Origin of the sequence: Streptomyces sp. NPDC005878 (genome assembly GCF_040629815.1) — a bacterium.
Lineage (GTDB): Bacteria > Actinomycetota > Actinomycetes > Streptomycetales > Streptomycetaceae > Streptomyces.
The window spans coordinates 169994-283102 of record NZ_JBEXWK010000005.1 but is presented as its reverse complement, the minus strand read 5'-3'; the positions used below and the strand labels follow the sequence as shown (position 1 = coordinate 283102).

Below are 113109 nucleotides of genomic sequence, written 5' to 3'. Positions count from 1 at the left end.
AGACGTCCAGGCGGTCCAGTTCCGTACCGGCCGCGTCGCGCAGGCGGATGGCCGCGTCGGTGAAGCCGGAGAGGTCCGCGTCCGGGTTCGCCTCGGGGTCGACCGAGGCGACCAGGACCAGGCGGTCCGCCCGGTCCGGCAGCGCGTCGAACGCCACCCGGACCGCCGCCCGGTCGCCCAGCGCGCCCGGCACCATCCGCACCGAACCCCCGGGTATCTCGCGGTTGTTGAAGAAGACGAAGTGGTCGTCGTCGAGGACGCGGCCGCCCTCGCACACCAGCGCGCACACGTCCAGGACCACCGAGCCGGTCCACGTCATCCCCAGGACGTTGAAGTCCGCTTCGGACTCGGGGGTCTCCGGCTCGTCGCCGCCCGCGTCGGCCCCCGCCGCCGGTACGTCCACCAGCGTCCCCGAGGGGCCCCGCTGCTCCGGCACCCGGCGCCCCGGCCGCTCCCCCAGCCTCCCCCGCAGCCCGCACGCGTGCAGCAGGTCCACCAGCTCGGCCCCGGACACCAGCGTCAGCGGCTTGCCCTGGGCGAAGGCGTACGAGCCGGGGCCGAAGCCCGAAGTCGTCACCAGGACACCCTTGTTGGCCCCGGCCGCCTGGACCGTGCCGTACAGGTCGCGGACCGCGGTGGGCGGGACCGTGTTGCGGTAGCGCTTGACCTGGACGATGATCCGGCCGCCGCTGATCGGGTCGGGGTCCACCGCCTCCACGTCCACACCGCCGTCGTTGGAGCGCTGGGTGGTCACCGCGTCCATCCCGCGCGCCCGGAACAGCTCGGCCACCAGGGACTCGAACACGATGGGGTCCATCACGAACAGGTCCGGGTCCTCGTCGGAGTCCGCGCCGTGCGTGAGCACCCCCGAGCCGACCTCGCCCGGGCGGCGCACCGCGGCCACCGCGGCCCGCTGGTCCGGCCGGGCCGACAGCCGGCCCCGTACCGCCTCCACCAGGCAGTCCACCGCACTCACCTGCGTCAGCTCCAGGCCCTGGAAGGCCGCCCGGTCCACCAGCACGCAGGCCAGCACGATCTCCGCCCGGCGGCCGGTCGCCGGGTCGACGTCGTCCACGAAGCCGTTGACCGCCACCGCGTCCAGGACGCCGTACTCGTCCGCCGCGAACAGGTCCCGCACCACCAGCAGCAGGCTCTGCGCCAGCACGTCCCGGTACAGCGCGCGCCGCTGGGTCAGCGGGCGGGCGGACTCGCGCTCCTCGTCCGTACTGGCCACGTACCGTACGGACTTGGCGGCGGGGACGATGTCGAAGGCGGGCAGCTCCCAGTCCAGCACCAGCTGGCGGGCGCCCCGGTCGTACGCGCAGGACAGCTGCCGCGGGAAGCCCTCGGGCCAGGCGGAGGCCGCGTACAGGGCCGCCGAGAAGTACTCGACGACCGCGTCCGGCTCGCCCGCCCGCAGACCGGCCACCAGCTCGGCCACGCCCGCGTTGTGGCCCCGGACCTCCGCGAGCCGCTCCCGCGCCCAGGACTCGTACCGCGCCCGGTAGTCGGCCAGTTGGCGGCGGCGCTCGGTCTCGGCGACCTGCGCCGCGTCCCAGTCCCGCCGGTAGGCGGCCTGGGCCTCCTGCTGGGCGCGGCGGCCCGTCCAGCCGCCCCGGGCCTCGTAGCGCGCCGGGTCCGGCATCGCCACCGGCCGCGCCAGCGCCCCGGGCGAGAACGGCTCGACGGCCTCCTCGCGCAGCAGCGACGCCGTACGGAACGGGGGCAGGGCGCACCCCGCCGCCAGCAGCCCCGTCAACTCCTCCACGCGCGCGTCCAGCTCCTGCGAGCGCTGCCGGGCGTCCGCCTCACGGCTCTGGCGGTAGGCGGCCCGCTGCTCGCGGTGGACCCGCGCGGCGTCCCTCTCGTCCTCGCGCTGCCGACGCTCCATCTGCCGCTGCTGCTGGACCGCCGCCCGGTGCTGGACCTCCCGTTGGCGCTGCTCCTGGCGCTGGGCCTGTGCCCACACCCCGGCCAACCCGCTGGAACGACGACTCATACGGCTCCCCCGGCCCCTTTCCCACACACCCCTGGAGACACGATTGTCCCGGACCAGAAAGGTCCGGGACACGGTGTGACGCGGTGTTTCGGTGGAGCCGCCTGTCGGAATCGAACCGACGACCTCAAGATTACAAGTCAAGCGCTCTAGCCAACTGAGCTAAGGCGGCGGCACGTGCGCCGGGCTCGCGCACGCGAGGCGCCCCCACCTCGCGGCGAGGGCTCCCTCACTCTACACAGAGCACGATTGACACCTCCAGGAAGTTCCCCTCCCGCACCTGCTGACAGATCGGACAGCGCCGGGTAGCGTCTCGTGCAGCCCACCCAGGTGGACTACACCACTTCTCCCTCTACTCGGATCGTCCGGCACGTTCCTGCCGGTGAAGGGACAGGTCTCCCATGGCCACTGTCACGTTCGACAAGGCGACCCGGATCTACCCGGGCTCCACCAAGCCCGCGGTCGACGGGCTCGAGATCGAGATCGAGGACGGCGAGTTCCTCGTCCTCGTCGGCCCCTCGGGCTGCGGAAAGTCCACCTCCCTGCGGATGCTCGCGGGCCTGGAGGACGTCAACGGCGGAGCCATCCGCATCGGTGACCGCGATGTCACCCACCTCCCGCCCAAGGACCGGGACATCGCCATGGTGTTCCAGAACTACGCGCTCTACCCGCACATGACCGTCGCCGACAACATGGGCTTCGCGCTCAAGATCGCCGGGGTCAACAAGGCGGAGATCCGCAAGAAGGTCGAGGAGGCGGCGAAGATCCTCGACCTCACCGAGTACCTGGACCGCAAGCCCAAGGCCCTCTCCGGCGGCCAGCGCCAGCGCGTCGCCATGGGCCGCGCCATCGTGCGCGAGCCGCAGGTCTTCCTCATGGACGAGCCGCTCTCCAACCTCGACGCCAAGCTCCGCGTCTCCACCCGCACCCAGATCGCCTCGCTCCAGCGGCGCCTGGGCATCACGACGGTGTACGTGACCCACGACCAGGTCGAGGCCATGACCATGGGCGACCGCGTGGCGGTCCTCAAGGACGGTCTGCTCCAGCAGGTCGACTCGCCGCGCAACATGTACGACCGCCCGGCCAACCTCTTCGTCGCCGGCTTCATCGGCTCGCCCGCGATGAACCTGGTCGAGGTCCCGATCACCGACGGCGGCGTGAAGTTCGGCAACAGCGTGGTCCCCGTCAGCCGGGAGGCGCTGTCCGCCGCGGCCGACCGGGGCGACCGCACGGTGACGGTCGGCGTCCGCCCCGAGCACTTCGACATCGTCGAGCAGAACGGCGCGGCCGCGGTCGCGGCGTCCCTCTCCAAGGAGTCCGAGGCCGAGCCCGCGGGCCTGGCCGTCACGGTGAACGTGGTGGAGGAGCTCGGCGCCGACGGCTACGTGTACGGCACGGCCGACGTCGGCGGCGAGCAGAAGGACCTCGTGGTCCGGGTGAACGGCCGCTCGGTCCCCGAGAAGGGCTCCCAGCTCCACGTGGTCCCGCGGCCCGGCGAGACGCATGTCTTCTCGACCTCGACGGGCGAGCGCCTCAGCGACTGACGTACGGCGGCACGTCAGCCGGCCCCGCACCCACCTACCGGGGTGCGGGGCTTTTCCGTACCCCGGGGTTTGGGGGCCCCTGGATTACCGCGCGTCCGGGGGCGAGCGTCCGGGTTTCCGCACGTCGGGGTTTCGGGGGGCCCGGGGGCCCGGAGTTCCGCACCCCCGCGTTTCCACGCGTCCGCGTTTCCACGCGTCCGCGTTTCCACGCGTCCGGGTTTCCGCCCGCGCACTGTCACCTGTCGACAAATACCCCGGCAGACCGGCCATTTCGAACAGTGTTCGTCAACACGGGATTCGAAACGCCGCCTCGAACCATCCCTCGACCGGGTGACTAAATGTCGCCAAATCATTACTCCCCGCTACGCTCGCCTCCGTGACGCACACAGCCCGCCGAATCGGCCGCACCCTAGCTCTCGTCCTGCCCGTCGTCCTCGTCCTCTCGGGGACGCTCGCGGTCACCCGGGTCAACTGGGCCGGGACCAGCGACTCGCAGCTGCTGACCGCCTCCTCCCAGGACGTCTCCGTACGCGCGAAGCCACGCGCCCCGCAGGACGTCCTGCGCGACGCGCTGCTCCTCGAACTCCAGGAGAAGGACCCCGGAACCGCCCTCACCCACCTCCAGCGCGAGGTGGAGCAGCGCCCCTCGCTCGCCAAGCACTGCATGTCGATCGCGCGTGCGCTGGGCCAGGCCGCCGTGAAGCAGTACGGCCCCGCCAAGGCCCAGTCGTACTCGCGCCCCGTCTGCGACACGTCGTTCGCCTCGGGCGTGGCCCAGGAGTCCTGAGCGCGGCAGCCCGGCCGTACCGCGTCCGGTCCACGGCATAGGGTTCACCGCATGACTGCGAGCACGACTTCGACCTTCCCGACGCAGGCCGTGGTCCTGGCGGGCGGCCAGGGCTCACGACTGCGTCCGTACACCGACGACCGCCCCAAGCCGATGGTCGAGATCCCGGGCACCGGGACCCCGATCATCGGCCATCAGCTTGCCTGGCTCGCGGCGGAGGGCGTCACCGACGCCGTGATCTCCTGCGGCCACCTCGCCGACGTGCTCCAGGAGTGGCTGGACTCGGCGGACCTTCCGCTGCGCGTCACGACGGTGGTCGAGAGCGAGCCGCTGGGGCGCGGGGGCGGCCTCAAGTACGCGGCGGCGCACCTGCCGCACGGCGACCAGCCGTGGTACGCCACGAACGGTGACATCTGGACCCGGTTCTCGCTGCGCGAGATGGCGTCCTTCCACGGGGAGCGCGACGCGACGGCCACGCTGGCGCTGGCCCGGCCCCGTATCCCGTGGGGCGCGGTCGAGACGGACGCCTTCGGTCACATCACGGACTTCATCGAGTCCCCGCCGTCGCCGTATCTGATCAACGCGGGCGTGTACGTGTTCTCCTCCGCCTTCACGGAGCTGCTGCCGGACCGGGGCGACCACGAGCGCACCACGTTCCCGCGCCTGGCCCGCGAACGCCGCCTGGCCGGGTTTCCGCTGCCGCACGGGGCGTATTGGCGGGCGATCGACACGGCGAAGGACTTGACGGAGGCGGCGAAGGAACTGGCAACGCCCCGCCACTAAACGGTCCGCCCGCAGGCGCCTCCCGGACCCTACGCCCCACCCCTCCCCAGCGGGAGCTACGCCCCGCACCCCATCCTTTCGCCCGCGGCCAGGTGAAGGATTACTCACGCAGTGGGGTTGTCTGCGGGCCGGTGTGGGTTGCTCGCGCAGTTCCCCGCGCCCCTAGGGGGTTGCGCTTATCGCACGCGTGCGGTGCAGCCGGCCCGAGGAGGGGCCGGAGGCCCCTTGAGGGGCGCGGGGAACTGCGCGGGTGCCCCAGCACGGTCCGCACACAAAGGCGCCTGCGCAGCGGGGTGCAGGGGCCGCAGGCCCCGCTTCGGAGGGCAGGGGCGGAGCCCCGGAGCGGGGTGCAGGATCCGCAAGCCCCCGCCAGGGGTTCGGGGGCGGAGCCCCCTAGTGGGGTGCAGGGGCCGCAGGCCCCGCCGGGGGGTCGGGGGCGGAGTCCCCGGGAAAAACGCCTTCGCCCCTCCCCCGCCCCCGGAGGGTTTCGGAAAGGGGCGGGGTGGGGGCTGAGCGCCGTCAGCCCAGTAGGCCGCCGATCGGGTTCCGGTTACCCCCCGTAGACCCCCCGGACCCCCCCGACGGAGTCGACGCACCCCCCGTCGACGTCGGCCCGGACGTCGACGACGGCGGCGCGACCGGCGCCGGCTTGTGGCGGGGCGTCGGCGCCTTGTGGCCCGTCGTCCCCTGGGACGTCTGGCTCGGCACACCCCCCACCGCCCCCGACTCCCGCACCGGCTTCGACGACGCCCGCTTGGACGGCTTCACCGACGGCTTGGCCGAGCCGCTCACGGACGGCTTGGGCGAGCCGGGGCGGCGTACGGACGGGGTGGACGGCGTGGGCGCCAGCGGCGTGCCCGGGAGGTAGTTGGTGGGGTCGGAGTGCGGACCCGGCACCGTCACCATCTCGGTGGAGCGCACCGCACCGCCGAGCAGCGAGCCGATCACCAGGGTCAGCCCGACCACCACCGTCGCCATCACCGTGCCCCGCCGCAGCACCCGCCGCCGCAGCTCCCACAGCGTGGAGCGCGGGCCGAGCCGGCGCCAGGCCTCGCCGGAGAGGCGGGCGTCCAGCGAGTACACCGGCGCGCCGGCCGTGATCAGCGGGGACCAGGCGGCCAGGTAGATGAAGTCCGGCGCGTCGTACGCCGGGACCGTCTGCCAGCTCACCGTCAGCAGCAGGGCCGCCGAGAGCAGCGCCCCGAACACCGCCGCGACCCGCTGCCACAGGCCCAGCATGGTCAGCACGCCCACCACGATCTGGAGGAAGGCCACCGACAGGCCCGCCCCGACCGGATGCTGGAGCGCGAAGGTGCGCAGCGGCTCGGCGAGGGCCCACGGGTGCAGCGAGTTCAGCCACTTCATCATCGAGCCGCGCTCGCCGCCGTCGAAGTAGACGGGGTCGCAGAGCTTGCCCATCCCCGCGTACACGGAGATGAAGCCGAGGAAGACGCGCAGCGGGAGCAGGACCACGCCGAGGTTCATCCGGCGGCCCGGGTAGTACGCGTGGCGCACCTGGTCCGCGCCGTGCCGCTGGCCGCGTGCGTCGGTGCCGTCGGGTCCGTCGGCGCCGTCGGGTCCGTCCGGGCCGTCCTCGCCGTAGCCGCGCTCGTACGCGTCGAAGTCGCCGCCCCCGTACGCCCCTTGGGTGCGCACCGCCTGGAGCAGGGCCGTCTCGGCGCCGCCCCCGGAGTCCGCGAGCGGTGCGCGCGGGCCGACCACCACGGGCGTCGGCCTGGTGTCCTCGTCGACGCGCGGGATGACCTGGGTGTTGCCCACGTCGAGCGCCTCGCCCGGCGCCGCCGGCGCGTCCAGGCCGCGCACCGCCTGCAACAGGCCGGTCGCCCCGGGCGCCGCCCGGCCGCTCCACACCACCGGGGCCCGGCGGCGGGCCGCCCCGGGGGCGGCCGGCATCCTCGCCGGGTCCCTCGGAGGGCGCTTCGACTGGGCCTTCGGGGCGAAGTGCACCCGGAAACTGGCGTGGTTGACGATGACCTGCGCCGGGTCGGAGTCCACCTTGACCATACTCAGGGCAGGCTGATCGTCGAACCCGGGCCGGGGCGTTCTGGTGTCCACACTCATCTAACCGAGTGATGGTGGTTTAGGACACTGCCTTGACGCAGGCGATCTGTCCGAGGCCCGTCAAGATCACCTACTCCGGACGGGCGTCGGGCGGATCCGCGTCAGCCCTTGCGGCGGCGCGCGGCCTCGTAGAGCACGATGCCCGCCGCGACACCGGCGTTCAGCGACTCGGCGCCGCCCGGCATCGAGATGCGCACCCGGTAGTCGCAGGTCTCGCCGACCAGGCGGCCCAGGCCCTTGCCCTCGCTGCCGATCACGATGACGACCGGCCCGGCCAGCGCCTCCAGCTGCTCGACCGTGTGCTCGCCGTCGGCGGCGAGGCCGACGATGGTGACACCGGCCTTCTTGTAGTCCTCCAGGGCGCGGGTCAGGTTGGTGACGCGCGAGACCGGCGTACGGGCGGCGGTGCCCGCCGAGGACTTCCAGGCGCCGGCCGTCATCCCGGCCGCGCGGCGCTCGGGCACGACCACGCCGTGGCCGCCGAAGGCGGAGGTGGAGCGGACGATCGCGCCGAGGTTGCGCGGGTCGGTGACGCCGTCGAGGGCGACGATCAGCGGCTCGTCGTGGCTGTCGTACGCGGCCTCCAGGAGGTCCTGCGGGTGCGCGTACTCGTACGGCGGGACCTGGAGGACCAGGCCCTGGTGGTTGAGCCCGTTGGTCATCCGGTCGAGCTCGGCGCGCGGGGCCTCCATCAGGTTGATGTTGCCGCGCTCGCCCGCGAGCTGGAGCGCCTCGCGCACCCGCTCGTCGTTGTCGATGTACTGCTGCACGTACAGCGTGGTCGCCGGGACGCCGTCGCGCAGTGCCTCGAAGACCGGGTTGCGGCCGACGACCATCTCGGACGTGCCCTTGGGGCCGCCGCGGCGCGGGGCGGGGCGGCGGGTCGCGGCCTGCTTGGCCTTCGCGGTGGCGATGCGGTTCTTCTTGTGCTTCTTGCGCTCCTCCGCGGGGGGCGTCGGGCCCTTGCCCTCCAGGCCCCGGCGCCGCTGGCCACCGCTGCCGACCGTCGCGCCCTTCTTGTTGGACGTGCGGCGGTTCCTGCGCTGGCTGTTCCCGGCCATGACTACCTGTTTCCGTGATTGTGCGACCTACGGGGCGTGGTGGCGACCGCGGGTCCTGCGTACGTACGTATATGAAGTGTGCCGCCCAGTCGCCCGGGCGGCACATCGCGCCTGCCCGTCAGCGGGGGCCGAGGCTCCAGCGGGGGCCGCTGGGGCTGTCCTCGACGACGAGCCCGGACTGGGCCAGCTGGTCGCGGATGGCGTCCGCGGTGGCCCAGTCCTTGCGGGCGCGGGCCGCCTCGCGCTGTTCGAGCACCAGCCGTACGAGCGTGTCGACGGCCCCGTGCAGGTCGTCGCCGCGCTCGGCCTCGCCCGCCCAGTGGGCGTCCAGCGGGTCCAGACCGAGGACGCCGAGCATGGCGCGGACCTCGGCGAGACGGGCGACGGCCTCTTCCTTGTCGTCGGCGGCCAGCGCGCTGTTGCCCTGGCGGACCGTGGTGTGGACGACCGCGAGCGCCTGCGGGACGCCCAGGTCGTCGTCCATCGCCTCGGCGAACGCCGGCGGCACCTCGGCGGCGGGCTCGACCACGCCCCCCGCCTTCTCCACCACGCGCTGGACGAAGCCCTCGATGCGCGCGAACGCCGACTCGGCCTCGCGCAGGGCCTCCTCGCTGTACTCGATGGTGGAGCGGTAGTGCGGGGTGCCCAGGTAGTAGCGGAGCACGACGGGGCGCCACCGCTGGACCATGTCGGAGACGAGCACCGAGTTGCCGAGCGACTTGGACATCTTCTCGCCGGCCATGGTGACCCAGGCGTTGTGCATCCAGTACGCGGCGAAGTCGTCGCCGTACGCCTTGGCCTGGGCGATCTCGTTCTCGTGGTGCGGGAAGATCAGGTCGCGGCCGCCGCCGTGGATGTCGAAGGCGCTGCCCAGGTACTTGTGGGCCATCGCCGAGCACTCCAGGTGCCAGCCGGGACGACCCCGGCCCCAGGGCGTCTCCCAGTCGGGCTCGCCCGGCCTGGACGCCTTCCACATGGCGAAGTCGCGCGGGTCGCGCTTGCCCGCGACGCCCTCGTCGGGCTGGCGCAGGTCGTCGATGTCCTGGTTGGACAGCTCCAGATAGCCGGGGAAGGAGCGCACGTCGAAGTAGACACTGCCGTCAGCCTCGTACGCGTGACCGCGCTCGATCAGACCGCGCATCATCTCGATCATCTCCGGGACGTGCCCGGTCGCGCGCGGCTCATAGGTGGGCGGCAGGCAACCGAGGGCCTCGTACCCGTCGTTGAAGGCGCGCTCGTTCTCGTAGCCGATCGACCACCAGGGGCGGCCCTGCTCGGCCGACTTCGCGATGATCTTGTCGTCGATGTCGGTGACGTTGCGGATGAACGTGACGTCGTAGCCGCGGTACTGGAACCAGCGGCGCGCGATGTCGAAGTTGAGGTAGGAGCGGACGTGTCCGATGTGCGGGGCGGCCTGCACGGTCGCGCCACAGAGGTAGATCGAGACACAGCCCGGCACGAGCGGGGTGAAATCACGGATCTGCCGGGCGCTGGTGTCGTACAGGCGAATAGTCACGGGTCCAGGGTAGTGGGCCCGTGGCGGTGCCCCGCGACCCTTGGGCCACGGGGCACCGAAGTGTGACAGAAGCTTTTCCGGCGGGCCGCGACGGCGGCGCGGCGCGCTCGGCCGCGGGGTTTTCCGGGGGCCACCGGAACGTGTCCGTCCGGGCCTCGGTCACCCGGCCACCGGCCATCCCGGTCCTTCATTCACCCGGTCCGGTAGACCAGCGCCGTGGCGATCGCGGCGAGGCCGTCGCCGCGGCCGGGGAAGCCGAGGCCGTCGGTGGTGGCGCCGGAGACCGAGACCGGCGCGCCGACCGCGTCGGAGAGCACCTTCTGCGCCTCGTCGCGCCGCTTGCCGATCTTCGGGCGGGGGCCGACGACCTGGACGGCCACGTTGCCGATGCCGAAGCCCCCCGCCCGGACGATCCGGGCCGCCTCGGTGAGGAGGGTGACGCCGGAGGCGCCGGACCACTCGGGGCGGCCGGTGCCGAAGTGGGCGCCGAGGTCGCCGAGGCCCGCCGCCGAGAACAGCGCGTTGCAGGCGGCGTGCGCGACGACGTCCGCGTCGGAGTGGCCGGCGAGGCCGGGCCCCTCGTCCTCCCAGAGCAGACCCGCGCACCACAGCTCGCGGCCCTCCTCGAAGGCGTGAATGTCGGTGCCGATGCCGACCTGCGGGATCACCGGGGCGGGCGGGGCAGGGGCCGGGGCCGGGGCCGCCGGAGCGGGCGTCGGCGTCGGCATCTGCCTCTGGGCCGGCTCAGAAGCCATCGTTCCCTCAGAAGCCATCGTTCGCCCTCCTGCGCGCCAGGACCGCCTCGGCCAGGACCAGGTCCAGCGGGCGGGTGACCTTGAAGGCCTCCTCGTGGCCCGGCACGACCACGACCTTCAGGCCGAGCCGCTCGACCATGGACGCGTCGTCGGTGACCTCGCCCTCGACGTGTCCGTGGGCGCGCACCAGCGTGGCGTGGTCGAAGCCCTGCGGGGTCTGGACCGCGCGCAGCCGGGACCGGTCGGGCGTGGCGAGCACCGGCTCGGGGGTGCCGTCGGTGTGCGGCTCGACCTCCTTGACGGTGTCGGCCAGCGGCAGCGCGGGGACGACGGCCGGGGCCCCGTCCCGTACCGCCTCGATCACCGCGTCGACCGTGTCGACCGGCACCAGCGGGCGGGCCGCGTCGTGGACGAGGACCACGTCGATGCCGGGCGGCAGCGCCTCCAGGCCCAGGCGCACGGACTCCTGGCGGGTCTCGCCCCCGGGCACCACGACGAAGTCGGTCCGCTCCGGGAGGGCGTGCTCGGCCAGCAGGTTCCTGACCTCGGTGGCGCCGTCCGGCGGGGCCACGACGACGACGAGCGAGACGGCGCGGGAGGCGGCCATGGCCCGGACGGCGTGGATGAGCATCGGCGTGCCGTTCAGCGCGCGGAGCGCCTTGGGGGCGCCCGGGCCGAGCCGCACACCGCGGCCGGCCGCGGGGATCACGGCGGCGGTGCGGAAAACGCGCGTTTCCTCAGACAAGGTTTGTGTCCTTCGGCGACATGGGTATGGCCTCAGCAAGCTGGGCGCGACGCCCCTGACCGGCCCCTTCCGTGACGACCGGTCGGGCGCTGCCCGGCACGGCGAGCCGCTGCGGATGCCGTGGGCGTACGAATGATGTCCGAACATGCCGCAGCGCCCGGCGACACAGCAGTAAGGTCACTGCTGGTCAGCGGGCACCGCGGCAATTACTGGCCGCCCGGGAGGCGCAGCCCCCGGAGTCGGCCGGTGTCAGGACGCGAGAACCTCGTCGAGGAGGGCCTCGGCCTTGTCTTCGTTGGTGTTCTCAGCGAGGGCCAGCTCGCTCACCAGGATCTGGCGCGCCTTGGCGAGCATGCGCTTCTCACCCGCGGAGAGTCCGCGCTCGCGCTCACGACGCCACAGGTCGCGCACCACTTCGGCGACCTTGATGACATCGCCGGAGGCGAGCTTCTCCAGATTCGCCTTGTAGCGACGGGACCAGTTCGTGGGCTCCTCCGCATACGGTGCGCGCAGCACCTCGAAGACCCGGTCCAGCCCGTCCTGCCCGACCACATCGCGCACGCCTACGAACTCCGCATTGTCCGCGGGTACGCGTACCGTCAGATCGCCCTGGGCGACCTTGAGCACCAAGTAGGTCTTGTCCACGCCTTTGATCTGGCGAGTTTCGATGGCCTCGATCAGCGCGGCCCCGTGATGGGGATAGACCACGGTGTCGCCAACCTTGAACGTCATGTGACAGGTACCCCTTCCGTGGCTATCCAGAGTAACACGAGAACAGCCTGTTCTGAATGGCGTTTTCGCAGGTCAGGGCATATCTCGGGGCTTGACAACAGCAACAGGAACGTGCTGCGGAGGGCTCGCGGGAAGGGGTATTCGCAGGTCGGAGCGGCTGTTCGGGGGCAGGGAAACATGCCCGTCACACTCTTCGCAACCCCCTTCCGATGACCCGAACATCCCGGTTTGTCGGGTTCCAAGCGGTGAACTTCCACTGCTCCGTTCGGTGATCGGTCACCCGTTCGGCGGGACCACGACTTTTTCGCGAATTGATCACCAGGGGCGGACCGGGGGGTTTTCGGTAAGGAATGCGGGGCGGTCCGGGGAATTGATCACCGGTGATATGTGAACGGCGCGGGAAACGTCGAGATCAGAGCGGGTGCGGAGGTCCGGGGGAGGTTGTGGGGAGAGTTGTGCAGACGCGCCCGGCGGGTGCGCCGGGAAGGGCGCGCGACTCCCGGCGCGGCGCACCGGCGCGCAGGGGCGGGTCGGGTGCGGGCTCGCCGGGACGGCTCGGTAACCTAAGCCAGCTGACACAGACTTTGCCGTCCTTTAGATGTCCTTACGTCCAAGGAGTTGCCGCCGCCGTGAGCCGCAGCCTTCGACGCGGCGCCCTCGCCGCCTCTGCCATCGCGTTCTCGCTCGCCTCTGTCGCCGCCTGCTCGGCGGGCAACGACGCGCAGACGCTCGAAGTGAAGCCGGACAACGCCGCCGTCAAGGTCGGTGACATCAAGATCCAGAATGCGACCGTCCTGACGCAGCCGAAGGCGGACGCCGCCGGTCCGGCCGTCATCGCGGCGACCCTCTTCAACAACGGCGACAAGCCGCAGACGCTCGACGCGGTCAAGCTCGCGTCCTCGGGCGCCACGGTGAAGCTGTCCCCCGCCAAGGGCCAGAAGGGGCTCACCGTGCCCCCGCACGGCTCGCTGATCCTCGGCGGCAAGGACAACGCGTCCGCCGTCGTCGAGAACGGCAAGGAGGCCGCCAGGAACGGCGACGCCCAGCCGGTCACCTTCCAGCTGAGCAAGGCGGGCGACGTGACGCTGCGCGCCTTCGTGATCCCCTCCACCAGCTACTTCGAGGGCTACGGCCCGAGCGAGCTCCCCAAGCCCCCGGCGGCCACGCCGGGCGCGCCGGGCGCGGCCACCTCGCCGGAGGCCGGCACCACGCCGGGCGCCACCGCGAGCGGCAAGCCGGCGGGCAAGCCGTCGAACACCCCGGCCAAGGGCAAGCCGTCCGGCGGCGCGAGCACGGGTGCGGCGCACTGACGCAGACGTACACGTACGCGACAGGAGGGGCCCCGGACATCTGTCCGGGGCCCCTCCTGTGTGTAGCCGGGGGGCCTACGGCTCGAACTTGTAGCCCAGACCCCGCACCGTCACCAGGTACCGCGGCGCACCCGGGTCCGGCTCGATCTTGGCGCGCAGGCGCTTGACGTGGACGTCGAGGGTCTTGGTGTCGCCCACGTAGTCCGCGCCCCAGACCCGGTCGATCAGCTGCATACGGGTCAGCACGCGGCCCGCGTTGCGCAGCAGCATCTCCAGGAGGTCGAACTCCTTCAGCGGCAGGTCGACCTTGCCGCCGGAGACCGTCACCACGTGGCGGTCCACGTCCATGCGGACCGGGCCCGCCTCCAGGGCCGCCGGGGTGACCTCCTCGGGCTCGCCGCGCCGGCGCAGCACCGCGCGGATGCGGGCGACGAGCTCGCGGGAGGAGAACGGCTTGGTGACGTAGTCGTCGGCTCCTATTTCGAGGCCCACCACCTTGTCGATCTCGCTGTCCTTGGCGGTGACCATGATCACCGGGACGTTGGAGCGGCCGCGCAGCTGGCGGCAGACCTCGGTGCCGGGCAGTCCCGGCAGCATCAGGTCGAGCAGGACGAGGTCGGCGCCGTTGCGCTCGAACTCGTCGAGCCCGTCGGGCCCGGTGGCCGCCACGGCGACCTCGAAGCCCTCTTTGCGGAGCATGTAGGACAGGGCGTCGCTGAACGATTCCTCGTCCTCGACGACGAGCACTCGGGTCACGGAAGGACCTCCGGGGCAGGGGGCACAGTGGTGGAGTCGTGCGCGGTGGCAAAGGTGTCGTACGGCGGCTCGTCGACGGCGTCGTCGTCCGGGCCCGCCGGGTCGGGTGCGGCGCGGTCCCGGACGGCGCCGGCCTCCGGCAGCCTCAGGGTGAAGGTGGAGCCCTGTCCCTCGGAGCTCCACACGGTGACCTCCCCGCCGTGCGAGGCGGCCACGTGCTTGACGATGGCCAGGCCCAGGCCCGTACCGCCGGTGGCGCGGGAACGGGCCGGGTCGACGCGGTAGAACCGTTCGAAGACGCGCTCCCGGTCCTTCTCCGAGATGCCTATGCCCTGGTCGGTCACGGCTATCTCGATGAAGTCCCCGCCGGGCGCGGCGACGCGGCGGCCCGCGATGCCGACCCTGGTCCTGGCCGGGGAGTAGTTGACGGCGTTCTCGACGAGGTTGCCGAGGGCGGCGGCGAGCTGGCCGCGGTGACCCCAGACGTACAGGTCAGCCGTGCCGCCCGCGGCCATGGTGATCTGCTTGGTGGAGGCGGGGTGGCGGGAGCGGTCGATGGCCTCGGCCACCAGCTCGTCGACCCGGACCGGCTCGGCGTCGTCCAGGGGGTCGTCGTTCTGCACCCGGGAGAGGTCTATGAGCTCCTGGACCAGATTGGTCAGCCGGTTGGCCTCGATCTGCATCCGGCCCGCGAAGCGGGTGATCGCCACGGGGTCGTCCGAGGCGTCCATGACGGCCTCGGAGAGCAGCGAGAGCGCGCCGACCGGGGTCTTGAGCTCATGGCTGACGTTGGCGACGAAGTCGCGCCGGACCGCCTCGATGCGGCGCGCCTCGGTGAGGTCCTCGACCAGGAGCAGCACGAGCCGGGAGCCGAGCGGGGCGACCCGGGCGGAGACCGCCAGCGCCTCGCCCCGGCCGGTGCCCCGGCGCGGCAGGTCGAGCTCCACCTGCCGTATCTCGCCGTCCCGCCGGGTGTCGCGGGCCATGTGGAGCATCGGCTCCACGGCCAGCTTGCCGCCCCTGACCAGCCCCAGGGCGTACGCCGCCGAGCTGGCCTTGACCACCGAGTCGCTCTCGTCGAGGACCACCGCCGAGGAGCGGAGCACCGAGAGCACGGTGTCCACGCCGGGCGGCAGGACCGCGTCCGTGTGCAGGGATGTCCGGGTGGGCCGCGCCTGGTCGCGCTCGCTCCAGCGGAACGCCAGCATGGCGATGACGCCGGTGCACAACCCGGCGATCGCTGCAGCTGCGGCGACCGCCGCGTTCACGTCCATGCCTCCAGGTTATGCGGGTGCGCGGACACTCTCCCAGCCATCCGGGTGCCTGCTCGAACGTTCGTCGCCCAGAGTTCACCATGGTGATAGTGCTGGTTCACTTGGTGTGGCCGAATCGGACGCGTAGCCCACGGAGCGTGGGAGCGTGGGGGCCGCGGCATCCCCTGCCTCCCCCGGAGTCATAGCCCGGAGTCATCGAAAGAGGGACACCCATGCGGGACGCGTACCACGAGGAACTGGACTCGATCGGCGAGGGCCTGGTCGAGATGGCCCGCCTTGTCGGGTCGGCGATCGGGCGCGCCACGACGGCCATGCTCGACGCCGATCTCAAGCTCGCCGAGAGTGTGATCGCCGCCGACCAGAAGGTCGACGACCTCCAGCACGACCTGGAGGCGCGGGCGATAGCCCTGCTGGCCCGCCAGCAGCCGGTCGCCACCGACCTGCGGATCGTGGTGACCTCGCTCCGGATGAGCGCGGACCTGGAGCGCTCGGGCGACCTGGCCCAGCACGTGGCCAAGCTGACCCGGCTGCGCTACCCGGCGCGGGCGGTCCCGCACGACCTGCACGCCACCATCCTGGAGATGGGCCAGCTGGCGCAGCGCCTGATGGCGAAGGCGGCCGAGGTGATCATCACCAAGGACGTCGACCTCGCGCTCCAGCTGGAGCAGGACGACGACGAGATGGACCTGCTGCACCGCACGCTCTTCCAGCACCTGATGGACGACCGCTGGAAGCACGGCATCGAGACGGCCGTCGACGTGACGCTCCTCGGCCGCTACTACGAGCGGTTCGCCGACCACGCCGTCTCGGTCGCCAAGCGGGTCGTCTACCTGGTCACCGGCGAGCACGCGGACGAGCTCCAGCCCCCGGTGCAGGTCGAGACACATCCTGTCGAAGGCGCCGCGGGCACCACGGGCGCGTAGCGCCCGGTTGGGGCGTCCCGGAGCACGCACGGCGCGCGAAGGAGATGCGCGCGCGCCGTTGATGCGCCTGCCCCGGTGGGCATCCAATGGGGTGAGGTGCGCGCCTACCCCAACCCCGGGAGGGACCATGACCGAGACCCCGACCCCGACCCCCACCGCGTCGAACTGCAGCTGCGGCCCCAACTGCCAGTGCGGCTGCCAGTCGGGCGGCGCCTGCCAGTGCGGTGGCGGCTGCTGAGCGAGCGACACGCGAAGGGCCCCGCCCGGCTACCGGACGGGGCCCTTCGCGCACGCGGGTGCGTCGACCGACCACGCACGCGTGTGCCCCGCTGCACCCCCAGGTCCGCAGACGGCCCGACTCGAACCGCCACGCCTCCGCTGACGCAACCTGCTCTGGACGACAGCCTTGACAGGTGGCTGAAGTCGGTCTGATCACCATGCGAAGAAGGTCGCTGCTCAGCCGGACGCCTGCGGCTTGAAGGCATGTGCGCAGCCTGGGAGTTCGGTGCCCTGGCGGTGTGAGAGCGGCAGAAAGACCACGGGGCGGATCGTCCACGTGATGCGTATGTCCTCGTGGGTCACTGACACCGTGCAGGGTTCGGCGCGCAGCAGCGCTCGTCTGGTCTCGATGTGGCTGTCGTGCAGCCACTCCCAAGCGGCGTCCGATGCGTCTCCGTCGAGGGCCGGAGAGATCGTGCGCAACGTGACTGCGACCCATCGGTCGGCCTGAGGTGCCGTGTACCAGCACCGTACCGAATGTACGCGTACCGGGAGTGCGGGTTCGCACTTTTCGTACGGGCAGTCGGCGCATAGCGTTCACCAGGTGGTCTGGTGCCGGCCTGGATGCCGTTAGAGAGGGGACCTCGCATGTTCGGACTGATGGTGCGTTTCACCTGCAAGGACGAGGCGTCGGCGGCAACCTTCGACGACCTTGTGGCGCGGACCGGAGAGCTGATCCGCGCGAACGAGCCCGGAACGGTGATCTATACCGTGCACCGCGTTGACGGGCGCCCGTTGGAGCGGATCTTCTACGAGCTGTACCGGGACGAGGACGCTTTCGAGGAGCACGAGTCGAAGGACTACGTGCGGGCCTTCCTGTCCGAGCGGGACCGGTACCTTGCGGCGACAGAGGTCGACCGTCTGGACTTCGTGTCCGGCAAGGGTGTGGACGTTGAGCGCTGACTATCAGAAAGCGCTGGGCCGCAAGATCGCCTTCCATCGCAAGCGACGCGGACTCTCGCAGAAGGAGTTCGCCGGCCTGCTGGAGCGATCCGAAGCATGGGTGTCCCAGGTCGAGCGGGGCGTACGCCGCATCGACCGCATGACCGTGCTGGAAAAGGTCGCCGAGGTGCTGGAACTGCCCATCGCGGAGCTGGCGGCCGAGGCACCCATCGTCGCGTCGGCGGCTGAGGGGGAATCGCCGGGAGCCGGCCGACTGCGGCTCGTACTGAGCACCGCGCACTCACTCAAGGCCGTCCTCGATCGGCAGGACACTCCCCCGGATGTGCCGGCACTTCGCGCAGAGGTCGACCATGCGTGGGAGCTGACGCACCAGGGCAACTACGCCGACCTGGCCGAGCTGCTCGAAGGGCTCGTTCCCCGGCTGGAGGCGGCCACCCGGTCGGTTGCTGAGACGGACCGTCCCGAGCTGTTCCGACTCCTGGCCGTCATGTACCACACGTGCAGCGGCGCGCTCGCGAACATGGGAGAGCCTGAGGCGGCCTGGATCGCCGTCGACCGTGCCGTGGTCGCCGCCGAGCGGGCCAACGATCCACTCCTGATGGCGGCCGGTGCATTCCGGCTTTCGATCGTCTTCCTCGGCGCACGACACTTCGAGCAAGCGGCTCGGGCGTCCGGCACTGCGGCCGACGCGCTGGGGCCCTTGGCGGACTCCGGCCGGGTTGAGGCGGTGGCGCTCCGCGGAGCGCTGACCCTGCAACGGGCCGTTGCCGCGGCACGGCTGAACCTGGCCGACGAGGCGTACGGCTACCTCCGCGACGCTCGCGTCATGGCCGAACAGGTCGGCGACGGACGCGACGACTACAACACGGAGTTCGGGCCGACCAACGTCGGCTTGCACGAAGTGGCCGTAGCGGTCGACCTCGGCGACGCCGGCGTCGCTCTCCGGGCTGCTCAGTCGGTCGATGCGTCCGGGCTCTCCACAGAGCGGCAGACACGGTTCCAGATCGACGTGGCGAGGGCCCATGCGCAGCGCCGCCAGGTCACTGACGCTGTAGCGGCACTGATGAAGGCGCGTGGGCTGTCCTCTGGGATGGTACGAGCCCTCCCTGTCGTCAAGCAGATCGTGGCGGACCTGCTGACCATGAGCCAGCAGCCTTCCGAGGAGCTTCGGGCCTTGGCAGGCGAGTCGGGCGTACACGAAGCATGGACCGGTACGTGAAGTACTGGACGGTCCTCTCTGATCAAGGTCACCGTCCCGGAAAGCGGCGTCCAGGGCCTGGCCCCTGGTTGTCCGGTCTCCCTGGTGGCCGGCCCTACCGTTGCCGACGGCCCGGCTCCTGGTCCGTACGGCTCTGTCATGGAGCGAGATGTCCGACGACGAGTCCACCGAGTACTACACGCTGCTCTGCGACGACCCGGCCTACGAGGTGGTGCTCGTCGACTGTGGGCCCCACGAGATGGAGGTGACCGTGGCGGTGCGCAAGGTGACCGGGCTGAGCTTGTGGCACAGCCGGGTTCTGGCGCGCCAGGCGCCCATCACCCTCCGTGGGGGTCTGTCGGCGTACAGGGCCCAGTCCGCTGTCGCTGTGCTCCAAGGCGCCGGGGCCAGAGCGGAGTGGAGACAAGAGCCGGAGCCCGGAGACGTAGGGCCCTGTCGCCCTGACGGCCCCGGGACGGCCCAGAGATAGCGAGAAGCCCCCTCCCCGCGGAGAACCCGCAGGCAGGGGGCTTACCCGTGGGCGCTTACTTCTTCTTGCCCTGGTTCTTGACCGCCTCGATCGCCGCCGCCGCCGCGTCCGGGTCGAGGTAGGTGCCGCCGGGCTTGACCGGCTTGAAGTCGGCGTCCAGTTCGTAGACGAGCGGGATGCCGGTCGGGATGTTCAGGCCCGCGATGTCGGCGTCGGAGATGCCGTCGAGGTGCTTGACCAGGGCGCGCAGCGAGTTGCCGTGCGCCGCCACCAGGACCGTGCGGCCCGCGAGCAGGTCCGGGACGATGCCGTCGTACCAGTACGGCAGCATGCGGACCACGACGTCCTTGAGGCACTCCGTGCGCGGGCGCAGCTCCGGCGGGATCGTCGCGTAGCGCGCGTCGTCCGACTGGGAGAACTCGGTGCCGTCCTCCAGCGCGGGCGGCGGGGTGTCGTACGAGCGGCGCCACAGCATGAACTGCTCCTCGCCGAACTCGGCGAGCGTCTGCGCCTTGTCCTTGCCCTGGAGCGCGCCGTAGTGGCGCTCGTTCAGGCGCCACGAGCGGTGCACGGGGATCCAGTGGCGGTCGGCGGACTCCAGCGCCAGCTGGGCCGTGCGGATCGCGCGCTTCTGGAGGGAGGTGTGCAGCACGTCGGGGAGCAGGCCGGCGTCCTTGAGCAGCTCACCGCCGCGCGCCGCCTCCTTCTCGCCCTTCGCGGTGAGGTTGACGTCCACCCACCCGGTGAACAGGTTCTTCTCGTTCCACTCGCTCTCGCCGTGGCGGAGGAGGATCAGCTTGTACGGTGCGTCGGCCATGCGTCCGAGCGTAATCGACGCAACCGGGCCCTCGCGCGCGTGGGCGGCGAGCTGCCGCGGGCGTCTCGGCAGCTGGACGATTGACGGCCGCCGTCAATTGGGTGGCGGGCGCGCACCCCGGAATCGTAAGTTGCTGTTGTCGCTGGCACCACTTACACGGGAGGTGCTGTCCGTTCGTCGCTCCGGGGGGAAACCGATGTCCGTCGCCAGTCTCAGACGAGCGGCACACGAGAGCGTCTCGGGGCTGCCCCGGGAGTTCTGGTGGCTGTGGACGAGCACGCTGATCAACCGGCTCGGGGCGTTCGTCGCGACCTTCATGACCCTGTACCTGACCCATGAGCGCGGCTACTCCGCCTCGTACGCGGGTCTGGTGGTCTCCCTGCACGGCCTGGGCGGCGTCATCTCCTCGCTCGGCGCGGGCGTCCTGACCGACCGGCTGGGCCGGCGCCCCACGATGATGATCGCGCAGACCGCGACCGCCTTCTCGGTGGCGCTGCTCGGCTTCGTGACCGACCCGGCGGCGATCGTCGCGATGGCCTTCCTCGTCGGCATGGCCTCCAACGCCTCCCGTCCGGCGGTCCAGGCGATGATGGCGGACATCGTGCGGCCCGAGGACCGGATGCGGGCCTTCTCGCTCAACTACTGGGCGATCAACCTGGGGTTCGCGGTCTCCTCGGCGGGCGCCGGCTTCATCGCCCAGCACAGCTATCTGGCGGGCTTCCTCGGCGAGGCCGCGCTGACCCTTGTCTGCGCCGTCCTGGTCTTCCTCAAGCTGCCCGAGTCCCGCCCCGAGGCGGCCGCGACGGTACGGGAGAAGGACCTGGAGCCGGAGATCGGCCTCGGCACGGTCTTCCGCGACGGCCGCTTCATGGGCGTGGTCGGCCTCTCCTTCCTCATTTCCCTGATCTTCCAGCAGGGTTACGTCGGCCTGCCGGTGGCGATGGGCGCGGACGGCTTCTCCAGCGCGGACTTCGGCCTGGCGATCGCCGTCAACGGCGTCCTCATCGTCGCCCTCCAGATCCCGGTCACCCGCGCCATCGAGCACCGCGACCCGCGCCGGCTGCTGATCGTCTCCGCCCTCCTGGCGGGCTACGGCTTCGGGCTGACCGCGTTCGCCGGTTCGGTGGCGGTGTACGCGCTGACGATCTGCGTCTGGACGCTGGCCGAGATCGTCAACTCCCCCACCCAGACCGGCCTGGTGGTGCGCCTCTCGCCCGTCCACGGCCGGGGCCGCTACCAGGGCGTGTACACGATGTCCTGGTCGGTGGCGGCCCTGGTCGCCCCGCTGCTCTCCGGCTTCGTCGTCGACCGCTTCGGCGCCGACTGGCTGTGGGGGGCCTGCGCGGTGCTGGGGACGGTGGCCGCGGCCGGATACGCGCTGCTGATGCGCGGCCTGGCGGACGGCGAGGACGTGGTGGCCGGGGTCAGCGTCCCCGAGCGCGCTGAGCCTCGTACAGGTTCCGTGGTCTGACGGATCCGGGGGCGCCGTACGCCTCCAGGCGGGCGTGCGGGTCCCCGGTGAAGTCGGGCACGTCGATCTGGTCGAACTCCCGCACCTCGCTGATGCCGACGGTCGCGCTGTAGGGGGCGAGGCCGTCGATCTTCACCAGGCCCGCGCGGTGGTTGGTGACGGTGATGTTCCAGTGGGTGAACCGGGCGCCGAAGAGCGGCCCGGCGGAGGCGTCGCCGCCGTGCCGCCCGTCGTTCTCCACCACGATCTCCGTCCGTACGTTGGCGAACGGCAGCCCGCGGTGGGAGTCGAACGTCCCCATCTCCATCCGGCCGCGCGACCAGACGTTGTGGCTGGACAGGCCCTCCACGTTGATGCCGTGGAGCTGGGTGCCGGGGCGCGCGGGGACCGTGCGCCGGACGATGGTGAAGTCCTCCACGAGGTTGTCGTGCGAGCCCTCCCGGCAGAAGTACGGGTGGTGCGAGCCGCGCCCCTCGACCCGGGTGCGACGGAGGGTGCAGGCGGAGGCGGCGACCAGGCCGAAGCCGTTGTCGACGTGGCGGACGACGACGTCGTCCACCCAGCAGTCGTACGCGCACTGGAGGGTGACGCCGTTGTAGCCCTTGTCGAGCAGGTGCGGGGACTGCGGCGTCTCGACGGCCTCCAGGGTGAGCCCCTCGGCCCCGGAGTCGGTGAGGGCCGGGACGTGGGTGGTCAGCCGGGGGTCCCACTCGGGCCGCACGTCGAGCGGCAGCGGCCGCTCCAGGGTGACGCGTTGGCCGCGCGCGCGGCGCTCGACGCGCGCGATCCGCACGGGCCATTCGTACGGGACGTACGAGGTCAGCTTGGTCTTGTCGTCCCAGGTGTACGCGGCCGGGCCGGGGCCGTCGCCGGACATGTGCTGGAGGAGGGTGTGGCGGCTGTCGTCGGCGAGGCGCAGCAGCACGAGGGCGCCGGGGCGCAGCCGGGAGGCGTCGGCGACGGTCACGGTCCAGGAGCCGCGCGGGGCGGGGGCGGTGACGGTGGTGAGGGTGCTCCACTCGTCCCGCCGGTTGCCGGTCCACCCCTCGAAGGGCCACGCCCTGGCCCGGATGGCGTCGGTGAGCGCGTCCCAACGAGCCCGCGGGGCCAGCCAGATGAGCCCGCCGGCCCAGGACCAGGAGGACTTGTCCCCGCCGTAGCGGGAGCCGTACGGGCCGATCAGCTCAGTGAGGTTCCTGGTGGCGTACAGCGTGGTGCGCGCGCTGCCCGCGCCGCGCAGGGTGACGCCGCTGTGCGCGATACGGATCAGGCCGTCGATCCGGAAGGTGCCCGGCGGCAGGACCACCACCCCGCCACCGGCCCGGCCGGCCGCTTCCAGGGCGCGGTTGATGGCGGGGGCGGCGTCGGCGGTGGGGTCCGGGGAGAGCCGGGTGACGGGCGGGCGGGGGCGGGGCGGGCGGTGGTCGCCGCCGCCGTGGCGGCCCGCGCGGGCTATGTAGGGGATCTGGGGGTGGGTGAAGGGGGTGCGGGTGAATTCCTGCCACAGGGTGGGGGGTGGGGCCGCTTGGGCGCGGGCCGCTGTGGGGAGGGTGGTGGCGGCGAGGGCGCCGCCGAGGAAGGTGCGTCTGGGGAGGGTGCGTCCGGGGAGGGTGCGTCTGGGGAGGGCCGGGCGGGGTGTGCTCATGGACTGGCCTCCGTCACCTGTCATCCATGTACATGAACTGTGTTCAGGTGTGCGTGTTGCGCGGAGGTGAGCATGGCATGGGGAGAGGTGGTGCGGGAACCCCTTGGTCTTCCCCACCCCGCCCCTTCCCGAAAGCCCTCGGGCGGGCGGCCGATGGCTTTTCGTCTGCGTCGAGGGGGCGGCTGGCCGCGCAGTTCCCCGCGCCCCTAACCACCTCGGGGCGCGGGGAACCGAGCGAGCGACCACAGACGACCCGCAGAGGAAGGACGGGCCCCAGGGCGCGGCACCGCGCAACAAGCCCCCACTGGGCCCAAAAGGGCCGCTGGGAACCGCGCGACAAGCCCCCGCCGGGCCCTGAAGGGGCGCGGGGAACTGCGCGAGCGGCCCACCACGGGTCGCAGACGAAAACCGGGCCCGGAAGGGGAGCCGCGCGGGCGGTCTTCGTCGGGCCGCAGACGGGATTCGGCCACAGCGAGCCGCAGGCTAGCCCCTGGGGCGGGTCAGGCTCTTGAACGCGTCCAGGTTCCGCGTGGACTCCCCCCGCGACACCCTCCACTCGTACTCCCGCCGGATCGCCGTCGCGAAGCCCAGTTCCAGCAGGGTGTTGAAGGAGCCGTCCGCCTCCTCCAGGACCGTGCCGAGCAGCCGGTCCAGCTCCTCGGGGGTGACCGAGGAGAGCGGGAGCTTGCCCGCGAGGTAGACGTCGCCGAGCTTGTCGATGGCGTAACCCACCCCGTACAGGCGGAGGTTGCGCTCCAGGCACCAGCGGTGGACGCCGGCCGCGTTCTCGTCGGGGTGGCGGACCACGAAGGCGTTCACCGACAGGGAGTGCCGCCCGACCCGCAGCGAGCACGTCGTGGACAGCTTCCTCGTGCCGGGGAGCTTCACCACGTAGGAGTCCGGCTCGGGGGACTCCCACTCCAGCTCCGCGTCCTTGAGGTACGCGTCGATCACCGCGCGTGCGTCAGCCATGGTGCGAGCGTACGCGACGGCGGTGTTCGTGCATGGCGGCGGTGTAGACGTCGGCCGTGGCCGAGGCGGCTGTGCCCCAGCCGAAGGACTCCGCGTGCCGGGCGGCCGCCGCACCCATCCGGTCCGCCAGCGACGGGTCGTCCACGAAGCGGCGCAGGGCGCGCGCGTAGTCGGCCGGGTCGTGGCCGGGCACCAGGAAGCCGGTCTCGCCGGAGCGCACCGCGACCGGCAGACCGCCCACCGAGGCCGCCACCACCGGCGTCCCCGCCGCCTGCGCCTCGATCGCCACCAGCCCGAAGGACTCGCTGTACGAGGGCATGACCAGCACCGACGCGGCCCGGAACCAGTCGGCGAGGCGGTCCTGGCCCACCGGCGGGTGGAAGCGGACCACGTCCGAGATGCCGAGCCGGGCCGCCAGCTTGTGCAGCCCCTCCGGCTTCGCCAGACCGCTGCCCGAGGGCCCGCCTATCACCGGAACCACCAGCCGCGAGCGCAGCGACGGCTTCTCGGTGAGCAGCACCGCTACCGCCCGCAGCAGGATGTCGGGCGCCTTCAGCGGCTGGATGCGGCCCGCGAAGAGCGGGATCAGGGCGTCCTGCGGCAGACCGAGCCGGGCCCGGGCCGCCGCCCGGCCGTCCCCGGGGCGGAAGCGGTCGAGGTTCACCCCGGGGTGGACGACCGCGACCTTGCCGGGCTCGGCGTCGTAGAAGCGGACGAGTTCGTCGGCCTCCTCGGCGGTGTTGGCGATCAGCCGGTCCGCCGCGTCCACGATCTGGGTCTCCCCGATCACGCGCGCGGCGGGCTCGGGCGTGTCGCCCTCGGCGAGCGCCGCGTTCTTGACCTTGGCCATGGTGTGCATGGCGTGGACGAGGGGCACGCCCCAGCGCTGGGCGGCGAGCCAGCCGACGTGGCCCGAGAGCCAGTAGTGGGAGTGGACGAGGTCGTAGTGGCCGGGCCGGTGGCCCGCCCAGGCCTGCATCACGCCGTGGGTGAAGGCGCACAGCTGGGCCGGCAGCTCCTCCTTGGCCAGGCCCTCGTACGGGCCCGCGTCCACATGGCGGACGAGCACGCCCGGCGCCATCTCGACCGTGGGGGCGAGGCCGCCGGTGGTGGCCCGGGTGAAGATCTCGACCTCGATGTTGAGCTCGGCGAGCCGTCGGGCGAGCTCCACGATGTAGACGTTCATGCCGCCCGCGTCGCCCGTGCCCGGCTGGTGCAGCGGGGAGGTGTGGACGCTGAGCATGGCGATCCGGCGCGGTCTGCGGTGGGCACCGGGGAGCCGGAGCCGGGGCGGCCCCGCCAGGGTGCCGGTGAACCGGGACACGTACTGGCTCACGTCGACGTCCTCTCGGCCGGGAAAGGCGGGTGGCGCTGCGGGCTGGGCATGCTCCTTGAGGGCACGCGGGCGCCCTCAATGACCGGTAACCACCGGAACCCTTCCTTTCATTTCCGCTTCCCCGCTCTTTTGCCGAAAACTTGCCCATCGGGCCGCCACCGGATGCGCGCTCCCCCGGCGCCTACCCTCGTCCTATGGCTCCACCCAAGCGCCCCGTCGGCACCGTCACGCGCGGCACCACCAATCCCAACCGGCTGCGCCGCATGGACCGCTGGATCGCCGAGGTCCACGGGCCCGCGCTGCGCCGCGCCGAGGCGCCCGTCGCGGTGGACCTGGGGTACGGGGCGGCGCCCTGGACGGCCGTCGAGCTGCTCGGGCGGCTGCGGACCGCCGCGCCCGCCGTCTCGGTGGTCGGGATCGAGATCGACCCCGCCCGGGTCGCCGCCGCCAAGCCGTACGAGAGGGACGGCCTCACCTTCCTGCACGGCGGCTTCGAGGTGCCGCTGCCCCGCCCGCCGCTGCTGATCCGGGCGGCGAACGTGCTGCGGCAGTACGAGGAGGGCGAGGTCGCGGCGGTGTGGGCCCGGCTGTGCGGGCGCTTGGCGGAGGGCGGGCTGCTCGTGGAGGGCACCTGCGACGAGATCGGGCGGCGGCACGTGTGGGTCGCCCTCGACGCCTCCGGCCCGCGCACGGTGACCTTCGCGACCCGGCTCGGCTCCCTGGACCGCCCCTCGGACCTCGCCGAGCGGCTGCCGAAGGCGCTGATCCACCGGAACGTGCCGGGCGAGCCGGTCCACGCGTTCCTGCGCGACTTCGACCGGGCGTGGGCGGCGGCGGCGCCGTACGCCTCGCTGGGCGCGCGCCAGCGCTGGATCCGGGCGGTCCGGGACCTGGCGGCGGACTGGCCGCTGCGGGACGGGCCCCGGCGGTGGCGGCAGGGGGAGGTCACGGTGGAGTGGGGGGCGCTGGCGCCACGGGAGTGAGGGGGGCACGGGGGTGAGGGGGGCACGGGGGTGTGCGTGCCGGGGGGACGGGGGTGTGCGTGCCGGGCCACGATCCGCGCGCCCTGGAAGCGGTTGACCTCGGACGGGTGAATCCGCGAGCTGATCGCCGCCGAGGGGAACGCACCGCCCCTTCCGTTCGTCCCACACGCGGGGGGTGACCCGTGAGGTAGCCGTCCGCCCCTGTCGTTTTGGGGGACGGCATGGCACCATCACGACGTCGCCAAAATGTTACTGACGGTAAATCACCTACCGTATTGCCTGGTGTTGTCCGGTTGTCCGGAGGGGGAGACTTAGTGCAGCCGCGCCGTTTGGCCACCGCGATCACCGTGGTGTGCGCCCTGACCGTGCTCGCGATGCCGGCCACGGCGTTCGCCGCGCCGAACCCGACGCCGGACCCGACCGCGTCGACCGCTCCCCCGGCCGCCCCGCCCGTGTCCGCGGAGCGCCTGGAGGACGTGCGCAAGCAGGTGGACGAGCTCTACCGGCAGGCGGCGGTCGCGACCGAGGCGTACAACCAGGCCCAGGAGCAGACCAAGCTCCAGTCCGCCGAGATCGTGAAGATCGCCCAGGAGATCGTCAAGGGCGAGGAGCGGATCAAGCGGCTCCGGGACCAGGCGGGGGCGACGGCCCGGTTGCAGTACCGCACGGGCGGGCTGCCGGCCGGTGCGCAGATGATGCTCAGCGGCAACCCGGAGAGCTTCCTCGACGGCGCCGGCCGGCTGCGCCAGGGCCAGCAGGCCGCCCAGGGCATGCTGGCCGAACTGCGGCGTACGCAACAGGACTTGGCGCAGTACTCCAAGGACGCCTCCGCCCAGTGGAAGAGGCTGGAGGCGAACCGGGTCAAGAAGGAGACCGCCAAGAAGGAGATCACCGGAAAGATCGCGGCCGCCGAGAAGCTGGAGTCCCAGCTGGAGGCGAAGGAGCGCGAGCGCCTCGCCGAGCTGGAGCGCAAGCAGCAGTACAAGGCGCAGACGGACTGGCTCGGTTCGGGGATACTGAAGGAGATCAACACCAGCGCGAGCGAACAGGGCCGCAGGGCGGTGAAGTTCGCCACCGACCAGGTCGGCAAGCCGTATGTGTGGGGCGCCGAGGGGCCGCGCGCGTTCGACTGCTCGGGCCTGACCTCCCAGGCCTGGCTCGCGGCCGGCCGCGGCATCCCGCGCACCTCGCAGGAGCAGTGGGCTCGGCTGCCGCACGTCGCCGTGAAGGACATGCGCCCGGGCGACCTCATCATCTACTTCGCGGACGCGACCCACGTGGGGATGTACATCGGCGACGGCGCGATCGTGCACGCCCCCCGGCCCGGCCGCAACGTGACGGTCGCGGGCGCGGGCACCATGCCGATCCTGGGAGTGGTCCGCCCGGACAAGTGAGGCAATGTGGCATATGCCATGAGCCATTTGCCGAACAGTCACCGAACGCCATTCCGCTGCGCGGCCCACTGCGGCTAGGGTCCCGGACTGGCGGCAACGCAGCCCGGCGTTCCGCGGCGCCCTCGGGAGGAGGGAGACCGGAACGATGCCCGCACCGCACATGGAGTCCCCCCGAACACCCCGGGGAGGGCCGGACGAACCGCTCCCGGCCGCTTCGGCCGCCGCCGGTCCGCCCGCCCCGGCCCTGCCGGGGACACGGGTGCCCGCCACGCCCGCCGGCCCGGGCGCCCCGGACGCGCTGGGAGGCACCGGCCGGGCCGTCCTGCCGGCCGCGCCGCACCCGGCCGCCGCGAGCGGCCCGGGACCGAAGGCGGCCGCCGGCGCCGCCCCGCAGCCCGCCACCGCGCTCAACCTGCTCGTCATCGAGGACGACCCGGGCGGCCCCTTCACCGTCTCCGAGCTGCTGCACAGCACCGGGACCCGGGTCCGTATCCGTACCGCGCGCAATCTCACCGAGGCCGAGCGGCTGCTCACCGACGACGTGAACTGCATCCTCCTCGACCTCGCGCTGCCCGGCCGCGACCTTGACGACGAGCTCGCGGCGCTGCGGCACCTGCTGCGCCTCGCGCCCCGGCACCCGGTCCTCGCCCTCACCGCCTCCACCCACGCCGAGCGCGCCGCCGAGGCCGTCCGGGTCGGCGCGCAGGACTACCTCTTCCGCGACGAGCTGGACGGGAGGCTGCTGAGCCGCGCCATCCGGTACGCGGTGGAGCGCAAGCGCGCCGACACCGCGCAGTACAAGCTCGCGGAGTCCCGGCTGCGCGCCCAGGAGAACGCGCGCCTGGAGCGCGGGCTGCTGCCCACGCCCCTGCTTGAGGGCTCCGAGCTGCTCTTCGCCGCCCGCTACCGGCCGGGCCGCTCCCGCGCGCTGCTCGGCGGCGATTTCTACGACACGGTCCGCACCCCCGACGGCACCGTCCACGCCATGATCGGCGACGTCTGCGGCCACGGCCCCGACGAGGCCGCCCTCGGCGTCGAACTGCGCATCGCCTGGCGCGCGTTGACGCTGGCGGGCCTGAGCGGGGACGCGCTCCTGACCACGCTCCAGCAGGTCCTGGAGCACGAGCGCGACAACGACGAGATCTTCGCGACGCTCTGCACGCTCGACATCGCGCCGGACGGCCGCCGCGCCGACCTCAGCCTGGCGGGCCACCCGGCCCCGCTGATCGCCCGCGCGGACCGCCCGGCGGGCCTGCTGGCGTACGAGAGCGAGGGCCCGGCGCTCGGCCTGCTGCCGCAGACCCACTGGCCGCGTCGGCGGGTCGAACTGGGCGAGGTGTGGAGCCTGTTGATGTACACGGACGGGCTCATCGAGGGCCGGACCGGCGTCGGCAACCAGCGGCTGGGCCAGGAGGGCATGACCGACATGGTCAACCGGCTGCTGACCGGGGGCCTGCGCGGCGAGTCCCTGCTGGAAGCGGCGGTCACCGAGGCCCGCGAGCTCAACGGCGGTGAACTCACCGACGACGTCGCGGTGGTGCTGCTGGAACGGGCCCGGCCGGGCCGCTGACCCGGACGGACCCGAAGAGCGGGGGGGGTGGGGCAGGCCCCCACCCGGAGGGCAGGCCCCTACCGGGAGGGCAGGCCCCTACCGGCCGCCGTTGTACGGCCCGTACGGACCGTCGCTGCTCGATCCGCCGCGCCGGCCGCCGCGCCCGCGCCCGCCGCTGATCGCCCGGACCGCGGGACGGACGTCCACGATGTAGACGATCACCGCCACCGCGCCGATGACCGGCAGGAAAGAGAGCACCGGGAACAACACGCTGACCAGCAGCGCGATGGCCAGGATGATGAGCCAGAACGGCTTGGTCTGCTTGTCCACCGCACGGAACGCGTCCTCCCGGCGGAAGGCCGCGTCCACTAGCGCGAACAGGCTCAGTGCGGTCAGGGCTGTACTGAGCAGCCACATGAACCCCGTGAATCCCTGCATCAGCACGGTCGTCCGCCACCTTTCCCGGGCTCGTCCCTACGCGGCCAAGGTACCCGTCCAACGGGGCGGACACCGCAAGGGTGCCCGCCGCCGCGACGGACCGGGGTCACTCGGAGGGCTTGGCCGCGGGCTTCTTGGCCGTGCTCTTGCGCGCGGCGGGCTTCTTCGCGGACCCGGACGCGGACGCGGTCGGGGAGGGGGACGGGGAAGCGGACTCCGGCTCGCTCGCGGTGCCGGCCGGAGCGGACGGGGCGACGACGGGGTCGTCGGCCCGGACACCTGCCCCGGTCGCGGCCCCGGTTTCGGAAGACGCCGACGCGGGCGTCGTCGCCGGACCCTCGACGGCCTCGGCGACCACCAGGATCTCCTCGGCGGCCTCGCCGCGCCACTTCTTGACGGCGGCCTGCCCGTGCTCGGCCACCTTCTCGTACCCCTCACGGCCCTTGACCAGCGACTCGACCGCGAGGCCGACCGCCTGGAGCGCGAGGTGCTGGACGGAGTCGCCCAGCTTCTTCACGTCGCCGTCGAGCGCGCCGACGACCTCGGTCACCTTGGCGGTGACGACGGCCTGGGCCTCCTTGGCCTGGGCGACGACCTTGTCCTGGACGACCTTGGGGTCGGTCCTGCGCACGGCCTCCAGCCGCGCCGGGACCTCGCTCTGGATCCGCTCCACCAGGCCCGGGATCTTCTCCGGGACCTTCGCGGCCTGCTTGGCGCCGAGGTCGAGCGCGCCGGCGACGAAGAAGAGGGGCTTGGGGTCGGTCAGGGCATTACGCAGCTCATCGGTGACAGCCATGCTGGTTTCCTCCCGGATCGGTACGTGGGTCAGCTCGTGGGAGCCGAGGCGGCATCGCCCATGTCGCCGTTCTCACCGTTTTCGGCGTTCTCACCGTTTTCGGCGTGCCCGGCGTTCTCACCGCTCTCGGCGTTCTCACCGCTCTCGGCCTTCCCGGCGTTCTTGCCGGGCTTCGGCCCCGCGGCCGGAGCAGGTGCGTCCGCGTCGAGCCCGTTCTCCTTGCGGAAGGACTCGTAGATCTGGATCAGCACCTGCTTCTGCCGCTCGTCGAGCGAGGGGTCGGCGAGGATGGCACTGCGCGTCCCGGCCGCGTCCGGCTCGCGTTCGTCGAGGATCCCGGCCTGCACGTACAGCGTCTCGGCGGAGATCCGCAGCGCCTTGGCGAGCTGCTGGAGGATGTCCGCGCTCGGCTTGCGCAGCCCGCGCTCGATCTGGCTCAGATACGGATTGGACACGCCGGCGGCGTCCGCGAGCTGCCGCAACGAGAGCTGGGCGGAACGCCGCTGCTCGCGCAGGAACTCGCCGAGACTGCCGACGTTGAGCGATGCCATGCCCCGATACTGCCTGCTCGCCGCTAACTATTGCAAGCGACTGCTTGCAATAGTGTGCCGCGCCACGTTCCGGGCCGCGTTCCGGGCCGCGTTCCGGGGCATGGCCCGCCCCGCCTCAGACCCGGCTCGCCTCCACATCCAGCGTGATCTTGATGGTGTCGCCGAGCGCCGCCCCGGTCGGGCCGCCGGTGACGCCGAAGTCCTTGCGGCTGAGCTGGGTGGTCGCGGAGAAGCCCGCCACCGAGCGGCCCTCGTACCCCTTACCGAAGCCGTTCAGCTCCAGGTCGAGGGTGACGGGGCGGGTGACGCCGCGCACGGTCAGCTCGCCGTCGACCAGGAAGCCGTCACGGCCGCCGCGCCGCACCCCGGTGGAGCGGAAGGTCATCTCCGGGTACTTCTCCGCGTGCAGGAACTCCTCCGACCGTATGTGGGCGTCGCGCTGGTCGTGTGCCGTGGAGACCGACGCGATCCTGATCGCGGCGCGGACCGAGGACTCCAGCGGGTTCTCGGCGAGCACGATCTCGCCGTCGAAGTCGTCGAAGCGGCCGCGCACGTTGGCGATGCCCAAGTGCCGTACGGAGAAGGCGATCTCGGAGTGGATCGGGTCGATCGCCCAGGTGCCGGTCTCGTAACCGGGCAGGTCGGCCGCGGAGACGGCCGGCTCGCCGGCCGCGGACGACGGGGAGGAAGTGGCGGACATGCTGGTACCCCCTGAAGACGTAAGCGTCGAGTGGTGGAGTGCTCGCGGTGCCGTGCGCCGCCCCGCGCCCCCGCGCGGGGCCGGCCTCACCCCGCGTAGGGCTCGGCCTCTTGCTTGAACCATCGACAACATAGTGAGTCGGGGCCCCGCGCGCAGCCAACTCCCCCAGGGATTCCGCGTGTTGGACGCTTCACCGGGCGCGTCAAAGCCGCAGCGCGTCCGGCAGCGGTCTGCTGTGCAGGACCTCCAGCCGGGACACCGCCCGGGTCAGCACCACGTACAGCCGGTGCAGGCCCCGCTCCTCCGCCTCGGCGATCGCCGCCGGTTCCACGGCCACCACGTGGTCGTACTCCAGGCCCTTCGCCATCGTCGCGGGCAGCACCGTCACCCGGGCCGCCGCGGTCGGCTCGTCCGGCTCCGCCGTCGCCACGCCCGCCGCCGCGAGGGCCGCGCGCAGCGCCGGTACGTCCGCGTCGCGCGCGATCACGCCCACCGACCCCTCGTGCGCGAGCGCCGCCCGTACGGAGTCGGCCACCGCGGCCCGTACGTCCTCGACCCGCCGCACCGCCAGTTCCCCGTCCCGGCGCAGCGAGCGGGAGGGCGGTACGGCGACGCCGAGCGCCCCGAGCAGGCCGTTCGCCAGGGCCACGATGGCGGCCGGGACCCGGAAGCCGGTGGCCAGCGGGACCACCGGGGTGTCCGGTTTGCCCAGGTGCGCCAGGTGCTCCGGCCAGTCGCGGGCCGCCCACGGCGTGGTGCCCTGCGCGAGGTCGCCCAGCACGGTGAGCGAGCCGAAGCCGGAGCGGCGGGCGACGGCCCGGCACTGCATCGGGGAGAGGTCCTGGGCCTCGTCGACGACGATGTGGCCGTATCCCCGGGGGCGTTCGATCAGGCCCGCGAGCTCGTCGAGCAGGATCTGGTCGGCCGCCGACCACTTGGCCGACTTGTACGAGCGCGGTGCCCGGCTCCACACCAGCCGCTTCCGCTCCTCGTCCGTCAGCACCCCCTCGGCGGCCTCCGCCAGCGCGTCCGGGTCGGTGAACAGCGCCGCGAGCACCTCCTCGGGCGCGACCTTCGGCCAGGCCGCGTCGACGAACGCGGAGACCGGGCGGGCCCGCGAGATCCGCTGGAGCCAGGTGTTGTTCATGGGCCCGGCCCGGCGCTCGGCCGCCAGCTGGATGACGCGCACGGCCCGGCTGCGCACCCGCTCGCGGCCCACCGCGTACGGGGGCGCCTCGGCCCGCACCTCCTCGACGATCCCCGCCAGCTCGCCCGCGCCCACCCGCCACCGGTAGGACCCGTCGGGCACCTCGACCGCCTCGAACCGGCGGGACGGTCCCGCGACCCGCGCGTACAGCGCCCGGTGCAGCACGCGCGCCATCCGGACGTCGTGCTTGACGACCGCCGCGGCCTGGTCGTCGACGGCCCGCACGGGCGTGCGCGCGACCTCGTCGTCGACCGTGGACTGCCGGATGTCGATCTCGCCGAGGGCGGGCAGCACCTGGGCGATGTAGTGCAGGAACGTCCGGTTGGGGCCGAGGACCAGCAGGCCCCCGCGCTGGATGCGCTGCGGGTAGGTGTAGAGCAGATAGGCGGCCCGGTGCAGCCCGACCGCCGTCTTGCCGGTGCCGGGCGCGCCCTGGACGCACAGGGACCGGCCGAGCTCCGACCGTACGAGGTCGTCCTGTTCGGGCTGGATGGTCGCGGCGATGTCGCGCATGGGGCCGACGCGGGGGCGCTCGATCTCGGCGGTGAGGATGGCGCCGGGCGGCCCGTCCCCCTCGGCGGGCCCCGCCGCGCCCGGCCGCTCGTCCTCCAGGCCGGTGAGGTCCTCGGGGGCGCCGTGGCTGCCCGGGGCCCAGCCGAAGCGGCGGCGCACGGCGACGCCGAGCGGGTCACGGGCCCCGGCCTGGTAGAAGGTCCGCGAGACGGGCGCCCGCCAGTCGACGACCAGCGGGGGCGCGGAGGGGTGCTCGCTGATGCGGCGGCGGCCGATGTAGTAGCGCTGCCCGGCGTGGTCGCCGCGGGCCTCGCCGTCCTCGAAGTCCAGCCGCCCGAAGAACAGCGGGCTGTCCGGGTCCTGCCGCAACTCCTTGGCCCAGCTGCGCAGTTGGTAGCCGAGCACCTCCGCGTCGGCGCCGGAGGCGAAGGCGTTCTCGCCGGTCACGACCCGCTCGTCCGCGCCTTCGGCCATGGCGCGCAGGGCCGCGCGGCAGGCTTCGTGGTAGGCCCGTTCCCGGCTGAGTTCGCGGTCGAGTGGCGTCATGCCGTCCAGCATAACGCAACCGGGTTACATTATTTACTCGGTAACGAATTCTCCGGGGAGCGGGCCGGGTCCTGCTACCGGGCTCCCGGCTTCTGGCCTCCCGGTCTCCCGCTCCCGCTGCTACTGCTACTGCTACTGCTACTGCTACTGCTACTGCTGCTCCCGCTGCTCAGGCGTACCGCCCCAGCCCCTCCCTCAACTGCGCGAACGCTTCCTCCGCCGCCGCCACCGCGCCCTCGTACACGTCCTCGGCGCTCTCGCCGGACTGGATGCGGCGCCAGTTCTCGTCCGCGAGGATCCGCTGCACGGCGATGATCTGACCGGCCGCGAGACGCGCCCCGATGTCCGTGCCCAGGGCCGCCGCGAGCGCCCCCTCGGCCCGGCTCTGGTAGGCGAACAGCCGCGCCACCAGGCTGGGGGTGCCGTAGAGCAGCCCGTGGTAGGCGCGCACCCGGGGGTCGTCGTTCAGCCCGGTCACCGGGTCGCGGCCGGCGAGCCCCGCCAGGAAGTGGCGGCGCAGCGCGGGAAGCGGCGCGAGCCCCTCGTCACGCCCCTGGGCGACCACCCGCGCGGCCTCGTCCTCGTGGTCGGAGAACCGGTGCAGGGCCAGGTCCTCCTTGGCCGGGAAGTAGCGGAAGAGGGTCGGCTTGGAGATCCCGGCGGCGGCGGCCACCTCCGCAACCGGCACGTTGTCGAAGCCCTTCTCCAGGAAGAGGGCGATCGCCACGTCCGAGACGGCCTGGTACGTCTGCTGTTTCTTCCGCTCCCGCAAACCCATGGGGTGAGCGTACGGGGAGGCGGGGGCGGCCCGTGCTTGACCTCAACCGCGCTTGAGGCCGAAGACTCCGGATCAAGGAAGCGCTTCGCGGTTCCTGGCGGATTCAGCGACTTCGACGGACGTACGACGGGGATGGGTGAGCGGCATGCGCGTGGCACAGGTGGAGGAGTTCGGCGGCCCGGAGGTACTGGTTCCGGTGGAGCTGCCGGACCCGGTGGCCGGACCGCACGAGGTGGTGGTCGCGGTCGACCACATCGACACGCTCTTCGTGCAGACGCAGATACGGGCGGGCGCGTTCGGCGAGTACTTCGACGTCCGGCCGCCGTACGTGCCCGGCGGCGGCCTCTCGGGCACGGTGACGGCGACCGGGGCGCAGGTCGACCCGGCCCGGTGGGCGGGGCGCCGGGTGATCGCCGCCGTCGACACCGGCAGCTACGCGTCGCTGGCGGCCGTCCCGGTCGCCCACCTCGTCCCCGTCCCCGAGGGGCTGGGGCTGCGGGAGGCGGCGGCGCTGGTCCACGACGCCGTGACCGCGCTGGCCCTGCTGGACCTGACGGCCCTGAAGGCGGGCGAGACGGTCCTGATCACGGGCGCGTCCGGCGGCATGGGCACGCTCCTGGTCCAGCTGGCCCGCTCGCGGGGCGCGCGGGTGGTGGCGGTGGCGCGGGGCGAGCGGAAGCTGGCGCTGGTACGGGGCCTGGGCGCCCACGAGGTCGTGGACGCGGCGGCCCCCGACTGGCCGGAGCGGGCGGCCGAGGTGCTGGGCGGGGCGGGCGCGGACGTGGTCCTGGACGGCGTGGGCGGCGAACTCGGCGCGGCGGCCTTCCCGTTGACGGCCGAGGGCGGCCGCTTCTCGGCCCACGGCGCGCCCACGGGCCAGGGCTTCGCCCCGGTCGACCGGGCAGAGGCGGCCGCCCGGGCGGTCACCGTACTCGGCATAGCCGACGTCCAGCTCACCCCCGACCACCGCGTCACCCTGGCCACCCGAGCCCTGGAGGAGGCGGCGGCGGGCCGACTGCGCCCGGTGATCGGGGCGGTGTACCCACTGGAGCGGGCGAGTGAGGCGCACGGGGCGGTGGAGGGCCGGGGGGTGGTGGGGAAGGTGCTGCTCAGGGCGTAGGGGGGGCGGGCAGGTGTTCCTCACCGCGGGAGGGCCGGGCCCGGGAGGGACGGGGGCGCGGGGATACAGGGGCGCGGGGACGCGGGGGCGCGGCGGCACGGGGGCAGGGGGACGCCCGGACGCCGAGGCACGGGGACGCCCGGACGCCCGGACGCCGAGGCACGGGGACGCCGGGGCACGGGGACGCCGGGGCACGGGGACGCCGGGGCACGGGGACGCGGGGACGCCCGGACACCGGGACGCGGGGACGCCCGAACACCGGGACACGGGGACGCCGAGGCCCGGACGCCGGGGAGGCCGGGGCACGGGGACGCCCGGACGCCGGGACGCGGGAATTGGAGCGCCGAGGGACGTACCGGGCTAGCCCCGCCGCCGCACCCGCTCCCGCAGCCAGTCCCCGTACGCCGTCCGGATCCGGGCGCGGCTGGGGACCTCGGGCAGGCCGAGGGCCTCCTTGGCGGCGGCCAGCACCCGTTGGATCCTGCCCGCCGCCCGGGCCAGCCGCAGACGGCTCGGGCCCGGCCCGGCGCCGGCCCCCGGCGGGCCCGCGACGACACCCGCCACCAGGGCCAGCGCGCCCGCGCCCGCGAGCAGCGCCGCGGCCGTACGGATCACGTCCGTGTAGACGGACTGCGCCCGCTTGAACGCCAGCAGGTGCGGCAGGTCCCGCTCCCAGCCCTCGCAGGCACCGGGACGGGCGGCCCCGACCGCCTCCCGCCACACGTTCTTGACCCGCCGCGCGTCGCACTCGGGATAGTCCATCAGGTGCAGATGGGTCGCCAGCTCGTACAACGGGTCCCCGATCATGGCCAGTTCCCAGTCGATGAACCAGAGGTCACCCGCCGCGTCGACGATCAGGTTCCTGCGGTGCAGATCGCCGTGCACGAGGGAGAACGGCCGCTCGGTCAACCGCGCGGCCCGCTCCCGCAGTCCTTGCAGCGACATGGCCGAAACACCCAGGCTGTCGAATAGCGCGCCGAACTCCGCCACGTGCTTTCCGTAGACCTGGAACCGCGTGAAGTCGATCAGCCCGCCGAGGAAACCCGCGCTGTCCCCGTCCCGGACCGGAGGCGGCGGACCGTACCCGGGGCCGTATGGCTTCTCGGGCAGCAATTCCAGGGAGAGTTTCCCGTGCTCGACCGCGGCCAATTCCCCGAAGAAGACCCCGAGTTGGTCCATATGGCGCCGGGAGAGGCGGCCGAGCCCGTATCGCGCACGGGGGAGCGTGCGCCCCTCGATGAAACCCTGGAGGAACAGCCCCTCGGTGAATTCCGCGCAGTGGGGAATACGGGAAACCCGGCCTCTGAGCGCCATCAGAAGCGCGTCTTCGGAGGCGAAGGTACGCCGGTCGAACCAGAACAGATTCTCCCGCCGCTCCCGCAGTTTCCCGCGCGTGTAATGCGCGCCGAGCGGGTTCCCCGGCGGGAGCACGATCGCGTACGCCTCGTGGTGGTGCCCCTGGAGGGGCCCGGTCACCCCCCGGTCTCCGTCCCGGCTGAGCCCGGCCGCCTTCAGCCGGGCCGGGGACGTCTCGGTTGCCATCGTGTCGAGCCTTCGGGTGCGGCGCGGGTCGGGCCGCGGGAGGACGGAGGAACTTCAGCGGACTGTACCGAGCCGCCGGATCCGGCAGTGGAGGATCCGGATGTGTTCACCGGGGTGTCGTCCGGGCCGGTTCGTCCGGCGCCCCGCGACACCTCGGCGCCTACCCGCTCACCTGCTCAGAAGCTCATGGAGCGACTCGACCACCGGCACTCGCTCGTACCATCGCCCCTCAGAATCCTGTTCGCCGGATTCTCGGCTCTTCCCAGCCGGCACGAAGGCGATGAACGGCACCCTGAGCCGGGCGGCGGCGGCGCGATCCTTCTCCGAGTCCCCGATCATCACGGACTCCCCCGGCGCGGACCCCGTCGAGCCGAGGGCCCGTCGCAGGCAGTCCGGGTCGGGCTTCAGCTTGGCGATGTCGGCCCCGCGGCCGTGGACGTGCGCGCCGAAACTGTCGGTCAGGTCCATCCGTCTGAGGTACGCCCCCACCGCCTCGGCGGAATTGTTGGTGGCGATGCCGAGCCGGGTCTCCACGGCCCCGAGTTCCCTTATCAGGTCGGCCGCCCCTTCCGTCGGCTCGGCCGACTCGGCGGCGCGTTCCTCTTGTTGGGTGAGACGTTTCTCCAGTTCTCTCACCCACCGTCTGCCGTGCGGGCTCTGCTCGACCAGCCCGAGATAGCCGAGCGGATCGGCCGCGTATTTCCCGGGCGGGACCCTCACGTCGAGATCGCGTTCCAGCCAGGCGCGGAGGTCGTCCACCACATCGGCCGCGGTGTATTTCGCGAAGAGGTCGCACACGGGCCCGTCGAAGTCGAAGATGACGCATTGGGCGGCGTCGAGGAGATCGTGCGGGTCGTCCACAGCACTCCGTCCGTCGAGGAGGAGGCAGAATAGCGTCACCCCGTCCCCCATACTGCCCCGTCCACGCAACTGGCCCTTTCCGGCCGCCACTTCCCCCCTGCGCCTTTCGTCAGCGTCCGAGGTCGAGGCTGGTGGTGATGGTCTCCCAGAGGTTGTCGAACCACCGTTGCGAGCGGTCGACGAAGGCCGCGTCCCGCGCGCCCGCGCTGCGCAGGAACTGGAACAGCATCGACTGGTTGCCGAGCGAGTCGAAGATCTCCACCGAGGTGTCGGCTATCTGCTGCTGGCGCTCGGTGATGTCGTAGTAGCCGAAGAGCGCCTCGGAGCCGTTCAGCAGGTACAGCTTGATCGGCGAGGTGAGCGGCAGCGCCTGGAACTCGATGTGGACGTCGATCCCCTCGACGATGTGCAGCGCTTCCAGGTTGTCCCGCAGGACGATGCCCTGGGTGTTGCGCTGGCTCAGCCACCGTTCGTGGACGAGCCGGTCGTCGGCCGCCGAGCGGCGCACGGGCCGGGGGAAGGCGAGGTTGATGCCCCGGTCCGGCAGCAGGATGCGGACGTGGACCGAGGCCGGGCGGAACACGCCCGCGTGGATGGCGGCGAGCGGCTCGCCCAGCGCCAGGTTGAGGGTCTCCGTCGTCAGGCACACCGCGTCGATCCGCACCTCCTCGGCCCGGAACGCCTCCGCCACCCGGGGGCTGAGCACGGCTGCCGTCAGCTTCGGCTCCTCGTCCGCGGGCCGGGAGGCGGCCGGCTCGGCGCTGGCGATCCTCGCCGGGGCGCCCTTGCGGCCCTCGGTGATGAGCCCCTGCTCGTGCAGCTGCCGCAGCGCCTGGCGCACCACCGTCCGCTCCACCCCGTAGTGGTCCACCAGCCAGGCCTGGGTGGGCAGTTTGGCGCCCACCGTGAGCTCGCCCGCGCGGATCCGGGCCCGCAGCGCGGCGGCCACATCGTCGGGCGTGCGCCTGGCGCCGCCGCCGTCCGTCACCTCAGGTTCCGACGTCACACCGGAACGCTACAACTATCCGACAGCCGAGGGGAGTTGTTGCGAAGTTGGTTTATGGCTCTTGAGGTAGCGGGACAACTTGAGAAAGTTGTCCGCCAACTTGGTGAAGTTCGCGCGGAACCTTCACCAGGCGGACCTCTCGGGGGAGGGACTCCATGCCCATGACCGCTCTCATACTCGCCCTGGCCGTCATCGCCGCCGAGAAGCTGGTCCACCACCGGCTCGGTGTCGTCGGCAGCGTGGGCATCGTCCTGCTGACGGTCGGCCAGCAGACCGGCGAGGACACCTTCAGCCTCATCGGCGCGGCCGCCGTGCTGGCCGCGCTCATCCCGCAGAAGACCGACACATGACCCCGCCCGCCCCCCTCAGAACATGTCCGGGCACCAGGCCCGCCGCCCCGTCCGCACGAGGGCGTCCGCCTTCTCCGCTGCCCCCGCCGTCTCCTCGGCGACCCGGCCCAGCGCGGCCAGTCGCACCGCCGACTCGTCTCCCAGGTACAGCGCGCCCAGCTCCCGTACGTCCAGGGTCAGATCCGCGGACTCGGTCGTCGGCGCGCAGGACGCGCCGGACGGGTCCGCGTCCAGGCGGTAGCGGCCCGAGGAGAGGCCGGACGCGTCCGTGACCTGCAGGACCAGGGTGCCTGCCGCCGCGTACGTACGCGCCTCAAGGGCTCGTACGACGTCCAGCACCCGCACCCACAGGAAGTCCGCGTGCGTCACGATCCTCGCCGCGCGCGGGTCCGGCAGGAGCAGCGGGAGCAGGTCGTCGGGGGCGCGGTAGCCGGTACGGACCCTGGCTATCCAGTCGATCGAGCAGACGAAGTGCCACAGGGCGCGCTCGGCGGCCGGGGTCAGCCCGAACAACTGGCGCACCGTCGCGGTGTTCAGTGGCTGCTTGGCGTCGGTCCACGTCTCGTCCGCGTGGTAGGCGGCCAGGCCCTCCACCTCGCCCCGCGCCGAGCGGTGGACCGCCCAGAACGGCTCGGTCCAGGGGTGGTCGTCGCGGGTGGCCGCGCCCGTGGCCAGGTCCCACCAGAGCGCGTCGCGGGTCACCGCGCCGGGCTGCCGGGCCCGGAAGCGCTCGAAGAGCTCGGGCCCCAGCTTGCGTACGTCCTCGGAGGCGACCAGTTCGATGGTGCCGCCGTCCCCGGGGCCGGACCAGCGCGGGTCCAGGCCCGCCCGGCCCGTGTCGACCTCCCACTCGGCGGTCCAGGTGGCGGGGCCGAAGCCGTACCGGCCGTAGATCGGGTACTCGGCGGCGATCAGCGTCGACACCACGTCGCCGCGCTCCCTCGCCGCCGCCAGGTCCTCGGCCATCATCCGGCTGAGCAGACCGCGCCGGCGGTGGGTCGGGGCGACGGCGACGTTGGTGACCGCGCTCGCCGGGACGGCCGCGCCGCCCACCACCGTCAGCTCCTGGGCGAACGAGCGCAGCGCCGCCACACAGCGGCCGCCGTCGAAGACGCCCCGCGTACGCGAGAGATCGCTGTGGGCGAGCCGGCGCGCCCGGTCGTTCTCGGTCACCACCGGCGGGCGCAGGAAACCGGTGTTCACCGTCCGCAGCCAGTCGGTGAACTCGGCTTCGGTGACGGAACGCAGATCGAGGGAGGGGGCGGAGGCGGGCACGGGAGCGGCTTGCTGACGCGTCGGGCTCATGCCCGCCACGCTAAACACGCCCCGGCCCGCCTGTCGCCCCAATTTCCGTGGCCCCGGCGGGGCCGGGGCGTGTCGTGAGGGTGGCGCCGTCCGCCCGAAGGGCGGGACGCAGGCGGGACTTTCGCGACACGCCCCAGGACTAGAACGCCGCCCGGATCTCCCCCACCCGCTCGGCCCCGCCCAGCAGCGGCGCGCTGCCGATGCGCTCCACCACCGGGCCGTCCACGCCCAGCAGCCGCAGGGCGCGGGCCAGGACCGGGCCCAGCGCGCGGGCGGCGCCGTCGTCGACCTTGAAGGCGAGCGCCCGGCCGTCCGGCAGCGCCACCGCCTGCACCGCCTCCGCGCCCATCTTGGACAGCACGCCCGGCACCTCGCGCATCAGCCAGGTGTCGGGGCGGCGGGTGCCCGCCACGTACTCGGGGTGCGCGCGCATCGCGTCCGCCACCCGGCGCTCGGGCGTCCCGGGCCCGGCCAGCACGAACGTACGGAAGGCGCGGGCCAGGCCCGTCAGGCTGATCGCCATCAGGGGCGCCCCGCAGCCGTCGGTGCCGACCGTCGCCACCGGCTCGCCCGCCGCCGCCTCCACCCCGTCGTGGACGAGGCGCTGGAGCGGGTGGGCGGGGTCGAGGTAGGACCGCTCGTCCCAGCCGTTGAGGCGGCAGGCGGCGAGCATGGCCGCGTGCTTGCCGGAGCAGTTCATGGTGACCCGGTCGCGGACGTGGCCCGCCGCGAGGTACGTCTCGGCCTCGGCCGGGTCCAGCGGCAGGTCGGGCGGGGTCTGGAGGTCGTCCGGGGTGAGCCCGTGCTCGGCGAGCATCTTGCGGACCAGGTCCAGGTGGAAGCCCTCGCCCGAGTGGCTGGCGGCGGCGAGCGCGAGGCGCTCCCCGGAGAGGTCGAGCCCGGCCCGCAGCACAGCGGCGGCCTGCATGGGCTTGTTGCTGGAGCGCGGGAAGACGGGCGCCGCCGGGTCGCCGAGCGCGAACTCCACGCCGCCGTCGGCCCCCAGCACCACCAAGGAGCCCCGATGGTGGCCCTCGACGAAACCGGAACGTACGACTTCGGCGAGGACCGGGGATATGACGGTGTCGGTGCTCATGGTGGGTGCCTTCCGGGGCTGGACCGCCCCGTGACCTTGGAATCGTCGGTCAGATGAGCAGGTCGTCTACTTGTGCTTCCCCTTCACGGTACCTGCGGGCGATCTCCGCGCTGCAATCGTCGGCGGTCCGCTGGAGGTGCTGGCGGCGCCGCGACACCTGCTGCTCGTAGCGGATCAGGCGCCCCATGGCGGTGTGCAGCTCCTCGTCCGTACGGGCGTCGAGGTCGGAGAGCTGGACCTCCGCGTCCATCTCGGCCGCCAGCCGCCGGTACTCGGCGCTGCGGGGCGTGGAGAGCGTGACGTGGCGGGCGGAGGCCCGGTGCGGGGAGGGCGCGTCCGCCAGGATCTCGGAGAGCCGCTCCACGACGGGCGTGTGCGGCCCGGTGCGCCGGGCGAGCTCGGCCCGCAGGATGTCGATGCGGCCGTGCAGCAGCCGCCGTACATAGCTGAGGTCGGCCTCGTCGCTCTGCGACCGCCGCCGCAGACCGCGCAGCTCCGGCAGCCGCAGCGCGGTCAGATCGTGCTCCGTGGTCGCGGACAGGTGGTCACCGGCACGCTGGACGGGTGGTCGCGACACGGCCGCCCGCCCGGCCGACGTGCTCGTCCGGGTCAGCGAAACGGGGCCGGGCGACTGCTGCCCGGCGCCAGGAGTGCTCATGTGTCCTACCGTCCCCTCGACCGGTGCGGGATGGGGCGCACCGGCTGTCAGCATCGTGCCACTCCCCGTGGTGCATATGCAGACCCACACCACCCGTTCGGCCCCCGTGGGGCCGGATTGGTGCGTGGAATAGGTTGGGTCCCATGCGAGCGGTGGTACAGCGGGTCGACGGCGCGAGCGTCGTCGTGGCGGGCGAGACGGTCGGCGAGATCACGGGCGAGGGCCTGTGCGTCCTGGTCGGGGTGACCCACGGGGACACTCCCGAGAAGGCGGCGCAACTGGCCCGGAAGCTGTGGTCGGTGCGGATCCTGGCGGACGAGAAGTCCTGCTCGGACGTGGACGCCCCGCTTCTGGTGATCTCCCAGTTCACCCTCTACGGCGACGCCCGCAAGGGCCGCCGCCCCACCTGGAACGCGGCGGCCCCCGGCGAGGTGGCCGAGCCGCTGGTGGACGAGGTGGTGGCGCGGCTGCGCGAGCTGGGCGCGACCGTGGAGACGGGCCGTTTCGGCGCGGACATGCGGGTGTCCCTGACCAACCACGGCCCGTTCACGGTGCTGGTGGAGGTGTGACCCCTCCACCCCACCGCCGCCTGCCCACAACGGAGGCGACGGTTCGGCCCGCGTCCGGGATCAGGGTTCGACCACGACCTCCTGGGCGGCGGCCGTACCCCCGGCCAGCAGCTCCGCGTCCACCGCGACGTTCCGCTTCACCAGCGCCAGCGCGATCGGCCCCAGCTCGTGGTGGCGGGCCGACGTCGTGATGAAGCCGATCTGGCGGCCCTCCGCGCCGTCCGCGGCGACCCGCAGCGGCGTCCCGTGCCCCGGCAGCAGCACCTCGCTGCCGTCCAGGTGCAGGAAGACCAGCCGGCGCGGCGGCTTCCCCAGGTTGTGGACGCGCGCGACCGTCTCCTGGCCCCGGTAGCAGCCCTTCTGGAGGTGCACGGCGGTCCCGATCCACCCCAGCTCGTGCGGGATGGTGCGGTGGTCGGTCTCCAGGCCGAGCCGCGGCCGGTGCGCCTCGACCCGCAGGGCCTCGTACGCCAGGATCCCGATCGCGGGGCCCTCCTCGGCGGCGAAGGCCGCCAGCTCCTCGCGCGGCAGGAACAGGTCCCGCCCGTGCGGGGTCTCGCGGACCACCGTGCCCGCGGGCGGCTGCGCGATCGACCCGGCGGGCAGGTGCACCACCGCGAACTCCGCCGTACGGTCGGCGACTTCGACGCGGTAGAAGAACTTCATCGACTCCAGGTACGCGACGAGCTCGTCCTGCGTACCGGGCTCGACGTGCGCCCACACCGTCGTCCCGTCGTCGACGAGGTAGAGCGCGTGCTCGATGTGCCCGTGCGCGGAGAGGATCAGCGCCTCGGTGGCCAGGCCCGGCCGCAGGTCGCTGACGTGCTGGGTCAGCAGCAGGTGCAGCCAGCTCAGCCGGTCGTCGCCGGTGACGGTGACGACGCCTCGGTGCGAGAGGTCGACGAGGCCGGTGCCGCCGGCGAGGGCGCGCTGCTCGCGGAACAGGTCGCCGTAGTGCGCGGCGACACCTTCGTCGGGTCCCTCGGCGGGGACGGCGCCGGGCAGGGCCAGCAGAGGGCTCATCGTGGAATGTCGCTGCATGACAGCAAGCCTACGACGCGGTACCCGCGTCCCCGGCGGCTTCCTGGGCGGCCTTCTTGGCGCAGTCCTGGCACTGGCCGAAGATCGCGAAGTGCTTCATGTCGGTGGTGAAGCCGAACGTCGAGCACAGCTTCGCGGTGAACTCCGCCGCCACGTCCACGTCCGCCTCGATCACCGAGGTGCAGTCCCGGCAGACCAGATGGATGTGGTGGTGGCGGTCGGCCAGGTGGTAGGTCGGGGCGCCGTGTCCCAGATGGGCGTGCGAGACCAGACCCAGCTCCTCCAGGAGCTCCAGGGTCCGGTACACGGTGGAGATGTTCACGCCGCCCGCCGTCTTCCTCACCTCGGTGAGGATGTCGTCGGGCGTCGCGTGTTCCAGTACGTCGACGGCCTCCAGCACGAGCTGGCGCTGGGGGGTCAGCCGGTACCCGCGCTTGCGGAGGTCGCTCTGCCAGTCGGTGGTCACCACACGCCCAGTGTAGGAGCCACCGCGCGATTAGCCCCGCGCGGAACGGATCTCCCCCGGATCTCCGTAAGCGCCGCGGTACACGGCCCCGTGCCCGGCGGCCGTACGCGGTCCCCCTGCGTGAAGAACGCGACCTATGTGAAGAACGCGGTCTACTTGAAGAACGCGATTCCGTCGTCCGGCAGGTCGCCCAGGCCCCGGGCCATCGCCGCGACCTCCTCGGGCGTGACGACCTTCTTGAGGTGCGCGGACATGTACGGCCGCAGCTCCACCTCGGGGGTCGCCTTCTCGCCGACCCACATGAGGTCGCTCTTCACGTACCCGTACAGACGCTTGCCGCCGGTGTACGGGCCGGAGGCGGCGGTGCGCGCCACGGCGTCGGTGACCAGGTCGATCTGCGGCTTCTGGTCGGCGAGCTCGCCGTACCAGATCTCCACGACGCCCTGGTCGCGGACCATGACGACCTCGACCTTGCGGTCCTTGTCGATGCGCCAGAAGCCGGACTCGGTCTCCAGCGGCTTCACCTTGTTGCCCTCGGCGTCGAGGATCCAGGAGTGCGACACGTACTCCAGGAAGTCCCGGCCGTCGTGGCTGAAGGTGACGGACTGGCCGAAATTGGCCTTCTCGGCACCCGGGAAGTCGGTGACGCCCGCGCCCTCCCACGTACCGAGGAGGAACGCGAGGGGGACGAGGTCCGGGTTCAGGTCGGACGGGATCTCGATCATGAGGCTTCGATCAGTCTTTCGTTACGTCTGCGGCTGGGGCGCGGTTCAGCGCTGGCCCTGGTACAGCTTCTTCACGGCCAGACCGGCGAAGGCGAGGACACCGACGCAGACCAGGACCAGCAGGGTTTCGAAGAAAGCCTCAAGCACGGGGTGCTCCTCGGATGAGCGTGTGGGCAGTAAAGGGCCGAACCCCAGCCTAATGGGTTCGGCCACGGCCTTCTCTGTGAGGTGCGCCCCGTCAGCCCAGCAGCTGGTTCTGCAGGACGACGGTCTGCTCGAAGGGGACGGCCTTCGCGGTGCCGGGACGGGAGTGGACGACGAGGGACCCGGGGGGGTCTCCCGGGACGCCGGTTCGGGCTTCCCCGGCTCTGCTGCGGGCTCGGTCATGCCGACTCCCCGGTGGCGCCGCCCCGGCCCCGGTGACGGGAGGGGCTGTGCGGGTGCGCATTACAGTTCGACTTATGGCCAAAAAGCTCGTACTGAAGGTGACCGCGGGGGCCGACGCCCCCGAGCGGTGTTCGCAGGCGTTCACCGTGGCGGCGGTCGCCGTCGCCAGTGGGATCGAGGTCTCGCTCTGGCTGACCGGCGAGTCGTCGTGGTTCGCGCTGCCGGGGCGGGCCGCCGAGTTCGCGCTGCCGCACGCGGCGCCGCTGCCGGACCTGATCGACGGGATCCTGGCGGGCGGCGGCACGATCACGGTGTGCACGCAGTGCGCGGCCCGGCGGGACATCGCCGAGGCGGACCTGATCGAGGGCGCGCGGGTCGCCGGGGCTCAGGTCTTCGTCCAGGAGGCGATGGCGGAGGAGACGCAGGCGCTGGTCTATTAAGGAAGGGTCCGGGGCCGGGGGCTGAGGTCCGGCTCCGGGATTGGGGCTGAGGTCCGCCGGTAGCCCGCACCTCTCAGTACTTCAGTACTTCTTCCTGCCGTCCAGCTCGTCCCACCACTCGTCGGACTCCGGGTCCCCATGGGGGTCCCCCCTGCTCGAACGAAGTTGAGAGCTCGCGGGAGGGTCGTCCCACCAGCGGTCGTCCGGGCCGCGCCGGTTCGCCACCACGGCCGCGACCGGCGGGATCACCATGGCGACCACGCACATGGCGACCGCGGCCGGGACCGACCACAGGCGCACGAAGCCCCAGGCGGACACGAACAGGACCAGGCATCCGCCCATCATCCAGAAGTACTCGCGCCGGCGTCGGGCCAACATGCATCCAGCGTACGACCGGATCGGTCGGCCCGAAACAGCTCGGTAAGAGCTCGGGAACGGTCCGGAAACGGCACGGAGGACCGCACCCGGTCCAGGTAAGCGTCCAACCCCCTGGGGTGCGGCCCTCCGGCCGGTACGTGCCCGCCGTCAGACGGCGATGGCGACCTCGGCGAGTCCGCCGGTCTCCGCCACGACCGTGCGGTCCGCGGTCCCGCCGGGCACCAGGGCCCTCACCGTCCACGTGCCCTCGGCCGCGTAGAAGCGGAACTGGCCCGTCGCCGAGGTGGGGACCTCGGCGGTGAACTCGCCGGTCGAGTCCAGCAGCCGGACGTAGCCGACCACGGGCTCGCCGTCCTTGGTCACCTGGCCCTGGATGGTGGTCTCACCGGGCTTGATCGTCGAGGCGTCGGGGCCGCCTGCCTTCGCTCCACACATGGTTCTTCCTTACGTTTACGGTCGGGGGCTGTGCGGGGTTACTTGTTGGCGCCGAGCTCGATCGGCACACCGACGAGGGAGCCGTACTCGGTCCACGAGCCGTCGTAGTTCTTGACGTTCTCGACGCCGAGCAGCTCGTGCAGCACGAACCACGTCAGGGCCGAGCGCTCGCCGATGCGGCAGTACGCGATGGTGTCCTTGGCCAGATCGACCTGCTCCGCGGCGTACAGCTCCTTCAGCGCGTCGTCCGACTTGAAGGTGCCGTCGTCGTTGGCGTTCTTCGACCACGGGATGTTGCGGGCGCTGGGCACGTGGCCCGGGCGCTGCGACTGCTCCTGCGGGAGGTGGGCCGGGGCGAGGAGCTTGCCGCTGAACTCGTCGGGCGAGCGCACGTCGACCAGGTTCTGCGAGCCGATGGCCGCCACCACGTCGTCGCGGAAGGCGCGGATCGCGGTGTTCTGCGGCTTGGCCTTGTAGGAGGTGGCCGGGCGGGAGGGGATCTGCGAGCCGTCGACCAGGTCGCGGGAGTCGAGCTCCCACTTCTTGCGGCCGCCGTCGAGCAGCTTGACGCTGTCGTGGCCGTAGAGCTTGAAGTACCAGTAGGCGTACGAGGCGAACCAGTTGTTGTTGCCGCCGTAGAGGACGACGGTCGTGTCGTTCGCGATGCCCTTGGCCGACAGGAGCTTCTCGAAGCCCTCCTGGTCGACGAAGTCACGGCGGACCGGGTCCTGGAGGTCCTTGGTCCAGTCGATCCGGATCGCGTTCTTGATGTGGTTCTTCTCGTACGCCGAGGTGTCTTCGTCGACCTCGACGATGGCGACCTTCGGGTCGTCGATGTGGGCCTCGACCCAGTCGGCGTCTACCAGGACGTCGCTGCGGCTCATGCGGGTTCTCCTCCGGGGCAGGTGCGGCGGGTGGTGCGGAGGTGCGGGGGTACGCCACGCGAGCGGGCGCGGCGTTGCCTCGGCACGGGGGGTGGCCCTGAAAACGTTCAACGGGCCCGGGGAACGCGGGAGTTGCCGTCTCTTCGCAGAGAGGGACGGGTCCCGGTCAGATGTGGCGACAGAGCATGGCGGCGACGCGGCACAGGTCGACTGCCCGCCGCTTCGTGAGATCCGCCTGTAGCTTCATGGGTCCGATCGTAGGGACGGACGGGTGGCCATGTCACCGGCGTGTCGCATGGTGAGACACGATCATCCGGATAGTGGGACAGCAACCGCCTGAGACCGCCCCGCCGTCGCCCGGGGACGGCCTCGCCCGGCGAACCATCTGCGGATCGGACACCCCCGTCTCACGATCCGACTATTCGAACCCCGCGGGGCCGATCCCGACCCCATCCCCCGGGGGCGCGGGGAACAGCGCGAGCAGCCCACCACCGCCCGCAGCGAAAAGACGACCGCGGCCGGCCGTCACCCCGCCAGGGAGACGTTCGTCCCGGTCCCCGAGAACCGCAGCCCGTCCTCCACCGCCGTCACCTTGTCCAGCTTGATCCCCCGCGGCAGACCCTGGATCTTCAGGTCGTAGTCGACGGCCTTGCGCAGCTTCTCGTCGAAGCCCGGCACCGGCAGCTTGGGCAGCTCCGAGGAGCGCACCCGCACGGTCGCGCCCCCGTCCGTCGTCACCGTGCTGTACGCGCTGACCGTCCGCCCCGCGAGCAGCACCTTCAGGCTGGCGGGAACCTGCACGCCCGCCCCTTCGAGCAGGTCCGCGAGGGGCCCGCTCACCTGCACCTGCCCCTTGGCCGCCCGCTCCGGCCCGGCGTAGCCGACCGTGGCGCCCTTGGGCGCGGACTTGGTCAGATCGGCGTACGAGATACGGGCCGAGCCGTCCGCCCGGACGGCCGTGGCGGAGGAGTAGCTGCTGTCGACCTTCACGTCGTGCAGCTTGGCGCGGACCTCGGTGACGTTGACCGAGTGGCCGTCGGCCGTCGCGGTGACCCCGCCGAGCTTCACGTCGACCTCGTCGAACTCCTTGCCCATCGCCTGGGTGAGGAAGGGGAAGCCGGTGATGGAGACGTCAGGGGTCTCCCGCAGCCCCTGACTGCTCTTTATCTTGTCGGCCACCTTCGACTCGACGACGTTCACCGCCACGCGGTCCGCGGCGACGAAGAGGCCGCCGAGAACCACCGCGACGATGAGCCATATCCGGAGTGCGCGCATTGCGTACGAGTCCCCCCACGCTGGTCGTTGACCCTGCGAGCCTAACTCCCGGAATTACCCGATCACTCGACCGATCAGATACAGAGCGGGAACAGCCGCAGTCAGCGGCAGCGCCACTCCGGCCGTCATGTGGACGAATCGCGAGGGGTAGTCGTAACTGGCCACCCGCAGTCCGATCAGCGCGCACACGCCCGCCGCGAGCCCCAGCAGCGCGCCCGGTGCGCCCACGTCGGTGAGCCGGCCGGCCACGATCCCCGCGCCCGCCGCCGCGAGCAGCGCGACCGCGACGGAGACCGGGGCGGGCAGCGGCAGCGCGCGGGCCGGGACGGCGACGGCCACCGCCACCGCGCCCACCGCCACCGCGTGCGGGATCGCCGCGAGGTACCCGGCGGCCAGGATCGTGAGCGCCGCCGAGGCCACGGTCGCCATCAGGCCGTACATCCGCTCGTCCGGGTCCGCGTGGCTGCGCAGCTGGAGCACCAGCGTGAGCAGCACCCACACCCCGAGCGTCCCCAGGATCGCCGCGGGCGCGTGCTCGTCGCCGACGGCGAGCAGCGCCGCGTCGGCGACCAGGCCGCCGAGGAAGGCGAGCGCGATGCCCTGCCGGGCGGGCCACATCCCGTTGAGCCGGAACCAGCCCGCTGCCGTGACGGCCTGGAGCAGCACCAGCGGCACCACCAGCGCGTACTGGCCGACACCGGACGCGGCGGCCAGGAGCGCGCCGAGGACGGCGGTCAGGGCCGCGGGCCGCATCCCGGGCGCGATGATCGGCGAGCGCCCCTCGGCGCGGGCCCGCTGGGCGTCGGTGATCCGGGTGTTGCCGACGGTGGTGGGCGAGCCGTAGGCGGGGCCGCCCTCGCTCCGCCCGGGCGCGGCGGCCGGCTCCGGCTCGTACACCGGCGCCTCCGGGGGCAGCGGCACGGAACCCGTCTGCGGCGGCAGGTAGGCGGAGTCGTCGGCGGACTGCGCGTACGCCTGCGCGTACTGCTGCCGCACGGGCTGCTGCTGGACCGGCTGCTGCTGGACCGGCTGGGACTGCGGCTGCGGCGACTGCGGCTGGACCGTGGGCTGGTACTGGGTGTCCCAGGTCTGGCCCTCCCACGTCTGCGTGTACCGCTGCTGCTCCTGGTACGACGCGTCGTGCGGGAACTGCTGCTGCTGGGCGGGCTGCTGGTACTGCTGTTGCACGGGCTGCCCGTACTGGTCGTACTGCTCGTACTGGTCGTACTGCTGGTACGCGTCGTACTGCTGGGCTTGCTGTGGCTGCTGCTGGGCCTGCTGGGCCTGCTGGTGCTGCTGGGCCTGCTGCGGGTACTGCTGGACCGGCTGCCCGTACTGGTCGAAGCGCGGATAGGGCTCTTCGTACGGATGCGGGTACTGCTGATCGCTCATGACGTGGGGGTCACCCTCCTGCGAACGGCGGGAGCACCTCGACCGTGCCGCCCTCGGCAAGCCGTACGGTCTCATGCCCACGGGTCCCGACGGGGTCCCCGTCGACGAGGAACGAACACCTCAGCAGCACACGCGTCAGCTCGCCGGGGTGGCGCTCGCGCACCGCGTCCAGCGCCTCGGCCAGCGTGGCCGCCGCATACGGCTCCTCCGCGACACCCGCGGCGGACTTAGCCGCGGCCCAGAAGCGGATGGTTCCCGCTGCCATGGCGACCCTCCTTTCGTCGTCCCCCATGATGGGCTACGCCACCGACAGCCAGTGCGCGATCCTGCGCAGCAGCGCCTCCCCGGCCGCGTTCTCCGCGTGCCCCATGCCCTCCTCAAGCCACAACTGCGCAGGTCCGGCGGCTGCCAGCATCCTGGGGTGGTCGAGGGGGAAGTACGGGTCGCGGTCGCCGTGGACGATCAGGAGCGGCGTCGGCGCGATCAGCGGGACCGCCTCGACCGGCGAGAGCGGCACCGGGCTCCACGGGCGGTGGTCGATCCGGGTGGCGAAGCCGAACCGCCCGACCAGGCGTCCGGCGGGCCGGGTCACCATCCAGTGCAGCCGCCGCATGGGGGCCGTCCCCCGGTAGTACCAACGGGCCGGCGCACTGACGGACACCACCGCGTCGGTCCGCGCCCGGTCGAGCCCCTTGTGCGTCGCCGCGTGCCGCAGGACCACCGAGCCGCCCATGGAGAACCCGACGGTGACCACGCGCGCGTAGCCGAGTGATCTCGCCCACTCCACGACCGCCGCCAGGTCGAGCACCTCGCGGTCGCCGACCGTGGAGCGCCCGCCGGAGCCGCCGTGGCCCCGGAAGGAGAACGTGACCACGCCCGCGTACTGGGCGAACACCCCCGCCGCCCGCCGCACCGCGGGCCGGTCCGCCGACCCGGTGAAGCCGTGCGCGACCACGATCGCGGTGTCCGTCCGGCCCGCCGCGCAGGGGGCGTGGACGGCCTCCACGGACACCCCGTCCGAGGTGCGCAGAGTGGCGCGCCGCGGTCCCCTGGTGATCGAGGAAACATCCACAGTGTGAAATCGGTCCTCTGCGCCGGAACTCATGTGGGCTATTCTGCTGGGCAGAGGATCCGGGCAGCGCAGCCCCCGGGTCCTTTTGCGTTTCCAGATCGTTGTTACGAGCAGGTGAACAAAGGCTCTCAGGGCGCGAGAACCTTGTGGATGCGCAGTGCCGTAAACGTCCTCGCAGGGACCGAGGAGGAACCGACGTCATGGGCGAGCAATCCGTGCACGAACCGAAGAAACCGACGACGACCCGGGCAGGTGGGGCGCGATGAGCTCGCTGCTGCTCCTGACCAACGCCCTCCAGCCGTCGACGGAGGTGCTCCCCGCGCTCGGCCTGCTCCTGCACAACGTGCGGGTGGCCCCCGCCGAGGGCCCGGCCCTGGTCGACACCCCCGGCGCCGACGTGATCCTCGTCGACGGCCGCCGCGACCTCCCGCAGGTCCGCTCCCTCTGCCAGCTGCTGCGCTCCACCGGCCCCGGCTGCCCGCTGATCCTGGTGGTCACCGAGGGCGGCCTCGCGGCCGTCACCGCCGACTGGGGCATCGACGACGTCCTTCTGGACACCGCGGGCCCCGCCGAGGTCGAGGCGCGGCTGCGGCTGGCGATGGGCCGCCAGCAGATCACCTCCGACGACTCCCCCATGGAGATCCGCAACGGCGACCTCTCCGTGGACGAGGCGACGTACAGCGCCAAGCTCAAGGGCCGGGTCCTGGATCTGACCTTCAAGGAGTTCGAGCTCCTGAAGTACCTCGCGCAGCACCCCGGCCGGGTCTTCACGCGCGCGCAGTTGCTCCAGGAGGTCTGGGGCTACGACTACTTCGGCGGTACGCGGACGGTCGACGTCCACGTACGGCGGCTGCGGGCCAAGCTCGGCCCCGAACACGAGTCGCTGATCGGCACCGTCCGGAATGTCGGGTACCGGTTCGTCACCCCCGAGAAGGTCGAACGGGCGGCCGAAGAGGCCAAGGCGAAGGCGGCGGCGGAGACCGAGGCCAAGGCGGCCGCGCGATCCGTGGCCTCCACACCGGGTCCGGCCGCCACGGAGCCGGAGGAAGCCTCCGTACGCCCTGCCCAGAGGTAGGTCACCCCGCGTAGACTCCCGCTCGTGGCCAAGGTGACGCGGGATGATGTGGCGAGACTTGCGGGTACGTCGACCGCGGTCGTCAGCTATGTCATCAACAACGGACCGAGGCCGGTCGCCCCGGCCACGCGCGAGCGGGTACTCGCCGCGATCAAGGAGCTGGGCTACCGGCCCGACCGGGTTGCCCAGGCGATGGCCTCCCGGCGCACGGACCTCATAGGCATGATCGTCCCGGACGCGCGCCAGCCGTTCTTCGCGGAGATGGCGCACGCGGTGGAGCAGGCGGCGGCCGAGCGCGGGAAGATGGTCCTGGTCGGCAACTCCGACTATCTGGACGACCGCGAGGTCCACTATCTGCGGGCGTTCCTCGGGATGCGCGTCGCCGGTCTGATCCTGGTCAGCCAGGGTCCCAGCGAGCGCGCGGCGGCCGAGATCGACGCCTGGGACGCGCGGGTGGTGCTGCTCCACGAACGCCCGGAGGCGATCGACGACGTGGCCGTCGTCACCGACGACATCGGCGGCGCCCAACTGGCCACCCGCCACCTCCTCGAACACGGCCACGCGTACGTGGCCTGCCTCGGCGGCGTCGAGTCGACCCCGGCGGTCGGCGACCCGGTGGCCGACCACGTGGAGGGCTGGCGGCGCGCGATGCTGGAGTCCGGGCGGCCGACGGAGGGGCGCCTGTTCCAGGCCCCCTACAACCGGTACGACGCGTACCAGGTCGCTCTGCAGATCCTCGCCGGGCCCGACCGCCCGCCCGCGATCTTCTGCTCCACGGACGACCAGGCGATCGGGGTGCTGCGCGCGGCGCGCGAGCTGCGGATCGACGTGCCGGGGGAGCTGGCGGTGGCGGGGTTCGACGACGTGAAGGAGGCGGGTCTGACGGACCCGCCCCTCACCACGGTCGCCTCCGACCGCCCCGCGATGGCCCGCGCGGCGGTGGACCTGGTCCTGGACGACGCGCTCCGCGTCGCGGGCTCACGCCGCGAACGCCTGAAGCAGTTCCCGTCCCGCCTGGTGATCCGCAAGTCCTGCGGCTGCGGCTAGCTCCCCCGGGGGTAGGTCTCCACCTACGGCCCGTGCTGGTCCGCTCGCGCAGCCCCCCGCACCCCTCAAGGGCCCGCCCTCACCCCGCGAACCATGAATGGCCCCGGACCCCTGACGGCCCGACCGTCCTTCACCTGCGGATCACGGGCGCCCGAGGGTCCGTACTCCACCTGCGAGCTGCGGGGGGCCGAGGGGCCGTACTCCATCTACGAGCCGCGGGGGCCGAGGGGCCGTCCTTCACCTGCGGGCCGTGGGTGGCTGGCCGCGCAGTTCCCCGCGCCCCTAGGGGGGTGTGGCTGAACCCTGTTCTCCGGATGCGCGGGACCCCGCCAGGGGCGCGAGGAACTGCGCGAGCAACCCACCGCCGGCCCGCGGACGAAAACGCGGCCCAGGGGCGCGAGGAACTGCGCGAGCAACCCACCACAGGCCCGCAGACAAACAACGGCCCCTCAGGGGCGCGGGGAACTGCGCGACCAGCCGTCCACAGCCCGCAGACGAAAACGGGCTCCCGGGGCGCGGGGAACTGCGCGGGCAACCCACCACCCACCCGCAGCCGAACCCCGGGCACACCCCTACGCGGATTCCACCTCGACCTGAATCTCCACCTCGACCGGCGCGTCCAGCGGCAGCACGGCCACCCCCACCGCACTGCGGGCATGCACACCCTTGTCGCCCAGCACCGCACCGAGCAGCTCGCTCGCCCCGTTGATCACGGCCGGCTGCCCCGTGAAGTCGCTCGCCGAGGCGACGAACCCCACGACCTTCACCACGCGCACGATCCGGTCGAGATCACCCACCACGGACTTCACCGCGGCGAGCGCGTTCAGCGCGCACACCCGCGCCGCGTCCTTCGCCTCCTCGGCCGTGACCTCCGCGCCCACCTTGCCGGTGAGCGTCAGCTTGCCCTCGACCATCGGAAGCTGCCCGGCGGTGTACACGTACACACCCGACCGCACGGCCGGCTGGTACGCGGCCAGCGGCGGCACGACCTCCGGCAGCGTCAGGCCGAGCTCGGCCAGCTTCGCCTCCACCGAACCGGAACCCGACCCCGAACCCGCAGCCGCGCCCGCACCCGCACCCGCACCGCTCATGCCTGCTTCTCCCGCTTCAGGTAGGCCACCAGCTGCTCGGGGTTGTTCGGCCCGGGAACGACCTGGACCAGCTCCCAGCCGTCCTCGCCCCAGGTGTCCAGAATCTGCTTGGTCGCGTGCACGAGAAGGGGCACGGTCGCGTATTCCCACTTGGTCATGGGGGCGACTGTAGTCGCTGGCGGGGGCAGCCTCATGCGTAGGCCGCCGGGGGACTGGTTAGGCTCGACGGTGTGAGCAGGCTCCAGGTCGTCAGCGGCAAGGGCGGCACCGGCAAGACCACGGTCGCCGCAGCCCTCGCGCTCGCCCTCGCGACAGAGGGCAAGCGCACGCTCCTCGTCGAGGTCGAGGGCAGACAGGGCATCGCACAGCTCTTCGAGACGGAGGCCTTTCCGTACGAGGAGCGGAAGATCGCCGTGGCGCCGGGCGGCGGGGAGGTGCACGCCCTGGCGATCGACGCCGAACGGGCCCTCCTCGACTACCTCCAGATGTTCTACAAGCTGGGCTCGGCCGGCCGCGCGCTCAAGAAGATCGGCGCCATCGACTTCGCCACCACCATCGCCCCCGGCGTCCGCGACGTCCTGCTGACCGGCAAGGCGTGCGAGGCGGTCAGGCGTAAGGACAAGCAGGGGCGGTACGCGTACGACCATGTGGTCATGGACGCCCCGCCCACCGGGCGGATCACCCGCTTCCTCAACGTCAACGACGAGGTCGCCGGTCTCGCCAGGATCGGTCCGATACACAACCAGGCGCAGGCCGTGATGCGGGTGCTCAAGTCGCCCGAGACGGCCGTGCACCTGGTGACGCTCCTGGAGGAGATGCCGGTCCAGGAGACCGCCGACGGCATCGCCGAGCTGCGCGCCGCCGAACTGCCCACCGGCGCCGTCATCGTGAACATGGTCCGCCCGCACCTGCTGGACGAGGAGGCGGTCCGGGGCGTCACCGGAGACCGGCGCAAGGAGGTCGCCAAGGCGCTCACCCGGGCCGGCGTCACCGGCTCGGCCAAGCTGGTCACCCCGCTGCTCCAGGAGGCCGCCGAGCACGCCGAGCGGGTGGAGCTGGAGCGCGAACAGCGGGCGGTGGTCGCCGGATTGGGGGCCCCGGCGTACGAACTGCCGCTGATCGGTGAGGGAATGGACCTGGCCGGGCTCTACCGCCTGGCCGTACGACTGCGAGCGCTCGGGGTGGGGCAGTGACCATGGACACGGCGGCGCCGCTCGCCATCGACCCGCTGCTCGACGACCCCGGGACCCGGATCGTGGTGTGCTGCGGCTCCGGCGGGGTGGGCAAGACGACCACGGCCGCGGCGCTCGGGCTGCGGGCCGCCGAGCGCGGCAGGAAGGTGGTCGTGCTGACCATCGACCCGGCCCGCCGGCTCGCCCAGTCGATGGGCATCGACTCGCTGGACAACACCCCGCGCCGGGTCAAGGACGTCGAGGGCGACGGCGAGCTGCACGCCATGATGCTCGACATGAAGCGCACCTTCGACGAGATCGTCGAGGCGCACGCGGACCCCGAGCGCGCCCGGGCGATCCTCTCCAACCCGTTCTACCAGTCCCTGTCGGCCGGCTTCGCGGGCACGCAGGAGTACATGGCGATGGAGAAGCTGGGCCAGCTGCGGGCCCGCGACGAGTGGGACCTGATCGTCGTGGACACCCCGCCCTCGCGCTCGGCGCTCGACTTCCTCGACGCGCCGAAGCGGCTGGGGTCGTTCCTGGACGGGAAGTTCATCCGGCTGCTCATGGCCCCCGCGAAGATGGGCGGCCGGGCCGGGATGAAGTTCCTCAACGTCGGCATGTCCATGATGACGGGCACGCTCGGCAAGCTCCTCGGCGGCCAGCTGCTGCGCGATGTGCAGACGTTCGTGACGGCGATGGACACGATGTTCGGCGGCTTCCGCACCCGCGCCGACGCCACCTACCGGCTGCTCCAGGCCCCCGGCACCGCGTTCCTCGTGGTCGCCGCGCCCGAGCGGGACGCGCTGCGCGAGGCCGCGTACTTCGTGGAGCGCCTGGCGGCCGACTCGATGCCGCTCGCCGGTCTCGTACTGAACCGGGTGCACGGCAGCGACGCGGCCCGGCTGTCGGCCGAACGGGCACTCGCGGCGGCGGAACTCCTGGAAGAGCCCCAGGACCGGGCGGACGACGACGACGAGGGCCATGAGGAGGGCCGCCAGGAGGAGCACGGGGATGAGGGTCACCCGGCAGGCCGCCCGGAAGAACACCCGGCGGCCCGCCCGAAAGAGGGACCCGGGGAAAATCTTGTCGACGGCCGCATTGTCGATCAGGGGTCCGGGAAGGCTGAGGATCGTGGCACCGGTGGTTCCTCTCCCGAAGCTCCCTCCCCCACCGGTCCCGAGGACGGCGTGTCGGTCGATCGGCTGACCGCCGGTCTGCTGCGCCTGCACGCCGAGCGGATGCGGGTGCTCGCGCGCGAACAGCGCACACGTGACCGCTTCACCGCGCTTCACCCCGAGGTTCCGGTGGCCGAAGTGGCCGCCCTGCCCGGCGATGTCCACGATCTCGCCGGGCTCCGGGCCATCGGGGAACGGCTCGCGGCCCAGGAAGAGGCGGCCGGAGCGCTCTGAGTAAGGCCGACGCGTCTCGGCACGGATCCTCCTAGATCCTGGATCCTCAGAGATCCTGGATCCTCAGAGACCTCGGATCCTCATGGACGCGCCGGACGGATGCGGCCTACCCCACGGCCGCGTACGTCTCCTCCACGGCGTGCCGGTAGGCGTACGCCTCCTCGTCGTCGATGCCCACGGGCAGGATGCCCGTGCTGCGCTCGTACTCCGTACGCGCCGTCTCCAGCAGACGGCGCCAGGACGTGACGGTGGGGCGTCGGCGCAGCAGCGCGCGGCGTTCCCGTTCCGTCATACCGCCCCACACGCCGAATTCGACGCGGTTGTCCAGTGCGTCCGCGAGGCACTCGGTCCGCACCGGACATCCGGTGCACACCGCCTTCGCCCTGTTCTGAGCCGCACCCTGTACGAACAGTTCGTCCGGATCGGTAGTGCGGCAGGCTGCCTGCGCACTCCAGTCGGTTACCCAGCCCATGCCGGCGCCGTCCTCTCCCGAATCGAGGCTCCCCCACGGCGGCAGAGGCATATTCACCGCTGCCAGTTGAGGACGTTACGGAAGGTGGGCACAGCGCAACACCCCCTTCGGGCCCAATCTTGAATGGCCCGAACGGACTATGCGTACGCGGCAGATCACCCAACGGAGTGAGCCGGCGACAAACGTCAGAAACCCGACCAAGCGGGACGTTTCAGTTGAGCCACAACGGACGCCAGATGACGCATGAGGCGTAAACGGGCGGCGAATCCGGGACAGCCGCCCTCCTGCGAGAGCCGAACAGCGCTGTACGTCGACCGACACCGACACAAACATCGACTTGATGCGCGACCACACTGCTGTGACAGTTGAGAGCAGCTTAGGCCAGAGCATTGACCCGTGTCCGGCGAATCAGAACGTAGGCTGCCCCCATGGCAAAGAAGCGCTCGGGCGGTGGTCTGACCGGGACCCAGCAGGCCGCCAAGTTCGTCGGGGTGAGTGTGCTCTCCGGAGCGGTGCTCGCGGGGATCGCGCTGCCGGCGTTCGGCGCGCTGGGACTCGCGGCCAAGGGCACGGTCGAGGGATTCGACGAGATCCCCGCCAATCTGAAGACCCCGCCGCTGAGTCAGCGCACCACGATCCTGGACAACAAGGGCGGCCAGATCGCCACGGTGTACTCGCGCGACCGCACGGTGGTCCCGCTGGCGGACATCTCGCCGTACATGCAGAAGGCGATCGTCGCGATCGAGGACGCGCGGTTCTACGAGCACGGCGCGGTCGACCTCAAGGGCGTGCTCCGCGCCCTGAACAAGAACGCCACGTCCGGCGGGGTGGCCCAGGGCGCGTCCACGCTCACCCAGCAGTACGTGAAGAACGTCTTCGTGGAGGAGGCCGGCGACGACCCCGACAAGGTCGCCGAGGCCACCCAGCAGACGCTCGGCCGCAAGGTCAAGGAGCTGAAGTACGCGATCCAGGTCGAGGAGGAGCTCGGCAAGAAGAAGATCCTGGAGAACTACCTCAACATCACGTTCTTCGGGCAGCAGGCGTACGGCGTCGAGGCCGCCGCCAAGCGCTACTTCTCCAAGCCGGCCAAGGACCTGAAGCTGGAGGAGGCCGCCATGCTGGCGGGCATCGTCCAGTCGCCGAGCCGGTACGACCCGGTCAACGACGCCACCGAGGCCAAGAAGCGCCGCAACGTCGTCCTCCAGCGGATGGCCGACAAGAAGGACGTCTCGCAGGCCGAGGCGGACCGCGCCAAGGCCGCGCCGATCAGGCTGAAGGTTGCCAAGCCGAAGAACGGCTGCATCACCGCCATCAGCGGCGCGGGCTTCTTCTGCGACTACGTCCGCGAGGTCTTCCTCTCCGACCCGGTCTTCGGCAAGACCAAGGAGGACCGGGCCAAGCTCTGGAACCAGGGCGGCCTGACGGTCCGTACGACCCTGGACCCGCAGGCCCAGCAGTCCGCCCAGGCCTCCATCAAGGAGCACGTCTACCAGTCCGACAAGGTCGCCACGGCCGTGACGCTGGTCCAGCCCGGCACCGGCAAGATCATGGCGATGGGCCAGTCGCGTCCGTACGGCTTCGGCAACCACGAGACGCAGATCAACTTCTCGGTCAACCGGCAGATGGGCGGCTCGAACTTCGGCTTCCCGGTCGGCTCGACCTTCAAGCCGTTCCTGGCCGCCGCCGCGATCGAGGGCGGCAAGCCGCCGACGCAGGAGTACCCGTCGCCGTACGAGATGGACTACCCGGAGACGGTCCAGACGTGCGGCGCCAAGCCGTGGGTGAACACCAACCACGAGTCGCTGGAGAACGAGAACGAGTCCGAGCACGGGCCGTACTCGCTGCGGAAGGCGATGGAGAAGTCCGTCAACACGTACTTCGTGCAGATGCTCGGCGAGATCGGCATGTGCCCGGTGTCGCAGATGACGGACAAGCTGCACGTGGTGCAGGGCAACGGCGCGAAGCTCCCGATGGTGCCGTCCGCGCTGACGCTGGGCTCCACCGGTATCTCCCCGCTGAACATGGCGAGCGCCTACGCGGCCTTCGCCTCCCGGGGCACCTACTGCACGCCGATCGCCATCGAGTCGATCAGGAAGGCGGACGGCAAGGCGCTGCGGGTGCCGAAGTCCACGTGCAGCCAGGCGATGTCCCAGAACACGGCGGACGCGATCAACACGCTGCTGCGCGGTGTGACGGACTCCGGTACGGGCGCGCAGGCGGGCCTGACGGACCGCGACAACGCGGGCAAGACCGGTACCACCGACGCGCGCAAGAACGCCTGGTTCGTCGGCTACACGCCGAACATGTCGGGCGCGGTGTGGGTCGGCAGCCCGCTCCAGAACGTCGAGATGGAGAACATCACGATCGGCGGCGTCTACAAGGAGAAGGTGTACGGCGGTGAGGTCCCCGGACCCATCTGGAAGGACGCCATGACCGGCGCCCTCTCCGGCCTGCCGGCTCCCGAGTTCGTACGGGTGGACATCCCCGACCCGCAGCAGTCGAAGGAGCCCCCGGCGGACCCGGACAACGCCAAGCCCCAGACCCCCGGCAAGAACAAGGGCGGCAAGAAGCACCGCCCCGGGGGCGGCGACAACAAGCCGGGCGGCGGAGCCGGAGGCGGCGGCGTCACGGTCCCGCCGAACCCGGGCATCTCGATCCCGCCGGGAGTGATCGGCGGGGCGGGGCAGACGATCGGGGGGAACTGGCCGTAGTCCGGGAGACGAGAGGGGCCGCCCGGGGGACTCTGGGCGGCCCACAGGCCGGAAGCGAGAAGGGCCGCCCGGGGGATCCTGGGCGGCCCTTCTCGCTGGGGGCGTCCGCACGGGGCCGCAGCCCCGAGGCGGGTACGCGGGGCTCAGCCCGCGAGGAGGCCCTTGACGGCCGTCGAGACCCGGCCCCCATCGGCCAACCCCGCCACCTTCGGCTTGACGATCTTCATCACGGCCCCCATGGCCCGCGGCCCCTCGGCCCCCGCGGCCCGAGCCTCCTCCACGGCCTCCGCGACGATCGCGTGAAGCTCGTCGTCGGACAGCTGCTTCGGCAGGTACGCGTCGAGGATCTCGCCCTCGGCCCGCTCCTTGGCCGCCGACTCGGCCCGCCCGCCCTGCTCGAACGCCTCCGCCGCCTCCCGCCGCTTCTTCGCCTCCTTGGCGATCACCTTCAGCACCTCGTCGTCGGAGAGCTCGCGCGCGCTCTTGCCCGCGACCTCCTCCTTGGCGATGGCGGTGAGGGTCAGTCGCAGCGTCGACGAGCGCAGCTCGTCGCGCGCCTTCATGGCGGTGGTGAGGTCGTCCTTGAGCGTGGCCTTGAGCGTGGTCATGCGCCCAGTGTGGCAGGTGACGCGCCCGGGGCGCGTGCCAGTTTCAGGCGGGGAGCGCGGCCCCCGAGCGCGCGCGGGGCGCGGCCCGGGGCGTACGTACCTCACTCCGCGCGTCTGCGACGATGGAGCGCATGCACGCGCGATACGGGATTCCCTTGAAGGCAACGGCGGCTCTCACGGCGATCGGCGCGGCCGGCGTCGCCTACGCGGCGGGCTTCGAAGCCCGCTCGTTCCGGCTGCGACGGGTGACCGTCCCCGTACTGCCGAGCGGGATGAGGCCGCTGCGCGTGCTCCAGGTCTCGGACATCCACATGGTGAGCGGCCAGCGCAAGAAGCGGGCGTGGCTCCAGTCGCTGGCGGGGCTGCGCCCGGACTTCGTGGTGAACACGGGCGACAACCTGTCGGACCCGGAGGGCGTACCGGAGGTCCTGGACGCGCTGGGCCCGCTGATGGAGTTCCCCGGCGTGTACGTCTTCGGCTCGAACGACTACTACGGCCCCAGGCTGCGCAACCCGGCCCGCTACCTGCTGGAGAAGGTCCAGGGCAAGCACGGCCTGAACGGCAACCCGCCGGCGGTCGGAGTGATCCACAACCCGTGGGAGGACCTGCGGGACGCGTTCGACACGGCGGGCTGGGTGGGCCTGAGCAACACGCGGGGCCGGCTGAAGCTGGAGGGCCTGGAGCTGGCGTTCACGGGCCTGGACGACCCGCACATCAAGCGCGACCGGTACGCGGAGGTGGCGGGCGGCCCGGAGAAGGACGCGGACCTCTCGATCGCGGTGGTCCACGCCCCCTACCTGCGCACCCTGGACGCCTTCACGGCCGACGGCTACCCCCTGGTCCTGGCCGGCCACACCCACGGCGGCCAGCTGTGCGTCCCCTTCTACGGGGCCCTGGTCACCAACTGCGACCTGGACACGGACCGCGTGAAGGGCCTCTCCACCCACGAGTCCGGCGGCCACCGCTCCTACCTCCACGTCTCGGCGGGCTGCGGCACCAACCGCTACACCCCGGTCCGCTTCGCCTGCCCCCCGGAGGCGACCCTGCTGACCCTGACACCCCGGACCTGACGACGCCCCCACGCCGGGCCCCCTCCCGAACGAACCCACCACCCCGCGCTCACCCCACCCCCCGAAACCGGATTTCGTCTCCGGCCGCCGGTGGGCTAAAGTAAACGACGTCGCCGCGACAACCGGTGACATCGGGGTGTAGCGCAGCTTGGCAGCGCGCTTCGTTCGGGACGAAGAGGTCGTGGGTTCAAATCCCGCCACCCCGACTTCGTAAGACCAGGTCAGGGGCCTGATCCGCATAGCGGGTCGGGCCCCTGCGTGGTTGTGGGGGCCGTTTTGGGAGCCGAGTCCGGATCTGACTCCCGGGTACCGCTCCGCAGGATCAGGTGCTGATGGGCACACGCTGCCCGGCAGAACGGCTTATCACCTTCGTCGGGCTCAGCGAGCTGTGGCACGGCGCAGTAGCGACCGCCGCCAGCCCAGCGCCCATGACCCGCCACATTTCCGTAAGGAGGAGAGGAGCCACTCCGCGGCCCACGGCAGGATCGTGTGCGAAAGGGCAGCGATGAGGACGGGCGGGGGCCGGCTGTCGCACTCCTCCGCGAACATGATCACGCAGTGCCACATGAAGACCTACACAACGCGCTGAAGCGGACTGCGGACCGGCCTGGTGGGGACGTCCGCAACGTTGGCGTGCCGCCTCTCCAGGATCTGGCGGGACAGTTCCGAGCCGCCGCCGGAACCAGTCCGCGTAGCCGGTCGGGTTACTGCGCTGCTGCTTCCGGGGCGTACGACCGACGACGCACGGATGGCGAGTCGTGGGCGACGTGAGCGGCGTCACCTAGGGGGTGACGCCACGTCAAACCAGCCGCCCCTCGGCCGCTCAGAACAGCCAGCGAGGCTCCCGAGCTATATCACCTCTCCTGAGAGCGCCACCGCCCGGTACGCCCTGGACATGTGGCTGCTGACGCGCTCCCTCGCGCGCTCTCAGAATTCCACCGAGACGATCGGTGTCATCAGCGGCCACACCCTGGTGGCGGTCGGAGTAGCCCCGTCCAGGCTGGCCACGCCCCCATCGCCGCTAGCCACGAGCGGTCGGCCAGATCAGCCCCTCCAGTGAGGCGGACCTTGGCTTTCCCTTCTCAACTTCCTTACTAACTCAGTAAACTACTGAGTTATGGACTTCACAATTATCAAGCACGCGGTCGAGGTCGACCACGGCATCAAGCGCTTGTCCATGCACTTCATCAAGAAGCACGCTGCGCCGGAACGAGCCCGGCTCAGCTCTGAGTTGTGCACACAGATCAGCGAAGAGTTCGAGAGGATCGGGCTCTCCACCCTGCCGCGGACGCTGCCGACATCCGAGAACGAGTTCGTGTGGGTCATTCAACGCGACAGCATCCTCGGCGAAGTTGCCGACGTCGCCGCCGCCCTGGCGCATCTGGACAAGCTCGGGATGAGCCCTCTCCCCCAGGTGTTCGACAACTATCCGCGAGCCAAAAGTAACTTGAGCTGAAGTTACGTAGAAGCGACACGCCTGATTCCTGTATGCCGCGTACATCAATGAGCGCATCTACCGCACCCAGGGTGGGCTCCGGGCTAAAACGACTGCGCGCGCCCGAGTCCCGTCCGTACGGTGGTACCAACGGGACTCGCCAGTCACGCTGGTGACGCCTCGTCACCTGACCAACACCGGCACCGCCAGGAGTTGTAGATGAGCAACGCTGAAGAGATAGGCGCCCCGCGTGAGGAACCCGTCTTCATCGTCGGCACCTCCGGACGGCTGCCGCTTCGGACCATATGCGTGCTTGAACTGACAGGAGCAGAGATTCCCAGGTACCGACATAGATGGAACGCTCTTCTCGGTGACCGTCTCCGCATCCCTACAGCAGGCCCTTTACCACATCTGAGCAGGCTCGTCAAGGGGCAATGTAGTCTCCGCATGAGGGCCGCCAGCCCCAAAGCTGCGCAGGCACTGGGTCGCCAGTACGCCAGACAATTCACCGAGGCACTGGCCGAGTTCCCCAAGCCGCTCATCGCCCACATCCCCAAGCGACACTCCGGGCAGGCCGATCAGGAGGTGCTCGACTGGTTGTGCACTCGGCTCGCCGGACGACCCTCGGGGCTGGCCCTCATCCACACCAGCCGGGGGATTGCCTGGTACCGCCTCACGGCGGACGGCCCGGATCTTGAACCCCTGCCTCCGGAATCACCCGCCTTGAGGGCTCTTCCCTGTCGTGCGCCCGAGGTCGAGCTGTTCCTGACACCCGCAAAGCTCGGGGCCTACGCCGCTTATCAACACCGGTGCTACCCGCACATGAGCTGCAGGCCGACCTGGCTCCCGCCAGACTTGCCCTGGGCAGATGAGGATATCTCGGGAGAACTCTTGGCATAACGACCTGGGCGGCGAGTTCAGTGCAACTCGCCGCCCTTCGTGATGACCGCCAGGCCACTTCGGACCACACATTGGAGATCTGCGCCCATGACCACCGACAAACCCGCTGCCCTTTCCATCGACGTCCCCTGGGGGACGGACACGATCCGGGTAACCAACATCTCGCCCCACCTCCCTGCCGACTCAACGGACAGCCATGTCGCGGCGGTGACCGCAGCGGGCCGGGCCAATCCGAACACCTGGCTGCCGGAAACTGCGTGGGGAGCCATAGCTCGTGCAACAACTTGGCCCGATGCATTGGCAGTTCAGCTTCGCCCGACGCAGGATGAGCCCACGGGCCTCCTGATGGTCGAGAACGTCGAAGGGGCGACGCTGCTGTCGGTTGTCACCCGTGTCCTGCTCAGCGAGCTGTTTCCCGGTCCCCAGCCTCGTACCGGCATGGAGGTCTCGGAGGTACCCGACCCGCAGGTGCACGGGATCACCCATGAGGGCCGTCCCGGTGCGATCGTGCAGTACCGCTATGAGAACCCCGCCCACCTGCGGAACCACGTGTGGCAGACCATCCATGCGACGCTTTCGCTCAACAGCTACGCCACTTCCATCCTCACGCGCTCCGTCACCCGCAACCTGATCACCCACCCTGTCGAGATCGCCTTCGAGGACGGCGCGGAGCCGATCCACGTTCTCGTCGTCCGTGACGGCATCACCCGACTCGCCAGCGCCTGGGCGGTACTAGCCGGGCACGGTGCCGACCCCGCCGAGGTGGCCACCCTGGCTACCGACGCACTGCTCGGCAGCGCTTCCGCGGCGGGGGCGGCCGCGGGGCCCGATCTCGGGGAGCGGCTGGCCGCCAGCCGAACTCGGTGGCGGCAAGAACTTCGGCAAGCGTTCCACGATGAGATGCAGGGGACGACGCCCGGGCTTCGGGCCGCTCAGATCGCCCAGTCCTACGTCGTTCCGGCGCAGATCGCCGTCGGGGTTGAGGGACACGAGGGCCGAGTGCTCTCTCCCGAGGACATCTTTGATGACGCCATTCGTTCAGTACTGGCCTCGGTACACGTCGAGTTCAAGCAGTGGGACGCGGCGGCCCAGAACGTCGAGGTCATCACCCGGGCCCTGAAGCGGATCATCCAGCAGGGCGACCCGCGCTGGAACACGGCCGATCTCCAGGCGGTGTACGGCCTTGCTGTCGGTCGTATTCCCGTGGCCGAGCTTCCCCAGGTCTTCGGGGGCGACCCGGCACCACCCGGGACCGCCTTGTGGCGTGCGGTCTACCTGGTCAGCGCCCTGACACAACCAGATCTCCTGGAGCTTCTCAAGGACCAAGCCAAGGCCATCAAGGGCGGCCAGCGTATGAGTATGAAGGGGTTCGGGGAGCTGCTCGGTCCGATCATCGACCTGCCCTGGCGTGCGAAGAAGAAGCTCGTCACCAAACAGGCGCGAAACGCGTGGAACAACGGTGGTGTGCTGTCGAACGACGTCACCCAGGGTTGGACTCCACAGCCCACCGACGACTTCACCGCGCTGATCGCACCAGCGATGAACGGCGACGACGACGCCCGCCGCACCCTGGCTGTGGCCGGCGGTGTCGCCTTGATCGCCGACAAGCTGCTAACCAGGAACGTCGGCTCATCGCTGGGAGCCAAGAAGGAGAAGGGCGGTGTCCCTTTCCGGTCGGACGTGAACAAGGTTATCGAGGGACTCTCACGGCCGACGAACGAACTCGGCCTGTGGACTCTCGCGCTGGCCGCTAACACGTTCCGCAGTGACGATCTCCCACAGAACTCCGTGCCCAGGCAGAGCCTGACCGGCAGGGAATCGGCCACATCCGCCGAGCCGCCGTACGTGTACTTCAAAGTCGACCTCAATGCCCCAGACCGCATCGCCCGCGACGCCAATGGCGTGCCGATGCCACTGTACGAGTGGGATGTCGTCGCGGCCTCGGCCCCGGAGCGCGCGGCACAGGCCGTACCCCCGTCGACGGTCACCGGTCCGGCGCCGGTGCAGGTTCCGGCGGCGCCCTCGGCGAACGGTGAGACGGTGCTGGTAGACGGCGGCGTCTCCACCAGTACCTCTTCCGGCGAGGTGCCCGTCACCACGGACCCGGTGGCGGCGCTGTTCCAGGACGGCGCTGCTCAGAGGGCCGAGGATGCTCTGCCCACCGTCCCCGTCCCGGCTCCCCGCGCCGAAGATGCTCCGCCGCCTCCCAGCCAGCGCGCCGCCGCGCACCGCAAGGCCCTCCATCTCGGGGTGCAGGGCGCCCGGGACGCCCTCGACCATCTGCACGCCCTGGAGCCGGAAGTCGGGGACCACACCCCGATCGTCCCGGTGGACCAGCTGGACGACCTACACAAACTGCTGGTCGGCATCCTGACTGACGTAGAGAATCTGCGGCGCAGGACCGTGGAGAACCATGTGCCAGAGGGCGACGACCCGGAATCTGATGAATCCCAGGAGACGGTCCTGGACTGACCGGTAAGAGGTCGTTGTTCAATCCCCCACCCCGACAGTGAAACACCAGGTTAGGACCGGTGCTGAGACAGCACACCGGTCCTATCCTGCTTGTAGGCCCCGTTTGGGAGCCACCAGGGCGCCGACTCCGCGATCCGGCTCCTGGGTGGCTGCCGGCGAGTGGCGTCCCTCCTTCGAGCGCGCTGTGCGCCACGCGCTTTGGAAGAGTCATACCTACGGTTTGTACCGAGGCGATCACAGGCGGTACGACGATCGCCATGCACCCCACGCGTGGTCACAGAGGGTCACGAGCATGGAATATGCGGGTGATCGGGTGGCTGACCGCCAAGAAGATGTAACTCTATTTTTGCCGGGATTATCCGGCGCCCTGTGTGCTGGGGAGCCTCATGGCCAGGGGTTGGGGAATGAGTACTTACCGTTTCAATCCGCCGCCGGGGTGGCCTGTGCCACCCGCGGGATGCCGCCGCCGGACTGGCGGCCCAACCCCTCGTGGCCCCCGATGCCGACGGGATGGCAGCTGCGGGTTCCTGAGGCCGACTCCGCCAGCGACGCCCTCACTGTCAGTCCTGCCGCGGGAGCCTCTGCGGTGCCGACCACGGCCGCTGCCGGGAGCACGACCGCGGTGCCGACGCCTCGAAAGGGAGGGCTGTTCGGGCGTCGGCGTTCGGATGCCGTGTCCGAGGCCGAAGAACTGCGGGCGTGGATCGCAAGGACACAGGGGCTGGATGCCGCGCAGGTCGCCGGCCTCGTACGGCAGGTCGAAGCGGAGGCCGCTGCACTGCGTGAGCGGACGTCCGCCGAAGCCGCCGAGGAAGCCCAGGAGATCCTCAAGGACGCCCGTGAGACGGCGAAGGAGATTCTCGGCGATGCGCGCTGGACGGCGAAGGAGACCGAGCGGGTCCGCAAGAAGGCCGACCGGCACCGTAAGGACGTGTTCGACGCCGAGCGGCGGCTTGCCGAACTGCAGGGCACGGGGTCGGGGGCGCAGCCGCCCCCGACCGGGCAGTGGTCTCGGACTGCTGCTCGTCGGCGAGTTGGCCTCCGCGTGGTCCGTCCGGCCGACCGCGATCGGCAAGGAAGTGGTCGTAATTCTCGCCCTGGACGCCAGCGGGCTACCCGAGCGCGACGTTCCTCCGCACATCGCAGCGGTACGTCCGCCACGCACGGCGGAGTTCCACCAACTGGACTGCGGACACGAAGAGTTCGACAGCCAGTAGAGCGCGAAGCCCTGAGACCGTCTCCACAACGGGCGCGGCGGGGCGGCGGCGGTTGTTGTACGGGAGGCTCAGGTGCGACCGGAAAGCGGACGTCGGCTTCTTCGGGGCCAGACCGACGCTGCTCCCCGCCTTGGCCAGCGCGTGGTGCAGCCAAAGCAGGGGTTCCCAGGGGCCGAGGGACAGCCGGACGGCGCCTCGGGAGCCAGCCAGCGGGATGGCGTGTACGAAGAAAGCGGAGGGCAGCAGCGCCTCGGCGTCCCGCGCCAAGCTGTCCAGCTGGCCGGGGGTGACGACGCCCGGCGTTCCGACTCGGGCGAGGGTGATGTGCAATCCGTCCGTCGGCACCGAGTCGAGGCCGAGGGGCGCCAGCTCCTCCTGGCAGTGCCCGGCGAGAGCGGCTAGCCGCTGATCATCCGGGAAGGTCAGCATCCACTAGTACGCACGGCTGCCGTCCGACCAGCCGGGGCGTGCCCCCAGTGGTCGGTCATCTCGTCGAGTGCGCTGAACGCCGCCCAGTCGTGGGCCGCGGTGACCGCCGGATCGTGCGTGTCGGCGCGAGGCTCGGTGGGGAACGCGGCGGGATCGGCGCTGAGCATGGGCACCCGACGTACTCCTTCGGCTTCACACTGCCCCGGAGTACGACGACACCGACGGCGCCTACGACGCGAATGACGCCATGGCCAGGGCCGCTGGCTGCGAGCTCCAGGACCGGAACTCGTCGCCATAATCGCGTACCGCCGGGTGATCACGCCACGGCCCGGCCTGCTCATGCAGGTCACGGGAGCGTTGGTAGACGGAGCTGATCGGTGTGTCTCCGCACAGCCGCAGGGCCTCACGGCCCAGCGCCATCGCGTGGTCGATGTCGGGCGGGCGCTGCTGCAGCAACGCGGTGGCGACGTCGAGGCGTACCAGCGAACGGCTCCAGGAGGAGGACGAGTGCTCCATCAGATCGTCGATGTGCTCGGCGTCGTGCAGGACCTGGCCGTGTTGCGCAGCGCCACGTGTGACGTGACGGCGTTCGCCAGCGTCCGGGCCCGTCCGTATGGCTCGAAAGAAGATGCAGGAGGTCAGCCCGACGGGTACCTCGTGGAGGTCGGAGAAACCTGGTCCGCATCGCCCTGCTCCACGACGTGACCTGGAGCGTGAACTCGCTGTGCCACATGATCGGTGAGCGCCCGTTCCGCACCCGTCGCCATGACCGGGCCACCAACCTGTGGCCGCTGGCCCTGCTCTCCTTCGGCGAAAGCTGGCACAACCTTCACCACGCCGACCCCACCAGCGCCCGCCACGACGTCGACCGCGGGCAGCTCGACCCCTCCGCCGCCGTCATCCGCCTTCTCGAACGCCTCGGCTGGGTACACGACGCACGGTGGCCCACACCGGACCGCGTCGCCGCCCGCCGTACCTGATGGCCCCCGCCCCGCCCCCTACCGCACCGCCCGTGACGCCTCCACCTCGATTCCCTTCACCATCATCCGGTCGTCGTACGCCACCCGCACGAACTGGCCGTCGCGGAACGCGCTCAGGACTCGTTCGATCACGAACTGGCTGGGGTGCGGTAGGCGTACCTCGCGGCCGTTGACCATCAGGGTCATCGCCGCCTCGATCCCGGGGAACGCGGCGATCGGCGCCTGGACGGCGGTGGCGTACGCCACGGAGTACTGCGGTGAGGGTGCGGTTTGGGGTTGGGGTTGGGGTTGGGGTGGTGGCTGTGGGTGGTCGGGCTGTTGCTGTTGTTGGAGCAGGGGTCGGAACGGGTACTGTCGGCCCAATTGGTGTAGTTGGTGTAGTTGGTGCAGCTGTTGTTGGAGGGGGTGGGGTGGTTCCGTTTCCCCGTCCTGGCCCTGGGCCTGGGTCTGGCCGAACTGGTGTGATCCGGTCATCTTCGTCTCCGCCTCTGCTTGCTCCCGCCGGCCCCCTCGCCCCTCACCCCTCCCCCGTCACCCTCACCCCCACCACCTCACCCTCATCCGTGTACCGCACCCGTACGACATGACCGGGGCCCGCGAACGCCGCGTGGATCGCCAGGCGGATCTGTGGATCGGGGGCGGGCAGTGTGCGCCAGGATCCGTTGACGTACAGGGCGAGTTGGCCCGGGGCGGGCAGGAGGTCGTCCCGGAAGCGTTCTGCCACGCCCTCCGTGGTGCGGCGGGGGACCAGGTGGGCCACGATCGCCCTCAGGTCCGGGCGGGTGCCGATGTGCTGGGAGGGCGGGCGGCCCGGTGCCTCCCGCTGGGGCGAGCCGGTGTGGCGCAGCAGCGCGCGCAGGGGCTCGGGCGCCAGTGGCGCGAGCCCCGCCGTGCGCAACATGCCCTGGAGCGAGGCCAGTACGCCCGCGACCTGCGCCGCCGCCGGGGACGTCCCGGAGAACGCGTCCGTGTACCAGGTGTCCTCCGCCTGCCCGCCCTGGAGCTCGCCCGTCCGGTTCCAGAAGCCGCCCGCCGTGGTGACCTCGTGGCCCCAGCCCTGGGCGTCCACGCGCGTACCGAAGTTGGAGAAGCCCAGGCGGGACCGGTCGGGGCCGTGGTCGCGGCCGTGGGTGCCCGGGGGCGGGGCGCCCGCGCCGACCATGATCGCGCCGGAGGACGGGGCCGCCGGGTCGAACGGGTTGCGCCACCACGTCGGGAAGCCGTCCGGGCGTGACGCGTACAGCGCGTCGTCCAGGCTCTCCGCGCCGTTCCCGGCCGCCTCGACGACCACCACGCCGCGGGCCGTCGCGTATCGTACGGCCGCGAAGTCGTCGGGCCACCACTCCAGCGGGATGTGTCCGCACTGGTCGTCGTCGGCCGCGTATCCGAAGCGCGGGCCCGGGCGGTGCAGCGGGACCAGCAGGATGTCGCCCGCGCCGAGGCGGTCGGCGGCGCAGGTGATCGCCCGGGCCGTGCCGATGCCGTGGATCGACGCGACCGCGAGGACGGCCTCCGGGACGATGCCCAGCGTGCCGCTGCCGCTGCGGCTGCCGCCGAGCACCCCGAGCACACCGGTGCCGTGGTTGCGCCAGGCCAGGTCCTCGACCGGGGTGCCGGCGACCAGCCCGGCGACCTTCGGACCGAGGTCGCGGTGGCCGAGCTGCCACGCCGCCTCGACGTCGACGATGCTCACACCCTCGCCGGAGCCGCCCGCCTGGAGCCACGCCCACGCCGCGTCCACCCCCTCGGGCGCGGGCCCCAGATAGCCCTGGCGCCCGCTGAAGTCGGGGGTGGCGGCCCCCTCCTTCTCGCGCCGCCCTTCGTCGGCGCGCTCGTCGGAACGTCCGTCGTCGTCCTCCTCCCTCCCGCCGAACGGCCCCGTCGCCGGGAGCGCGCTCGGCTTCACGTACGCCGTCTCGATTCCGGGGAGTCCCGCCAGCCGGCAGGCCAGCTCCTCCAGGCGGTCCTCACCGCCGCGGACACGGTGGAAGAGCGTGAGGTCGGGTACGTCGGCGCCGTGCCGGGGGAGCAGCGCAAGCGCCTCCCGCACCCGTGCCTCACTGCCGAACAGCGGCTCCAGAGCCAGCTGTTGGTCCATCAGGAACATGTCCAGCGCCGGTGAGCCCTGGGGCTCCCTGGGCTCCCTCGGCTTCTTGGGCTCCTCGGTGTACGCCGGGCCGCCGGCTGTAGGCCCCAGGCCGCTTCCGGTGAACCCCCAGCCGCTTCCGGCGGGCTCCGAGCCACTTCCGGCGAGCTCCGGGAGAGCGACGACGATCAGCTCGCGCTCGACCGGGTGGTACGCGAAGCCCGCGCCCTCCGGACCGGGGTCCTGCGCCCCGGCCGGACCGGCCGCCCCGAGCGAGTCGCGCATGCTCGCCTCCCATCCGTCGCGTCCTCGGTACGCGCTCCCCCGGGCGCCGCGGCCCTGCCGCCGGGGAGAACCCTGCTGCGGGGAGCGTGAGCTGTACAGGCCGCAAACGCGACAAAGGGCGGCGCGCGCGGGACGCGGCCGAAACGTGGGGGGCCTGTCTCGGACACGACACGACCGCCGAGTGGCAGGGCCCGGCTCGGACACCTCGGCCGGATGGGTGCGGGTCGGTTCCCGGACGCACCGTCCTCGACACCCTCGATGCCCTCGATGCCCTCGACACCCTCGACACCCTCGACACCCTCGACACCCTCATGCTTCCGACATCCTCGACGGTCAGCCCGGCCCCGCACCCCCAGGTCAGAACCCTTGTGGATACATTCCCGTATCCGATACGTTCCCGTATCCAAGAGGAGGACCTCATGGCCCCACCCACCCCACCCAGCGCCTCGGCCCATCCGGCTCCGTCCCCGCCCGCCCCCAAGCGCGTCACCACCCGCCGCGCCCGCACCCGGCGGCGGTTGCTCGACTCCGCACTGGAGGTGTTCGCCGAGGAGGGGTTCGGCCGGTCCACCGTGGAGCAGGTCTGCGAGCGCGCCGGATACACCCGCGGCGCCTTCTACTCGAACTTCACCTCCCTCGACGAGCTGTTCCTCGCCATGTGGGAGGAGCGCTCGCAGCGGCTGCTCGCGGATGTGCGGGGCGCCCTGGCGGAGGTGTCGGCGGCAGCGCCCGAGGACGCCGTACGGGCCGCGCTGCGGGCCATCCCGGTCGACGACGCTTGGTACCGGGTCACCGCCGAGTTCACCGCGCACGCCCTGCGCAACCCCGCCCTGCGGCGGGTGATGGCCGCCCGGGAGCAGGCGATCCAGGACGCGGTGCTGCCGGTGGTCGTGGCGGCGCTGGGGCGCGCCGGGCGCCGGGTGACCGACGAGGACGCGCTCGGGCAGGCGCTCGTCGCCGTCCACGACGGCACCGCCGTCCAGGTGCTGCTCGACCCCGCGAACGAGGCCGTCCGCACCCGCCGCGAAACCCTCTTCCTGCACGTCCTCCACGCCTACAGCACCGAAAACACCGACAGCACCGACAGCACCAAGAGCACCGCCACCCCGTAACCCCCTACCCCTTCAGGAGACCCCGTGAGTGACGACGCCGATGTCATCGTCGTGGGAGCCGGCCTCGCCGGGCTCGTCGCCACGTACGAACTCGTGCGCGCGGGCCGCAAGGTGCTCGTCGTCGACCAGGAGAACGAGGCCAACCTCGGTGGCCAGGCCTTCTGGTCGCTCGGCGGGCTGTTCCTCGTCGACAGTCCCGAGCAGCGCCGGATGGGCATCCACGACTCGTACGACCTCGCCCTAGCCGACTGGATGGGCTCGGCCGCGTTCGACCGCGAACGCGAGGACCACTGGCCGCGCCAGTGGGCCAAGGCGTACGTCAACTTCGCCGCCGGGGAGAAGCGGAGCTATCTGTCCGGGCTCGGGCTGCGTCTGACGCCGACCGTCGGGTGGGCCGAGCGCGGCGCGGGCACGGCGGGCGGGCACGGCAACTCCGTGCCCCGCTTCCATGTGACGTGGGGGACCGGCCCCGAGGTCGTCCGGGTCTTCCGCGAGCCGGTCCTGGAGGCCGCAGCACGCGGCCGCGTCACCTTCGCGTACCGCCATCGCGTGGACGGACTGGTCGTCGAGGGCGGGGCGGCGGTCGGGGTGCGCGGCACCGTCCTGGCGCCGTCGTCCGAGGCGCGCGGCGTGGCCTCCTCACGGGAGGCGGCAGGCGATTTCGAGCTGCGCGCGCAGGCCGTCGTCGTCACCTCCGGAGGCATCGGCGGCGACCACGACCTGGTCCGGCGGAACTGGCCGGTCGAGCGGATGGGGCCCGCGCCGCGTTCGATGGTGACCGGGGTGCCCGCGTACGTCGACGGGCGGATGCTGGGGATCACCGAGGAAGCGGGCGGCTCGGTCGTCAACCGCGACCGGATGTGGCACTACACCGAGGGCCTGATGAACTGGGACCCCGTCTGGCCGGGCCACGGCATCCGCATCCTCCCCGGGCCGTCCTCGCTGTGGCTGGACGCGACCGGGCGACGGCTGCCCGCGCCCTTCTTCCCCGGTCACGACACCCTCGGCACGCTCAAGCACATCACCGGGACCGGCCATGACCACACCTGGTTCGTGCTGACGCGTTCCATCGTGGAGAAGGAGTTCGCGCTCTCCGGCTCGGAGCAGAACCCCGACATCACCGGCAAGGACCTGAAGCTGGCCCTGTCACGGGTACGCAAGGGCGCGCCCGGCCCCGTGCAGGCCTTCCTCGACCACGGCGAGGACTTCGTCGTCCGCCGCACCCTGCGCGACCTCGTCGACGGCATGAACGCGATCTCGCCGGGTCCCAAGCTCGAGTTCGACCAGGTGCACCGGGAAATCCAGGCGCGCGACCGCGAGGTCGACAACGCCTACAGCAAGGACTTCCAGGCCATGTCGATGCGCAACGCCCGGGCGTACTGGCCGGACCGCCTCTCGCGGGTGGCCAAGCCACACCGGCTGCTCGACCCGGCGCACGGGCCGCTCATCGCCGTACGGCTGCACGTACTGACGCGCAAGACCCTCGGCGGTCTGGAGACGACACTGGAGTCCCAGGTCGTACGGCCGGACGGGACCCCCTTCGACGGGCTGTACGCGGCCGGGGAGGTCGCCGGGTTCGGCGGCGGCGGGGTGCACGGCTACAACGCGCTGGAGGGTACGTTCCTCGGCGGCTGTATCTTCTCCGGCCGGGCCGCCGGACGCGCCCTGGCCCGCCGGCTGGCGTGAACGGACAGCCTCGGGCGTTCCAACGGGCGTCGGTTCCCTACTCGTTGACCAGGACCGGGACGGACAGGACGGCGCTCGCCGGGGTGCCCGTCAGCGCGGTCTTCGGGACGACGGAGAAGTCGATGCCGGCGCCCTCCGCGCGGGGCTTGGCGTGTCCGGCGGTGCCGTGGGCGGCCTCGCCCGCCTCGCCCTCCTCCGCGTACTGGAAGGAGCCGGTGCCGACCAGGTGGCCGCGCTCGTCGTAGAACGCGGCGCGCAGCTCCAGCGCCAGCACGTCACTCACGTCGGACGTGATGGCGAAGTGGCCGGTGACGGACGGCTCGCGCTCCGAGAGCGCGAGCCCGGTGATACGGACGCGGTCGGTGAACGGGCCCTGTTCCAGCCGCACTTCGCCTCTCGCCGGGACCTTGGCGAGGGTCTTGGCGGGTGCCGGCGCCCCGCTCGGCGCGGGGAAGGTGACGGCCGGGGCCGCCGCCTGCTCGGCCTGTGCGGGCCGCTGCCCGGCGTCGGCGCGGCTGTCGTCCCCGGAGCCCCCGCAGGCCGTGGTGAGGGCCAGGGCGGTCAGGGCGAGCGCGGCCAGACGGATCGAGCGGTTCACTGCGTACTCCTGAAGTGGCGGTGCGGGGCCGGGGGAGGGTGGTCCCCCGGCCCCTGGAGGGGCGGCGATGGTCGTCAACCGCCCGGTCATGAAAGGGCGTTGGGGCGATGTTTCACGTGAAACAGCGGAGGGCGTTTCACGTGAAACAGTGCGCTCCGACCGCCCTGCCGGGTCAGCCGCGCGGCGCCCGGCCGAACAGCGAGCGGTACATCTTGCCGTACAGCTCGGTGTTGATCTGGCTGGCCGCGAACTTCTCGGCGCCCGGCCCGTACGCGTAGATCGGCACGTCGGCGCCGGTGTGGTTGCCGGAGAGGTAGGTCAGCCACAGGCTGGCGTCGGGGCTGCCGTCCTTGACGCCCGCCGGGTCGTCCGGGGTACGGAAGGTCGCCGGGGCGAAGTTCTTCGCGTCACCGGAGCCGGAGCCGTTGAGGATGCCGGACGAGCGGGCCGGGTCCTTGGCACCCGACTTGTCGCGCGACGGCGCCGAGTTGTTCGCCGGGTTGCCCGCGTCCGTGTTGGCCGGGGGCGCGACGGACTCGGCGTTGGTGTAGGTGCCCTTCTCGACGATGTTGAAGCCCGCGCACTCGTGGTCGGCGGTGACGACGACGAGCGTGTGACCGTCCTTGCGGGCGAAGTCGTATGCGGCCTTGACCGCGTCGTCGAACGCCTTCACCTCGGCCAGCGTCTGGGCGGCGTCGTTGGCGTGCGAGCGCTTGTCGATCTGGGCGCCCTCGATCTGGAGGAAGAAGCCCTTCTTGGAGCGCCCGTCGAGCAGGTCGATCGACTTCTTCGCCAGGTCGGCGAGGGTCGGCTCCTGCTTCTGCGGGGCGTCCGCCGGAAGACCGGCCTTGGCCTGCTCGACGGTGAGGTTGCCCCGGTTGAAGAGACCGACGACCCTCTTGGCCTTCACGGCGTCGAGGTCGGCCTTGGTGGCGACCTTCTGGCTGGCGGCGCTCTGGGCGGGCAGGGCCGGGTCGCCGAAGCTGCCGAGCACCTGGTAGCCCTGGGCCTGGAGGGCCTTCTGGTCGTCCGGCTCGAAGCGGGCGAGGCCGCCGCCGAACACGACGTCGGCCGTGCCGTTGCGGGCGATCTGCTCGGCGACCGGGGTGATCAGCGTCTTGTCCTCGGGGGCTTTCTCGTACGAGCCGTCCGCGTTCTTCGGCAGGCAGGCGGCGTCCGAGTACACCGGGCCCTGGCAGCCGCGCAGCAGCACATGGCTGAACTGGGCGCCCGGGGTCGCGTCGGTGACCTCGGCGGTCGAGACGTTGCCCGTGGCGAAGCCGGCCTTCTTGGCCTGCTCCATCAGCGTCACGCGGCGCTTCTCGTACGCGTCCACGCCCAGCGCGGCGTTGTACGTCTTCACGCCGGAGGACCAGGCGGTCGCGGAGCTGGCCGAGTCGGTGACGAGCGCGGGCTGGTCGGTGCCCTTCTCCACGGCGTACGTGGCGACCGCGCCGGTGTACGGCAGGCGCTCCATGTTCAGCTTGCCCTGGGCGCCGTAGTAGCGCTCGCGGCCGGCGGTGACATGGGTGCGGCCCATGCCGTCGCCGAGGAGGTAGATGACGTTGTGTATCTCCTGGCCGTGGCCCGGGAACGGGCGGCCGCCGTGCTGCGGGGCGGAGTTGGCCGTGACGGCGCTGCCCGCCGCGACGGCGGAGGCCAGCGCCACCACCGTCAGCGCCTTGCGGCGCTTGTGTCCCATGGATCTCATGGCGGCGAAGCTATGAGCCCAAAATGAACGAGTTGTGAGGCACGGGCGTACGGCGGACGAACGGCTGCGCCCTTCCCCGGTGGCGGGGCCGCCGCAGGGCCCGCCACCGCCCCTGCCGGCCATCCCCGGCAGCCGTCCCCGTCCGTGCGGCTCGCACCCCCTGCCCCCGGCCGGAGACCCCGGCCCCTGGTCGCCCCCCGGCCCGCTCGGCATGTCCACGCCCATAGTTGTCCACAGGCTGCGGACGGTGGGGGCGGGTTGTCGGCGCGGCGGCGCATGATGGGGTCCATGAACGAGATGCCGGAGTGGGAGAAGCGGTTCAGGGCGCCCCGGGTCGGGCTCCCCGACTGGGCGGAGGACGCCCCGGACCGCTCGCTGTTCGTGTCCAACGCGACGGGGACGTACGAGCTGTACGCATGGGACCGCGCGAGCGGCGCCCAGCGCCAGGCGACGGACCGGCCGAACGGGACGACGGACGGGGTGCTGACCCCGGACGGCGAGTGGATCTGGTGGTTCAACGACACGGACGGCGACGAGTTCGGGGTGTGGATGCGCCAGCCGTTCGGCGGGGGCGCCGACGAGCCCGCCGTCCCCGGCCTGGAGCCGTCCTACCCGGCGGGCCTCGCGCTCGGCCGGGACGGCACGGCGGTGGTCGGCCGCTCCACCGACGAGGACGGCACCACGGTCCACGTCGTCCGGCCCGGGGCCGCCCCGGCCGAGATCTACCGGCACCGCGAGTCGGCGGGCGTCGGCGACCTCTCGCACGACGGGACGCTGATCGCCCTGGAACACACCGAGCACGGCGACGCGATGCACTCCGCGCTGCGCGTGGTCCGGCTCGACGGCTCCCCCATGGCCGAGCTCGACGACACCAAGGGCGGGGCCGAGGAGCTCGGCCTCGAAGTGCTGGGCTTCGCGCCGCTGCCCGGCGACACCCGGCTGCTCGTCGCCCATCAGCGCCGGGGCCGCTGGGAGCCCATGGTGTGGGACGTGGCGTCCGGCGAGGAGACCGAGCTCGCGCTCGAACTGCCCGGCGACGTGGTGGCGGAGTGGTATCCCGACGGCTCGGGGCTGCTCGTCGTCCACAGCTTCGAGGCCCGCAGCGAGCTGTTCCGGTACGACCTGGGCGCGGCCGAGCTGATCGAGGTGGAGACCCCGGCCGGCTCCGTCTCGGGCGCCACGGCCCGGCCCGACGGGACCGTGGAGTACTTGTGGTCCTCGGCGGCCCGCCCGTCCGAGGTGCGCTCCACCACGGGCGCGGTCGTCCTCGACCCGCCGGGGATGAAGGCACCGGCCTCGGTGCCGGTGGAGGACGCGTGGGTGGAGGGCCCGGGGGGCCGTATCCACGCGCTGGTGCAGAAGCCGGCCGGGGCGGGCCCGTTCCCGACGGTCTTCGAACTCCACGGCGGCCCGACCTGGCACGACAGCGACGCGTTCGCGGCGGGCCCGGCAGCCTGGATCGACCATGGCTACGCGGTGGTGCGCGTCAACTACCGGGGCTCCACGGGCTACGGCAGACAGTGGACGGACGCGCTCAAGCACCGGGTCGGGCTCATCGAGCTGGAGGACGTGGCGGCGGTCCGGGAGTGGGCGGTGTCGTCCGGGCTCGCCGACCCGTCCCGGCTGGTGCTGTCGGGGGCGTCCTGGGGCGGCTATCTGACCCTGCTCGGCCTCGGCACCCAGCCGGACGCGTGGGCGCTCGGGCTCGCGGTGGTGCCGGTGGCGGACTACGTGACGGCGTACCACGACGAGATGGAAGCGCTGAAGGCGATGGACCGCACGCTGTTCGGCGGCACCCCGGAAGAGGTGCCGGAGCGCTTCGAGGCGTCGTCGCCGCTGACGTATGTGGACATGGTGAAGGCGCCCGTCTACATCTCGGCGGGCGTCAACGACCCGCGCTGCCCGATCCGCCAGGTCGAGAACTACGTGGACCGCCTGGCCTCGCGCGGCGCGGTGCACGAGGTGTACCGGTACGACGCGGGGCACGGCTCGCTGGTCGTGGAGGAGCGGATCAAACAGGTGCGGCTGGAACTGGACTTCGCGGGGAGGCACCTGGAGACCTGACCGACCCCGGGCACCGGGGCCTGGCACGCCGGCATCCCGGACCCCCGGGCTCCGGGCCCCCGGGCGGGCGGCCCTCGGGCCCCCGCATCCCCGGGCCCGGGCCGTCCCGCCCCCGCCCGCCAAGCCGCAGGCCCCCACACCCCGGGCACCCCGCGGCCCGGGACCCCGCGGCCCGGGATCCCGGGGGGATTCCGTACCGTGGTGGTGTGTACCGGTTCCTGCTGACGCCCCGCTGGTGGGGGATCAACGTCTTCGTCGTGCTGGCCATCCCCTTCTGCGTGTTCATGGGGTCCTGGCAGCTCGGCCGCTTCGAGGACCGCGTGCAGTCGCACAACGCGGCCGAGAAGCGGCCCGACCCCGCCGGGCAGAAGGCCGCGCCGCTGCGCGAGCTGCTGCCCGTCGACCAGAAGACCTCGGGCCGCACGGCGAACGCGACCGGGCGGTACGGGGAGCAGTTCCTGGTGCCGGACCGGCGGGTGGACGGGCGCGACGGGTCCTATGTGCTGACCCTGCTGCGTACCGACGCGGGCAAGGCCCTGCCCGTGGTGCGCGGCTGGCTCCCCGAGGGGCGCCCGGCGCCCGCCCCGCCCACCGGCGAGGTCACCGTCACCGGGGCGCTCCAGGCGTCCGAGACGCCGGGGACGGACGGGGTGAACGCCTCGGGCGGACTGCCCCGGGGCCAGCTGGGGATGATCAGCGCGGCGTCGCTGGTCAACCTGGTGCCGTACGAGGTGTACGACGCGTGGGTCACGCTGACGACGGCGGACTCGGGGATGACGGCGGTGCCGGCGGTGAAGCCGCAGAACACCGGGCTGGATCTGAAGGCGTTCCAGAACCTCGGGTACACCGGGGAGTGGTTCGTCTTCGCCGGGTTCGTGGTGTTCATGTGGTTCCGGTTGCTGCGGCGGGAGGCCGAGGCGGTGGAGGACGCGGAGCTGGGCCTGACGCCCGAGCCCCACGGCACGGCCTGAGCCCGCCCGGGCCCGCCCGCCCGCAGCCCGTCCGCCTGAGCGCGCAGTTCCCCGCGCCCCCGTTTGCCCGGCCTATGCCTGCACGTGCGTGGTGGTTGCTCGCGCAGTTCCCCGCGCCCCTCAATTGTCCGGCCTGTGTCTGCACGTCGGTGGTGGGTTGCTCGCGCAGTTCCCCGCGCCCCTAGGGGGTCGGGCTCCGCCGGAGAGCCCAGCTCGGCCACAGGCGCCCTTAGGGGCGCGGGGAACTGCGCGAGAAGCGGGCACGGTCCGCAGACGAACGCGGGTTTCCAGGGGCGCGGGGAACTGCGCGACCAGCCCACCACCGGCCCGCAGACGAACACCGGCCCACCAGGCGCAACCCACCACCGGGCCGTGGACGAACACCGGCCCACCAGGGGCGCGGGGAACTGCGCGAGCAACCCACCACCGGGCCGCAGAAGAACACCGCCCGCAGATGAACCCCGCCCCCGAATCCCCCTCAGGGGGACGGTGGGGCCGGGGCTGCCAGGACTCCGGTGCGGTAGATCGTTCCGGCGCAGGCGTTGGGGATGGTCGCCTCGGCCGTCGGTGCGCCGGGCTCCGCCACGTGGGTCACCGCGACCTTGCCGTCCGCCGGGGTGGCCGGAGCCGCCGGGTCGACGGCGGCCAGTTGGGGCTGGGTGCCGGTCGTCGCCGTCACGGTGCCGGTGCCGGTGGTCGCCCCGCCGCCCCCGCCGCTGACCGTCGAGGGCGAGGGGTCGGGCGAGGGCTGCGGCTTGGGACACGTCTCGGACGGCACCCAGGCGAACTTGATCTCGTACGCGGCCGTCGGCTTGAGCACCAGGCCGGTGGCTTCCAGCGAGGGGTCGGGCAGTCCGGCCGCCGGGTCGCCGGTGGCGTGGTCGACGACGGTGATCCGGGAGGCGTCGGCCGCGCCGAGGGCCTGGAAGTCGACCTTGCCGGCCCCGCTGACCTGGCAGAGCTTCTGGGAGACGTTGGCGACGCGGAACGTGCCGTAGACCTTCCCGTCGGCGTCGGGCTTGCTGATGCGCGCGGACTTCACTCCGAGTTCGGTGGCGTCGCAGGCCGGCGACTCGGTCTGCACGGGCCCGCCGACGGGTGCGCTCGGGCCCCCCACCGTGCCGCCGGCGGAGGTCCTGCCGGGCTCCTGGGACTTCACGGTGCCGCTCGGCGTGGGGGCGGGGGTGCTGCGGCCGGAGGGCCGGCCGGCCCTTCGCCCCCCGTCCTCCACACCCGGCGCGGCCCCGGTGCCGCCCTGGGTCTGCTGGCCGTGCCCGGCGATGGTGGGCCGCTCCTCGGACGTTCCGCCGGTGTTGGCGACGTGCAGAAAGGCGGGGATCGCCGTGCCGATGAGCAGGGCCGCGGCGACCGCGCCGACCACCGCCTGCCGCTTGCGGGCCTGGCGGGCGGGGACGGCCCGGCGCAGATGGTCCAGGGCCCCGTCGGACGGCTCCAGGCCGTCCACCGCGCCCCGCAGCAGCCGGCGCAGCGCGTCCTCGTCGGGGGTGGGGCCAGGTGGGAAGGGGTCGTTCACGATGGTGTTTCCAGTCCGGTCGTCCCAAGGGCGGTCGGGCCCGTATGTGCTCTCCCCGTGGTGGCGGTCCTCCTGGTGGCGGTCCGCATGGTGGCGGTCTTCGCGGTGTCCGTGTTCCCCTCGGACCCCGCCCGCGCCATCCGCGCCATCCATGCCGAACGCATCACCCGCGCTGCCCGCGCCGAACGCGTCACCCGCGCCAAGTGTGTCGTTCTCGCGGCGGCCGCGGTGGTCGCCGCTCCCGCCGTCTCCCCGCCGGTCCTCCCTGTCCCCGAATCCCACATTCCACTTGGCGCTCATACCGGTGCCTCCATGGCTATCCGGAGGGCCGCGATCCCGCGCGAACCGTACGCCTTCACCGAGCCCAGGGATATCCCCAGCGTCTCGGCGACCTGCGACTCGGTCATGTCCGCGAAGTACCGCAGCACGAGCACCTCGCGCTGGCGGCGCTGGAGGCCGCGCATGGCCTTGATCAGCGCGTCCCGCTCCAGCTGGTCGTACGCCCCCTCCTCGGCGCTCGCCATGTCGGGCATCGGCTTGGAGAGCAGCTTGAGCCCGAGGATGCGGCGGCGCAGGGCGGAGCGGGAGAGGTTGACGACGGTCTGGCGCAGATACGCGAGCGTCTTCTCGGGTTCGCGCACGCGCGAGCGGGCCGAGTGGACGCGGATGAAGGCTTCCTGGACGACGTCCTCGCAGGAGGCCGTGTCGTCGAGCAGCAGCGCGGCGAGCCCGAGCAGGGAGCGGTAGTGCGCGCGGTAGGTCTCGGTGAGGTGATCGACGGTGGTCCCCGCGGCCATGGCGTCGTCAGTGCCCTCGCGCGCCGGCGTCGGCTGCGCGGGGACGCGGGTGGGGCGCGCGGTCGGCGTGGGGGCGATCACCGGCATGCCGCCGGAAGACCGCGGCCGCCGGAGCGGACGGACCACTGAGCCGCGCACCGGAATCGCGGTGATGTCGAGAACCTCTGCCACGCCAGTTGGACACGCTTCCCCCCGTCAGGGTTGTACGCGTACGGCACCGTTTTTGACAGTGCGACAAATGCCCTCATGCGTACTCGCTCTTCCCCAATGCCCCGATATTTACGGCGCCTTGAGGGGCGACCGCATAGACGCTCCATGCCGGGCTGCCGGTTGCAGGGACACGGAAATGAATCGTGTAACAGGGCAACGGCGCAGTTCAAGTGGTACAGACCAGCGACTTGCTCACAGAGCGTTCACAGATCGTACAAAGTCTGTGGCCTTCTCGCCGGGAAATCGCTCTGGTATCCGGCCCGTATCCGGCCTGCTCTTCAGCCGGGGAAGTCGGCGGCCGCCAGCTCGGCGATCTGAGCGGCGTTCAAAGCCATGCCCTTGCGGAGGTTGTCTCCGCAGACGAAGAGATCGAGCGCGTACGGATCGTCGGGTGAACGCCGGACCCGTCCCACCCACGCGGGATCGGTGCCGACCGCGTCGGCGGGTGTGGGGAACTCCCCCGCCGCCGGGTCGTCCAGGAGCACCACGCCCGGCGCGGTGGCCAGGATCTCGTGGGCCCGCGCCACCTCGACCTCGTTCTCGAAGGTCGCGTGGACGGAGACGGAGTGGGTGGTGACCACCGGGACCCGGACACAGGTCGCGGCCACCGCGAGCCGCGGCAGACCGAGCACCTTGCGGGTCTCCTCGCGCAGCCCCAGCTCCTCGGAGGACCAGCCGTCCTCGGCCGGGTCCCCGCACCAGGGCACCACGTTGAGCGCCACCGGCGCCGCGAAAGGACCGGTGTCCTCGCCCACGGCCCGGCGCACGTCACCGGGTCCGGTGCCCAGTTCCGTACCGGCGACGAGGGAGAGCTGTCCGCGCAGGGCCGCGACTCCGGCCCGGCCGGCGCCGCTGACCGCCTGGTACGTGGAGACGATGAGCCCGCTCAGGCCGTACTCGGCGTGCAGCGCGCCCACCGCCACGATCAGCGCGAGGGTGGCGCAGTGCGGGGAGGCCACGATGCCGCGCGGCCGCATCCGTACGGCATGGGGGTTGACTTCGGGCACCACCAGCGGCACGTCCGGGTCGGTCCGGAAGGCCGCCGAGGTGTCGACGACCACGGCGCCCTTGGCCGCGGCGACCGGCGCCCACTGGGCGGCGACCTGCTCGGGCACCAGGAAGACGGCGACATCGACGCCGTCGAGCGCCTCCTCGTCCAGCGCGAGGACCTCGCACTCCTCGCCGCGCACGGTGAGCTTGCGGCCCGCCGAACGCGGCGAGGCCACCAGTCTGATCTCGCCCCAGACGTCCGCCCGCTGGGACAGGATCCGGAGCAGCACCGCGCCGGCGCCCCCGGTCGCTCCGACGACCGCGAGCGCCGGCTTGCGGGTCATCGTCCGGTGCCCCCGTAGACGACCGCCTCGTCGGAGTCGGAGTCGAGGCCGAAGGCGGTGTGCACGGCGCGGACGGCCTCGTTGACGTCGTCGGCGCGGGTGACCACCGAGATGCGGATCTCGGAGGTCGAGATGAGCTCGATGTTGACGCCGGCGTCGCTGAGCGCCTCGAAGAACCCGGCGGTGACGCCCGGGTTGGTCTTCATCCCGGCGCCGACCAGCGAGATCTTGGCGATCTGGTCGTCGTAGCGCAGCGACTCGAAGCCGATGGTCGTCTTGGCCCGCTCCAGGGCGTCGATGGCCTTGCGGCCCTCGGCCTTGGGGAGCGTGAACGAGATGTCGGTCAGCCCGGTCGAGGCGGCCGACACGTTCTGGACGACCATGTCGATGTTGATCTCGGCGTTGGCGATGGTCCGGAAGATGGCCGCGGCCTCGCCCGGCTTGTCGGGGACCCCGACCACCGTGATCTTCGCCTCGGAGACGTCGTGGGCGACTCCGGAGATGATGGCGTGTTCCACCTGCTGACCCTCCGCCTGGGAACGTGGTTCGTTGCTGACCCAGGTGCCCTGGAGTCCGCTGAAGGACGACCGCACATGGATCGGGATGTTGTATCGGCGCGCGTACTCGACGCAGCGGTGCAGCAGCACCTTGGAGCCGGACGCGGCCAGCTCCAGCATGTCCTCGAAGGAGATCCAGTCGATCTTCCGGGCCTTCTTGACCACCCGCGGGTCGGCGGTGAAGACACCGTCGACGTCCGTGTAGATCTCGCAGACCTCGGCGTCGAGCGCCGCCGCGAGGGCGACCGCCGTGGTGTCGGACCCGCCGCGGCCGAGCGTGGTGATGTCCTTCTTGTCCTGGGACACGCCCTGGAACCCGGCCACGATCGCGATGTTGCCCTCGTCGAGGGCGGTGCGGATGCGGCCCGGCGTGACGTCGATGATCCGCGCCTTGTTGTGGACCGAGTCCGTGATGACGCCGGCCTGGCTGCCCGTGAACGACTGGGCGTTGTGGCCCAGGTTTTTGATCGCCATGGCCAGCAGGGCCATGGAGATCCGCTCCCCGGCGGTCAGCAGCATGTCGAACTCACGGCCGGTAGGCATCGGGGATACCTGCTCGGCGAGATCGATCAACTCGTCCGTCGTGTCGCCCATCGCGGAAACCACGACAACGACCTGATGGCCGTTCTTCTTGGCTTCCACGATCCGCTTGGCGACGCGCTTGATGCCCTCGGCATCGGCAACGGAGGAGCCTCCGTACTTCTGCACGACAAGGCCCACGTGCGCTCCTCGCTCAGTCCATTACTGCGGTCGGCTCAGTCTAACGAGCGGGCCGGATCCGCCCGGGAGGTGCCACATCGTGAGATGTCCCGCTCGCGATGCGGCGAGTCCCGGGAGGGGGGGTCGGATCCGGTCCGCTCGTGGAGGCGCACCTGCCCCTCCACCGCGCGGGTACGCATGGTGTGGGACGGCTCACAGGGCGGCGGGGCGCCGCGGGGCGCTCGCCGTACACCGGACTCGCTCGACCGTACGCCGGACCTGCTCGACCGTACGCCGGACCTGCTCGCTCGTACGCGGACTACTTGACCGTACGCAGACCCAGCGGGCCCGCGATCTCCTCGGCCATCACCCGTCCCGCCTCGTCGGCCAGCGAGTCCTCGGACAGGTCCTCGTCCGTGTCCAGGCCGTCCAGCTCCTCCAGGGGCTGGTTGAGGCGGACATGGGCGACCAGGGACTGGAGGGCCCGCAGGGTGGCGGAGGCGGTGGAGCCCCAGTTGGAGAAGTAGGAGAACTGCCACCACCACAGGGCCTCGCTGACGCGGCCCGCGCGGTAGTGGGCGAGGCCGTGGCGCAGGTCGGTGACGACGTCGGCCAGATCGTCGGAGATCCGGCAGGGGACGGGCGCCTTGCGCGGCTCGTACGGGTCGAAGACCTCCGAGTACACGTCGATCGGCTCCAGCAGGGCGGCGAACCGCTCCCGCAGGTCGTCGACGTCCGGCTCGGGGCCGAGGTCCGGCTCGTACCGCTCGTCCGGGACGATGTCCTCGTGCGCGCCGAGGCGGCCCCCGGCGAGCAGCAGCTGGGAGACTTCCAGGAGCAGGAACGGCACGGCGCTGTCCGGCTCGTCGCCCTTGGCCACCTCGGTGACCGCGACGATGAAGGACTCGACCTGGTCGGCGATCTGGACCGCGAAGGAGTCCGGATCCTGGTTGACCGCGTGCAGCGTTGCGTCAGACATCGAGAAGTCGCCTTCCTTCAAAGGCCCGCCCGAGCGTGACCTCGTCCGCGTACTCAAGGTCTCCCCCGACGGGGAGTCCGCTGGCCAGCCGGGTGACCCGCAGGCCCATCGGTTTGATCATGCGGGCGAGGTACGTCGCCGTGGCCTCGCCCTCCAGATTCGGGTCGGTGGCCAGGATCAGCTCGGTGACGGTGCCGTCGGCGAGCCGGGCGAGCAGCTCGCGGATGCGCAGATCGTCCGGGCCGACGCCCTCGATGGGGCTGATGGCGCCGCCGAGCACGTGGTAGCGGCCCCGGAACTCACGGGTCCGCTCGATCGCCACGACGTCCTTCGGCTCCTCCACCACACAGATGACGGCCAGGTCGCGGCGGGCGTCACGGCAGATATTGCACCGCTCCTGCTGCGCCACGTTTCCGCACACCTCGCAGAACCGGACCTTGTCCTTCACTTCGAGCAGGGCGTGCGCGAGGCGGCGCACGTCGGTGGGCTCGGCCTGGAGGATGTGGAAGGCGATCCGCTGCGCGCTCTTGGGACCGACGCCGGGCAGCCTGCCCAACTCGTCGATGAGGTCCTGGACCACGCCTTCGTACAACGGACTGCCTCTCGTGGGTCTTCCGGGTGCTTACGGTAGTTGGTGGGCGGGCGCCGCAGAAGGGCGGACCCGCGTTGTTCACCACTGTTCACATGGGCGGTACCGGCCGCGCGGCGCGCCCGCGGGCGCGCCCGTCTCAGAAGGGCAGGCCCGGCATGCCGCCGAGGCCCTGCGCCAGCGGGCCAAGCTTCTGCTGCTGGAGCTGCTGGGCGTTCTCGTTGGCCGCGCGGACGGCCGCGACGATCAGGTCCGCGAGGCCCTCGGTGTCCTGCGGATCGACCGCCTTCGGGTCGATGACGAGGCCGCGCAGCTCGCCGGAGCCGGTCACGGTCGCCTTCACCAGACCGCCGCCGGCCTGGCCGTCGACCTCGGTCGCGGCGAGCTCCTCCTGCGCGCGGGCGAGGTCCTGCTGCATCTGCTGCGCCTGCTGGAGCAGCTGCTGCATGTTGGGCTGGCCACCACCAGGGATCACGGTGCACTCCGTCTTCACGTCGACTACTGCTGACTGCTGCTGTTCGCTGCTGCTGTCTGTTCCGTGCCGGAAGGATCCGGCACTCCGAGCCTACGTGGTCTCCCCGCGCCCTGCTCCGCGACTCTTTCGAGTGACTCCACGGAGGTTCTCCGACCTGATCAAGGCCCACTTACGGGGTGAAATCCCGGGATATCGGCTCTGGCCCCCACCATTCGGCGGTAGGAAGGGCCGTCACGTCTCGAGGGAGGCCGAAAAGACGTAACTGTACGTGACTGTACGTTACGTCACCGTCACTGTCGCCGTCCGTCTGCGGTGATGGATGACGTGGGATGTCGATTCGCACCGCGGAGGGAGCGCCGGGTGAGCCAGCCGGAGATGCAGCCCGAGGGGCCCCCGGGACCGCCCCGGGACGAGCGCGACCTGACCGGACGCCCGTTCCCGCTCGGCGACTGGGGCGAGCCCGCGGAACGGCTGGACGAGCTGTACCGGTGGGTCGAGGCGGGGGCGCTGCGCACGGCCGAGTGGTACCTGGCGGACCGGCTGTGGAAGCGGCGCGGGGCGCGGGCGCTGCGGGTGGGCACGGCCGGGGGCGCGATCGCCGGGGCGACGCTGCCGCTGCTCGACGTGACGGGGGCGCTGTCGGGCGCCTCCGGCTGGGGCTACGTCTTCCTCCTGCTCGGCGCGGCGTGCCTGGCCTGCGACCGCTACTTCGGGCTGACGTCCGGGTGGATGCGGGACGTGGCGACGGCGCAGGCGGTGCAGCGGCGGTTGCAGGGGCTCCAGTTCGACTGGGCATCGGAGAGCGTACGGGAGGTGCTGGGGCCCACGGAGGGGACGGCCGGGGAGGCGGCGGAGCGGTGTCTGTCGGTGCTGCGGCGGTTCTCCGAGGACGTGACGGAGTTGGTGCGGTCGGAGACGGCGGACTGGATGGTGGAGTTCCGGTCCGGGCCGGCGCCGTTGGTGATGCAGTCCCTGGCGTCCTCGTCCCCCCGCCCGGACGCGGCACCCGGCCCCGGCCGCTTCCCCCTCCCTCCGGGCACCCGCCCGAACATGCCACGCCAACGGCCCCCGGAGTCGCCCCGGTAGGCGGCCGCTGCTCCGTCTGCGGGTGAGTGGGGGCTGCTCGCGCAGTTCCCCGCGCCCCTCAGTGCCCAGGGGCGCGGGGAACTGCGCGCTCGGCCCACCACGGTCCGCGGGCCGGAACTCAGGCCGCCCGCCCGAGGACTTTCGGGAAGGGGCGGGGTGGGGGTACCGCCTCAGCGGCGCGGCAGGAGCGTTCTCGCCAGGCGTCGCGCCAGCGGGGGCCGCGGCTCCGGGGGCGCCGGAGGCGTGGCGGCGCCGCCCGGGGACGCCACCCCCTCGTGGCGGGAGCGCGGCGCCCCAGGCGCCACCGCCCTCTTCCCGTCGATCCGGATCAGCGGCGCCCCCGCCACCTCCTCCACCCCGTGCCACAGATCGGCCCGCGCCCCCAGCCACGCCAGGAGCTCGGAGCGCACCGGCCCCGGATCCGACCACGTGCCGTAGAACTTCGTGCCCGTGATGCAGACCGGCCGCAGCCCGTGCGTCGCCACCGCGCCCCACACCGCCGCCGCCACCCCGGGGCAGTGCTCCGCCCGGAAGTCGTCGAACGCCACGATCCCGTCCGGCGCGATCAGCTCCCGCGCCGCCTCGATGTCCCCGTACACGTGCTCGTACAGGTGCGAGGCGTCCACGTGGACGAAGCGGCAGCTGCCGGGACGCACCCGTGAGGTGATCACCGAGGTGGGGGCCTGGACCACCACCGGCAGCTCGTCGTGGAAGGAGAGGTAGTTCGCCTCGAAGGCCCGCCGCGTCAGGGTCGCGTACGAGCGGTCCATCTCCTCGCTGTTGGGGTCGTCCGGCGCGGGCGAGTCGAACAGGTCGCAGACCGTGAACGTCTCGCCCGCCCGCAGGTACGACCCGAGGAAGATCGCGCTCTTGCCCAGGTACGCGCCGAGTTCCAGCAGGTCACCCCGGAACCCCTGGCGTTCCTGGCGCGCCAGGAACCAGTCGAAGAGCAGTTGGTCGGCGGGCCAGAACCACCCCTTGACGTCGGAGAAGCGGGCCGGGGCGGCGCTCGCGGCGCTCGTCGTTTCTGCCATGGACCCGGTCCTACTCCCGCCGGATGGCGCGGAGTTTACGGCCGGGGGTGGGGCGGGTGGTGCCCCGGCGACATCCCCCCGCCGGTCGGGGCCTAACTGAAGATGATCATGGATCCCTGTGCCAGCGACCGCGTCGCCGCCGCGTGCAGCCCCAGCCACACGTGCCGCTCCCGGGCGAAGGGGCTCTCGTCGTACGGGATCGGGCCGGCCGGTTCCTCCAGCGAGGTCGGGCGGTCCGGCGGGGCCGGGGCCATCGGCGGGTTCACCGGGTCTATGCCGATCGCCGGGGCCACGAACTCCAGCTCCCGCAGCAGCCCGTGCGTCGAGCCCAGCGGGCCGCCGCCGGCCAGCAGCTCCTCGTTGGCGAGCGGGGTGTGGAAGTCCACCGGCACGTACGCGCCCGCGTGGTCGTAGTGCCAGACCAGATGGGACTGCTGGGCCGTGGTCTCGAACATCTCCAGGAGCTGTTCGTAGTCGCCGCCGAGCTCGTCCACCGGGGTCACCGCGAGCCGGCAGAGCTGGAGGAGGTAGGCGCGGCGCAGGAAGTGCAGCGCGTCGTAGTCGAAGCCCGCGACCGGGGCGACATCGCCCGAGAGGCCGGGCATGTACGCGAAGACGGGCACGGGCGGCAGCCCTGCCTCACCGAGTGCCTTGTCGTACGAGGCGATCTCCTCGGCGAACGGGTTGTCGGGGCTGTGGCACAGCACGTCGACGAGGGGGACCAGCCACAAGTCACAGGCCACGGGGCTCCTTACGAGGTCGCGATGGTCGGGACAGCGTAGTCCGCCGAGCACGCTCCGCGAAGCTCGCCCGTCAACTCCCGTGCCGAGCACGCGTCAACGCGCCGCCGGACCGCCGGCTCAGGCGTCCCACACGTCCCGGAAGACCCATGGACGTCTCCCCCTCGCCGTCGGCCCTCAGCGGCCCACGTCCCAGATCCATACCCCGTCCACCCGGCGGCCCTCCCTGCCGAGCAGCCGCGTCACCGTCGTGTACAGCGCCTCCTCGTTGTCCTGCGGCGGCAGGACGACGAGCCCGGCCTTCCAGTACGCCAGGTCCGCCCGCGCCTGGGCGCGCCAGCCCTCGTCGATGTGCGGGATCGCGGCGCCGTAGCGCACGTCGCGCAGCAGGTTGGAGGTCCAGCGCGGGGAGGCGCCGTAGATGCCGATGCGGTCCGGGCCCCAGGGGCCGTTGAAGTAGCCGCCGGGCAGTGGGAAGCCGAGGTCCGCGCGGACCTGCCAGTGCAGGGCGTCGGCGGCGGCCGGGTCCGGCAGCGGCACGGTCACCACGGACTCACCGGGCTTCACATACGCCCGCCACAGCCCGTCGGCGAAGAACGCCGGCACCGGCGTCCGCCCGGTCACCGGGAAGGGGGTGGGGACGATCGGCAGCAGCGCGGCCGCGACCACCGCGAGGCCGGCCGCCCGCCGCACCCGGGCCGCCGTCGTCAGGCGTCCCACCGCGAGGGCGACCAGCGCGCCGAGCGCCGGGGCGCAGACCATGGCGACCCGGCCCTCGATGACCGACTCGAAGAGCGGCCGGTGGGCGAGGGCGCGCCAGGGACCCGGCAGCACCACGTCCGTGTACGGGATCCGGATCCGCCGGCCGAGTGAGAGCAGCGCGGCGGCGGCCGCCGTGAACGCGAGCGCCTTCACCAGCGCGTGCCGCCACAGCCGTACCGTGATCGCCAGGGCCAGGACGATCAGCGGCCAGCCGTAGAAGGCGTTCTGCTCGGTCCGGTTGAGCGCCAGCCCGTCCGCCGTCGCCTCGTCGCCGAGCAGCGCCCGGCCGGAGAACTTCAGGAACGACAGCGGGCTGTTGCCCGCCGCGTCGCCGTGCAGCACCGAGTGGTAGCTCTGCTCGCCGAAGAACTGCCGGGTCAGCGGGTAGGCGACCAGCGGCAGACAGACCAGGGCGGCCACCCCCAGGCCCCTGGCGAGCGTGGGTCCGGCCTGCCGGATCACCTCGCGGCGGGCCAGGGCGTACGACAGCGCGAAGAGCAGCGTGCCGAGCGCGGCGAGCAGCAGCACCTCCTCGCCGAGGAAGATCTGGTACGCGCCGAAGAGCCCGAGCAGCACACCGTCGCGGCGCACGTCCGCGGCCGGTGCGCACAGCCGCAGGGCGCGGTCGAGGATCACCGGGATCATGAACAGGACGCAGAAGTTCGGGTGCGCGTTGGCGTGCGAGACCATCGGCGGCGCGAAGGCGGCGAGCGCCCCGCCGAGCCCCGCGGCCCACGGGCTGCCGGTCACCCACCGCGCGAACAGCCGGTACCAGGCGTACGCCGTGGCGCTCAGGCCCAGGGTGAGGACGAGCGCCCAGGTGACGGTCGGGCCGAGCGTCAGCGTCACCGGCGCGAGCGGTACGGACAGGCCCAGCATGGGCGTGTTGCCCATGAGGTTCACCCCGTCCGGATAGCCCTGGAGGGTGGTGAAGAGCGGGTCGCGCAGATGCCGGACGTTGTCGGCGGTGACCGAGAAGAACCACTCCCACTGGTTCTGGTCCTGCCCGGAGTCGGCGAGGTAGCCGTGGCCGGGATCGGCCCACAGGTTCTTGTAGAGCAGGACCGAGGCGAGCAGGAAGAGACCGGCCAGGGCGAGGCTCGTACGGCTGGCGGAGCGCGCCTTGAGGCGGACGAGTTCGAGGAGCACCCGGCCGTAGTCGGCGGGGCCGACCTTGGAGCCCTCCTGGTGGGACCAGCGGACCGGGACCTCGGCCACGGCCCAGCCGCGGCGGCGGAAGTACTGGAGTATCTCCACGTCGATGCCCCAGCCGTCGAGGCGGGCGTCCGCGAAGGCCGCGCGCGCCTTGTCGCCGTCGAAGAGCTTGAAGCCGCACTGGGTGTCGTGGATGCCGGGGACCGCGACGGCGCGTATCAGCCGGTTGCCCATCCGCCCCAGCCACTCGCGGACCCGGCTCTGGTGGACGGCTATATCGGCCTCGGGGTGAGCGCGGGAGCCGATCGCGGCGGCGGCCTCGGCGCCGTCGAGCTCCTTGGTGAGCCGGTCGAGCTCGGCGACGGGGGTGGCCAGGTCGGCGTCGGTGACCAGCACCCGGGCGCCCCGGGAGGCGGCGACGCCGAGGCGCAGGGCGTGGCCCTTGCCGTGGTTGCGGTCGGCGGCGACGAGACGGATGCGCCGGTCGGCGCCGGCCGCGTCCCGGGCGACGTCCGCCGTGCCGTCCTGGGACCCGTCGTCGACGACGATCAGCTCCCAGGAGAGCGGGGCGTCGTGGAGGTGGTCCCGGATCGCGTCCAGGGTGGGACCCAGGCGCCGTTCCTCGTTGTACGCGGGGACGACGACCGACAGGTCGAGCAGGCCGCCGTCGATCACTTCTTCAGCCGCTCCGCCCAGGTCAGCGAGTGGTCGTTGTACGCGCTGATCACGGCGTACGCGGCGTCGCCGTCGCCCTCGACCACCGCGTCGACCAGGTCGCCGTGGCCGTTCCACAGCCAGTCGCACAGGTCGGAGCGGCCCCGCAGGTACGGCACGGCGAAGACCCAGCACTGCATCCGCAGCCGGTGCAGGAAGTCCGAGATGTAGGGGTTCCCGGCGAGGGCGCCGAGCTCGCGCCAGAACCGCAGGTCGTATCCGATGAGGATGTTCAGGTCCCCGCTGCGGGCGGCGCGGGCGCACTCCTCGGCGCGGCGCCGTACGGAGACGAGGGCGGGGCCGTGCCCGGCGCCCAGCTCCGTGATCTTCTTGAAGACGCCGTTCACCACGACGGTCCGGGCCTCGACCATGCCCCGGTAGTCGTCGACGGAGAACTCGTGGACGCGGAAGCCGCGGTGCTGGTCGGAGTCGAGCAGCCCCTGCGCGGTGAGGTCGACGAGCGCCTCGCGCACGGGGGTGGCGCTGACCCCGTACTGCTCGGCGATCTGCTTGACGGTGAACTCCTCGCCGGGCTGGAGCCGCCCGGCCAGTATCTCGTCACGCAGCGCGTCGGCGATCTGCTGCCGCAGCGTACTGCGGGTCACGCCTCCACTCGCGGGCACGGGCGCCCCTCCCCTCGTCGGTGTTCCGCACACGATAGGCCAGGGGGCCCCGCGCGGGCGGCGCGGCGGGGTGGGCCGCGTCTTCGCCCGCGGGCCGGTGGGGGCCTGCCGCACGGGTCCCACCGGCCGGCGGACGAAGGACGCAAAGGGGTCCGGGGCGCGGCCCGGGAGGGATCAGACCGTGTACTCGTCCGCCACGGACAGCGCCTCGTCCAGGACCGCCAGGCCCTCCTTCGCCTCCGCCTCGGTGATGTTGCAGGGCGGGACGACATGGGTGCGGTTCATGTTGATGAAGGGCCAGAGGCCGTTCTTCTTGCAGGCCGCGCCGAAGGCGGTCATGGGGGCGGCGTCGGCGCCGGAGGCGTTGTACGGGACGAGCGGCTCGCGGGTCTCCCGGTTCCGCACCAGTTCGAGCGCCCAGAAGACGCCGGTGCCGCGCACCTCGCCGACGGCCGGGTGGCGGGCGGCGAGCTCGCGCAGACCCGGCTCCAGGACGGTCGCGCCGATGTGGGCGGCGTGGGCGACGATGCCCTCGTCCTCCATCACGTTGATGGTGGCGACGGCGGCGGCGCAGGCCAGCGGGTGCCCGGAGTAGGTGAGGCCGCCGGGGAAGGGCCGCTTGTCGAAGGTGGCGGCGATCTCGGCGGAGATGGCGACGCCGCCGAGGGGGACGTACCCGGAGTTCACGCCCTTGGCGAAGGTCATCAGGTCCGGGGTGACGCCGTACAGGTCCGCGGCGAACCACGATCCGGTGCGGCCGAACCCGGACATGACCTCGTCCAGGACGAGGACGATCCCGTACCGGTCGCAGATCTCGCGGACGCCCGCGAGGTAGCCCGGGGGCGGGGTCATGATGCCGGCGGTGCCGGGGACCGTCTCCAGGATGATCGCGGCGATACCGGCCGGGCCCTCGAAGGCGATGGTGTCTTCCAGGTGGGTGAGGGCGCGGGCGCACTCCTCGGCCTCGGTGGTGGCGTAGAAGGGGGAGCGGTAGAGGAACGGGGCCCAGAAGCGGACAACGCCCGCGGAGCCGGTGTCCGAGGCCCAGCGGCGGGGGTCGCCGGTGAGGTTGATGGCCTGGGCGGTGGCGCCGTGGTACGAGCGGTACGCGCTCAGCACCTTGTGGCGCCCGGTGTGCAGCCTCGCCAGCCGGATGGCGTTCTCCACGGCCTCGGCGCCGCCGTTGGTGAAGAAGATCTTGTCGAGATCGCCGGGGGTGCGCTCGGCGATGAGCCGCGCGGCCTCGGAGCGGGCCTCCACGGCGAAGGCGGGCGCGAAGGTGGCCAGCTTGCCCGCCTGCTCCTGGATCGCGGCGACGACCTTCGGGTGCTGGTAGCCGATGTTGGTGAAGACGAGGCCGCTGGTGAAGTCGAGGTAGCGGTTGCCGTCGTAGTCCCAGAAATACGACCCCTCCGCGCCGGCGACGGCGAGCGGGTCGATCAGGCCCTGGGCGGACCAGGAGTGGAACACGTGCGCACGGTCGGCGGCCTTCACGGCCGCGCCGGTCCGGGGGTCGGGGTCGACATGAGGGGTCATGGGGCCAGGGTAAGGAGTGGGGGGTGGGGGTGGGGATGGCCAGGTTGTCTGCCGTGGGGGGCGCGGGTCGGCAGGGTGTCGCCCCTCGCGGGGCGGTCGTCCCGGGAGACGGGTTCCCCGGCCACCTGCGGCCCGTCCCGGTCTGCTCGACCCGCAGACGAAAACCAGGCTTCACGGTCACCCGCCGGCCGGTGGTGGACTGGCCGCGCAGTTCCCCGCGCCCCTGAAGGGCCGAGCCACACATGCCCCGGCCACGCCCGCCCCCCCCAGGGGCGCGGGGAACTGCGCGAGCAAGCCTCCACGACCCGCAGACAAAGACAGGCTTCACGGCACGCCACACCCTGCGGGAGGGGGACGGGGCCGGGCCAAATTGGGGCGGTCAGGGGCACCCCCCTTCCCCTCCCACTATCCTCAGGCCGTTGAGCTCGTTCGAGCGAGGGGGGCGGCGGGCGCCATGGAGAGGCTTCAGGACGGGGATCCGCAGCGGATCGGGGCGTACCGGCTGCTCGCGCGGCTCGGGGCGGGCGGCATGGGACAGGTCTATCTCGCCCGTTCCGACCGCGGCCGCACCGTCGCCGTCAAGCTCGTGCGCGAGGACCTCGCCGCCCGCGAGGAGTTCCGGGGCCGGTTCCGGCAGGAGGTGCGGGCCGCCCGGCGCGTCGGCGGCCGGTGGACCGCCCCCGTCCTCGACGCCGACACCGAGGCCCCCGTCCCCTGGGTCGCCACCGGATACGTCGCCGGCCCCAGCCTCCACACCGTGGTGGGCGGCGACCACGGCCCCCTGCCGGAACGTTCCGTACGCGTCCTGGCCCAGGGCCTCACCCACGCCCTCCAGGACATCCACGCCGCCGGACTGATCCACCGCGATCTGAAGCCCTCCAACGTCCTCGTCACCATCGACGGCCCCCGCGTCATCGACTTCGGCATAGCCCGGGCCCTGGAGACCGCGGCCGGCGAGAACCTGACCCGTACCGGCGCGCTGGTCGGTTCGCCCGGCTTCATGGCCCCCGAGCAGGTGCGCGGCGACCGGATCACCCCGGCCTGCGACGTCTTCTGCCTGGGGTCCGTGCTGGCGTTCGCCGCCAGCGGCAGACTCCCCTTCGGCGGCAGCGACAGCGGTGTGCACGCGCTGATGTTCCGGATCGCCCAGGAGCCCCCGGAGCTGGACGGCGTCCCGGAGTCCCTGCGCGACCTCGTCCGCGACTGCCTGCACAAGACCCCCGAGTCACGGCCCTCGCTCGACGCGATCCTGGAGCGCCTGGGCCCCGAGGACGCCTCCCCCGGCCCGTGGCTCCCCGGCCCGCTGGTCGCCGAACTCGGCAGCCACGCCGTGCAGTTGCTGGACGTGGAGAACCCGGAGGGCGGCACGGCACCGACCCCCGCCCTGCCCCCGTCCCCCGCCCTGCCCCCGATGCCCGCACTCCCCCCGGGCCCCCCGCCCCCGGCCCCCACCCCGACGGTGATCTCCCCCAACGGCACGGGCACCCCGCCACCCCTCTTTCCCCCGGCCTGGGCCAACGGCAGCGGCCACGGCCACCCGCCCCAGCCCCAGTACCCCCACCCGCACCCGGCCCCGAACTCGACCCCGCACCCCAACCCGTATCTGACCTCCCCGCAGCCTCCCCACGGCTACGGCCATCCCCATCCGGCTCCCCCCTACGGCTACGGCCCGCCCCCGCCCCCCGAGGAGGAGCCGCGCCGCAGCACCAGGTCGACGGTCGCGCTCGTGGTCGTGGCGCTGGTCGTGGCGGTCGGCGCGGGCGGCTCCGTGTACGCGTACATGAACGGCGACAGCGGGAAGCCGAAGCGGGCGGGGGGCTCCTCGGCCTCGCCCGCCCCCTCGTCCGGCGAGCCGACCCCGGGCCCGGCCACCAGCGGCACGAGCGGCACGAGCCCGAGCCCGACCCCCGGCGAGAGCCCGGCCGGGGACATCCCGCGGCAGTACCTCGGGAGCTGGGCCGGGTCCATCGACAGCGGCTCCGGGCACAGCACCCGCCGCCTGGTCATCGAGCCCGGCAAGGTCGGCGACACGGTGCTCACGCTCACCGCCGACGGCCCGCTGGACTCCGGCGGCACCTACCACTGCGTCTTCCGCGCCAAGCTCGCCGCCGCGCCCACCGGCCCCGACGGCCCGCTCAAGCTCGGCCCGTCGACCGTCGAGTCCGGCCCGACCACGTCCTGCTCCCCGGGCGCCGCCACCACCGTCACGCTTCTCGCGGACGGCCGGCTGCGCCGCGAGAACGACGACACCGGCGAGCAGTTGACGTACGACAAGGCCGGGGAGCAGTGACCGGGAGGGCGGCGGGAGCCGTGCGGGGCGTACGCCGCCGGCTCAGCGGGCGGCCGCCTGCGTGACGAGTTCCTGGAGCGGCTCCGCCGACTCCGTGCCCGACCTGCCGAACGGCGCGTCGAAGCTCCAGACCAGGAACAGCAGGAAGACGATCAGTCCGCTGAAGATCCCGGCGAGCAGCAGCTCCCGGGCCGAGCGGCGGATCTGGAGCGTGAAGATCAGCCCGATCGTCACCACCGCCCCGGCCAGAAGGCCCAGCCAGACGACGTCCGGCAGGGTGGAACCGGCGCCCGCGATCCGGGTGTGCCGGGCGTCGTCGGCGGTGGCGATCTGGTCGAGCAGCGGCTGGTACGCCTGTGCCTGGAGGTCGTTGGCGGGGGCGCGGTGGGCGACGTCGCTGCGGACGGCCGCGAGCAGCGCCGCGCCGTCCGGCTCCGGCTCCTGCCCCTTGACCAGCAGGGGCCACTCGGCGGTCACCGCGTGCTGCGCGTAGGTGCCGATCTCGCCGCGGATACGGTCGCGCACGGCGGGCGGGTAGACGTCGACGCGCTGCCCGACCTCGTACAGCGCCTGGGCCTCGCGCCGTACGGAGTCCTCGGCCGCGCCGCGCGCCTCCCACACGCCCGCGATCGCGAGGCCGAGCACGATGGCGTAGACGACGCCGACCATCATCACCATGTACTCGATGACGTCGGGCGTCTCGCTGGGGTCCTCGGCCTCGGCCACCCGCCGGTGGCGCAGCACGGTGACGCTCAGGACGACGGCGCAGACGAGCGCCATGGCGACGACGAGGACTAGCCATTGCGACACGGGCGGGCTCCGGAACGGGATCGGGGGCGGAGGATGGCGGCGGCCAGGACGGCCGGGGTGGTGACGAGGAGCATCAGCGTGACCGTGGAGAACCCGGCGGGCGCCGGGTGGCCGGTCGCACTCGGGTGGTACGCGCGGCCGAGGCGGTGGCCGCGGGCCGCCGCCGGCCGCGGCACGCTCGCGTCGGCCGCCCGGACGGGGACGGCTCGCGGCCCGGGAAGCGGCCGGGCCGCCGCCACCGCCGCCCGGGGGCGGGCCGGGGACGCGAGGGGCCCGGGGCCGGGGCGTTCGCCGCGGGGCGCGGGCCGGGGCCGCGGGGCCCCGACGGGCGCGGCGGGCGCTGTGGGCGCGGGCGGCGCGGCCCTCGGCGGCGGCACGGGGCCCACCGGGCAGACGCCGGTCTCCGCGTACACCTGTGCGCCGATCGGGCCGAGCGCCACGCTCACGCCGAGGCAGAAGAGCAGCTGACGGGTGATCACACCCGGCAGAACGATTTTCCGGGCCGCCGCGATACGGCCGGGGCACCGGCAGTACCGACGCCGAAGGGCCTGCCGGTACGTACGTACCGGCAGGCCCTCGGGGGTGGAGCGTCCGTCCTACAGGAAGGAGTTGATCTCGATCGTCTCGGTCCGGCCGGGGCCGACACCGATCGCGGAGATCGGCGCGCCCGACATCTCCTCCAGCGCCTTCACGTACGCCTGCGCGTTCTTCGGCAGGTCGGAGAAGGTCTGCGCCTTGGTGATGTCCTCGGACCAGCCCGGCAGCATCTCGTAGACCGGCTTCGCGTGGTGGAAGTCGGTCTGGGAGTACGGGAGCTCCTCGACGCGCTTGCCGTCGATCTCGTACGCCACGCAGACCGGGATCTGCTCCCAGCCGGTGAGGACGTCGAGCTTGGTGAGGAAGAAGTCCGTCAGACCGTTGACCCGGGTCGCGTACCGCGCGATCACCGCGTCGAACCAGCCGCAGCGGCGGTCGCGGCCCGTCGTCACACCGCGCTCGCCGCCGATGCGGCGCAGGTCCTCGCCGTCCTGGTCGAACAGCTCGGTCGGGAACGGACCGGCGCCGACGCGGGTCGTGTAGGCCTTGAGGATGCCGATGACGCGGCTGATCTTCGTGGGGCCCACGCCCGCACCCGTGCAGGCGCCGCCCGCGGTCGGGTTCGACGAGGTCACGAAGGGGTACGTGCCGTGGTCGACGTCAAGGAGCGTGCCCTGGCCGCCCTCGAAGAGGACGACCTTGCCCTCGTCGATCGCGTCGTTGAGGATCAGCGTCGTGTCGGCCACGAACGGCTTGATCTGCTCCGCGTACTGGAGCATCTCCTCGACGATCTTCTCCGCCTCGATCGCGCGGCGGTTGAAGACCTTGGCGAGCAGCTGGTTCTTCGACTCCAGCGCCGCCTCGACCTTCTGCGTGAGGATCGACTCGTCGTACAGGTCCTGGACGCGGATGCCGACGCGGTTGATCTTGTCCGCGTAGGTCGGCCCGATGCCGCGGCCGGTGGTGCCGATCTTGCGGGACCCGAGGAACCGTTCCGTCACCTTGTCCAGGGTGACGTTGTACGGCGTGATCAGGTGAGCGTTACCGCTGATGAGCAGCTTGGACGTGTCGACGCCGCGCTCGTTCAGCCCGCTCAGCTCGGAGAGCAGGACCGCCGGGTCGACGACGACTCCGTTGCCGATGACCGGGGTACACCCCGGCGAGAGGATCCCGGAAGGGAGAAGATGCAGCGCGTACTTCTGGTCGCCGACGACGACGGTGTGGCCGGCGTTGTTGCCGCCCTGGTAGCGCACTACATAGTCAACGGATCCACCGAGGAGGTCGGTGGCCTTTCCCTTGCCTTCGTCACCCCACTGAGCACCGAGCAGCACAAGTGCGGGCACAGGCGTACACCCCTTCCGGGCGGGGCATGTCCAAGGTCAGGGGCGTGTCGCCGCCCTCACCCGTGTGCCCCGGAATAGACGAAGCCCCTGGCGCAATAGCGCAAGGGGCTCTTGCACAAAGATGCTACCCGAGGAAGGACCGACGTGTCGGCTGCCGACCGGCTACTGGTGGTCATCGACCCGGTCGCCCGCCGTATCGACGGCGAGTCCGTACGGATCGCGAAGGATGTGCTGTGTGCGGCGGCACAGGCGAAAATATGCTGGCCGGAGGGGGTGGAGGAGTTCTCGCGGGCCCTGGCCAGGCGGGGTGGGCGGCGACTGGTGGTGGTGGGTGACGACCATGCCCTGCTACGTACTGTGACCTTGCTCCAACGGGAGCACGGACTGTCGGGCCCGGCCCTTTCCGTGGTGCCCGTGGGCAGCGCGTCCGCCGTGGAAATCACCAGGTCACTGGGGGTGCCGACGGACGCGGTGGCGGCCGCCCGGGCGGTCCTGGAAGGCGTCCCCCGCCGACGCGGCCTCCTCGTGGACGACGGCGGTGGCGTGGTGCTGGGGGAGCTGCGCATCCCCGCGCCGGCTCCGGCGCCCGTCCGGGCCGCGGGTCCGACGGTGTGGGGGACGTGCCGCTCGCTCGTCCGGACGCTGGTGGGCGCGCCGACCCCGGTGGCGGCGGCGGTGGCGCACCACCTGCGGATCGAGACGGACGGCACCCTCCTGACCGACCTGGACCGTCCCCTCGCGGGGGTGTCGGTGGGGTGCGGGGACGGGGTGGCGCAGGTCGTGGTGGAGGAGTGCGGGGGGTCGGTGGTGCGGGGGCGGGGGTCGGTGGTGGAGGTGTCGGTCGGAGGGGTGTCGGTCGGGGGGATGTACGGGGGCGGGGCCGCAGGGGGGCGCGGGGGCGGGGCCGGGGGCGTGTCCGGGGGTGGGGTCCGGGGCGGGGAGGGGTTCCGGTACCGGGCGGGGCAGGTGGTGGTGGGGCCGGTGTGGAGTCGTACGTGGACGGCGGGATCGTGGGCGCTGATGGTGCCCGCGGGGGGTGAGGCGACCGGGGGCTGAGCGGGCCGGGGCGGAGGCGGCCGGTTGCCCGGGCGGAAGTGGCCCGGGGCGGCCCGTGACCCGGACGGAGGCGGTCCGGGGTGGCTGGGGAGTCAGACCTCCACCTGGAGGGCCGTGAGGCCGCGGATCACGTACCCGGGCTTCCACCTCGGCTCGGCCAGCAGCCGCATGCGCGGGGCCTGGCGCAGCAACAGGCCGAACGACGTGGCCAGTTCCAGGCGGGCCAGCGGCGCGCCGAGGCAGTAGTGGATGCCCGCGCCGAAGCTGACATGCCGGTTGGTGGCGGGCGGCCGGCGTACGTCGAAGGTCTCCGGGTCCGGGAACACCGCCGGGTCGCGGTTGGCGGAGCCGAAGAGCAGGGCGACCTCGCTGCCCCGGGGGATGGGGGTGCCGCCCACCTCGATGTCGTCGAGCACCCAGCGTTCGAAGAGCTGCAAGGGGGTGTCGTAGCGCAGCAGTTCCTCGACGGCGCCCGGGAGGAGCGTCGGCTCGGCGCGCAGGAGGGCGAGCTGCTCGGGATGGCGGAAGAGCGTCCACCAGCCGTTGGCCGTCGTGTTGACGGTGGCCTCGTGGCCGGCGTTGAGGAGCAGGACGCAGGTGGAGATCAGCTCCTGCTCGGTGAGGGTGGTGCCGTCGGTGTCGTGGACGGCGATGAGCGCGGAGACGAGGTCGGGGGCGGGGGCGCGGCGCCGCTCCCGGATCAGCTCCCGCAGATAGGCCGAGAACTCCACGGACGCTCGGACCGCGCGGGCGGCGGTCTCCTCGTCCGGGTTGAGTTCGTACATCCCGCAGATGTCGGCCGACCAGGGCCGCAGCAGCTGCCGGTCGGCCTCGGGGACGCCGAGCATCTCGGCGATCACGGCTACGGGGAGGGGCTCGGCCACCTCCGCGAGCAGATCCCCGCCGCCCGCCGCGACGAAGTCCCCCACGAGGCTGCGGGCGATCCGGTCGACGACGGGCGCCAGCTCCTCGACCCGTCCGGGCGTGAACGCCTTCGCCACGAGACGGCGGATACGGGTGTGGTCCGGGGCCTCGAGATCGAGGATGCCGTGGTCGTTGAGGGTGTGGAAGGGCTCGTGGGAGGGGGGCGGCGGGGTACGGCCGAACTCCTCGTGGCTGAACCGGTGGAGGTAGGTACGCCCGAGGCGGCGGTCCCGGAGGAGGGCGGAGACGTCGGCGTGGTGGGGGACGAGCCACTGGTGGGTCGGGGGGTGGTGGTGGGCTCGGGCGGTGCGGCGGAGTTGTTGGTAGGTGGGGTAGGGGTTGGCTGTGAAGTGGGGGGAGGTGGGGTCGAAGGGGCTGGTGTCCATGAAGACTTCTTCCCCACCCCGCCCGTCCCCTTAAGCCCTGGGCGGGCGGCCCGGACTTCGTCAGACGGAGACGGGGTTCGGGGCAGGGACCCGGGGCGGAGTTCCCGGGGTGTGGGGGGTTAGGACGGGGTGATCAGGCGGGATTCGTAGGCGTATACCGCTGCCTGCGTCCGGTCGCGCAACCCCAGCTTCACCAGCACCCTGCTCACATGCGTCTTGATCGTCGACTCCGCCACCACCAGCCGGTCCGCGATCTCCGCGTTGGAGAGGCCCTGGGCGATCAGCACCAGCACCTCCGTCTCGCGGTCCGTCAGCTCCTCCACCTGCACCGCCCCGGGCGCCACACCCGGCGCCACACCCCGCCGCACCGGCGCCGCCCGGGCGAACTCGGTGATCAGGCGGCGCGTCACCGAGGGGGCGAGGAGCGCGTCCCCGGCCGCCACCACCCGTACCCCCTCGGCGAGTTGGCGTGCGGACGCGTCCTTGAGGAGGAAGCCGGAGGCCCCCGCCCGCAGCGCCTGGTACACGTACTCGTCGAGGTCGAACGTCGTCAGCACCAGCACCCGCGCCCCCGCGTCCGCCGCCACGATCTCCCGCGTCGCCTCGATCCCGTTCATCTCGGGCATCCGGATGTCCATCAGGACGACGTCCGGGCGCAGTTCGCGGACCCGGGCCACCGCCTCCCGCCCGTCGACCGCCTCGCCGACCACCTCGATGTCCCGCTGGGCGTTGAGCAGGACCGAGAAGCCCTCCCGGACCATCATCTGGTCGTCGACGATCAGGACGCGGATCCCCGTACCGGCGCTCGCGCTCATGCCTCCACCGCCTCCGCAGCCTCCGTAGTCCCAGCCGCTCCGTCCCGCGCCACGGGGATGAAGACCGCGACCTCGTACCCGCCGTCCCCGGTCCCGCCCGCCGTCATCTCGCCGCCCAGCATCGCCACCCGCTCCCGCATCCCGGTGATGCCGTGGCCGCTGCCGGGCGATGCGGGGACGACTGCGGTCGGCGGGCCGTTGACGACCCGCAGGCCGACCCCGCCGAGCACATACCCGACCTCCACCCGCGCCTCGGCGCCCGGCGCGTGCCGCAGGGCGTTGCTGAGCGCCTCCTGGATGATGCGGTACGCGGAGAGCTCGACGCCCTGCGGGAGTTCCCGCACCGCGCCGGTGACCGCCTTGGTCACCTCAAGCCCCGCGTCGCGTACGTTCGCCAGCAGCCGGTCGAGGTCGGCGAGGGTGGGCTGGGGGGCGTCCGGCGCCTCGTAGTCCTCCGCGCGTACGACACCGAGCACGCGCCGCAGCTCGGTCAGCGCGGCCACCGCGTTCTCCCGGATGGTGGCGAACGCCGCCGTCAGCTCCGCAGGCGGGTCCTCGACGCGGTACGGAGCCGCCTCGGCCTGGATCGCGACCACCGACATGTGGTGCGCGACCACGTCGTGCAGCTCGCGCGCGATGGTGGTGCGCTCCTCCAGCACGGTCCGCTTGTCGCGTTCGACGGCGGTGACCGACTGCTGGACGGTGATCTTCCGCTCGGCGTCCCGGCGTACGTTCACCAGGACGGCGATCAGGAGCAAAATCGCGGACGTCACGGCCATCGGCCCCTCGTCCGAGCCGCCGTAGCCCCCGTACCCGCCGTACCCGCCGGGGAACCGCATCAACGAACCGAGCAGCAGCGTCAGCACCCACATCCACGCGGCGGTCCGGGGCCGGGTGCGCAGCGCCACCACGACCATCACCGCGAGCTGCGCGAGGAACCCGCCCGGCCCCCACGGCCAGACGGAGAAACCGTCCCCGCCCCCGCCGAGGACGGCCATGACCACCGTGGACGCGCACACCGCCCACCAGGCGCCGACCGGCCGTATCAGGGTCATGGCGACGGGTATCGCGGTGAGCAGACCCGTGGCCGCCCAGACGATCAGCCCCGGACCCGAGCCCTGGGACCGTTCGGTGTACGTGATCATCGCGGCGCAGAACGCGACGAAGAGCACGGCCGCGTGCGCCCGCCAGGCGGCGTACCCGCGCAGCCGGGCGGGCAGCCGGCGGGTGAGCGGGCCGTCCGTGCGCATCGGGGGCAGCGGCCGGTAGGCGAAGGCGTTCCGGAACAGGTCCTGGCGGAGCCCGCCGAACAGGTCCATGGCGAGCAGGAACTCGGGGCTGCGCCCGCCGCTGCCCGGCGTACCGCCCGGCGGGGGGCTGAGGGTCTCGTTCACGGGACCACGGTAGGCGGGGGCGGGTGCCGGGGGCGTCCCCTGCGCTGCGGATCCGGCGGGGTCCGTCTCAGGTACTACCCGAGGTACTGGGACGAGGTACTGGGGCCGAGGTACTGGGGCCGAGGTACTGGGGCCGGTGGCACCGGCCGCGGGGCACCGGCCGCCGGTCTAATACGCGAGCTGCGCGATCTCCTCCGCCACGACCGCGCAGGCGTCGGCGGCGGGGTCGATGAGGGGGAAGTGGCCGACGCCGTCGAGCATGGTGAACCCGACGGGCTCGCCGGCGCGGGCGGCGGCGTCGGCGTACGCCTCGGCGACGGCCATCGGCACGACGACGTCGTCCCGGCCCTGGACGAGGGTGGTGGCGATGCCGGTGGGAAGGAGGGCGGCGGGGTCCGCGCCCGCGACCCGGTCCTCGGCCCTCCCCTCTCCTCCGGGTCCCTCGCCCCCGAGGAGCTGGAGCACGGCCCCGTCGCACACGTCCAGCGCCAGGGCGGTGGCGAAGTCGGCGATGGGGGCGAGGGCGACGACACCGCGGAGGGGGACGGGGGCGGGGGCGTGCCACGGGGAGGTCGGCGGCAGGACGTGGCGGGCGGCGACCCACAGCGCGAGATGGCCTCCGGCGGAGTGGCCGGTGAGGACCGTACGCCGTGGGTCGGCGGTGGGGAGGTGGGTGCGGACGAGGGCGGGCAGGGCGTCGAGGGCGGCGGCCACGTCGTCGAACGTGTCCGGCCAGCGTCCTGCGACGGGGGTGCCGCCGCCGCCCTGCCTGGGCAGCAGCCCGCCGCGTCTGTACTCGACGTTGGCGACGGCGAACCCGCGGCGGGCGAGGAAGTCCACGAACGGGGTGAGATGCCCCCGGTCGTACCGCTCACGCCAGGCGCCCCCGTGCAGGGCGACGACGAGGGGGGCGGCCGGGGTGTCGTGGCGGGGGGCGTAGAAGTCGATGACCTGGTCGGGGTGGGGGCCGTAAGGGGCGGTGGTGTCCGGGGGGACGTGGGGGTGCGAGAAGGCGGAGGCGGCTTCGGCGGCGTCCTGGGGGTTCGGGGGGAGTGGGTCTTGCATGGGGGCGCCTTTCTGGGGGATGTGGGCGGGCCGGGGGTTTGTCTGCGGGCCGGTGGGGGCGGGGGTTGCTCGCGCCGTTCCCCGCGCCCCTTAACGGGTCGGAGCCTTGTCTGCGGGCCGGTGGGGGGTGGCTCGCGCCGTTCCCCGCGCCCCTTAATGGGTCGAACCTTTGTCTGCGGGGCGGTGGGGGGCTGGTCGCGCAGTTCCCCGCGCCCCTTTCGGGTCGAACCTTTGTCTGCAGGCCGGTGGTGGGCTGGTCGCGCAGTTCCCCGCGCCCCTTAACCGGTCGGAGCCTTGTCTGCGGGCCGTGGTGGGCTGGTCGCGCAGTTCCTCGCGCTCCTTGGCCGGTCGGAACCTCGTCTGCGGGTCGTCGTGGGCTGGCCGCGCCGTTCCCCGCGCCCCTTTCGGGGCGGTTGGGCTGGCCGCGCCGTTCCCCCCGCCCCTTTCGGGGCGGTTGGGGCCGGCGCGTCGTTTCCCGCGCCCTTGTGGGGCTCGGCCCGTGGCTTTTAGGGGCGCGGGGAACTGCGCGACCAGCCACCCACGGTCCGCAGACGAAAAGGGGGTATCAGGGGCGAAGCCCGGGGCAGCGGGGCCGGGCCGGGGGCAGTCCCCGAACGCCGCGGGGGCGGGGTGCAGCCCCGGGAGCCCCCCCCCCACCCCCGGAGGGTTGAGGGAACGGGCGGGGTGGGGCTAACCCAGGGCCGTGGACAGCGCCCGCGCCGCCCTCTCCGCGTCCCCGAACCCCACATACAGCGGCGTGAACCCGAACCGCAGCACATCCGGACGGCGATAGTCCCCCACCACCCCCGCGGCTATGAGCGCGCGCATCACGTCTCCCGCCCCCTCACACCGCAACCCCACCTGGCTCCCCCGTTCCGCGTGCGCGGACGGCGTCACCGACTCCACCCGCCCCGCCGGCACGTAAGCCTCCACGCACTCCAGGAAGAAGTCCGTCAGCGCCAGCGACTTGGCGCGGACGGCGTCGATGGAGACGCCCGTCCAGACGTCGAGGGCCGCCTCCAGGGCCAGCATGGACAGGATGTCCGGGGTGCCGACCCGGCCCCGTACGGCCCCCGCCCCCGGGGCGTACTCCGCGCGCATCCCGAAGGGGTCCTCGTGCGAGTTCCACCCGGGCAGGGGGGAGTCGAACGAGGCCTGGTGGTCGCCCCGTACGTACAGGTACGCCGGGGAACCCGGGCCGCCGTTCAGGTACTTGTAGGTGCAGCCCACCGCGAAGTCCACCCCGTGCGCGTCGAGCCCGACCGGCAGCGCGCCCGCGCTGTGGCACAGGTCCCACACGGTGAGCGCGCCCGCCTCGTGCGCGGCGGCCGTGATGCCGGGCAGGTCGTGCAGCCGGCCCGTGCGGTAGTCGACGTGGTTGACCAGGACCGCCGCCGTACGCGGGCCCGCCGCCGACGCCATCTCGCCGGGCGCGACCGCCCGGACGGACCGGCCGGTCATCCGCGCCGCGGACCCCGCCACGTACCCGTCCGTCGGGAACGTGGACGCGTCGACGAGGATCTCGTCCCGGTCGGAGGGCGCCAGGCGCACCGCCGCCACCAGGGCCTTGAAGACGTTCACGCTGGTGGAGTCGCCCACCACGACGCGGCCCGGCGCGGCGCCGACGATCGGCGCTATCCGGTCGCCTATCCGCTCGGGCGCCGTCCACCAGCCGCTCTCGTCCCAGGAGCGGATGCGCAGCTCGCCCCACTCGCGGGTGATGACCTCCTGCATGCGCGCCGGGACGTGGCGCGGCAGCGCGCCCAGCGAGTTCCCGTCGAGGTAGACCGTGGTGTCGTCGAGGGCGAACAGCTCGCGGTGCTTCGCGAGTTCGTCTGCGGCGTCCAGCGCCGCGGCCTTGCCGGCCAGGGACTCAGACATGGCTGCGCGCCGTCCACAGCTCGGGGAACACGCTCTTCGCGGCGCGCTTCTCCAGCCAGGCCACGCCCGCCGAGCCGCCCGTGCCCGTCTTCGCGCCCATCGCTCTCCTCGTCGCCACCAGATGGTCGTTGCGCCAGCGCCACACCAGCTCGCCCACATCGGTCAACGCCTCGCCCAGGCGCACGAGTTCCCCGTTCTGGTCCCCGGTGTAGAGCGCGGCCCAGACCGCCTCGACCTCGGGCGAGGGCTCGTACCGCTGGGAGAGGTCGCGCTCCAGGACCGCGGCCGGGACGGCGTGCCCCCGGCGGGCGAGCAGGGCGAGCACCTCGTCGTACAGGCTCGGCTCCTGGAGCGCCTTCTCCAGCTCGGCGTACACGCGCGGCGCGCCCCGGTGCGGCACCAGCATCGACGCCGACTTCTCGCCCAGCAGGAACTCCATCCGCCGGTACATCGCGGACTGGAAGCCGGAGCCCTCGCCGAGGGCCGAGCGGTAGGAGTTGAACTGCGCGGGGGTCAGCTGGGCGAGCGGCGTCCAGGAGGCGTTGAGGGCCTCCAGCTCGCGTACGGACCGCTTCAGCGCGTCCACGGCCACCTGGATCCGGTCCTCGCGCAACGCGCGCGTGGCGGTCTCCCACTCGTGGACGATGACGGTGAACCACAGCTCCATGACCTGGGTGGTGACCAGGAAGACCATCTCGCCGGGGTCGTCGGAGCGCAGGTGCTGGAGGTGGGTGAGGACGTCCGCCTGGACGTAGTCCTCGTACGGGGTCGTGCCCGCGAAGTCCAGGTTGGGGGCGTCGGCCGGGTCGGTGGCCGCGGCGGTGGCCGCGGCTCCGGAGCGGGCGGCTTCGGCAGAGCGGGCGGCTTCGGCGGATCGGGCGGCTCCGGCGTTTTCGGCCGGTTCGGACATCTTTGATGACATCGCTGTCTCCTCGACGTGTCCGGGTAGCGGTCCGCCCCTTCCTTCATCGGCATCGGAGCCCCGGTCCCCACCCGCATCATAAGCACGCCCCCTCCACCCACGTCAGGGCACGGACGGGCCCTCCACGAAGCCACCCGACTCGGTGTACGGCCAGGCGTTGGACGTGCAGCCGTTCAGGCCCTTGATCTGCTGCTGCATCACCGGGGCGGGCCGGCCGGGGCCCGGGCAGGCCATGTGCCCGTGGAAGCCGATCAGGTGGCCGATCTCGTGGTTGATGATCAGATGCCGGTACTCGGCGGGCGGCCCGTCGTACTGCGGCGAACCCTTCACCCACCGCTTGAGGTTGACCACGACACCATCGGTGACCTCGCAGTTCAGCTCGCCGTGGGTGTCACCGTTGACCGCGCAGAGCTTGTCCGTGGTGGCCGGGGTGGCGATCTTGATGGTCACGTCGGCGGCGCGGTCGCCGGAGACCAGCTGGAACCGCCCGCGGCCGTGCGCGGCCCAGCCACGGGGGTGGGCGAGGATCGTCTGGATCTCGGCGGCGGCCCGGGCGGGCGAGAGGTCGACGCCGTTCTCGACGAGGACCTTGTAGCGGCGCAGGGGGCCACCGGTGCCGACGGGGGCGCCGGAGGCGCGGGCGGGGGTGAAGGTGCCGGGCCCGGAGGCGGGCACGCCCTTGCCGTCGCCGGCCGCGGCATCGTTGTCACCTGGAAGGCACGCGGTCAGGGCCGCCCCGCGGACGAGGGCGAGGCCGAGGAGGCCGCCGACGAGGAGGGCGCGTGGGCCGCGCCGGGGAGCGTGTCCGCCACCGTTGCGGGGCCGGGCCCGGCCGCCCGCACGACGGGCTCCGTTGTGGGCTGCTCGCTTGCCCAAGGCAGACTTCCCCCCTGCTCACGGCTGGAGTTGGGGGAGAGGTGTGGGGCCTCGTGCGCCAGCGCGTCCGCGTTGCTCACTCGTGCATGAGCGACGTTCTTCGTTCGATTGTCCTGTATTCGATGCCGCGTACGATCGTACCGCCCGTACGCCAATTGTCCGGGCGGTACGCATACGCACGGATCAGCTCAGCGTGTCGGCCGCGAGCGGCGAGGAGTCCCGCAGGAACGCCGTGCAGCGCTCGAACTCGGCCTCCTCGCCGATGGCCTGGGCCGCGCGGGCCAGGGCGTGCAGCGCGCGCAGGAAGCCGCGGTTGGGCTCGTGCTCCCACGGCACCGGGCCGTGGCCCTTCCAGCCCGCGCGGCGCAGCGAGTCGAGGCCGCGGTGGTAGCCGGTGCGGGCGTACGCGTACGACTCGACCGTGCGGCCCGCGTCGAACGCGTCGTCCGCGAGCTGCGCCCAGGCGAGGGAGGAGGTGGGGTACTTGGCGGCGACGTCGGCGGGGGCGGTGCCCTGCGCGAGGAGTTCGCGGGGTTCCGGGTCGTCGGGGAGGTGGGTGGGGGCGGGGCCGCCGAGGAGGTTTTCGTGAAGGGACATGGAGCCAGTCTGCCGCGTCCGACCGACAACCGGGTCCTCTCCCCCCACGCCGCCCGCTCCCGCGCCCCTGAGAATGCCGCTGCGCGGCAGCCCCTGGGCGCCCCGCAGGAGCGCATCCAAGAGGCGCGGGGAACTGCGCGAGCAGCCCGGTACGGTCCGGGGACGAACCAAGGGGTCCGCGGACGAACCAAGGGGTCCGGGGCGAAGCCCCCGGCGGGGGGAGAGAAGCCCTCCGCCGGCCTCGGACGTCAGACCCCCCGGTCCCGCTCCAGCGGCGGCCCCGCCACCCCGCAGCAGACCCGGCACTCCGCGTGGCACCCCGCCCGCGGACGCCGCACCGTCGCGTACGCCAGCACCGCCCCCACCACCAGCACCCCCGCGCACACCGGCATCGCCCGCCGGAACGTCGAGCCGAACTCCGCCGCCGAGCGGTACGCCGACGGGGACATGCCCGCCACCAGCGGCAGCGCCGCCACCGCGATCAGGCCCGCGGCCCGCGCCGCCGCGTTGTTGATGCCGCTCGCGAGCCCGGCCCGCCCCGCGTCCACCGAACCCAGCACCGTCGCGGTGAGCGGCGCGACCAGGGTCACCATGCCGAGGCCGAGGACGACGACCGCGGGGAGCACGTCCCGCGGGTACGACGCGCCCTCCCCCACGCGCAGCATCAGCAGCATCCCGCCCGCGCACAGCAGCGGCCCCACCGTCAGCGGCAGGCGCGGGCCGATCCGCTCGCCCAGCTCGCCCGAGCGGGCCGAGAGCAGGAGCATCAGGGCCGTCGTCGGGAGGAGGGCCGCCCCGGCGCCGAGCGCGGAGTACCCCGCCACCACCTGGAGCTGGAGCGCCGCCAGGAAGAAGAAGCCGCCGAACGCCGCGTACACGCACACCGTCACCGCGTTCACCGCCGTGAACTGGCGCGAGGCGAAGATCTCGGGCGGCAGCATGGGGTCGGTCAGGCGGCGTTCGAGCCGGAGGAAGGCGATGCCCGCCAGGACGCCCGCCGCCGCCGCGCCCAGCACCAGCGGCGACGCGCCCTGCCCCGGTGCCTCGATCAGCGCGTACGTCACCAGCGCGAGCGCCAGCGCGCCCAGCGCCGCGCCCGTCGCGTCGAACCGGGCCGTGTGCACGCGCGCGTCCCTGGACTCCGGTACGTGCCGCAGCGCCACCGGCACGCACAGCGCGGCCAGCGGGACGTTCAGCAGGAAGACCCAGCGCCAGCCGGGGCCGTCCACCAGCCAGCCGCCCAGGAAGGGTCCCACCGCCGCCCCGACGCCGCCGAGGCCCGACCAGACGCCGACGGCCGCCGCCCGGTCGGCGGGGGCGAAGCTCGCCTGGATGAGGGCGAGGGAGCCGGGGGTCAGGAGCGCGCCGCCGATACCCTGGAGGGCGCGGGCGGCGATCAGGACGCCCGCGTCCGGCGCGAGCCCGCACAGCAGGGAGCCGGCGGCGAACCAGACGACGCCGACGACGAAGACCTTGCGGCGGCCGTACCGGTCGCCGAGCGCGCCGCCCAGCAGGATCAGCCCGGCGAGCGTGAGCATGTACGCGTTGACGGTCCACTGGAGCACCGCCATGTCCGCGTCCAAGTCCGCCCCGATGCGCGGCAGGGCCACATTGACCACGGTCGAGTCGAGCATCGCCATCCCGGACCCGAGCACGGTCGTGAACAGCACCCACCGCCCTGCCGCCGTCCCCATCGTCACGCTCATGCACTCCACTCTCGCGGAACGCACGGGGCCCGGCACCCCCCGCGAGGGGGATACCGGGCCCGGACGGGGGAGCGCGGGCGGCGGGCCCGCGCGCCCGTTACTTCAGCTTCGTGCCGGTCGAGCGCAGGTTCGCGCACGCCTCGGTGACGCGCTTGGCCATCGACGCCTCGGCGAGCTTGCCCCAGGTGCGCGGGTCGTACGTCGACTTCTTGCCGACCTCGCCGTCGACCTTCAGGACGCCGTCGTAGTTGCGGAACATGTGGTCCGCGACCGGACGGGTGAAGGCGTACTGGGTGTCGGTGTCCAGGTTCATCTTCACGACGCCGTTCTCCAGCGCGGTCGCGATCTCCTGCTCGGTGGAGCCGGAGCCTCCGTGGAAGACGAAGTCGAACGGCGAGGCCTTGCCGTACTTGGCGGCGACGCCCTCCTGGAGGTCCTTGAGGAGCTCCGGACGCAGCACGACGTTGCCCGGCTTGTAGACGCCGTGGACGTTGCCGAAGGAGGCGGCCAGCAGGTAGCGGCCCTTCTCGCCCAGGCCGAGCGCCTCGGCGGTGCGCAGCGCGTCGTCGACGGTGGTGTAGAGCTCGTCGTTGATCTCGTGGCTGACGCCGTCCTCCTCGCCGCCGGTCGGGGTGATCTCGACCTCAAGGATGATCTTGGCGGCGGCGGCCTTGGCGAGCAGCTCCTGGCCGATGGCCAGGTTGTCCGCGAGGGTCTCGGCGGAGCCGTCCCACATGTGCGACTGGAAGAGCGGGTTCAGGCCCTTGGCGACGCGCTCGGCCGAGACCTCCAGGAGCGGACGTACGTAACCGTCCAGCTTGTCCTTGGGGCAGTGGTCGGTGTGCAGCGCGACGGTGATGTCGTACTTGGCGGCGACGACGTGCGCGAACTCCGCCAGGGCGACCGCGCCCGTGACCATGTCCTTTTTGTACTGGCCACCCAGGAACTCGGCACCGCCGGTGGAGATCTGGATGATGCCGTCGCTCTCGGCCTCCGCGAAGCCGCGCAGCGCAGCGTGCAGGGTCTGGGTCGAGGTCACGTTGATGGCCGGGTAGGCGAACTTGCCTGCCTTCGCCCGGTCGAGCATCTCGTTGTAGACCTCGGGGGTTGCGATGGGCATCTGTCCGCTCCTTGTGATGTGCGGGGTGTGCGATATGTGCTGGCCCTGACCTGGGGGCGACGTCATCGTCGCGGCCCATCTTTCCAGACTCCGCGCCCGGCTCCACCCCGCGGACGCGGGAGAG

The 113109-nt window shown here is 72.2% G+C and carries 103 protein-coding genes, 2 tRNA genes and 2 pseudogenes (1 of these 107 running past the window's edge); 34 read left to right on the top strand and 73 right to left on the bottom strand.

Going from position 1 to position 113109, the window contains the following annotated elements; translation table 11 throughout:
- Together ABZ404_RS11870 and ABZ404_RS11865 are read right to left on the bottom strand one after the other, a co-directional pair.
- On the bottom strand, positions 1–1999 hold the 5' portion of the coding sequence (locus ABZ404_RS11870; protein WP_358831546.1) for a restriction endonuclease. Its footprint begins 146 nt before the window's first position; 1999 of the gene's 2145 nt are visible here — the first part of the coding sequence; the start codon lies at positions 1997–1999; its stop codon lies beyond the left edge, outside the window.
- Between the two features lie 92 nt (positions 2000–2091).
- A tRNA-Thr gene (locus ABZ404_RS11865) sits at positions 2092–2168 on the bottom strand.
- Between the two features lie 229 nt (positions 2169–2397).
- On the opposite strand from ABZ404_RS11865, the gene ugpC reads away from it, so the two are divergent.
- From ugpC to ABZ404_RS11850, 3 genes are all read left to right on the top strand, one after another.
- A complete protein-coding gene (gene ugpC / locus ABZ404_RS11860; protein WP_358831547.1) occupies positions 2398–3540 on the top strand; it encodes a sn-glycerol-3-phosphate ABC transporter ATP-binding protein UgpC in 1143 nt (380 codons plus the stop codon).
- Positions 3541–3916: 376 nt separating this feature from the next.
- The gene (locus tag ABZ404_RS11855) at positions 3917–4327 is read left to right on the top strand and encodes a hypothetical protein (RefSeq protein ID WP_358831548.1); all 411 of its coding nucleotides are present in this window, start codon (positions 3917–3919) and stop codon (positions 4325–4327) included.
- A gap of 51 nt (positions 4328–4378) precedes the next feature.
- Positions 4379–5110, top strand: a complete 732-nt coding sequence (locus ABZ404_RS11850) for a nucleotidyltransferase family protein (protein WP_358831549.1) — start codon at positions 4379–4381, stop codon at positions 5108–5110.
- Between the two features lie 519 nt (positions 5111–5629).
- Here ABZ404_RS11850 and ABZ404_RS11845 read toward each other — a convergent pair.
- The 6 genes from ABZ404_RS11845 to ABZ404_RS11820 form a co-directional block, all read right to left on the bottom strand.
- On the bottom strand, positions 5630–7192 hold the full coding sequence (locus tag ABZ404_RS11845) for a DoxX family protein (protein WP_358833366.1): 1563 nt from the start codon (positions 7190–7192) through the stop codon (positions 5630–5632).
- A 101-nt stretch (positions 7193–7293) separates the two neighbouring features.
- Entirely contained in the window at positions 7294–8253 is a 960-nt protein-coding gene (gene rlmB, locus ABZ404_RS11840) for a 23S rRNA (guanosine(2251)-2'-O)-methyltransferase RlmB (protein ID WP_358833365.1), read from the bottom strand.
- A gap of 118 nt (positions 8254–8371) precedes the next feature.
- On the bottom strand, positions 8372–9769 hold the full coding sequence (gene cysS / locus ABZ404_RS11835; protein WP_358833364.1) for a cysteine--tRNA ligase: 1398 nt from the start codon (positions 9767–9769) through the stop codon (positions 8372–8374).
- Between the two features lie 191 nt (positions 9770–9960).
- The gene (gene ispF, locus ABZ404_RS11830; RefSeq protein WP_358833369.1) at positions 9961–10497 is read right to left on the bottom strand and encodes a 2-C-methyl-D-erythritol 2,4-cyclodiphosphate synthase; all 537 of its coding nucleotides are present in this window, start codon (positions 10495–10497) and stop codon (positions 9961–9963) included.
- Positions 10498–10531: 34 nt separating this feature from the next.
- Entirely contained in the window at positions 10532–11269 is a 738-nt protein-coding gene (ispD, locus tag ABZ404_RS11825) for a 2-C-methyl-D-erythritol 4-phosphate cytidylyltransferase (RefSeq protein ID WP_358833363.1), read from the bottom strand.
- 249 nt (positions 11270–11518) lie between these two features.
- Positions 11519–12001: a CarD family transcriptional regulator gene (locus ABZ404_RS11820; protein ID WP_003953493.1), complete on the bottom strand. Its 483-nt coding sequence runs from the start codon at positions 11999–12001 to the stop codon at positions 11519–11521.
- Between the two features lie 629 nt (positions 12002–12630).
- Here ABZ404_RS11820 and ABZ404_RS11815 point away from each other — a divergent pair.
- Entirely contained in the window at positions 12631–13311 is a 681-nt protein-coding gene (locus tag ABZ404_RS11815; protein ID WP_358833362.1) for a DUF461 domain-containing protein, read from the top strand.
- Between the two features lie 75 nt (positions 13312–13386).
- Here the strand turns inward: ABZ404_RS11815 and ABZ404_RS11810 are convergent, their stop codons facing one another.
- Both ABZ404_RS11810 and ABZ404_RS11805 read right to left on the bottom strand, forming a co-directional pair.
- Complete coding sequence (locus ABZ404_RS11810; protein WP_017242433.1) at positions 13387–14067, bottom strand: response regulator transcription factor; 681 nt, start codon at positions 14065–14067, stop codon at positions 13387–13389.
- A complete protein-coding gene (locus ABZ404_RS11805) occupies positions 14064–15341 on the bottom strand; it encodes an ATP-binding protein (protein ID WP_358833361.1) in 1278 nt (425 codons plus the stop codon). Before ABZ404_RS11805 ends, ABZ404_RS11810 begins: the two co-directional genes overlap by 4 nt.
- 212 nt (positions 15342–15553) lie before the next feature.
- Here ABZ404_RS11805 and phoU point away from each other — a divergent pair, with 212 nt between their 5' ends.
- Positions 15554–16264 carry a phosphate signaling complex protein PhoU gene (gene phoU, locus ABZ404_RS11800; RefSeq protein WP_358833360.1) on the top strand — a complete coding sequence of 237 codons (711 nt, stop codon included), beginning with the start codon at positions 15554–15556 and terminating at the stop codon, positions 16262–16264.
- 456 nt (positions 16265–16720) lie between these two features.
- Here phoU and ABZ404_RS11795 read toward each other — a convergent pair.
- Positions 16721–17005 (bottom strand): annotated as a pseudogene (locus ABZ404_RS11795) (hypothetical protein); the annotation flags it as partial.
- A 126-nt stretch (positions 17006–17131) separates the two neighbouring features.
- On the opposite strand from ABZ404_RS11795, the gene ABZ404_RS11790 reads away from it, so the two are divergent.
- The 3 genes from ABZ404_RS11790 to ABZ404_RS11780 all read left to right on the top strand — a co-directional run bounded on the left by ABZ404_RS11790 (position 17132) and on the right by ABZ404_RS11780 (position 19134).
- On the top strand, positions 17132–17446 hold the full coding sequence (locus ABZ404_RS11790) for an antibiotic biosynthesis monooxygenase (RefSeq protein WP_358833359.1): 315 nt from the start codon (positions 17132–17134) through the stop codon (positions 17444–17446).
- A complete protein-coding gene (locus ABZ404_RS11785) occupies positions 17436–18665 on the top strand; it encodes a helix-turn-helix transcriptional regulator (protein ID WP_358833358.1) in 1230 nt (409 codons plus the stop codon). The genes ABZ404_RS11790 and ABZ404_RS11785 overlap by 11 nt, the downstream gene beginning before the upstream one ends.
- 148 nt (positions 18666–18813) lie before the next feature.
- A complete protein-coding gene (locus tag ABZ404_RS11780; RefSeq protein ID WP_358833357.1) occupies positions 18814–19134 on the top strand; it encodes a ribosomal protein L7/L12 in 321 nt (106 codons plus the stop codon).
- A 55-nt stretch (positions 19135–19189) separates the two neighbouring features.
- Here ABZ404_RS11780 and ABZ404_RS11775 read toward each other — a convergent pair whose 3' ends face one another.
- A complete protein-coding gene (locus ABZ404_RS11775) occupies positions 19190–19951 on the bottom strand; it encodes a phosphoglyceromutase (RefSeq protein WP_358833356.1) in 762 nt (253 codons plus the stop codon).
- A gap of 196 nt (positions 19952–20147) precedes the next feature.
- On the opposite strand from ABZ404_RS11775, the gene ABZ404_RS11770 reads away from it, so the two are divergent.
- Entirely contained in the window at positions 20148–21422 is a 1275-nt protein-coding gene (locus ABZ404_RS11770; RefSeq protein ID WP_358833355.1) for an MFS transporter, read from the top strand.
- On the opposite strand, the gene ABZ404_RS11765 is transcribed toward ABZ404_RS11770, so the two are convergent.
- From ABZ404_RS11765 to mshA, 3 genes are all read right to left on the bottom strand, one after another.
- Complete coding sequence (locus tag ABZ404_RS11765) at positions 21376–23067, bottom strand: glycosyl hydrolase family 28-related protein (RefSeq protein WP_358990341.1); 1692 nt, start codon at positions 23065–23067, stop codon at positions 21376–21378. The two genes, ABZ404_RS11770 and ABZ404_RS11765, sit on opposite strands and share 47 nt — an antisense overlap.
- Before the next feature lie 483 nt (positions 23068–23550).
- Positions 23551–24039 carry a YbjN domain-containing protein gene (locus tag ABZ404_RS11760; RefSeq protein ID WP_358833353.1) on the bottom strand — a complete coding sequence of 163 codons (489 nt, stop codon included), beginning with the start codon at positions 24037–24039 and terminating at the stop codon, positions 23551–23553.
- Positions 24032–25375, bottom strand: coding sequence for a D-inositol-3-phosphate glycosyltransferase (mshA, locus tag ABZ404_RS11755; RefSeq protein WP_358833352.1), 1344 nt, complete (start codon positions 25373–25375; stop codon positions 24032–24034). Before mshA ends, ABZ404_RS11760 begins: the two co-directional genes overlap by 8 nt.
- Before the next feature lie 194 nt (positions 25376–25569).
- Between mshA and ABZ404_RS11750 the strand changes: the two genes are divergently transcribed.
- The 3 genes from ABZ404_RS11750 to ABZ404_RS11740 all read left to right on the top strand — a co-directional run bounded on the left by ABZ404_RS11750 (position 25570) and on the right by ABZ404_RS11740 (position 29322).
- The gene (locus ABZ404_RS11750) at positions 25570–26358 is read left to right on the top strand and encodes a class I SAM-dependent methyltransferase (protein ID WP_358833351.1); all 789 of its coding nucleotides are present in this window, start codon (positions 25570–25572) and stop codon (positions 26356–26358) included.
- A gap of 374 nt (positions 26359–26732) precedes the next feature.
- On the top strand, positions 26733–27752 hold the full coding sequence (locus tag ABZ404_RS11745; RefSeq protein ID WP_358833368.1) for an NlpC/P60 family protein: 1020 nt from the start codon (positions 26733–26735) through the stop codon (positions 27750–27752).
- A gap of 145 nt (positions 27753–27897) precedes the next feature.
- Positions 27898–29322, top strand: a complete 1425-nt coding sequence (locus ABZ404_RS11740; protein ID WP_358833350.1) for a fused response regulator/phosphatase — start codon at positions 27898–27900, stop codon at positions 29320–29322.
- 78 nt (positions 29323–29400) lie between these two features.
- Here the strand turns inward: ABZ404_RS11740 and ABZ404_RS11735 are convergent, their stop codons facing one another.
- The 6 genes from ABZ404_RS11735 to ABZ404_RS11710 all read right to left on the bottom strand — a co-directional run bounded on the left by ABZ404_RS11735 (position 29401) and on the right by ABZ404_RS11710 (position 34833).
- Complete coding sequence (locus tag ABZ404_RS11735; protein WP_358833367.1) at positions 29401–29742, bottom strand: DUF2516 family protein; 342 nt, start codon at positions 29740–29742, stop codon at positions 29401–29403.
- Positions 29743–29848: 106 nt separating this feature from the next.
- Positions 29849–30538, bottom strand: a complete 690-nt coding sequence (locus ABZ404_RS11730) for a hypothetical protein (protein ID WP_358833349.1) — start codon at positions 30536–30538, stop codon at positions 29849–29851.
- 29 nt (positions 30539–30567) lie between these two features.
- Positions 30568–31089, bottom strand: coding sequence for a helix-turn-helix transcriptional regulator (locus ABZ404_RS11725; RefSeq protein ID WP_358833348.1), 522 nt, complete (start codon positions 31087–31089; stop codon positions 30568–30570).
- 115 nt (positions 31090–31204) lie between these two features.
- Positions 31205–31789 (bottom strand): YceI family protein, encoded by a 585-nt coding sequence (locus ABZ404_RS11720; protein WP_358833347.1) that lies wholly within the window; start codon positions 31787–31789, stop codon positions 31205–31207.
- A gap of 202 nt (positions 31790–31991) precedes the next feature.
- Entirely contained in the window at positions 31992–34055 is a 2064-nt protein-coding gene (locus tag ABZ404_RS11715) for an AAA family ATPase (RefSeq protein ID WP_358833346.1), read from the bottom strand.
- Between the two features lie 169 nt (positions 34056–34224).
- The gene (locus ABZ404_RS11710) at positions 34225–34833 is read right to left on the bottom strand and encodes a TetR family transcriptional regulator (protein WP_358833345.1); all 609 of its coding nucleotides are present in this window, start codon (positions 34831–34833) and stop codon (positions 34225–34227) included.
- Positions 34834–34978: 145 nt separating this feature from the next.
- Between ABZ404_RS11710 and ABZ404_RS11705 the strand changes: the two genes are divergently transcribed.
- The gene (locus ABZ404_RS11705; protein WP_358833344.1) at positions 34979–35953 is read left to right on the top strand and encodes a zinc-binding dehydrogenase; all 975 of its coding nucleotides are present in this window, start codon (positions 34979–34981) and stop codon (positions 35951–35953) included.
- Positions 35954–36313: 360 nt separating this feature from the next.
- Here ABZ404_RS11705 and ABZ404_RS11700 read toward each other — a convergent pair whose 3' ends face one another.
- From ABZ404_RS11700 to ABZ404_RS11690, 3 genes are all read right to left on the bottom strand, one after another.
- Positions 36314–37495 (bottom strand): phosphotransferase, encoded by a 1182-nt coding sequence (locus ABZ404_RS11700; protein WP_358834044.1) that lies wholly within the window; start codon positions 37493–37495, stop codon positions 36314–36316.
- Between the two features lie 168 nt (positions 37496–37663).
- Positions 37664–38356: an HAD hydrolase-like protein gene (locus ABZ404_RS11695; protein ID WP_358990338.1), complete on the bottom strand. Its 693-nt coding sequence runs from the start codon at positions 38354–38356 to the stop codon at positions 37664–37666.
- Positions 38357–38465: 109 nt separating this feature from the next.
- The gene (locus ABZ404_RS11690) at positions 38466–39362 is read right to left on the bottom strand and encodes a GntR family transcriptional regulator (RefSeq protein WP_358834042.1); all 897 of its coding nucleotides are present in this window, start codon (positions 39360–39362) and stop codon (positions 38466–38468) included.
- A gap of 161 nt (positions 39363–39523) precedes the next feature.
- Between ABZ404_RS11690 and ABZ404_RS11685 the strand changes: the two genes are divergently transcribed.
- Entirely contained in the window at positions 39524–39712 is a 189-nt protein-coding gene (locus tag ABZ404_RS11685; RefSeq protein ID WP_358834041.1) for a hypothetical protein, read from the top strand.
- Positions 39713–39727: 15 nt separating this feature from the next.
- On the opposite strand, the gene ABZ404_RS11680 is transcribed toward ABZ404_RS11685, so the two are convergent.
- The 3 genes from ABZ404_RS11680 to ABZ404_RS11670 all read right to left on the bottom strand — a co-directional run bounded on the left by ABZ404_RS11680 (position 39728) and on the right by ABZ404_RS11670 (position 42771).
- On the bottom strand, positions 39728–41017 hold the full coding sequence (locus ABZ404_RS11680) for a GNAT family N-acetyltransferase (RefSeq protein WP_358834040.1): 1290 nt from the start codon (positions 41015–41017) through the stop codon (positions 39728–39730).
- Positions 41018–41156: 139 nt separating this feature from the next.
- Positions 41157–42113 (bottom strand): asparaginase, encoded by a 957-nt coding sequence (locus ABZ404_RS11675; protein WP_358834039.1) that lies wholly within the window; start codon positions 42111–42113, stop codon positions 41157–41159.
- 49 nt (positions 42114–42162) lie between these two features.
- Positions 42163–42771, bottom strand: a complete 609-nt coding sequence (locus ABZ404_RS11670) for an ABC transporter substrate-binding protein (RefSeq protein ID WP_358834038.1) — start codon at positions 42769–42771, stop codon at positions 42163–42165.
- A 143-nt stretch (positions 42772–42914) separates the two neighbouring features.
- Between ABZ404_RS11670 and dtd the strand changes: the two genes are divergently transcribed.
- Entirely contained in the window at positions 42915–43340 is a 426-nt protein-coding gene (dtd, locus tag ABZ404_RS11665) for a D-aminoacyl-tRNA deacylase (RefSeq protein ID WP_358834037.1), read from the top strand.
- Positions 43341–43400: 60 nt separating this feature from the next.
- Here dtd and ABZ404_RS11660 read toward each other — a convergent pair whose 3' ends face one another.
- The 3 genes from ABZ404_RS11660 to ABZ404_RS11650 form a co-directional block, all read right to left on the bottom strand.
- Positions 43401–44381, bottom strand: coding sequence for a folate-binding protein (locus ABZ404_RS11660; protein ID WP_358834036.1), 981 nt, complete (start codon positions 44379–44381; stop codon positions 43401–43403).
- 10 nt (positions 44382–44391) lie between these two features.
- Positions 44392–44850, bottom strand: a complete 459-nt coding sequence (locus ABZ404_RS11655; protein ID WP_358834035.1) for a transcriptional repressor — start codon at positions 44848–44850, stop codon at positions 44392–44394.
- Between the two features lie 149 nt (positions 44851–44999).
- Positions 45000–45572 (bottom strand): FABP family protein, encoded by a 573-nt coding sequence (locus ABZ404_RS11650; protein WP_344080589.1) that lies wholly within the window; start codon positions 45570–45572, stop codon positions 45000–45002.
- Between the two features lie 461 nt (positions 45573–46033).
- On the opposite strand from ABZ404_RS11650, the gene ABZ404_RS11645 reads away from it, so the two are divergent.
- Complete coding sequence (locus ABZ404_RS11645) at positions 46034–46399, top strand: DsrE family protein (RefSeq protein ID WP_358834034.1); 366 nt, start codon at positions 46034–46036, stop codon at positions 46397–46399.
- Positions 46400–46480: 81 nt separating this feature from the next.
- Here the strand turns inward: ABZ404_RS11645 and ABZ404_RS11640 are convergent, their stop codons facing one another.
- The 8 genes from ABZ404_RS11640 to ABZ404_RS11605 all read right to left on the bottom strand — a co-directional run bounded on the left by ABZ404_RS11640 (position 46481) and on the right by ABZ404_RS11605 (position 51868).
- Positions 46481–46777: a DUF3099 domain-containing protein gene (locus tag ABZ404_RS11640; protein WP_358834033.1), complete on the bottom strand. Its 297-nt coding sequence runs from the start codon at positions 46775–46777 to the stop codon at positions 46481–46483.
- A 147-nt stretch (positions 46778–46924) separates the two neighbouring features.
- Entirely contained in the window at positions 46925–47212 is a 288-nt protein-coding gene (locus tag ABZ404_RS11635; protein WP_358834032.1) for a DUF1416 domain-containing protein, read from the bottom strand.
- Positions 47213–47250: 38 nt separating this feature from the next.
- A complete protein-coding gene (locus ABZ404_RS11630) occupies positions 47251–48096 on the bottom strand; it encodes a sulfurtransferase (RefSeq protein WP_358834031.1) in 846 nt (281 codons plus the stop codon).
- 166 nt (positions 48097–48262) lie between these two features.
- Entirely contained in the window at positions 48263–48343 is an 81-nt protein-coding gene (locus ABZ404_RS11625) for an Ms5788A family Cys-rich leader peptide (protein WP_358834046.1), read from the bottom strand.
- 278 nt (positions 48344–48621) lie between these two features.
- Positions 48622–49371, bottom strand: coding sequence for a DUF2993 domain-containing protein (locus ABZ404_RS11620; protein ID WP_358834030.1), 750 nt, complete (start codon positions 49369–49371; stop codon positions 48622–48624).
- Positions 49372–49425: 54 nt separating this feature from the next.
- The gene (locus ABZ404_RS11615; protein ID WP_358834029.1) at positions 49426–50763 is read right to left on the bottom strand and encodes a hypothetical protein; all 1338 of its coding nucleotides are present in this window, start codon (positions 50761–50763) and stop codon (positions 49426–49428) included.
- A 10-nt stretch (positions 50764–50773) separates the two neighbouring features.
- Positions 50774–51028, bottom strand: a complete 255-nt coding sequence (locus ABZ404_RS11610) for a MoaD/ThiS family protein (protein ID WP_190087954.1) — start codon at positions 51026–51028, stop codon at positions 50774–50776.
- A 33-nt stretch (positions 51029–51061) separates the two neighbouring features.
- Positions 51062–51868, bottom strand: coding sequence for an alpha/beta fold hydrolase (locus ABZ404_RS11605; protein ID WP_358834028.1), 807 nt, complete (start codon positions 51866–51868; stop codon positions 51062–51064).
- Positions 51869–52097: 229 nt separating this feature from the next.
- Between ABZ404_RS11605 and ABZ404_RS11600 the strand changes: the two genes are divergently transcribed.
- Entirely contained in the window at positions 52098–52910 is an 813-nt protein-coding gene (locus ABZ404_RS11600; protein WP_358834027.1) for a response regulator transcription factor, read from the top strand.
- A 24-nt stretch (positions 52911–52934) separates the two neighbouring features.
- Positions 52935–53957 carry a LacI family DNA-binding transcriptional regulator gene (locus tag ABZ404_RS11595; RefSeq protein ID WP_358834026.1) on the top strand — a complete coding sequence of 341 codons (1023 nt, stop codon included), beginning with the start codon at positions 52935–52937 and terminating at the stop codon, positions 53955–53957.
- A 572-nt stretch (positions 53958–54529) separates the two neighbouring features.
- On the opposite strand, the gene ABZ404_RS11590 is transcribed toward ABZ404_RS11595, so the two are convergent.
- Both ABZ404_RS11590 and ABZ404_RS11585 read right to left on the bottom strand, forming a co-directional pair.
- Positions 54530–55048 carry a RidA family protein gene (locus ABZ404_RS11590; protein ID WP_358834025.1) on the bottom strand — a complete coding sequence of 173 codons (519 nt, stop codon included), beginning with the start codon at positions 55046–55048 and terminating at the stop codon, positions 54530–54532.
- Positions 55045–55206, bottom strand: coding sequence for a DUF4177 domain-containing protein (locus ABZ404_RS11585; RefSeq protein WP_003975360.1), 162 nt, complete (start codon positions 55204–55206; stop codon positions 55045–55047). The genes ABZ404_RS11590 and ABZ404_RS11585 overlap by 4 nt, the downstream gene beginning before the upstream one ends.
- Before the next feature lie 72 nt (positions 55207–55278).
- On the opposite strand from ABZ404_RS11585, the gene ABZ404_RS11580 reads away from it, so the two are divergent.
- Together ABZ404_RS11580 and ABZ404_RS11575 are read left to right on the top strand one after the other, a co-directional pair.
- Complete coding sequence (locus ABZ404_RS11580; protein WP_358834024.1) at positions 55279–56241, top strand: ArsA-related P-loop ATPase; 963 nt, start codon at positions 55279–55281, stop codon at positions 56239–56241.
- A 2-nt stretch (positions 56242–56243) separates the two neighbouring features.
- Complete coding sequence (locus tag ABZ404_RS11575; RefSeq protein ID WP_358834045.1) at positions 56244–57632, top strand: ArsA-related P-loop ATPase; 1389 nt, start codon at positions 56244–56246, stop codon at positions 57630–57632.
- Between the two features lie 106 nt (positions 57633–57738).
- Here the strand turns inward: ABZ404_RS11575 and ABZ404_RS11570 are convergent, their stop codons facing one another.
- A complete protein-coding gene (locus ABZ404_RS11570; protein WP_358834023.1) occupies positions 57739–58104 on the bottom strand; it encodes a WhiB family transcriptional regulator in 366 nt (121 codons plus the stop codon).
- A gap of 428 nt (positions 58105–58532) precedes the next feature.
- Between ABZ404_RS11570 and ABZ404_RS11565 the strand changes: the two genes are divergently transcribed.
- Positions 58533–60815 carry a transglycosylase domain-containing protein gene (locus ABZ404_RS11565; protein ID WP_358834022.1) on the top strand — a complete coding sequence of 761 codons (2283 nt, stop codon included), beginning with the start codon at positions 58533–58535 and terminating at the stop codon, positions 60813–60815.
- A 143-nt stretch (positions 60816–60958) separates the two neighbouring features.
- Here ABZ404_RS11565 and ABZ404_RS11560 read toward each other — a convergent pair whose 3' ends face one another.
- On the bottom strand, positions 60959–61423 hold the full coding sequence (locus ABZ404_RS11560; protein ID WP_358833696.1) for a GatB/YqeY domain-containing protein: 465 nt from the start codon (positions 61421–61423) through the stop codon (positions 60959–60961).
- A 131-nt stretch (positions 61424–61554) separates the two neighbouring features.
- On the opposite strand from ABZ404_RS11560, the gene ABZ404_RS11555 reads away from it, so the two are divergent.
- The 4 genes from ABZ404_RS11555 to ABZ404_RS11540 all read left to right on the top strand — a co-directional run bounded on the left by ABZ404_RS11555 (position 61555) and on the right by ABZ404_RS11540 (position 67300).
- Positions 61555–62493 (top strand): metallophosphoesterase, encoded by a 939-nt coding sequence (locus ABZ404_RS11555; RefSeq protein WP_358833695.1) that lies wholly within the window; start codon positions 61555–61557, stop codon positions 62491–62493.
- A 132-nt stretch (positions 62494–62625) separates the two neighbouring features.
- Positions 62626–62699: transfer RNA gene (locus ABZ404_RS11550), tRNA-Pro, on the top strand.
- 911 nt (positions 62700–63610) lie between these two features.
- Entirely contained in the window at positions 63611–63949 is a 339-nt protein-coding gene (locus tag ABZ404_RS11545; RefSeq protein WP_358833694.1) for a hypothetical protein, read from the top strand.
- Between the two features lie 966 nt (positions 63950–64915).
- Positions 64916–67300: a hypothetical protein gene (locus ABZ404_RS11540; RefSeq protein ID WP_358833693.1), complete on the top strand. Its 2385-nt coding sequence runs from the start codon at positions 64916–64918 to the stop codon at positions 67298–67300.
- 1112 nt (positions 67301–68412) lie between these two features.
- On the opposite strand, the gene ABZ404_RS11535 is transcribed toward ABZ404_RS11540, so the two are convergent.
- Together ABZ404_RS11535 and ABZ404_RS11530 are read right to left on the bottom strand one after the other, a co-directional pair.
- Positions 68413–68946, bottom strand: a complete 534-nt coding sequence (locus ABZ404_RS11535) for a 2'-5' RNA ligase family protein (RefSeq protein ID WP_358833692.1) — start codon at positions 68944–68946, stop codon at positions 68413–68415.
- A gap of 228 nt (positions 68947–69174) precedes the next feature.
- The gene (locus ABZ404_RS11530; protein WP_358833691.1) at positions 69175–69462 is read right to left on the bottom strand and encodes a hypothetical protein; all 288 of its coding nucleotides are present in this window, start codon (positions 69460–69462) and stop codon (positions 69175–69177) included.
- Between ABZ404_RS11530 and ABZ404_RS11525 the strand changes: the two genes are divergently transcribed.
- Both ABZ404_RS11525 and ABZ404_RS11520 read left to right on the top strand, forming a co-directional pair.
- The gene (locus ABZ404_RS11525) at positions 69454–69651 is read left to right on the top strand and encodes a hypothetical protein (RefSeq protein ID WP_358833690.1); all 198 of its coding nucleotides are present in this window, start codon (positions 69454–69456) and stop codon (positions 69649–69651) included. The genes ABZ404_RS11530 and ABZ404_RS11525 overlap by 9 nt on opposite strands.
- Positions 69621–69926 (top strand): annotated as a pseudogene (locus ABZ404_RS11520) (acyl-CoA desaturase); the annotation flags it as partial. The gene ABZ404_RS11525 and the pseudogene ABZ404_RS11520, both read left to right, overlap by 31 nt.
- Before the next feature lie 18 nt (positions 69927–69944).
- Here ABZ404_RS11520 and ABZ404_RS11515 read toward each other — a convergent pair.
- Complete coding sequence (locus ABZ404_RS11515) at positions 69945–70172, bottom strand: hypothetical protein (RefSeq protein WP_358833689.1); 228 nt, start codon at positions 70170–70172, stop codon at positions 69945–69947.
- Between the two features lie 271 nt (positions 70173–70443).
- Positions 70444–72297, bottom strand: a complete 1854-nt coding sequence (locus ABZ404_RS11510) for a S8 family serine peptidase (RefSeq protein WP_358833688.1) — start codon at positions 72295–72297, stop codon at positions 70444–70446.
- Positions 72298–72716: 419 nt separating this feature from the next.
- Here ABZ404_RS11510 and ABZ404_RS11505 point away from each other — a divergent pair, with 419 nt between their 5' ends.
- Together ABZ404_RS11505 and ABZ404_RS11500 are read left to right on the top strand one after the other, a co-directional pair.
- Entirely contained in the window at positions 72717–73409 is a 693-nt protein-coding gene (locus tag ABZ404_RS11505) for a TetR/AcrR family transcriptional regulator (protein WP_358833687.1), read from the top strand.
- A 24-nt stretch (positions 73410–73433) separates the two neighbouring features.
- Positions 73434–75095, top strand: a complete 1662-nt coding sequence (locus tag ABZ404_RS11500; RefSeq protein ID WP_358833686.1) for an FAD-binding dehydrogenase — start codon at positions 73434–73436, stop codon at positions 75093–75095.
- Between the two features lie 37 nt (positions 75096–75132).
- On the opposite strand, the gene ABZ404_RS11495 is transcribed toward ABZ404_RS11500, so the two are convergent.
- On the bottom strand, positions 75133–75693 hold the full coding sequence (locus ABZ404_RS11495) for a hypothetical protein (protein WP_358833685.1): 561 nt from the start codon (positions 75691–75693) through the stop codon (positions 75133–75135).
- 172 nt (positions 75694–75865) lie between these two features.
- Positions 75866–77404: an alkaline phosphatase gene (locus ABZ404_RS11490; protein WP_358833684.1), complete on the bottom strand. Its 1539-nt coding sequence runs from the start codon at positions 77402–77404 to the stop codon at positions 75866–75868.
- 288 nt (positions 77405–77692) lie between these two features.
- Between ABZ404_RS11490 and ABZ404_RS11485 the strand changes: the two genes are divergently transcribed.
- On the top strand, positions 77693–79468 hold the full coding sequence (locus tag ABZ404_RS11485) for a prolyl oligopeptidase family serine peptidase (protein ID WP_358833683.1): 1776 nt from the start codon (positions 77693–77695) through the stop codon (positions 79466–79468).
- A gap of 206 nt (positions 79469–79674) precedes the next feature.
- Positions 79675–80439: an SURF1 family protein gene (locus ABZ404_RS11480; RefSeq protein WP_358833682.1), complete on the top strand. Its 765-nt coding sequence runs from the start codon at positions 79675–79677 to the stop codon at positions 80437–80439.
- A 478-nt stretch (positions 80440–80917) separates the two neighbouring features.
- Here the strand turns inward: ABZ404_RS11480 and ABZ404_RS11475 are convergent, their stop codons facing one another.
- The 7 genes from ABZ404_RS11475 to ABZ404_RS11445 all read right to left on the bottom strand — a co-directional run bounded on the left by ABZ404_RS11475 (position 80918) and on the right by ABZ404_RS11445 (position 87613).
- Complete coding sequence (locus tag ABZ404_RS11475) at positions 80918–81973, bottom strand: hypothetical protein (protein WP_358833681.1); 1056 nt, start codon at positions 81971–81973, stop codon at positions 80918–80920.
- Between the two features lie 296 nt (positions 81974–82269).
- Positions 82270–82941, bottom strand: a complete 672-nt coding sequence (locus tag ABZ404_RS11470) for a SigE family RNA polymerase sigma factor (RefSeq protein ID WP_358833680.1) — start codon at positions 82939–82941, stop codon at positions 82270–82272.
- A gap of 317 nt (positions 82942–83258) precedes the next feature.
- Positions 83259–84314, bottom strand: coding sequence for an aspartate-semialdehyde dehydrogenase (locus ABZ404_RS11465; protein ID WP_358833679.1), 1056 nt, complete (start codon positions 84312–84314; stop codon positions 83259–83261).
- Positions 84311–85591, bottom strand: a complete 1281-nt coding sequence (locus ABZ404_RS11460; protein WP_358833678.1) for an aspartate kinase — start codon at positions 85589–85591, stop codon at positions 84311–84313. The genes ABZ404_RS11465 and ABZ404_RS11460 overlap by 4 nt, the downstream gene beginning before the upstream one ends.
- Before the next feature lie 298 nt (positions 85592–85889).
- Positions 85890–86549, bottom strand: a complete 660-nt coding sequence (locus tag ABZ404_RS11455) for a DUF5063 domain-containing protein (protein WP_358833677.1) — start codon at positions 86547–86549, stop codon at positions 85890–85892.
- The gene (recR, locus tag ABZ404_RS11450; RefSeq protein WP_358833676.1) at positions 86542–87141 is read right to left on the bottom strand and encodes a recombination mediator RecR; all 600 of its coding nucleotides are present in this window, start codon (positions 87139–87141) and stop codon (positions 86542–86544) included. Before recR ends, ABZ404_RS11455 begins: the two co-directional genes overlap by 8 nt.
- 136 nt (positions 87142–87277) lie before the next feature.
- Complete coding sequence (locus ABZ404_RS11445) at positions 87278–87613, bottom strand: YbaB/EbfC family nucleoid-associated protein (protein ID WP_358833675.1); 336 nt, start codon at positions 87611–87613, stop codon at positions 87278–87280.
- Between the two features lie 375 nt (positions 87614–87988).
- On the opposite strand from ABZ404_RS11445, the gene ABZ404_RS11440 reads away from it, so the two are divergent.
- Positions 87989–88699, top strand: a complete 711-nt coding sequence (locus ABZ404_RS11440; RefSeq protein WP_358833697.1) for an SLATT domain-containing protein — start codon at positions 87989–87991, stop codon at positions 88697–88699.
- Between the two features lie 170 nt (positions 88700–88869).
- Here the strand turns inward: ABZ404_RS11440 and ABZ404_RS11435 are convergent, their stop codons facing one another.
- The 5 genes from ABZ404_RS11435 to ABZ404_RS11415 all read right to left on the bottom strand — a co-directional run bounded on the left by ABZ404_RS11435 (position 88870) and on the right by ABZ404_RS11415 (position 95263).
- The gene (locus ABZ404_RS11435) at positions 88870–89733 is read right to left on the bottom strand and encodes a class I SAM-dependent methyltransferase (RefSeq protein WP_358990334.1); all 864 of its coding nucleotides are present in this window, start codon (positions 89731–89733) and stop codon (positions 88870–88872) included.
- Positions 89734–89825: 92 nt separating this feature from the next.
- Positions 89826–90476 carry a hypothetical protein gene (locus ABZ404_RS11430; RefSeq protein ID WP_101389000.1) on the bottom strand — a complete coding sequence of 217 codons (651 nt, stop codon included), beginning with the start codon at positions 90474–90476 and terminating at the stop codon, positions 89826–89828.
- A 174-nt stretch (positions 90477–90650) separates the two neighbouring features.
- The gene (locus tag ABZ404_RS11425; RefSeq protein ID WP_358832202.1) at positions 90651–93065 is read right to left on the bottom strand and encodes a dolichyl-phosphate beta-glucosyltransferase; all 2415 of its coding nucleotides are present in this window, start codon (positions 93063–93065) and stop codon (positions 90651–90653) included.
- Positions 93062–93727, bottom strand: coding sequence for a GntR family transcriptional regulator (locus ABZ404_RS11420; RefSeq protein WP_358832203.1), 666 nt, complete (start codon positions 93725–93727; stop codon positions 93062–93064). Before ABZ404_RS11420 ends, ABZ404_RS11425 begins: the two co-directional genes overlap by 4 nt.
- Positions 93728–93901: 174 nt before the next feature.
- Complete coding sequence (locus ABZ404_RS11415; RefSeq protein WP_358832204.1) at positions 93902–95263, bottom strand: aspartate aminotransferase family protein; 1362 nt, start codon at positions 95261–95263, stop codon at positions 93902–93904.
- Between the two features lie 454 nt (positions 95264–95717).
- Between ABZ404_RS11415 and ABZ404_RS11410 the strand changes: the two genes are divergently transcribed.
- Complete coding sequence (locus ABZ404_RS11410) at positions 95718–97553, top strand: serine/threonine-protein kinase (protein WP_358832205.1); 1836 nt, start codon at positions 95718–95720, stop codon at positions 97551–97553.
- 42 nt (positions 97554–97595) lie between these two features.
- Here ABZ404_RS11410 and ABZ404_RS11405 read toward each other — a convergent pair whose 3' ends face one another.
- The 3 genes from ABZ404_RS11405 to ABZ404_RS11395 form a co-directional block, all read right to left on the bottom strand.
- Positions 97596–98363 carry a hypothetical protein gene (locus ABZ404_RS11405; protein WP_358832206.1) on the bottom strand — a complete coding sequence of 256 codons (768 nt, stop codon included), beginning with the start codon at positions 98361–98363 and terminating at the stop codon, positions 97596–97598.
- Complete coding sequence (locus tag ABZ404_RS11400; RefSeq protein ID WP_358832207.1) at positions 98348–98842, bottom strand: hypothetical protein; 495 nt, start codon at positions 98840–98842, stop codon at positions 98348–98350. The genes ABZ404_RS11405 and ABZ404_RS11400 overlap by 16 nt, the downstream gene beginning before the upstream one ends.
- A 117-nt stretch (positions 98843–98959) precedes the next feature.
- Positions 98960–100243 (bottom strand): adenylosuccinate synthase, encoded by a 1284-nt coding sequence (locus tag ABZ404_RS11395; protein WP_358832208.1) that lies wholly within the window; start codon positions 100241–100243, stop codon positions 98960–98962.
- Between the two features lie 144 nt (positions 100244–100387).
- Between ABZ404_RS11395 and ABZ404_RS11390 the strand changes: the two genes are divergently transcribed.
- Complete coding sequence (locus tag ABZ404_RS11390; RefSeq protein WP_358832209.1) at positions 100388–101299, top strand: diacylglycerol kinase; 912 nt, start codon at positions 100388–100390, stop codon at positions 101297–101299.
- A 92-nt stretch (positions 101300–101391) separates the two neighbouring features.
- Here the strand turns inward: ABZ404_RS11390 and ABZ404_RS11385 are convergent, their stop codons facing one another.
- The 10 genes from ABZ404_RS11385 to fbaA all read right to left on the bottom strand — a co-directional run bounded on the left by ABZ404_RS11385 (position 101392) and on the right by fbaA (position 112985).
- A complete protein-coding gene (locus tag ABZ404_RS11385) occupies positions 101392–102609 on the bottom strand; it encodes a cytochrome P450 (RefSeq protein WP_358832210.1) in 1218 nt (405 codons plus the stop codon).
- 119 nt (positions 102610–102728) lie between these two features.
- Entirely contained in the window at positions 102729–103424 is a 696-nt protein-coding gene (locus ABZ404_RS11380) for a response regulator transcription factor (RefSeq protein ID WP_358832211.1), read from the bottom strand.
- Positions 103421–104743 carry a histidine kinase gene (locus tag ABZ404_RS11375; RefSeq protein ID WP_358832236.1) on the bottom strand — a complete coding sequence of 441 codons (1323 nt, stop codon included), beginning with the start codon at positions 104741–104743 and terminating at the stop codon, positions 103421–103423. The genes ABZ404_RS11380 and ABZ404_RS11375 overlap by 4 nt, the downstream gene beginning before the upstream one ends.
- 243 nt (positions 104744–104986) lie before the next feature.
- Positions 104987–105883, bottom strand: a complete 897-nt coding sequence (locus ABZ404_RS11370) for an alpha/beta hydrolase (RefSeq protein ID WP_358832212.1) — start codon at positions 105881–105883, stop codon at positions 104987–104989.
- A 690-nt stretch (positions 105884–106573) separates the two neighbouring features.
- Positions 106574–107764: a kynureninase gene (kynU, locus tag ABZ404_RS11365; RefSeq protein ID WP_358832213.1), complete on the bottom strand. Its 1191-nt coding sequence runs from the start codon at positions 107762–107764 to the stop codon at positions 106574–106576.
- On the bottom strand, positions 107757–108686 hold the full coding sequence (locus ABZ404_RS11360) for a tryptophan 2,3-dioxygenase family protein (protein ID WP_358832214.1): 930 nt from the start codon (positions 108684–108686) through the stop codon (positions 107757–107759). Before ABZ404_RS11360 ends, kynU begins: the two co-directional genes overlap by 8 nt.
- Before the next feature lie 102 nt (positions 108687–108788).
- On the bottom strand, positions 108789–109562 hold the full coding sequence (locus tag ABZ404_RS11355; protein ID WP_358832215.1) for a DUF3152 domain-containing protein: 774 nt from the start codon (positions 109560–109562) through the stop codon (positions 108789–108791).
- 183 nt (positions 109563–109745) lie between these two features.
- Positions 109746–110159 (bottom strand): DUF3151 domain-containing protein, encoded by a 414-nt coding sequence (locus tag ABZ404_RS11350; protein ID WP_358832216.1) that lies wholly within the window; start codon positions 110157–110159, stop codon positions 109746–109748.
- Positions 110160–110407: 248 nt separating this feature from the next.
- The gene (locus tag ABZ404_RS11345; RefSeq protein ID WP_358832217.1) at positions 110408–111865 is read right to left on the bottom strand and encodes an MFS transporter; all 1458 of its coding nucleotides are present in this window, start codon (positions 111863–111865) and stop codon (positions 110408–110410) included.
- 97 nt (positions 111866–111962) lie between these two features.
- Positions 111963–112985, bottom strand: a complete 1023-nt coding sequence (gene fbaA, locus ABZ404_RS11340; RefSeq protein ID WP_358832218.1) for a class II fructose-bisphosphate aldolase — start codon at positions 112983–112985, stop codon at positions 111963–111965.
- Between the last annotated feature and the right edge of the window lie 124 nt (positions 112986–113109).

Bases quoted from the DNA above. Each gene is read 5' to 3' on its own strand.
- ugpC (WP_358831547.1), top strand. From the start codon at position 2,398: ATGGCCACTGTCACGTTCGACAAGGCGACCCGGATCTACCCGGGCTCC.
- ABZ404_RS11850 (WP_358831549.1), top strand. From the start codon at position 4,379: ATGACTGCGAGCACGACTTCGACCTTCCCGACGCAGGCCGTGGTCCTG.
- ABZ404_RS11845 (WP_358833366.1), bottom strand. From the start codon at position 7,192: ATGAGTGTGGACACCAGAACGCCCCGGCCCGGGTTCGACGATCAGCCT.
- rlmB (WP_358833365.1), bottom strand. From the start codon at position 8,253: ATGGCCGGGAACAGCCAGCGCAGGAACCGCCGCACGTCCAACAAGAAG.
- ispF (WP_358833369.1), bottom strand. From the start codon at position 10,497: ATGCCGACGCCGACGCCCGCTCCGGCGGCCCCGGCCCCGGCCCCTGCC.
- ABZ404_RS11820 (WP_003953493.1), bottom strand. From the start codon at position 12,001: ATGACGTTCAAGGTTGGCGACACCGTGGTCTATCCCCATCACGGGGCC.
- ABZ404_RS11805 (WP_358833361.1), bottom strand. From the start codon at position 15,341: ATGGACGTGAACGCGGCGGTCGCCGCAGCTGCAGCGATCGCCGGGTTG.
- phoU (WP_358833360.1), top strand. From the start codon at position 15,554: ATGCGGGACGCGTACCACGAGGAACTGGACTCGATCGGCGAGGGCCTG.
- ABZ404_RS11790 (WP_358833359.1), top strand. From the start codon at position 17,132: ATGTTCGGACTGATGGTGCGTTTCACCTGCAAGGACGAGGCGTCGGCG.
- ABZ404_RS11780 (WP_358833357.1), top strand. From the start codon at position 18,814: ATGTCCGACGACGAGTCCACCGAGTACTACACGCTGCTCTGCGACGAC.
- ABZ404_RS11775 (WP_358833356.1), bottom strand. From the start codon at position 19,951: ATGGCCGACGCACCGTACAAGCTGATCCTCCTCCGCCACGGCGAGAGC.
- ABZ404_RS11770 (WP_358833355.1), top strand. From the start codon at position 20,148: ATGTCCGTCGCCAGTCTCAGACGAGCGGCACACGAGAGCGTCTCGGGG.
- ABZ404_RS11765 (WP_358990341.1), bottom strand. From the start codon at position 23,067: ATGAGCACACCCCGCCCGGCCCTCCCCAGACGCACCCTCCCCGGACGC.
- ABZ404_RS11760 (WP_358833353.1), bottom strand. From the start codon at position 24,039: ATGGCTGACGCACGCGCGGTGATCGACGCGTACCTCAAGGACGCGGAG.
- ABZ404_RS11750 (WP_358833351.1), top strand. From the start codon at position 25,570: ATGGCTCCACCCAAGCGCCCCGTCGGCACCGTCACGCGCGGCACCACC.
- ABZ404_RS11745 (WP_358833368.1), top strand. From the start codon at position 26,733: ATGCCGGCCACGGCGTTCGCCGCGCCGAACCCGACGCCGGACCCGACC.
- ABZ404_RS11740 (WP_358833350.1), top strand. From the start codon at position 27,898: ATGCCCGCACCGCACATGGAGTCCCCCCGAACACCCCGGGGAGGGCCG.
- ABZ404_RS11735 (WP_358833367.1), bottom strand. From the start codon at position 29,742: ATGCAGGGATTCACGGGGTTCATGTGGCTGCTCAGTACAGCCCTGACC.
- ABZ404_RS11730 (WP_358833349.1), bottom strand. From the start codon at position 30,538: ATGGCTGTCACCGATGAGCTGCGTAATGCCCTGACCGACCCCAAGCCC.
- ABZ404_RS11725 (WP_358833348.1), bottom strand. From the start codon at position 31,089: ATGGCATCGCTCAACGTCGGCAGTCTCGGCGAGTTCCTGCGCGAGCAG.
- ABZ404_RS11720 (WP_358833347.1), bottom strand. From the start codon at position 31,789: ATGTCCGCCACTTCCTCCCCGTCGTCCGCGGCCGGCGAGCCGGCCGTC.
- ABZ404_RS11715 (WP_358833346.1), bottom strand. From the start codon at position 34,055: ATGACGCCACTCGACCGCGAACTCAGCCGGGAACGGGCCTACCACGAA.
- ABZ404_RS11710 (WP_358833345.1), bottom strand. From the start codon at position 34,833: ATGGGTTTGCGGGAGCGGAAGAAACAGCAGACGTACCAGGCCGTCTCG.
- ABZ404_RS11705 (WP_358833344.1), top strand. From the start codon at position 34,979: ATGCGCGTGGCACAGGTGGAGGAGTTCGGCGGCCCGGAGGTACTGGTT.
- ABZ404_RS11700 (WP_358834044.1), bottom strand. From the start codon at position 37,495: ATGGCAACCGAGACGTCCCCGGCCCGGCTGAAGGCGGCCGGGCTCAGC.
- ABZ404_RS11685 (WP_358834041.1), top strand. From the start codon at position 39,524: ATGACCGCTCTCATACTCGCCCTGGCCGTCATCGCCGCCGAGAAGCTG.
- ABZ404_RS11680 (WP_358834040.1), bottom strand. From the start codon at position 41,017: ATGAGCCCGACGCGTCAGCAAGCCGCTCCCGTGCCCGCCTCCGCCCCC.
- ABZ404_RS11675 (WP_358834039.1), bottom strand. From the start codon at position 42,113: ATGAGCACCGACACCGTCATATCCCCGGTCCTCGCCGAAGTCGTACGT.
- ABZ404_RS11670 (WP_358834038.1), bottom strand. From the start codon at position 42,771: ATGAGCACTCCTGGCGCCGGGCAGCAGTCGCCCGGCCCCGTTTCGCTG.
- dtd (WP_358834037.1), top strand. From the start codon at position 42,915: ATGCGAGCGGTGGTACAGCGGGTCGACGGCGCGAGCGTCGTCGTGGCG.
- ABZ404_RS11660 (WP_358834036.1), bottom strand. From the start codon at position 44,381: ATGCAGCGACATTCCACGATGAGCCCTCTGCTGGCCCTGCCCGGCGCC.
- ABZ404_RS11650 (WP_344080589.1), bottom strand. From the start codon at position 45,572: ATGATCGAGATCCCGTCCGACCTGAACCCGGACCTCGTCCCCCTCGCG.
- ABZ404_RS11645 (WP_358834034.1), top strand. From the start codon at position 46,034: ATGGCCAAAAAGCTCGTACTGAAGGTGACCGCGGGGGCCGACGCCCCC.
- ABZ404_RS11640 (WP_358834033.1), bottom strand. From the start codon at position 46,777: ATGTTGGCCCGACGCCGGCGCGAGTACTTCTGGATGATGGGCGGATGC.
- ABZ404_RS11635 (WP_358834032.1), bottom strand. From the start codon at position 47,212: ATGTGTGGAGCGAAGGCAGGCGGCCCCGACGCCTCGACGATCAAGCCC.
- ABZ404_RS11630 (WP_358834031.1), bottom strand. From the start codon at position 48,096: ATGAGCCGCAGCGACGTCCTGGTAGACGCCGACTGGGTCGAGGCCCAC.
- ABZ404_RS11625 (WP_358834046.1), bottom strand. From the start codon at position 48,343: ATGAAGCTACAGGCGGATCTCACGAAGCGGCGGGCAGTCGACCTGTGC.
- ABZ404_RS11620 (WP_358834030.1), bottom strand. From the start codon at position 49,371: ATGCGCGCACTCCGGATATGGCTCATCGTCGCGGTGGTTCTCGGCGGC.
- ABZ404_RS11615 (WP_358834029.1), bottom strand. From the start codon at position 50,763: ATGAGCGATCAGCAGTACCCGCATCCGTACGAAGAGCCCTATCCGCGC.
- ABZ404_RS11610 (WP_190087954.1), bottom strand. From the start codon at position 51,028: ATGGCAGCGGGAACCATCCGCTTCTGGGCCGCGGCTAAGTCCGCCGCG.
- ABZ404_RS11605 (WP_358834028.1), bottom strand. From the start codon at position 51,868: ATGAGTTCCGGCGCAGAGGACCGATTTCACACTGTGGATGTTTCCTCG.
- ABZ404_RS11600 (WP_358834027.1), top strand. From the start codon at position 52,098: ATGAGCTCGCTGCTGCTCCTGACCAACGCCCTCCAGCCGTCGACGGAG.
- ABZ404_RS11590 (WP_358834025.1), bottom strand. From the start codon at position 55,048: ATGAGCGGTGCGGGTGCGGGTGCGGGCGCGGCTGCGGGTTCGGGGTCG.
- ABZ404_RS11585 (WP_003975360.1), bottom strand. From the start codon at position 55,206: ATGACCAAGTGGGAATACGCGACCGTGCCCCTTCTCGTGCACGCGACC.
- ABZ404_RS11575 (WP_358834045.1), top strand. From the start codon at position 56,244: ATGGACACGGCGGCGCCGCTCGCCATCGACCCGCTGCTCGACGACCCC.
- ABZ404_RS11570 (WP_358834023.1), bottom strand. From the start codon at position 58,104: ATGGGCTGGGTAACCGACTGGAGTGCGCAGGCAGCCTGCCGCACTACC.
- ABZ404_RS11565 (WP_358834022.1), top strand. From the start codon at position 58,533: ATGGCAAAGAAGCGCTCGGGCGGTGGTCTGACCGGGACCCAGCAGGCC.
- ABZ404_RS11560 (WP_358833696.1), bottom strand. From the start codon at position 61,423: ATGACCACGCTCAAGGCCACGCTCAAGGACGACCTCACCACCGCCATG.
- ABZ404_RS11555 (WP_358833695.1), top strand. From the start codon at position 61,555: ATGCACGCGCGATACGGGATTCCCTTGAAGGCAACGGCGGCTCTCACG.
- ABZ404_RS11545 (WP_358833694.1), top strand. From the start codon at position 63,611: ATGGACTTCACAATTATCAAGCACGCGGTCGAGGTCGACCACGGCATC.
- ABZ404_RS11540 (WP_358833693.1), top strand. From the start codon at position 64,916: ATGACCACCGACAAACCCGCTGCCCTTTCCATCGACGTCCCCTGGGGG.
- ABZ404_RS11535 (WP_358833692.1), bottom strand. From the start codon at position 68,946: ATGCTGACCTTCCCGGATGATCAGCGGCTAGCCGCTCTCGCCGGGCAC.
- ABZ404_RS11530 (WP_358833691.1), bottom strand. From the start codon at position 69,462: ATGGAGCACTCGTCCTCCTCCTGGAGCCGTTCGCTGGTACGCCTCGAC.
- ABZ404_RS11510 (WP_358833688.1), bottom strand. From the start codon at position 72,297: ATGCGCGACTCGCTCGGGGCGGCCGGTCCGGCCGGGGCGCAGGACCCC.
- ABZ404_RS11505 (WP_358833687.1), top strand. From the start codon at position 72,717: ATGGCCCCACCCACCCCACCCAGCGCCTCGGCCCATCCGGCTCCGTCC.
- ABZ404_RS11490 (WP_358833684.1), bottom strand. From the start codon at position 77,404: ATGAGATCCATGGGACACAAGCGCCGCAAGGCGCTGACGGTGGTGGCG.
- ABZ404_RS11485 (WP_358833683.1), top strand. From the start codon at position 77,693: ATGAACGAGATGCCGGAGTGGGAGAAGCGGTTCAGGGCGCCCCGGGTC.
- ABZ404_RS11465 (WP_358833679.1), bottom strand. From the start codon at position 84,314: ATGACCCGCAAGCCGGCGCTCGCGGTCGTCGGAGCGACCGGGGGCGCC.
- ABZ404_RS11455 (WP_358833677.1), bottom strand. From the start codon at position 86,549: ATGTCTGACGCAACGCTGCACGCGGTCAACCAGGATCCGGACTCCTTC.
- ABZ404_RS11440 (WP_358833697.1), top strand. From the start codon at position 87,989: ATGCAGCCCGAGGGGCCCCCGGGACCGCCCCGGGACGAGCGCGACCTG.
- ABZ404_RS11435 (WP_358990334.1), bottom strand. From the start codon at position 89,733: ATGGCAGAAACGACGAGCGCCGCGAGCGCCGCCCCGGCCCGCTTCTCC.
- ABZ404_RS11415 (WP_358832204.1), bottom strand. From the start codon at position 95,263: ATGACCCCTCATGTCGACCCCGACCCCCGGACCGGCGCGGCCGTGAAG.
- ABZ404_RS11410 (WP_358832205.1), top strand. From the start codon at position 95,718: ATGGAGAGGCTTCAGGACGGGGATCCGCAGCGGATCGGGGCGTACCGG.
- ABZ404_RS11385 (WP_358832210.1), bottom strand. From the start codon at position 102,609: ATGGACACCAGCCCCTTCGACCCCACCTCCCCCCACTTCACAGCCAAC.
- ABZ404_RS11380 (WP_358832211.1), bottom strand. From the start codon at position 103,424: ATGAGCGCGAGCGCCGGTACGGGGATCCGCGTCCTGATCGTCGACGAC.
- ABZ404_RS11375 (WP_358832236.1), bottom strand. From the start codon at position 104,743: ATGGACCTGTTCGGCGGGCTCCGCCAGGACCTGTTCCGGAACGCCTTC.
- ABZ404_RS11370 (WP_358832212.1), bottom strand. From the start codon at position 105,883: ATGCAAGACCCACTCCCCCCGAACCCCCAGGACGCCGCCGAAGCCGCC.
- kynU (WP_358832213.1), bottom strand. From the start codon at position 107,764: ATGTCTGAGTCCCTGGCCGGCAAGGCCGCGGCGCTGGACGCCGCAGAC.
- ABZ404_RS11360 (WP_358832214.1), bottom strand. From the start codon at position 108,686: ATGTCATCAAAGATGTCCGAACCGGCCGAAAACGCCGGAGCCGCCCGA.
- ABZ404_RS11350 (WP_358832216.1), bottom strand. From the start codon at position 110,159: ATGTCCCTTCACGAAAACCTCCTCGGCGGCCCCGCCCCCACCCACCTC.
- ABZ404_RS11345 (WP_358832217.1), bottom strand. From the start codon at position 111,865: ATGAGCGTGACGATGGGGACGGCGGCAGGGCGGTGGGTGCTGTTCACG.
- fbaA (WP_358832218.1), bottom strand. From the start codon at position 112,985: ATGCCCATCGCAACCCCCGAGGTCTACAACGAGATGCTCGACCGGGCG.